This window comes from Streptomyces spiramyceticus, assembly GCF_028807635.1.
GTDB classification, from domain to species: Bacteria; Actinomycetota; Actinomycetes; order Streptomycetales; family Streptomycetaceae; genus Streptomyces; species Streptomyces spiramyceticus.
The window spans coordinates 1,777,750-1,893,092 of the sequence record NZ_JARBAX010000002.1; the positions used below are offsets into that span (position 1 = coordinate 1,777,750).

Annotated in this window: 97 protein-coding genes and 15 pseudogenes (2 of these 112 only partly in view); 60 read left to right on the forward strand and 52 right to left on the reverse strand. The window is 68.2% G+C overall.

Annotated elements, in window-relative coordinates:
- Both PXH83_RS32395 and PXH83_RS31640 read right to left on the reverse strand, forming a co-directional pair.
- Positions 1-39 (reverse strand): annotated as a pseudogene (locus PXH83_RS32395) (hypothetical protein); its annotated part reaches 9 nt to the left of the window's first position; the annotation flags it as partial.
- 88 nt (positions 40-127) lie between these two features.
- Positions 128-349 (reverse strand): annotated as a pseudogene (locus PXH83_RS31640) (DUF4253 domain-containing protein); the annotation flags it as partial.
- Positions 350-696: 347 nt separating this feature from the next.
- Here PXH83_RS31640 and PXH83_RS31645 point away from each other — a divergent pair.
- Entirely contained in the window at positions 697-963 is a 267-nt protein-coding gene (locus PXH83_RS31645) for a hypothetical protein (RefSeq protein ID WP_274565227.1), read from the forward strand.
- A gap of 20 nt (positions 964-983) precedes the next feature.
- Here the strand turns inward: PXH83_RS31645 and PXH83_RS31650 are convergent, their stop codons facing one another.
- From PXH83_RS31650 to PXH83_RS31665, 4 genes and pseudogenes are all read right to left on the reverse strand, one after another.
- Complete coding sequence (locus PXH83_RS31650) at positions 984-1,118, reverse strand: hypothetical protein (RefSeq protein WP_274564989.1); 135 nt, start codon at positions 1,116-1,118, stop codon at positions 984-986.
- Between the two features lie 7 nt (positions 1,119-1,125).
- Positions 1,126-1,516, reverse strand: a pseudogene (locus tag PXH83_RS31655) (Tn3 family transposase); the annotation flags it as partial.
- Between the two features lie 153 nt (positions 1,517-1,669).
- A complete protein-coding gene (locus tag PXH83_RS31660; RefSeq protein ID WP_274564990.1) occupies positions 1,670-2,503 on the reverse strand; it encodes a hypothetical protein in 834 nt (277 codons plus the stop codon).
- A 797-nt stretch (positions 2,504-3,300) separates the two neighbouring features.
- Positions 3,301-4,818, reverse strand: coding sequence for a PucR family transcriptional regulator (locus tag PXH83_RS31665; protein ID WP_274564992.1), 1,518 nt, complete (start codon positions 4,816-4,818; stop codon positions 3,301-3,303).
- 146 nt (positions 4,819-4,964) lie between these two features.
- Here PXH83_RS31665 and PXH83_RS31670 point away from each other — a divergent pair, with 146 nt between their 5' ends.
- The 3 genes from PXH83_RS31670 to PXH83_RS31680 all read left to right on the forward strand — a co-directional run bounded on the left by PXH83_RS31670 (position 4,965) and on the right by PXH83_RS31680 (position 7,789).
- A complete protein-coding gene (locus tag PXH83_RS31670) occupies positions 4,965-6,494 on the forward strand; it encodes a purine-cytosine permease family protein (RefSeq protein WP_274564994.1) in 1,530 nt (509 codons plus the stop codon).
- Complete coding sequence (locus tag PXH83_RS31675; protein WP_274564996.1) at positions 6,491-6,910, forward strand: YybH family protein; 420 nt, start codon at positions 6,491-6,493, stop codon at positions 6,908-6,910. Before PXH83_RS31670 ends, PXH83_RS31675 begins: the two co-directional genes overlap by 4 nt.
- A 63-nt stretch (positions 6,911-6,973) precedes the next feature.
- Positions 6,974-7,789 carry a lysyl oxidase family protein gene (locus PXH83_RS31680; protein ID WP_274564997.1) on the forward strand — a complete coding sequence of 272 codons (816 nt, stop codon included), beginning with the start codon at positions 6,974-6,976 and terminating at the stop codon, positions 7,787-7,789.
- 45 nt (positions 7,790-7,834) lie between these two features.
- Here the strand turns inward: PXH83_RS31680 and PXH83_RS31685 are convergent.
- From PXH83_RS31685 to PXH83_RS31690, 3 genes and pseudogenes are all read right to left on the reverse strand, one after another.
- Positions 7,835-8,431: pseudogene (locus PXH83_RS31685) on the reverse strand (type 1 periplasmic-binding domain-containing protein); the annotation flags it as partial.
- Positions 8,432-8,852: 421 nt separating this feature from the next.
- A pseudogene (locus PXH83_RS32695) lies at positions 8,853-9,407 on the reverse strand (cytochrome P450); the annotation flags it as partial.
- Positions 9,314-9,580, reverse strand: coding sequence for a cytochrome P450 (locus PXH83_RS31690; RefSeq protein WP_274564998.1), 267 nt, complete (start codon positions 9,578-9,580; stop codon positions 9,314-9,316). The gene PXH83_RS31690 and the pseudogene PXH83_RS32695, both read right to left, overlap by 94 nt.
- A 68-nt stretch (positions 9,581-9,648) precedes the next feature.
- On the opposite strand from PXH83_RS31690, the gene PXH83_RS32700 reads away from it, so the two are divergent.
- Together PXH83_RS32700 and PXH83_RS31695 are read left to right on the forward strand one after the other, a co-directional pair.
- Entirely contained in the window at positions 9,649-9,876 is a 228-nt protein-coding gene (locus PXH83_RS32700; protein WP_420803277.1) for a hypothetical protein, read from the forward strand.
- A 4-nt stretch (positions 9,877-9,880) separates the two neighbouring features.
- Positions 9,881-10,027: a hypothetical protein gene (locus PXH83_RS31695; protein ID WP_420803278.1), complete on the forward strand. Its 147-nt coding sequence runs from the start codon at positions 9,881-9,883 to the stop codon at positions 10,025-10,027.
- 117 nt (positions 10,028-10,144) lie between these two features.
- Here the strand turns inward: PXH83_RS31695 and PXH83_RS31700 are convergent, their stop codons facing one another.
- A complete protein-coding gene (locus PXH83_RS31700) occupies positions 10,145-11,773 on the reverse strand; it encodes a carboxylesterase/lipase family protein (protein ID WP_274564999.1) in 1,629 nt (542 codons plus the stop codon).
- Positions 11,774-12,154: 381 nt separating this feature from the next.
- Here PXH83_RS31700 and PXH83_RS31705 point away from each other — a divergent pair, with 381 nt between their 5' ends.
- From PXH83_RS31705 to PXH83_RS31725, 5 genes are read left to right on the forward strand one after another with little or no spacing between them, the layout of a single operon-like run.
- The gene (locus PXH83_RS31705) at positions 12,155-13,330 is read left to right on the forward strand and encodes an ABC transporter substrate-binding protein (RefSeq protein ID WP_274565000.1); all 1,176 of its coding nucleotides are present in this window, start codon (positions 12,155-12,157) and stop codon (positions 13,328-13,330) included.
- Position 13,331: 1 nt separating this feature from the next.
- Positions 13,332-14,210 carry a branched-chain amino acid ABC transporter permease gene (locus tag PXH83_RS31710; RefSeq protein ID WP_274565002.1) on the forward strand — a complete coding sequence of 293 codons (879 nt, stop codon included), beginning with the start codon at positions 13,332-13,334 and terminating at the stop codon, positions 14,208-14,210.
- A complete protein-coding gene (locus PXH83_RS31715; protein ID WP_274565003.1) occupies positions 14,207-15,175 on the forward strand; it encodes a branched-chain amino acid ABC transporter permease in 969 nt (322 codons plus the stop codon). Before PXH83_RS31710 ends, PXH83_RS31715 begins: the two co-directional genes overlap by 4 nt.
- Entirely contained in the window at positions 15,172-15,933 is a 762-nt protein-coding gene (locus PXH83_RS31720) for an ABC transporter ATP-binding protein (RefSeq protein WP_274565004.1), read from the forward strand. The genes PXH83_RS31715 and PXH83_RS31720 overlap by 4 nt, the downstream gene beginning before the upstream one ends.
- Positions 15,930-16,637 carry an ABC transporter ATP-binding protein gene (locus tag PXH83_RS31725; RefSeq protein WP_274565005.1) on the forward strand — a complete coding sequence of 236 codons (708 nt, stop codon included), beginning with the start codon at positions 15,930-15,932 and terminating at the stop codon, positions 16,635-16,637. The genes PXH83_RS31720 and PXH83_RS31725 overlap by 4 nt, the downstream gene beginning before the upstream one ends.
- 659 nt (positions 16,638-17,296) lie before the next feature.
- Here the strand turns inward: PXH83_RS31725 and PXH83_RS31730 are convergent.
- The 4 genes from PXH83_RS31730 to PXH83_RS32400 all read right to left on the reverse strand — a co-directional run bounded on the left by PXH83_RS31730 (position 17,297) and on the right by PXH83_RS32400 (position 21,908).
- A complete protein-coding gene (locus tag PXH83_RS31730) occupies positions 17,297-17,716 on the reverse strand; it encodes a DsrE family protein (protein WP_274565006.1) in 420 nt (139 codons plus the stop codon).
- A gap of 101 nt (positions 17,717-17,817) precedes the next feature.
- Positions 17,818-20,670: a helix-turn-helix transcriptional regulator gene (locus PXH83_RS31735; protein ID WP_274565228.1), complete on the reverse strand. Its 2,853-nt coding sequence runs from the start codon at positions 20,668-20,670 to the stop codon at positions 17,818-17,820.
- Between the two features lie 741 nt (positions 20,671-21,411).
- Complete coding sequence (locus PXH83_RS31740; protein ID WP_274565008.1) at positions 21,412-21,693, reverse strand: hypothetical protein; 282 nt, start codon at positions 21,691-21,693, stop codon at positions 21,412-21,414.
- An 11-nt stretch (positions 21,694-21,704) separates the two neighbouring features.
- Positions 21,705-21,908, reverse strand: a complete 204-nt coding sequence (locus PXH83_RS32400) for a hypothetical protein (protein ID WP_338054735.1) — start codon at positions 21,906-21,908, stop codon at positions 21,705-21,707.
- An 801-nt stretch (positions 21,909-22,709) separates the two neighbouring features.
- Between PXH83_RS32400 and PXH83_RS31750 the strand changes: the two genes are divergently transcribed.
- From PXH83_RS31750 to PXH83_RS31765, 4 genes and pseudogenes are all read left to right on the forward strand, one after another.
- Positions 22,710-23,333 (forward strand): PASTA domain-containing protein, encoded by a 624-nt coding sequence (locus PXH83_RS31750; protein WP_274565012.1) that lies wholly within the window; start codon positions 22,710-22,712, stop codon positions 23,331-23,333.
- A 70-nt stretch (positions 23,334-23,403) separates the two neighbouring features.
- Positions 23,404-23,685, forward strand: coding sequence for a helix-turn-helix domain-containing protein (locus PXH83_RS31755; RefSeq protein WP_274565014.1), 282 nt, complete (start codon positions 23,404-23,406; stop codon positions 23,683-23,685).
- A gap of 83 nt (positions 23,686-23,768) precedes the next feature.
- Positions 23,769-24,173, forward strand: a pseudogene (locus PXH83_RS31760) (transposase); the annotation flags it as partial.
- A gap of 4 nt (positions 24,174-24,177) precedes the next feature.
- Positions 24,178-24,369 (forward strand): hypothetical protein, encoded by a 192-nt coding sequence (locus tag PXH83_RS31765; RefSeq protein ID WP_338054764.1) that lies wholly within the window; start codon positions 24,178-24,180, stop codon positions 24,367-24,369.
- A 37-nt stretch (positions 24,370-24,406) separates the two neighbouring features.
- On the opposite strand, the gene PXH83_RS31770 is transcribed toward PXH83_RS31765, so the two are convergent.
- Positions 24,407-25,522 carry a sugar ABC transporter substrate-binding protein gene (locus PXH83_RS31770; protein ID WP_274565016.1) on the reverse strand — a complete coding sequence of 372 codons (1,116 nt, stop codon included), beginning with the start codon at positions 25,520-25,522 and terminating at the stop codon, positions 24,407-24,409.
- A 406-nt stretch (positions 25,523-25,928) separates the two neighbouring features.
- Here PXH83_RS31770 and PXH83_RS31775 point away from each other — a divergent pair, with 406 nt between their 5' ends.
- A complete protein-coding gene (locus tag PXH83_RS31775) occupies positions 25,929-26,648 on the forward strand; it encodes a DUF6193 family natural product biosynthesis protein (protein WP_274565018.1) in 720 nt (239 codons plus the stop codon).
- Between the two features lie 378 nt (positions 26,649-27,026).
- Here the strand turns inward: PXH83_RS31775 and PXH83_RS31780 are convergent, their stop codons facing one another.
- The 6 genes and pseudogenes from PXH83_RS31780 to PXH83_RS31805 form a co-directional block, all read right to left on the reverse strand.
- Positions 27,027-28,313: an aminotransferase class V-fold PLP-dependent enzyme gene (locus PXH83_RS31780; protein WP_274565020.1), complete on the reverse strand. Its 1,287-nt coding sequence runs from the start codon at positions 28,311-28,313 to the stop codon at positions 27,027-27,029.
- A gap of 460 nt (positions 28,314-28,773) precedes the next feature.
- Positions 28,774-28,995 carry a hypothetical protein gene (locus PXH83_RS31785; protein WP_274565022.1) on the reverse strand — a complete coding sequence of 74 codons (222 nt, stop codon included), beginning with the start codon at positions 28,993-28,995 and terminating at the stop codon, positions 28,774-28,776.
- 332 nt (positions 28,996-29,327) lie between these two features.
- On the reverse strand, positions 29,328-29,705 hold the full coding sequence (locus PXH83_RS31790; RefSeq protein WP_274565024.1) for a transposase: 378 nt from the start codon (positions 29,703-29,705) through the stop codon (positions 29,328-29,330).
- Between the two features lie 247 nt (positions 29,706-29,952).
- Positions 29,953-30,174, reverse strand: coding sequence for a hypothetical protein (locus PXH83_RS31795; protein ID WP_274565026.1), 222 nt, complete (start codon positions 30,172-30,174; stop codon positions 29,953-29,955).
- A 149-nt stretch (positions 30,175-30,323) separates the two neighbouring features.
- Positions 30,324-30,464 (reverse strand): hypothetical protein, encoded by a 141-nt coding sequence (locus PXH83_RS31800; protein ID WP_274565028.1) that lies wholly within the window; start codon positions 30,462-30,464, stop codon positions 30,324-30,326.
- Between the two features lie 323 nt (positions 30,465-30,787).
- Positions 30,788-31,057 (reverse strand): annotated as a pseudogene (locus PXH83_RS31805) (site-specific integrase); the annotation flags it as partial.
- A 268-nt stretch (positions 31,058-31,325) separates the two neighbouring features.
- On the opposite strand from PXH83_RS31805, the gene PXH83_RS31810 reads away from it, so the two are divergent.
- The 5 genes from PXH83_RS31810 (at position 31,326) to PXH83_RS31830 (ending at position 34,940) form a co-directional block, all read left to right on the forward strand.
- Positions 31,326-32,312 carry an LLM class flavin-dependent oxidoreductase gene (locus PXH83_RS31810; RefSeq protein ID WP_274565229.1) on the forward strand — a complete coding sequence of 329 codons (987 nt, stop codon included), beginning with the start codon at positions 31,326-31,328 and terminating at the stop codon, positions 32,310-32,312.
- Positions 32,313-32,447: 135 nt separating this feature from the next.
- A complete protein-coding gene (locus PXH83_RS31815; protein ID WP_274565030.1) occupies positions 32,448-32,615 on the forward strand; it encodes a hypothetical protein in 168 nt (55 codons plus the stop codon).
- Between the two features lie 32 nt (positions 32,616-32,647).
- Positions 32,648-32,935 carry a hypothetical protein gene (locus PXH83_RS31820; RefSeq protein WP_274565031.1) on the forward strand — a complete coding sequence of 96 codons (288 nt, stop codon included), beginning with the start codon at positions 32,648-32,650 and terminating at the stop codon, positions 32,933-32,935.
- 998 nt (positions 32,936-33,933) lie between these two features.
- Positions 33,934-34,170, forward strand: a complete 237-nt coding sequence (locus PXH83_RS31825) for a hypothetical protein (protein ID WP_274565032.1) — start codon at positions 33,934-33,936, stop codon at positions 34,168-34,170.
- Positions 34,167-34,940 (forward strand): hypothetical protein, encoded by a 774-nt coding sequence (locus tag PXH83_RS31830; protein ID WP_274565033.1) that lies wholly within the window; start codon positions 34,167-34,169, stop codon positions 34,938-34,940. The genes PXH83_RS31825 and PXH83_RS31830 overlap by 4 nt, the downstream gene beginning before the upstream one ends.
- Positions 34,941-35,140: 200 nt before the next feature.
- On the opposite strand, the gene PXH83_RS31835 is transcribed toward PXH83_RS31830, so the two are convergent.
- Positions 35,141-35,413 (reverse strand): hypothetical protein, encoded by a 273-nt coding sequence (locus PXH83_RS31835; RefSeq protein ID WP_274565035.1) that lies wholly within the window; start codon positions 35,411-35,413, stop codon positions 35,141-35,143.
- Positions 35,414-35,890: 477 nt separating this feature from the next.
- Here PXH83_RS31835 and PXH83_RS31840 point away from each other — a divergent pair, with 477 nt between their 5' ends.
- A complete protein-coding gene (locus PXH83_RS31840; RefSeq protein WP_274565037.1) occupies positions 35,891-36,676 on the forward strand; it encodes a DNA/RNA helicase domain-containing protein in 786 nt (261 codons plus the stop codon).
- A gap of 179 nt (positions 36,677-36,855) precedes the next feature.
- The gene (locus PXH83_RS31845) at positions 36,856-37,206 is read left to right on the forward strand and encodes a hypothetical protein (RefSeq protein ID WP_274565038.1); all 351 of its coding nucleotides are present in this window, start codon (positions 36,856-36,858) and stop codon (positions 37,204-37,206) included.
- Between the two features lie 266 nt (positions 37,207-37,472).
- Here PXH83_RS31845 and PXH83_RS32705 read toward each other — a convergent pair whose 3' ends face one another.
- The 3 genes from PXH83_RS32705 to tpg (PXH83_RS31855) all read right to left on the reverse strand — a co-directional run bounded on the left by PXH83_RS32705 (position 37,473) and on the right by tpg (PXH83_RS31855) (position 39,045).
- Positions 37,473-37,547 (reverse strand): 50S ribosomal protein bL37, encoded by a 75-nt coding sequence (locus PXH83_RS32705; protein WP_099504217.1) that lies wholly within the window; start codon positions 37,545-37,547, stop codon positions 37,473-37,475.
- An 869-nt stretch (positions 37,548-38,416) separates the two neighbouring features.
- A complete protein-coding gene (locus tag PXH83_RS31850) occupies positions 38,417-38,581 on the reverse strand; it encodes an alpha/beta fold hydrolase (RefSeq protein WP_274565040.1) in 165 nt (54 codons plus the stop codon).
- 134 nt (positions 38,582-38,715) lie between these two features.
- Positions 38,716-39,045, reverse strand: a complete 330-nt coding sequence (gene tpg, locus PXH83_RS31855; protein WP_274565041.1) for a telomere-protecting terminal protein Tpg — start codon at positions 39,043-39,045, stop codon at positions 38,716-38,718.
- A gap of 569 nt (positions 39,046-39,614) precedes the next feature.
- Here tpg (PXH83_RS31855) and PXH83_RS31860 point away from each other — a divergent pair.
- Positions 39,615-40,127 carry a ParB/RepB/Spo0J family partition protein gene (locus tag PXH83_RS31860; protein ID WP_338054931.1) on the forward strand — a complete coding sequence of 171 codons (513 nt, stop codon included), beginning with the start codon at positions 39,615-39,617 and terminating at the stop codon, positions 40,125-40,127.
- Between the two features lie 198 nt (positions 40,128-40,325).
- Positions 40,326-40,722: pseudogene (locus PXH83_RS32710) on the forward strand (IS701 family transposase); the annotation flags it as partial.
- Positions 40,723-40,843: 121 nt separating this feature from the next.
- On the opposite strand, the gene PXH83_RS31870 reads toward PXH83_RS32710, so the two are convergent.
- The 3 genes and pseudogenes from PXH83_RS31870 to PXH83_RS31880 all read right to left on the reverse strand — a co-directional run bounded on the left by PXH83_RS31870 (position 40,844) and on the right by PXH83_RS31880 (position 42,164).
- The gene (locus tag PXH83_RS31870) at positions 40,844-41,179 is read right to left on the reverse strand and encodes an aminotransferase class V-fold PLP-dependent enzyme (protein ID WP_274565042.1); all 336 of its coding nucleotides are present in this window, start codon (positions 41,177-41,179) and stop codon (positions 40,844-40,846) included.
- A gap of 92 nt (positions 41,180-41,271) precedes the next feature.
- A pseudogene (locus PXH83_RS32405) lies at positions 41,272-41,499 on the reverse strand (aminotransferase class V-fold PLP-dependent enzyme); the annotation flags it as partial.
- Positions 41,496-42,164: an ArsR/SmtB family transcription factor gene (locus PXH83_RS31880; RefSeq protein ID WP_274565044.1), complete on the reverse strand. Its 669-nt coding sequence runs from the start codon at positions 42,162-42,164 to the stop codon at positions 41,496-41,498. The pseudogene PXH83_RS32405 and the gene PXH83_RS31880, both read right to left, overlap by 4 nt.
- 89 nt (positions 42,165-42,253) lie before the next feature.
- Between PXH83_RS31880 and PXH83_RS31885 the strand changes: the two genes are divergently transcribed.
- The 5 genes from PXH83_RS31885 to PXH83_RS31905 all read left to right on the forward strand — a co-directional run bounded on the left by PXH83_RS31885 (position 42,254) and on the right by PXH83_RS31905 (position 49,032).
- Positions 42,254-43,627, forward strand: a complete 1,374-nt coding sequence (locus tag PXH83_RS31885) for an MBL fold metallo-hydrolase (protein ID WP_274565046.1) — start codon at positions 42,254-42,256, stop codon at positions 43,625-43,627.
- Positions 43,624-44,892: an MFS transporter gene (locus PXH83_RS31890; RefSeq protein WP_274565047.1), complete on the forward strand. Its 1,269-nt coding sequence runs from the start codon at positions 43,624-43,626 to the stop codon at positions 44,890-44,892. The genes PXH83_RS31885 and PXH83_RS31890 overlap by 4 nt, the downstream gene beginning before the upstream one ends.
- 607 nt (positions 44,893-45,499) lie before the next feature.
- On the forward strand, positions 45,500-47,638 hold the full coding sequence (tap, locus tag PXH83_RS31895; protein WP_274565049.1) for a telomere-associated protein Tap: 2,139 nt from the start codon (positions 45,500-45,502) through the stop codon (positions 47,636-47,638).
- A gap of 4 nt (positions 47,639-47,642) precedes the next feature.
- A complete protein-coding gene (gene tpg, locus PXH83_RS31900) occupies positions 47,643-48,197 on the forward strand; it encodes a telomere-protecting terminal protein Tpg (RefSeq protein WP_274565050.1) in 555 nt (184 codons plus the stop codon).
- Positions 48,198-48,375: 178 nt separating this feature from the next.
- Positions 48,376-49,032 carry a DUF7691 family protein gene (locus PXH83_RS31905; RefSeq protein ID WP_274565051.1) on the forward strand — a complete coding sequence of 219 codons (657 nt, stop codon included), beginning with the start codon at positions 48,376-48,378 and terminating at the stop codon, positions 49,030-49,032.
- 183 nt (positions 49,033-49,215) lie between these two features.
- Here PXH83_RS31905 and PXH83_RS31910 read toward each other — a convergent pair whose 3' ends face one another.
- Positions 49,216-50,907 (reverse strand): IS1182 family transposase, encoded by a 1,692-nt coding sequence (locus PXH83_RS31910; protein WP_274559851.1) that lies wholly within the window; start codon positions 50,905-50,907, stop codon positions 49,216-49,218.
- A 223-nt stretch (positions 50,908-51,130) separates the two neighbouring features.
- On the opposite strand from PXH83_RS31910, the gene PXH83_RS31915 reads away from it, so the two are divergent.
- The 4 genes from PXH83_RS31915 to PXH83_RS31930 all read left to right on the forward strand — a co-directional run bounded on the left by PXH83_RS31915 (position 51,131) and on the right by PXH83_RS31930 (position 52,922).
- Positions 51,131-51,400, forward strand: coding sequence for a hypothetical protein (locus PXH83_RS31915; RefSeq protein WP_274565052.1), 270 nt, complete (start codon positions 51,131-51,133; stop codon positions 51,398-51,400).
- A 291-nt stretch (positions 51,401-51,691) separates the two neighbouring features.
- Positions 51,692-52,102: a hypothetical protein gene (locus PXH83_RS31920; RefSeq protein ID WP_274565054.1), complete on the forward strand. Its 411-nt coding sequence runs from the start codon at positions 51,692-51,694 to the stop codon at positions 52,100-52,102.
- A 162-nt stretch (positions 52,103-52,264) separates the two neighbouring features.
- Positions 52,265-52,477, forward strand: a complete 213-nt coding sequence (locus PXH83_RS31925) for an FG-GAP repeat protein (RefSeq protein WP_274565230.1) — start codon at positions 52,265-52,267, stop codon at positions 52,475-52,477.
- 19 nt (positions 52,478-52,496) lie between these two features.
- Entirely contained in the window at positions 52,497-52,922 is a 426-nt protein-coding gene (locus PXH83_RS31930) for a hypothetical protein (RefSeq protein WP_274565056.1), read from the forward strand.
- A gap of 239 nt (positions 52,923-53,161) precedes the next feature.
- On the opposite strand, the gene PXH83_RS31935 is transcribed toward PXH83_RS31930, so the two are convergent.
- The 3 genes from PXH83_RS31935 to PXH83_RS31945 form a co-directional block, all read right to left on the reverse strand.
- Positions 53,162-54,001, reverse strand: coding sequence for an IS5 family transposase (locus PXH83_RS31935; protein WP_274564759.1), 840 nt, complete (start codon positions 53,999-54,001; stop codon positions 53,162-53,164).
- Positions 54,002-54,241: 240 nt separating this feature from the next.
- On the reverse strand, positions 54,242-55,111 hold the full coding sequence (locus PXH83_RS31940) for an IS5 family transposase (protein ID WP_274565057.1): 870 nt from the start codon (positions 55,109-55,111) through the stop codon (positions 54,242-54,244).
- Positions 55,112-55,519: 408 nt separating this feature from the next.
- On the reverse strand, positions 55,520-56,068 hold the full coding sequence (locus PXH83_RS31945) for a dihydrofolate reductase family protein (protein ID WP_274565058.1): 549 nt from the start codon (positions 56,066-56,068) through the stop codon (positions 55,520-55,522).
- Positions 56,069-56,137: 69 nt separating this feature from the next.
- Between PXH83_RS31945 and PXH83_RS31950 the strand changes: the two are divergent.
- Together PXH83_RS31950 and PXH83_RS31955 are read left to right on the forward strand one after the other, a co-directional pair.
- A pseudogene (locus PXH83_RS31950) lies at positions 56,138-57,247 on the forward strand (IS630 family transposase); the annotation flags it as partial.
- An 89-nt stretch (positions 57,248-57,336) separates the two neighbouring features.
- Complete coding sequence (locus tag PXH83_RS31955; protein WP_274565059.1) at positions 57,337-58,095, forward strand: NUDIX hydrolase; 759 nt, start codon at positions 57,337-57,339, stop codon at positions 58,093-58,095.
- 67 nt (positions 58,096-58,162) lie between these two features.
- On the opposite strand, the pseudogene PXH83_RS31960 reads toward PXH83_RS31955, so the two are convergent.
- Positions 58,163-58,366 (reverse strand): annotated as a pseudogene (locus PXH83_RS31960) (4-hydroxy-2-oxovalerate aldolase); the annotation flags it as partial.
- A 72-nt stretch (positions 58,367-58,438) separates the two neighbouring features.
- On the opposite strand from PXH83_RS31960, the gene PXH83_RS32715 reads away from it, so the two are divergent.
- The 5 genes from PXH83_RS32715 (at position 58,439) to PXH83_RS31985 (ending at position 62,770) form a co-directional block, all read left to right on the forward strand.
- Positions 58,439-58,738, forward strand: a complete 300-nt coding sequence (locus PXH83_RS32715; RefSeq protein WP_420803293.1) for a hypothetical protein — start codon at positions 58,439-58,441, stop codon at positions 58,736-58,738.
- Between the two features lie 395 nt (positions 58,739-59,133).
- Entirely contained in the window at positions 59,134-59,484 is a 351-nt protein-coding gene (locus PXH83_RS31965; RefSeq protein ID WP_274565060.1) for a hypothetical protein, read from the forward strand.
- Positions 59,481-60,182, forward strand: coding sequence for a restriction endonuclease (locus PXH83_RS31970; RefSeq protein WP_274565061.1), 702 nt, complete (start codon positions 59,481-59,483; stop codon positions 60,180-60,182). Before PXH83_RS31965 ends, PXH83_RS31970 begins: the two co-directional genes overlap by 4 nt.
- A gap of 436 nt (positions 60,183-60,618) precedes the next feature.
- Positions 60,619-61,503, forward strand: a complete 885-nt coding sequence (locus tag PXH83_RS31980) for an IS5 family transposase (RefSeq protein WP_274565062.1) — start codon at positions 60,619-60,621, stop codon at positions 61,501-61,503.
- A 172-nt stretch (positions 61,504-61,675) separates the two neighbouring features.
- Entirely contained in the window at positions 61,676-62,770 is a 1,095-nt protein-coding gene (locus PXH83_RS31985) for an IS110 family RNA-guided transposase (protein WP_274565231.1), read from the forward strand.
- A 168-nt stretch (positions 62,771-62,938) separates the two neighbouring features.
- Here PXH83_RS31985 and PXH83_RS31990 read toward each other — a convergent pair whose 3' ends face one another.
- Positions 62,939-63,685, reverse strand: a complete 747-nt coding sequence (locus PXH83_RS31990) for a pilus assembly protein (protein ID WP_274565063.1) — start codon at positions 63,683-63,685, stop codon at positions 62,939-62,941.
- 720 nt (positions 63,686-64,405) lie between these two features.
- On the opposite strand from PXH83_RS31990, the gene PXH83_RS31995 reads away from it, so the two are divergent.
- Positions 64,406-65,134 carry a hypothetical protein gene (locus tag PXH83_RS31995; protein WP_274565065.1) on the forward strand — a complete coding sequence of 243 codons (729 nt, stop codon included), beginning with the start codon at positions 64,406-64,408 and terminating at the stop codon, positions 65,132-65,134.
- A 502-nt stretch (positions 65,135-65,636) separates the two neighbouring features.
- Here the strand turns inward: PXH83_RS31995 and PXH83_RS32000 are convergent.
- The 8 genes and pseudogenes from PXH83_RS32000 to PXH83_RS32030 form a co-directional block, all read right to left on the reverse strand.
- Positions 65,637-66,729 (reverse strand): annotated as a pseudogene (locus PXH83_RS32000) (IS630 family transposase).
- A 438-nt stretch (positions 66,730-67,167) separates the two neighbouring features.
- Positions 67,168-67,401: an NAD(P)H-dependent glycerol-3-phosphate dehydrogenase gene (locus PXH83_RS32005; protein ID WP_420803279.1), complete on the reverse strand. Its 234-nt coding sequence runs from the start codon at positions 67,399-67,401 to the stop codon at positions 67,168-67,170.
- Between the two features lie 149 nt (positions 67,402-67,550).
- Entirely contained in the window at positions 67,551-68,489 is a 939-nt protein-coding gene (locus PXH83_RS32010) for a transposase (protein ID WP_274565232.1), read from the reverse strand.
- A 197-nt stretch (positions 68,490-68,686) separates the two neighbouring features.
- On the reverse strand, positions 68,687-71,977 hold the full coding sequence (locus PXH83_RS32015) for a Tc toxin subunit A-related protein (RefSeq protein WP_274565066.1): 3,291 nt from the start codon (positions 71,975-71,977) through the stop codon (positions 68,687-68,689).
- Positions 71,978-71,987: 10 nt separating this feature from the next.
- Positions 71,988-78,512 carry a neuraminidase-like domain-containing protein gene (locus tag PXH83_RS32020; RefSeq protein WP_274565067.1) on the reverse strand — a complete coding sequence of 2,175 codons (6,525 nt, stop codon included), beginning with the start codon at positions 78,510-78,512 and terminating at the stop codon, positions 71,988-71,990.
- A 45-nt stretch (positions 78,513-78,557) separates the two neighbouring features.
- Positions 78,558-79,070 carry an NUDIX hydrolase gene (locus PXH83_RS32720; RefSeq protein WP_420803280.1) on the reverse strand — a complete coding sequence of 171 codons (513 nt, stop codon included), beginning with the start codon at positions 79,068-79,070 and terminating at the stop codon, positions 78,558-78,560.
- An 18-nt stretch (positions 79,071-79,088) separates the two neighbouring features.
- Complete coding sequence (locus PXH83_RS32025; RefSeq protein WP_274565068.1) at positions 79,089-87,248, reverse strand: SpvB/TcaC N-terminal domain-containing protein; 8,160 nt, start codon at positions 87,246-87,248, stop codon at positions 79,089-79,091.
- A 182-nt stretch (positions 87,249-87,430) separates the two neighbouring features.
- Positions 87,431-88,444: pseudogene (locus PXH83_RS32030) on the reverse strand (IS1634 family transposase); the annotation flags it as partial.
- Between the two features lie 229 nt (positions 88,445-88,673).
- Here PXH83_RS32030 and PXH83_RS32040 point away from each other — a divergent pair.
- Entirely contained in the window at positions 88,674-89,687 is a 1,014-nt protein-coding gene (locus PXH83_RS32040) for an NAD(P)H-dependent glycerol-3-phosphate dehydrogenase (protein WP_274565074.1), read from the forward strand.
- Positions 89,688-90,115: 428 nt separating this feature from the next.
- On the opposite strand, the gene PXH83_RS32045 is transcribed toward PXH83_RS32040, so the two are convergent.
- Positions 90,116-90,661 carry a hypothetical protein gene (locus PXH83_RS32045; protein ID WP_274565076.1) on the reverse strand — a complete coding sequence of 182 codons (546 nt, stop codon included), beginning with the start codon at positions 90,659-90,661 and terminating at the stop codon, positions 90,116-90,118.
- 359 nt (positions 90,662-91,020) lie between these two features.
- On the opposite strand from PXH83_RS32045, the pseudogene PXH83_RS32050 reads away from it, so the two are divergent.
- From PXH83_RS32050 to PXH83_RS32060, 3 genes and pseudogenes are all read left to right on the forward strand, one after another.
- Positions 91,021-92,233: pseudogene (locus PXH83_RS32050) on the forward strand (IS110 family RNA-guided transposase).
- 93 nt (positions 92,234-92,326) lie between these two features.
- On the forward strand, positions 92,327-92,830 hold the full coding sequence (locus PXH83_RS32055) for a hypothetical protein (RefSeq protein ID WP_274565077.1): 504 nt from the start codon (positions 92,327-92,329) through the stop codon (positions 92,828-92,830).
- A gap of 101 nt (positions 92,831-92,931) precedes the next feature.
- Complete coding sequence (locus PXH83_RS32060) at positions 92,932-93,333, forward strand: aminotransferase class I/II-fold pyridoxal phosphate-dependent enzyme (RefSeq protein ID WP_274565078.1); 402 nt, start codon at positions 92,932-92,934, stop codon at positions 93,331-93,333.
- A gap of 165 nt (positions 93,334-93,498) precedes the next feature.
- Here the strand turns inward: PXH83_RS32060 and PXH83_RS32065 are convergent, their stop codons facing one another.
- Both PXH83_RS32065 and PXH83_RS32070 read right to left on the reverse strand, forming a co-directional pair.
- Positions 93,499-93,780, reverse strand: coding sequence for a hypothetical protein (locus PXH83_RS32065; protein ID WP_274565079.1), 282 nt, complete (start codon positions 93,778-93,780; stop codon positions 93,499-93,501).
- Positions 93,781-93,834: 54 nt separating this feature from the next.
- Positions 93,835-94,407 carry a YceI family protein gene (locus PXH83_RS32070; RefSeq protein ID WP_274565080.1) on the reverse strand — a complete coding sequence of 191 codons (573 nt, stop codon included), beginning with the start codon at positions 94,405-94,407 and terminating at the stop codon, positions 93,835-93,837.
- Positions 94,408-95,027: 620 nt separating this feature from the next.
- Here PXH83_RS32070 and PXH83_RS32075 point away from each other — a divergent pair.
- From PXH83_RS32075 to PXH83_RS32095, 5 genes are all read left to right on the forward strand, one after another.
- The gene (locus PXH83_RS32075; protein WP_274565081.1) at positions 95,028-95,333 is read left to right on the forward strand and encodes a hypothetical protein; all 306 of its coding nucleotides are present in this window, start codon (positions 95,028-95,030) and stop codon (positions 95,331-95,333) included.
- Positions 95,330-95,776, forward strand: a complete 447-nt coding sequence (locus PXH83_RS32080; RefSeq protein WP_274565083.1) for a hypothetical protein — start codon at positions 95,330-95,332, stop codon at positions 95,774-95,776. The genes PXH83_RS32075 and PXH83_RS32080 overlap by 4 nt, the downstream gene beginning before the upstream one ends.
- A 70-nt stretch (positions 95,777-95,846) precedes the next feature.
- Positions 95,847-96,833 (forward strand): phosphotransferase family protein, encoded by a 987-nt coding sequence (locus tag PXH83_RS32085; protein ID WP_274565086.1) that lies wholly within the window; start codon positions 95,847-95,849, stop codon positions 96,831-96,833.
- A gap of 245 nt (positions 96,834-97,078) precedes the next feature.
- Positions 97,079-97,930 (forward strand): MFS transporter, encoded by an 852-nt coding sequence (locus PXH83_RS32090; RefSeq protein WP_274565088.1) that lies wholly within the window; start codon positions 97,079-97,081, stop codon positions 97,928-97,930.
- Positions 97,879-98,352, forward strand: a complete 474-nt coding sequence (locus PXH83_RS32095; RefSeq protein ID WP_274565089.1) for an MFS transporter — start codon at positions 97,879-97,881, stop codon at positions 98,350-98,352. The genes PXH83_RS32090 and PXH83_RS32095 overlap by 52 nt, the downstream gene beginning before the upstream one ends.
- Here the strand turns inward: PXH83_RS32095 and PXH83_RS32100 are convergent.
- The gene (locus PXH83_RS32100) at positions 98,283-100,457 is read right to left on the reverse strand and encodes a YcaO-like family protein (protein ID WP_274565090.1); all 2,175 of its coding nucleotides are present in this window, start codon (positions 100,455-100,457) and stop codon (positions 98,283-98,285) included. The two genes, PXH83_RS32095 and PXH83_RS32100, sit on opposite strands and share 70 nt — an antisense overlap.
- A gap of 84 nt (positions 100,458-100,541) precedes the next feature.
- On the opposite strand from PXH83_RS32100, the pseudogene PXH83_RS32105 reads away from it, so the two are divergent.
- A pseudogene (locus tag PXH83_RS32105) lies at positions 100,542-100,913 on the forward strand (MerR family transcriptional regulator); the annotation flags it as partial.
- 304 nt (positions 100,914-101,217) lie between these two features.
- Here PXH83_RS32105 and PXH83_RS32110 read toward each other — a convergent pair.
- The 3 genes from PXH83_RS32110 to PXH83_RS32120 form a co-directional block, all read right to left on the reverse strand.
- Positions 101,218-102,165, reverse strand: coding sequence for a pentapeptide repeat-containing protein (locus PXH83_RS32110; protein WP_274565091.1), 948 nt, complete (start codon positions 102,163-102,165; stop codon positions 101,218-101,220).
- Positions 102,166-102,322: 157 nt separating this feature from the next.
- Positions 102,323-102,520, reverse strand: a complete 198-nt coding sequence (locus PXH83_RS32115; RefSeq protein ID WP_274565092.1) for a hypothetical protein — start codon at positions 102,518-102,520, stop codon at positions 102,323-102,325.
- 262 nt (positions 102,521-102,782) lie between these two features.
- Positions 102,783-103,835 (reverse strand): helicase associated domain-containing protein, encoded by a 1,053-nt coding sequence (locus tag PXH83_RS32120; RefSeq protein ID WP_274565094.1) that lies wholly within the window; start codon positions 103,833-103,835, stop codon positions 102,783-102,785.
- Between the two features lie 388 nt (positions 103,836-104,223).
- Here PXH83_RS32120 and PXH83_RS32125 point away from each other — a divergent pair, with 388 nt between their 5' ends.
- On the forward strand, positions 104,224-105,885 hold the full coding sequence (locus PXH83_RS32125) for a hypothetical protein (RefSeq protein ID WP_274565096.1): 1,662 nt from the start codon (positions 104,224-104,226) through the stop codon (positions 105,883-105,885).
- A gap of 172 nt (positions 105,886-106,057) precedes the next feature.
- Here PXH83_RS32125 and PXH83_RS32130 read toward each other — a convergent pair whose 3' ends face one another.
- On the reverse strand, positions 106,058-106,597 hold the full coding sequence (locus PXH83_RS32130) for a GNAT family N-acetyltransferase (protein WP_420803281.1): 540 nt from the start codon (positions 106,595-106,597) through the stop codon (positions 106,058-106,060).
- Positions 106,582-107,832 (reverse strand): NsdA family TPR-like regulatory protein, encoded by a 1,251-nt coding sequence (locus PXH83_RS32135; protein WP_274565101.1) that lies wholly within the window; start codon positions 107,830-107,832, stop codon positions 106,582-106,584. Before PXH83_RS32135 ends, PXH83_RS32130 begins: the two co-directional genes overlap by 16 nt.
- Before the next feature lie 231 nt (positions 107,833-108,063).
- Between PXH83_RS32135 and PXH83_RS32140 the strand changes: the two genes are divergently transcribed.
- From PXH83_RS32140 to PXH83_RS32165, 6 genes are all read left to right on the forward strand, one after another.
- Entirely contained in the window at positions 108,064-108,525 is a 462-nt protein-coding gene (locus PXH83_RS32140; RefSeq protein WP_274565102.1) for an ATP-binding protein, read from the forward strand.
- Between the two features lie 636 nt (positions 108,526-109,161).
- Positions 109,162-110,331, forward strand: a complete 1,170-nt coding sequence (locus PXH83_RS32145) for a protein-L-isoaspartate O-methyltransferase family protein (protein WP_274565104.1) — start codon at positions 109,162-109,164, stop codon at positions 110,329-110,331.
- A gap of 5 nt (positions 110,332-110,336) precedes the next feature.
- A complete protein-coding gene (locus PXH83_RS32150; protein ID WP_274565106.1) occupies positions 110,337-110,582 on the forward strand; it encodes a DUF6087 family protein in 246 nt (81 codons plus the stop codon).
- Between the two features lie 210 nt (positions 110,583-110,792).
- Positions 110,793-111,122: a hypothetical protein gene (locus tag PXH83_RS32155; protein WP_274565108.1), complete on the forward strand. Its 330-nt coding sequence runs from the start codon at positions 110,793-110,795 to the stop codon at positions 111,120-111,122.
- A gap of 84 nt (positions 111,123-111,206) precedes the next feature.
- The gene (locus PXH83_RS32160) at positions 111,207-111,404 is read left to right on the forward strand and encodes a hypothetical protein (protein WP_274565111.1); all 198 of its coding nucleotides are present in this window, start codon (positions 111,207-111,209) and stop codon (positions 111,402-111,404) included.
- A 321-nt stretch (positions 111,405-111,725) separates the two neighbouring features.
- Positions 111,726-112,295: a hypothetical protein gene (locus PXH83_RS32165; RefSeq protein ID WP_274565112.1), complete on the forward strand. Its 570-nt coding sequence runs from the start codon at positions 111,726-111,728 to the stop codon at positions 112,293-112,295.
- A gap of 115 nt (positions 112,296-112,410) precedes the next feature.
- Here the strand turns inward: PXH83_RS32165 and PXH83_RS32170 are convergent, their stop codons facing one another.
- Positions 112,411-114,393 carry a helicase associated domain-containing protein gene (locus PXH83_RS32170; protein WP_274565114.1) on the reverse strand — a complete coding sequence of 661 codons (1,983 nt, stop codon included), beginning with the start codon at positions 114,391-114,393 and terminating at the stop codon, positions 112,411-112,413.
- Between the two features lie 485 nt (positions 114,394-114,878).
- Between PXH83_RS32170 and PXH83_RS32175 the strand changes: the two genes are divergently transcribed.
- A protein-coding gene (locus tag PXH83_RS32175) for a hypothetical protein (RefSeq protein WP_274565116.1) crosses the window boundary here: on the forward strand, positions 114,879-115,343 show its 5' portion. It continues 273 nt past the right edge of the window; only the first 465 of its 738 coding nucleotides appear in the window; it begins with the start codon at positions 114,879-114,881; its stop codon lies beyond the right edge, outside the window.

Here is a 115,343-nt window from a genome sequence, read left to right on the forward strand (position 1 = left end):
ATGCTCGTTCGCCGGTGGCGCGGCGACGCTGAGGTGCAGCGTGGAAAAGCCGACCGCGACGACACGGGGCGCCGAACCGGCGTTCCCAACTGCGGGCGACCGCGGAGAACTTCGCTGTGTCGTTTTCGTAGTTGCAGGGTCCGGCCCAGCCCGCGGCCGTCAGCGCCTCGGCACCGGACGCTGCGGCGACCAGCCCCAGACGTGTCTGTCGGCGGTCGGCGAGGAACGCCTGCGCGAACTCGGCGGCCAGTTGATCGGGGCTCGTTGCCGTCTCCCGACTGGACGCGAGGCCGGGCCAGGTCTGTCCGAAGGGGGCCGTGACGGCGAGGCGCCGGTTGGTGTCGAGCATGTCGTCGTCTTACGGGGCTGCTGCCGTTGTCCGCTCGGCGACTGCGGTCGACGTGGATCGTCGGGCGACTGTCCGAGGGCATCAACCCGGAGGCTGTCGCCTCGGCTGCCGGCATGACGTCGCCAGCAGGATTGGCTCCTTACCACCGCTGGGTGCCCCCGAGATCCCCGACTCCAAGGTCGGTCAGCTGCTGACCCTGCTCGACCGTTCCGGCCTCCCCCAACAGCCTTCGGCCACGTTCTGCTCGTGAAGCACCGCTGGCGCGGATAGGTCCCGCCCGGCGGCAAGTTGAGCCGGGTGAGACGCCGCGGGCCGCCGCGGCCCGTGAACTCGTCGAGGAGACCGGTCTGCAGGGTGAGCTGCTGACCGTGCCGGCGGCCGTCTCCGTCCGCTCCTACCGTGCCGACTGGTCGCCGACGCTGGGCTGTCCTACGCTGGGCCTGTCCTACGCCGCCGTCATGGATCGTGATGTGCCGCTCGGCGGGGAGAAGGGCCAGCCGTCGGCGTGGATCGATCTGGACGAGGAGTGGGAGAGTGCGTTCCCCGTGGACCGCGACCGCATCCGGGGCCACGTGCGCCGACTGGCGGCCGGACGCTCGATCGGGGCGCACTGAGACACGCCACCGGGTCCCGGTCAGATGATCGTGTCGATCTGGGCGAGCGTGTCGCCGGTCATGGTCACGAGCTGCAGCTCGTGAAGGAAACGAACACACACCGGCGCCAGTCCGGGCTCCGCCGTGAACTCCTCCTTGCTCAGGCGCCCCCTCATCTTCGTCGTCGAGTTCGACCGCGTCCGGATCGCGCAACGGTCGTAGGCCGCCGCCGGCTGGGGTGGAGGCGGCGAAGTTGTAGCGGCCCAGGACGTTGAGGTTCCGCTGCTTGAGCGGGGACAGACGGGCGATGTCCTCGTCGAATCTCGTGGCCCTCGGCCCGCAGCTGGGCGATGGCGGCGTCGATGTACCGCGTGGTCCAGAGCACCACGGCGTTGAGGACCAGGCCGAGCGAGCCGAGCTGGTCCTCCACCCCGTCCCGGTACGCCTGGTGGATGGTGCCGCGCTTGCCGTGGCACACGTTCCGGGCCAGCTTGTGCCGCGACTCCTGCACGGTCAGCTGCCGGTTCATCTGGCGGCGGTAGGTGTCAACCGGGTCGACGATACGGAGCAGGTGCTCGGCCAGTCGTTGCGGCCTACCCAGGTGGCCAGGGAGAACAGGGACGTTCTTCGCCGTCGAAGCAACTGCAGGTGTAGGAATCGCCGCTGCGGCCCCGGCGTCGGCTGGCCGAGCGGGTGACTTCCTCACCCCGCCGGGAGCTGGTTGTTGTCAGATCGACTGCAGTAGGTCGGCCAGCGGTGTTCGCGCCGCGTCCGCTGCGGGACGTGACAGGAACAGCGTGGTGTGGAAGTAGCCGTCCGTCTCTTTGCCGCGCGGGTCTTCGCCGGCCGCGGTGACCGCCTGGATTGCGTACTGCTGCTCCTGTGCGCTGGTGAAGCGGCGCTGGGGGAAGGTGTGGTCGGCCGCCTTCTCGGTGATGAGCCCGTACAGCTTGAGGCAGTCGGCGATGGGCTGGTAAGAGCCGGTGCGCAGCACGAACGCGGCGACCCAAACCGGGCCGGGGATGCTGTCCAGGAGGGGCTGGAAGGTGCGCGGGGAGAGGAAGCTGGTTCCGCCGGTGACAGTGATCAGGCGGGTGTGGCGGGCGGCGTGGCGCAGGGCCGTGCTGGCGGGCGCGGTTTCCAGGTTCTCGGCGAACGCCTCGTCCAGCAGGCCGACGGCGCGTGCGTAGGAGACGGCGTGGGGAGCGGCGTCGAGCCCGATGACGCGGACCGGGGCCGGGCGGCGGTGGGCCGCGTAGAACTCCCGGTCCCACTGGATCAGCTCGGCGGTGGACAGGGCGGTGGCCTGCGCGGATGTGTAGTGGGCGTAGAGGTCGTCGAAGGCGAGGTCGTGGTTGAGCAGGGCGGCGTTGATGCCGTACGAGCAGCAGATGTCCAGCACCGTTGCCGGACCTTCGGAGTCCTTTGAGGATTCGCAAAAGGTGAGCATGCGGCGGAAGGGGCCCTGCGCATGGTGTGGACTCTGGTACTCCAAGGGACCCAGCGCTCGGAAGTACGCGCGCGGATCCGGCTGGTTGTAGATGTCGTCGAACGAGGTCATGCCCCCGCCAGCGGAGACAGTCCCCTCCGGGGAGTCGTGAACCGCAGGTGCTCCTGAGCCTTTCGACTCTCCAGGGGGCATCGCAATGTCCTTTCCCACGATCCGGCACCACCTTGCGAGTCAGTCGCCTCGCAGCATTCTGCCGCGCGGCGAACCGCCTCGTCAGCGACGCAGGGAGATACTTCCGGTGTGTTCGAAGCCGAGCCTATTGGCGTGAGCTGCACTCTGCCGCCCGTGACACGGGGGTCCGGCAGGCAAGGCGGGCTGCGGCTGCTCTCAACCGGCAACTCGTCGAGGTGGAGTACCTGACCTGGGCCTTCGCCGAGGACAGAGACGAGGCCGCCAACCGGCTGCGATCCTCGAAAGAGGAGCGCTTGAGCAGGTGGCAGCCCCGCCACTTGCGGAGACGGTCAGGCGACCGCTTTCGAGGCAAGGACTACAGCGACCACTGCGAGCTCGGTGCATCCAACGCCGGATGGTCTGCAGGTGCTGCTGGCCCACCCAAACGACACGGTCGCCGAACTACTGAGGTTCGAAACAGCCCAGCATGGTGTCAGCGCTTGGGCGTACCTCCTTCTCGCGGCAGTGGCCTACTGCCCTGAGACCACTTCGCCGCCTACCAGCTCGACGCGCACGGCAACCCGCTCGGCGACCCGCACCGCTTTCATTACGACCTGTCGGGCACCGCGAACCATCGGGACGCACAGATCCGGCACGCCATCGCCCGCGGCAAAGGGCGCCTGACCGGCGTGTTCGGCCTGTGCGCGTGAGTGCGGGGCGCGCGTCGGGGCCTGGCGTCAGGGGAGTCGGCCGCAGAGGTGGGCTGCCTGTAGGGCGAGCCATACCTCGGTCAGGTCGGCCGTGGCTGACAGGTTTTTGCCGCTGAGAGCGGCGAAGCGGCGCAGGCGGTAGAGCAGGGTGTTGGGGTGGATGTGTAGGGCGTGCGCCGCCTCCTCGGTGGAGCGGTCCCGCTCCAGCCAGGTCAGCGCCGAGAGAACCAGCGCGCTGCCGTGCTCGGCGTCGTACCGCAGCGCCGCGCCGAGTACCTGGTCCACCAGGCCGTGCAGGACGGACGGGTCGTCGTGCAGCCAGCGTTCCGTCATGTCGTCGCTGAACACCGTCATTGACTCGCCCGAGGTGCCCGCCCGCCGCAGCGCCAGAACGGCTTCGCGCCGGGCGAGGCCCAAGGGGCCGCCGGGGGCGAAGGGGCGTGAGACGCCGGCCCGGGTGCGCGGTACTGCCGCGAGGGCAAAGCGGGCGTCCGCGGAGTCCGCGAGGAGTACGTACAGGCCCTCATGCCGGCGCAGCACGAGGTGCGGTACGGGCGAGTCGTCCAGGGACTGCACCACCGCGGCGTCGTCCAGCGGGCCGTCGTCCGCTCCGTCGAGTACGGCGAGGAGGACGGCCGTGTCCGCTGCGAACCCGAGGCGGGTGAGGTGCCGGCGGGCGGTTTCCGGGTCCAGGACGTCCTGGAGAAGTTCCGCCAGCGTCTCCGCCCCGTGGCGGCGCAGCGTCTCACGCTCGTGACGCACCATGGACACCTGCAGTGCCGCGACGGTCGCGATGTGCTGAACGACGCCGAGGCCGGCCGGTTCCACGCCCTCGCCTCGCCGGTCGCCCTGCCGTTCCAGCGCCAGCAGGTATCCGGCGGGCCGGCCGGGCGCGGGTACGGGCAGGACGTAGCCGCCGGGGACGGTCGGGGCCGGGTCGGCCGAGTCGGGCAGCAGCGCCGCGTGCCGCGCAGGGGGTATGGGCACGCCGGGCAGCAGGGGACCTCCGGCGGGCGTGCACAGGTAGAGCGCGTACCCGGACAGCCGCTCCAGCCTCCGGAAGAGTTCCACGGCGGTGAGGTCTTCAGCGGCGAGCCAGCGCAGGGCGCCGAAGACCTGCAACTGTGTGCCCAACTGCCGCCGGGCGCCGGCCTGCAGGGCGGCGGCCACCTCCTGCGCCACGGCGATGAAGGGCACCTGCAAGGGCAACTCCAGTACGGGCAGGGACCGTTCGTCCGCCGTCGCCAGGAACTCCTGGCGCAGCGGCGGCACATGCAGGCGGGCGGAGAGGGCGAGCGCGGACACGCCCGCGTCGGCCAGTCGCTCGACGTAGGCGCGCTGCCGGACGGCGGTCCGGGGAACCGCGATCCCCGTCGTCATGATCAGCTCCGCGCCCAGGAGCCACGGGGTGGGGTCCTCCAGCTCGCTCACATGCGCCCATGACACGGGCCGGTGCAGGCCGTCCTCACCGGCCAGAACCCGGAGTTGGAGGGCGGGGGAACGCACGAGGTCGTCGACCCGCAGGGCCGCTGTCGGTGCTGTCATCGCGCACATGCTGCATCGTGGCGGCGCACAAAGGAAGGGGTCGAGTTTGAGCGCCGCACAATTGCCGCTCCACTGACGGCGAGCGCACACTCGGGCCTTCAGTTCCGGGCTGTGATGTCCCGGAGCGAACGACAACGGGAGGGTCCATGGCGGTCCGGACTGTCCAGCGCTCAAATGCCGAACACAGCGGCGCGGATGTCATCGAAAGCCTCTCCATCCAACACGTTCCCTTCGCCGAGCGGCACGGCAGACTGTGGAAGCAGGGCCCCTTCTGGTTCCAGGGGAACTTCCAGCCCTTCACCCTCTCGCTCGGGTTTATCGGCCCCGGGCTCGGCCTGTCCGTCGGATGGACGGTGCTGGCCAGCGCGCTGGGGCTGGCGGTGGGTACGTTCTTCATGGCGTTCCACGCCAGTCAGGGCCCGCAGCTGGGGCTGCCGCAGATGATTCAGTCCCGGGGCCAGTTCGGCTACCGGGGAGTGATCGTTCCCCTGGCGGCGACGCTGTTCACCTTCGTCGGCTTCAACGTCGTCGACACCATCATCATCGGCAACGGGCTGAACGCGGTGTTCGGCTGGGACGTTACCGCGGTCGGGATCGGCATCACCGTCATCGCGGTGGTCCTGGCGGTGTACGGGCACGACTGGCTGCACCGGGCGTTCCAGGTGCTGTTCTGGTGCTCGGCCCCCTGCTGGCTGCTACTGTCGACCGGCATCCTCACCGGCCGGGTCACCGGCACGGCCGACGCTGCGGCGGACGCCGGCGGCTTCACGCTGGTCGCGTTCATGGTGCAGTTCACCGCCGCTGCCGGATACAACATCTCGTACGCGCCGTACGTCTCCGACTACTCGCGCTACCTGCCCCGCGACACCCCGACGCCGCGCATCGTCGCCTCCGTCTTCGGCGGCGCCGCGGGTTCGCCGATGTGGCTCATCCCCATCGGCGCCTGGATGGCCGCCACCCTCGGTGTGAGCGACCCGCTGGCCGGCACGCTGGAAGCCGGGGACCAGGTGGTGGGCGGCCTGGGCGCCGTTCTGACCCTGCTGTCGGTGCTCGCGCTGGTGGCCACCATGGGGCTCAACGCCTACAGCGGCATGCTCACGGTCCTCACCGGGATCGACTCGGTCCGCCCGCTGCGCCCCGGTCGGCGGGCCAGGGTTCTGACCGTCTGCGGTCTCGCCGTCGTCTGGTGCGGCGTGGGCCTCGGCGTCTCGGCGGACTTCTCCACCGCACTGGGCAACGCCCTGCTGCTCATGCTGTACCTGCTGATCCCGTGGACCGCTGTGAACCTGGTCGACTACTTCTTCGTCCGGCGCGGCCACTACGCCATCACCCACCTCTTGCGACCCGACGGCATCTACGGCGCCTGGGCGTGGCGCGGCCTGCTGGCCTACGGCGTCGGTCTGCTCCTGATGGCGCCGTTCATGGTGGTGGGCCCCTTCACCGGACCCGTCGCGGAGGCGCTCGGCGGGATCGACGTGGCCTTCGTGGTCGGGCTGTCCGTCTCCGGGGTCCTGTACTACGGGCTGACCCGCGGGATGGACCTCTCCGCGGAGGAGCCCGCGGTGGCCGCCAGCGAGCGTGAACTCGCCGAGCAGGAACCGGCGCCCGCCGACACCGGCCCGGCGCCCGCCGACACCGGCCCCACCGTGGACGGCTTCCCGGCGGTGGACCGGTGAGCGCCGGTGGAGGGAGGAGCGCCGGCGCCGAAGCCGAGGTGCGGGCCGCCGCTGCCGGCCTGGTGGCCGCCTTCGCCGCCCACGACACGGGCCGCTATTTCGCCGCCTTCGCCGAGGACGCCACGTTCGTCCTCCCCACGCAGCCCCGGATCCTGGCCGACCGAGCCGCGTACGAGACCGCGTGGCGGGCTTGGGAGGCGGTCGGGTTCCGGGTGCTGGGCTGCCGTACGGACGACACCGAAGTACGCGTCGTCGCCGAGGGTCTGGCAGTGCTGACCCACCGGGTGCGCACCCGCCTGGCCGTGAAGGACGACGCCGACGGCGAGGAACTGCGGGAACGGGAGACCGTCGTTTTCCGGCGGTCCCCGGACGGGCGCTGGCTCGTCGTCCACGAACACCTCTCGCCCGAGCCGTGACCGGCTCCCCGGAGCTCCTCGGCCCCGTGCACCGCAACACCACCAACAAGAGGAAGGACAGTCATGAGACGCACAGCACGCAGCGGACGCACGGCCCGGACCTGGATCGCCGCGGCGGTGATGGCACTCGGCGCGCTGCTGGCCACCGGCCCCGGCGCGGCCTCGGCCACTGACGGCCCGATGGACCTGCTCCCCGCCCTCGAACCGCTCCAGCGGGAGCTCGCGGACAACGACCTGGTCCGTGAGCCCGACACCGGCATCACCTGGCTCCGCTTCACCGGCGCGCCCGCGAACCTCGGCTCCGGCGCCCTCCACGTCACCGGGCGGCGTACCAAGGAGGAGGCCGCGGCCGCTACTCCGGGCAACAACGTGATCCCCGCGTACCAGCGGATCAGCCGATCCGACGGCTCGTCGTACGAGGTGCCCGTCGGGCTGATGACGTACCACGACGAGCACAAGCACTTCCACATGGACGGCATCTCCCGCTACCGGCTCATCAACGCCGGAGGCCAGGTGGTGCGTGAGTCGCCGAAGGTGGCGTTCTGCCTGGTCGACCTGGAGGTCGCCGACTCCACGCTGCCTGGCTCCCCCGTCAACCCCGTCTACAACTCCTGCTCGCACAACGCCAACACGACGACCTTGACGATGGGCATCTCCGTCGGCTGGGCGGACGTCTACGCCAAGGAGCTGGGCGGCCAGTCCTTCGACGTCAGTGCACTGATGAATCTGCCGCCGCAGGAGTACACGCTGGAGATGACGACGAACCCGCTGGGCATCCTGCACGAGTCCAACCGGACCGCCCCCCGGACGACGTCGGTGAAGGTCACGATCGGCCAGGGAGTACCGGTGGGCGTCGGCGGCCCGCGCCCAGGCGTCTGACCGAAGCCGCCGCGGCGGCGCCGGTGGGGTACTGGGGGCGGGGCATCAGGGGCGAGGTCTCCCCTGATGCCCTGCCCGTGCGCGCCCTACGACTTCGGCTTCGCACTCGCGTACACCGCGGCGACCAAGCGCCCCGCTGCTGTTTTCGGCCGTGGTGATGTGGACCGGTGCGGCGTATCCGGTGGCGGAGTTGCCGGAGAAGGCGCGGTTGAACTCGTCGACGATCTGCCAGCCCTGCTCTGAGAGTGGCTCGGGATCGGTGGCGGCCTGGAACTGCCCGCTGTTGATGTGTTGGAAGGCCGAGGGGTCGCCGTCGCCCGAGCCGATGTTGAATGGGGCGGCGTTGCCCTGCTTGCCAGCCGCGCGCAGGGCCGGTGCGGCATCGGCGAAGGACAGGTCGTTGATGGCGACGGAGTACGTGGCGAGTTCGTTTTTGATCAGTTCGGACTTGTTCATGGCGAACGGGATCGAATCGTCGGTGAAGACAACGACTCCAGCGTTGCCGTTGGACTCCGCGATGATCCAGTCCGCGCTGATCTTCGCGACGTCCTCGACGCTGGTGGTGATGTTGCTGAAGAGCATGGGGCTCCTGCTCGGGCCGGGGGAAGCGAGCGCGTGCCAGCCGATGAGCGGGATGTCCGCCGTTGGCGTCCCTGTAGCAGGTGGAACCCCAACTGGCGCAAGCCGCTGATCTCTCGAAACAGGGTGGCGACGGGTTGGCTGACGTAATCGGCGGCCAACCGGGCGATGTCAGCCTCCAGCTGCTCCGGGGCGAGCTCGTCCACGCTGGACTGGAGGCGAAGCCGAGAAGCAAGGCCGAGTCGGCCGAAACTGCTTCCGTCAGCGTCACCACGGCCGACGGGACGACTGCTGGCGGCAGTACCCCAACGGTGGCGGCGGCTGGTGCCGATGCGGTCGGGCCCAGTAAGTCGGCCAGGCCATCGACGCTGACGCCCAGCCCGCTGCCCAGCTTCGGCCGCAGCCACGACTGCGGTTCACCCTGCCCGCTCTCCCACCGGCCAGCTGGTCGGGGTGGACGTCGCCGCGGGGCCACCGGGCGGACCCGTACGCCCGGGACCGGTCGCAGGCGCCAGCGAGAGCAGACCACGGCGAGCGCGATGGTTAGTTCGGTGAGGGCGAAGTTGTCGCCGATGCATTTGTGCGCGCCGGCCCCGAAGGGCAGTAGGGCGCCGCGCGGCACCGTCACGGCTTGCTCGGGCAGCCACCGGTCAGGGTCGAAGCGCTCGGGATCCGGGAAGAGGCTCGGATCGTGATGGAACATGTGTGGGCTGTAGATCACCTCCGCGCCCACGGGCAGCTGCGTGTCACCGAGCTGGACCGGGACCTGCGTGCGCCTCATCAGGATCCACAGGCCGTGGGTGCGCAGCGTCTCGGTGATGACCCGTCCGGTGTGCGCCAGCTCGGGCAGATCCGCCGCAGTGGGGGCCGGCCGCCCAGGACGGCGTCCAACTCGGCGTGCAGGCGTCGCTCCACCTCGGGGTGCCGTGCCAGTTCGTGGAAGGCTCAGGCCAGGGTCGCGCCGGTGGTCTCCACGCCGACCAGCAGGAAGGTGACGATCTGGTCGCGGACCTGGACGTCGGACAGGTTCCGGCCGGATTCGTCCCGCGCTGAAAGCAACTGCGTCAGGAGAGCGCCGCCGGTGGTGTCCGTGCTGGCGCCGGTGGCCCGGTGGGCGATCACGGCGGTGTTGATGACTGCGCGCAGACTTCTGACGGCCTGTTGAAAGCGCCGGTTGCCGGGCGTCGGTAGTCGTTCCCACCAGGAGGGCAAGACCGCGCGGGTGACGATGCCGCGGAAGAGCGGGGCGAGCGTTCGGCGCAGTTCCTGCTCCGCTTCTTATGCTCACTCACTTCGGATGGACAGAGGACGCCACTCACCCGTCGGCGCCCGGCCGCGAATCGATCAACCTCAACCAGGGCCTCTTCTATCTGTCGTGGCTGATGGACCACGGGGCCAGTTCGGGCACCTGGTCCGCCCCCAGGGCAGCCCGGCGTCGCCGCGCGGCTGAGGTGCCGCGCGCCCGTCGGGCGGAGGGGGCGATGGCTGAGCTGGCTGCCGCGGGTTGACGAGGTGCTGGTCGGGCTTGGTGACGACATCACCAAGGTCGAGAACAGGACCTACCGCGCGTACCAGTGGCTGCGGAACTTCGCCTGCGTCTGCCTGCCGCAGCGGACCAAGCTCCTCGCTTTGTGGAGATCTACGCTCCGCAGTTCCTGAAACGGCACTGGTGGGTACGGTCGTGTCTCGATCGAGGCCGAGGGCCCACCTGGTCCCGCGGTGCGGAACACCGCGGGACCAGGTGGGAACGCCTCTCGCCGCAGGCCGGCGGCGCGGCTACGGCGCCGCTGGATGGTGCAGGCGGCGCCAGTATCCCGCGAGGTCGCTGGTGGCGGTGGTGACCGAGTCGAGGGCCATCGTCGTGCGGGAGTTCTGGTCGTAGCGATCCCATTGCGGCATGGGGTGGTGGTTGGGGTTGCCGGTGCGGATGAAGGAGATCCAGGACGTGTGCATGGTCGTGGCGAGACCGTCACGGACCCTAGGGTCCAGCCCCGCCAAGAAGGGTGCGTGCGACCACTTGTCGAAGTTGTTGAACACGAATGGCAGTTCCAGGCAGTGTGCGGCCGCGAGTTGGCCTTTGTGAGCGGGCGTCGGGAGGTTGAACTGGTACGCCCAGACCGGACGTCCGCGGGCCGCTCGCCGTTCGGCCAGCGCCACGCTGGGCATGCGGAACAGGTCGTCGGTGATCAGATCCATGAGTACGTCCACCGGACGGGCGCCCGGCCGGGCCTCCTCGTACGCGGTGTATGCCTGGGCCGCCCGGTTCCCGAAGGTGTCCCGTACTCGTGTGAGTACCTGATCCTTGGTCGCAGCGGCGTACTGCTCGCTGAGCGCGAAGGCGAAGTTCGCCTCTTCCCTGGTCCAGCCGATCAGGACGTCGATGTCCCTCCCGGCGCCGCTGAGCAGCAGGTCGGCGGGGTCGCGGTCCAGCGTGACCCCGTCGAGCACCGGCAGGAACGGGGTCGACCAGTATCCCCACCGTCCGGTGCGCCCGAACATCTCGAAGGTGGCGGTGATCAGGCGGGGCCAGGGCACGGCCCGTAGTTCCGCCACGTTCTTGGCTCCGAGGATGTCCAGGTAGGTAGCGGTGCGCTGAAGCGACTCGGCGCGGGTGGGGATCTTCAGCCCGAGCGGCGGGCTCTGCAGGATGGCGCGTCGGAACAGCGGGCGGCCCTTGGGCCGGGCGCCGGCCAGCGCCGCGACCGACAGAGCGCCGCCGGACTGGCCGGCGACGGTGATGTTGTCCGGGTCGCCGCCGAATGCGGTGATGTTGTCCCGTACCCAGTGCAGCGCGGTGAGTTGGTCGGTGAGCCAGAAGTTCCCCCCGGCGCCGTCCTCGCCGAAGTAGAGGTAACCCAGCGGTCCGAGCCGGTAGTTGACGGTCACGACGACGAGGTCGCCGTCGCGCGCGAAGGTCTCGCCGGAGTAGATGGGCAGCGAGCCGGATCCGGAGATGAAGCCGCCGCCGTGGATCCACACCATCACCGGTCGCTTGGCGTCATCGGCTCCGGGGGTCCAGACGTTGAGCGTGAGGCAGTCCTCGTCGAAGGGGGGCGAGCCGTGCGTTCCGAGCACTTGGTCGCCTCCCTCCCGGTAGGGCTGCGGTGCACTCGGGCCGAAGGCGGTCGCATCGCGCGTTCCCTGCCATCCGGGATGGGGCTGAGCCGGCCGCCATCGAAGCGCGCCGATCGGCGGCGCAGCGTAGGGCACGCCCTTGAATACGGTGAGACCTCCTTCCATGCCTCCGCGCAGTCGGCCCGCGGGCAGCTCCACTACGGGCGTGGGCTCGTCCGTGCGCAGGGCGGCCTGCGCCGTGCCCCCGCCTGGTATGCCGGAAAGGAGTGCGGCGCCGGCCAACGCCCCACTGTTCTTGAGGATTTTGCGCCGCGATGGATCGTCGGTCATGGTGCTTCACTCCCTGACTGATCAAGAGTCCGTAGCCAGATCGGCATAGCGCGAAGATGACGATGATTAGTGTTGCGACATACGCGTGGCCGAGGTCAAGGGTTGCGGCGCTCGCGAGGTCGCCTATCTCGCGAAGTCTTGACGAGCGTCGTGAAAACGCGATAGACACGTGTCATCTCCGATGCTGCCCGTAGGGGCAGTCAAGGGCTCGCCCAGGCATCGGCAGTGGCTTCGAGCCCGTCTGGTCAGCGACGAAACACGCATCTCAACCGGCAGCCAGGCGATCCCTGAGAGCCGGACCTCCCTCGCCTGGCCCCCTCAAGGCAGCCCCATCAGCAACATCCAGCCCTCCGGGGCCGGTTGACAACGTACGGAGTTTCCATGGCACGTCGTTCTCGTCCCGTTGCTCTGATCGCCATATCGACGGCACTCTTGCTGGCCACGGCATGTGGTGGTGCCAGCCTTGGGACCGGCGGTGACAACAAACAGAGCGGGCCCGTGAAGATCGGGCTCCTCGTCCCGCAGTCGGGGATCTACAAGGCGCTCGGCGACGACATGAAGCAGGGCTTCGAGCTCTACGTCAAGCAGCACGGCGGCAAGCTCGGCGGCCGCGAGGTGGAGATCGTGATTGCCGACGAAGGGGAAACGGCCGACTCGGGCAAGGCGGCCGCGGAGAAGCTGGTCAAGCAGGACCATGTCCTGGCGGTGAGTGGGGTGGTGAGCTCGGCGACCATCAACGGAGTCAAGGACCTGTTCGCGACCAGCAAGGTCCCGCTCGTCGGCTCGAACGCCTCGCCGACGACGCTGACCGGGACCACGTACATCTGGCGCACGTCGTACGTCAACGATGAACCCGGCAAGGCGCTGGGCAAGCACGTGGCGGAGAAGGCCGGCGGCCCGGTCTTCCTGATCGCCGCGGGCTACCAGGCGGGCAAGGACGAGGTGGAGGGCTTCAAGTCCACCTTCCTCCCGGCGGGCGGCAAGATCGCGGGGGAGGAGGTCTACACGCCGTTCCCAGGAACGAAGAACTTCCAGCCGTACCTCGCGCAGATCGAGCGGTCCGGCGCGAAAGCTGTCTTCTGCTTCTACGCCGGCGGTGCGGCCGTCGACTTCGTCAAGCAGTACCGGGACTTCGGACTGGCCGGCAAGATCCCGCTCTACGCGCCCGGCTTCCTCACCGAGGGCGGCGTGCTCAAGGGGCAGGGAGAGGCGGCCACCGGCATCCTCACCGCACTCAACTACAGCGCGGACCTGGACAACGCGGCCAACAAGCACTTCGCCCCGGCGTACACATCCGCCTACGGGTCGGCCCCGAGCACCTACGCGATGGCGTCATGGGACGCGGCGCAGGTGCTCGACAAGGCGATCAAGGCGGCCGGTGGCACGGTGACCCCGGAATCGGTCAACGCTGCCATCGCCAAGGTGGGGGACATCGACAGCCCGCGAGGCACCTGGCGGTTCAACAGCGGCGGCACGCCCATCCAGCCCTGGTACCTGCGTGAGGTCAAGCAGGGGACCAACACCGTCAGCTCCGAGCTCGGCCGACTGGGCGGCTGACATGGCCGGATGGTTGGACGGCAACTTCGTCAGCGTCATCGACGGGGTCGCCTTCGGTCTGCTGCTGTTCACGATCGCGGTCGGCCTCTCCCTGGTCTTCGGCATGATGGACGTGCTCAACCTGGCTCACGGCACGCTCTACCTCGTCGGGGCCTACGTCGCCTACGCACTGTCCGACGGGAGCCTGTGGGGTCTGCTCCTCGCGCTGGCTGCCGGTGCTCTGGTGGGCACCATGGGCGGAGTGGCGCTGACGTTCCTCACTCAGCCGCTGGCCCGGCGCGGGCACCTGGACCAAGCCGTGCTGACGCTCGGTGTCACCTTCATCGTCGCCGATCTTCTTGCCGCGGCTTTCGGCGGCGAGGTGCTGCCCACGGACCCGCCGACGTTCCTCCGCGGGACGGTGGACCTCCTCGGCCACGCCTATCCGGTCTACCGGCTGATGTTCATCGGCGTCGCGACCGGCCTCGCGACCGTCGTGTACCTCTTCTTCGAACGCAGCTCGCTCGGAGCACTGGTGCGGGCCACCGTCGCGGACCGGGACATGGTCCGCGCACTGGGTGTCGACATCCGCAAGGTCCTGTACGGAGTCTTCGCGTTCGGTGCGGCTCTGGCCGCAGTCGGTGGTGTCCTCGGGGCACCGATTCTGGGGCCCGGGCCGGGAGTCGACGAGACCGTCCTCGTCCTCTCGCTCGTCGTCGTGGTCGTCGGTGGTCTCGGATCCGTGCGCGGTGCGCTCGCCGGCGCGCTTCTCATCGGCCAGGTCCAGACACTGGGGGTGGCACTGCTCCCGGAGTACGCCCCCTTCCTTCTCTTCGGCACCATGCTGGCCGTGCTCGTCGTCCGCCCGCACGGCCTGGTCTCGCCGGCGGTGCGCACATGAGCCCGTTCGGACCCTCCGTACGGCGGCTGTTGGTGACCGCCGTTGCCGTCGGGCTCGCGTCGGCCCCCTTCGTCCTCGGCCCGTACACCATCGGCACCCTGTCGCGGATCCTGGTGTTCGCCCTTCTCGCGATCAGCGTGAACCTGCTCACCGGCCTGACCGGGCTGCCGACCCTCGGCCAGTCGGCCTACTTCGGCGTCGGTGCCTATACGGCGGCGATCGTCGCGACGAGGCTCACCGACATCGGGATGCTCCAACTCCTCATCGCCGCGGGCGTCTCCGCGCTGGTGGCCGTGCCCACGGGATGGCTGGCCGTGCGGGCCCGGGGTGTGGTGTTCCTGATGCTGACGCTGGCCATCGGCGAGATCGCCTACAGCGCTGCCGTCAACTGGAAGTCGCTGACGAACGGTACCGACGGTGTGTCCGGCATCCCGCCCGTCGTGCCGTTGCCCGGCATGCCCGCGCTGGAGCTCGACGGGCTGGTGTACTTCTATGTCCTGGCCGTATTCCTGGTGCTCTTCGCGGCCGTCTCCCGCCTGGGCTCGACACCGTTCGCCCTTGCCCTGCGCGGAATCCGCGACAACGAGCGCCGCATGAGCGCGATTGGATACCCCACCCGCCGATACGCCTTGACTGTCTATTGCGGCGCCGGTGCGCTGGCGGGCGTGGCCGGCGCCTTGTGGGTGTCGGTGCAGCGGTTCGTCTCGCCCGGCGACGCGGGATTCGAGATCGCCGCCCTGGCGCTGCTTGCCGTCGTCATCGGAGGCTCCGGCTCGATGTGGGGGGCTTGTGCCGGCGCCGCGCTCGTCTGGCTCACCCGCGACTACCTCGGAAACCTCGAAGCCGTCGCAGGACGCGGGCCGTTGTTGCTCGGACTCTTCTTCGTCATCGCCGTCTACACGCTGCCCAGAGGGCTGGCCGGCGTACGGCTCCCGCCCAAGCTGACCCGGAAGAGGACGGCGTGACAGATCTCGATCTACTGGAACTACGCCAGGTGTCGCGACACTTCGGCTCCTTCCGAGCCTTGGACGAGGTCGATCTCACCGTGCGGCCGGGGGCCCGGCACGCGATCATCGGCCCGAACGGTGCGGGCAAGTCGACGCTGTTCGGCCTGATCTCGGGAACGCTGTCGACGACCGCCGGAACCATCCTCGTCGACGGGCAGGACGTGACCCGGTTGCCCGTGGACCGCCGGGTCGGGCTCGGTGTCGCCGCGACGTTTCAGCACTCCAGTCTCTTCATGCGCGAGACCTTGCTGGAGAACGTCCTGCTCGCCGTGTTGCGCCGGGCCGGTACCGGACTCGGCGGCTGGCGGAAGGTGAGTGCCCGGGCGACGGCGATCGCGCAGGCGCACACTCTGCTTGAACGAGTGGGCCTGCCCACCCGACACGACGCCCAGGCGGCCGCCCTTTCGCACGGCGAACGGCGGCAGCTGGAGGTCGCCGTCGCTCTGGCCACCGAACCCCGGCTGCTGTTGCTGGACGAGCCGGCCGCCGGGATGTCGCCGGCGGAGACGGCGCGACTCACGGAACTGATCGCCGCTCTGCCCAGTGAGGTGACCGTACTCCTGATCGAACACGATCTCGACATGGTCTTCGAGCTCGCCGACACGGTGACGGTCATGCACCTCGGCAGACACCTGAAGACCGGCTCTCCGGATGAGGTGCGCGCCTCCACCGAGGTCCAGAGTGCCTACCTCGGCACCAAGGAGGTCTCCTCGTGAAGCCGTTCTTCAGTGTGCGTGAGCTGCGCTCCGGTTACGCCGGGGGCACCGTCCTGGACGGTATCGATCTCGACCTCGACGAAGGTGGGACCCTCGCTGTCCTCGGGCGCAACGGGGTCGGGAAGACCACCCTCATCTCGACCGTCGTGGGATTCGTCCGGCCCTACGAAGGCAGCGTCACCATCGACGGCCGGGAGATCGCCGGGGCCCGTGTCGATGTGATCGCACGGGCCGGGGTGAGTGTCGTTCCGCAGGGGCGCCGTGTTTTCGCGCCCCTGACGGTGGCAGAGCACCTGGCGATCGCCTCGCGGCGTCCGGCGCGGGGCCTGTGGACAAGGGCCCGCATCCTCGACCTGCTGCCGCGGCTGGGGGAGCGGCTCGGCCATCGCGGCGACCAGCTTTCCGGCGGGGAACAGCAGATGCTCGCGATCGCCCGCGCCCTGCTGGGCAATCCGCGTCTGCTGCTGCTCGACGAGCCGTCCGACGGTCTCGCTCCGGCGATCGTCGCCCAAGTGGGCGAGGTGATCCGCGAGGTGAGCGCGCAGGGCATGTCGGTGGTCCTCGTCGAACAGGACCTGGGGCTCGCCTTCTCCGTCGCCCAGAACGTGGCCGTCATGCAGAAGGGCCACATCGTCCACCAAGCAGCCTGCGCGGAATTTGCATCCCGACCCGAGGACCGGAGGCGCCTGCTGGGCGTCGACTGACCGGACGACCGAACGGGATTGTCCATCACCTGGAGGCTTCACTCATGGCCTCTTCTCCCGATCAGAACCTGTTCTCCACGCTCGGCCGCACGGTGGTGCTCGTCGCGGATGCAGATGCCGCCCTGGTCTTCTACCGCGACATCCTGGGCTTTTCGGTCCTTCACGATCAGACGGCTGGAGGCTACCGCTATCTGCACGTTGGATTGTCCGGCCAGGCACAGGCCGGCCGCTGGCTGATGCCTGCGACCACGGCCCGGGAGCGTGAGCTGATCGGCCGTCAGTGCGGTGGCCAGCCCCTGCTCGTCCTGTTATACGGACGACGTGCAGCGCCCGCCGTGCCGAACTGGCGTGCCCTCGCCGACCTCGAATCCTGGATCGCCTATGCCCGCGGCTACGCGGCGGACTTCCGCCCAAGTGACCTGCTCTTCGACGACAGTCGACCGGGGGACATGGCCCCATCCCGCCGCCCGTTGCCGTCCTCCTGTACCTGGTCCCGGGTCAGGTGGCCACTGCTGCTGGTGGCACACGGCGGAGCCGTCGGCTCCAGGGGGTCGGCCCGGCACACCGTTCGGGGGTGCGCCGGGCGCATCAGCGAGGGGCGGCGTCCCTCGTACGCGCTGGGTGGGGCACAGCGGGGCGTCCTCCGTGCCATCCGGCTTTCAGAAGTATTGGCAATGGTCCGCGGGGATCGCCTTCTCCTCCAGGAACCACGTGGCGTTGACAATGCCCGCTGCTTCCGGAATCAGGTTCGACTCGTCGACCCCGAAGCTTCCGGCGGCGAGACGGCAGGCGTAGAGGTTCACATGGCCGGTGCCCTTGAGGAAGGTGAGGTAGTCCAGGATCTCCGTCGGCTCACCGTCCTCGATCATCTTCTGGCGTAGGGCGTCCGCGTCCGCACCGCTGTGTCGGCCTTCGATCCGCACCGCGTCGGCGCCCTCCTTGGTGAGTACGCGCACGGACCAGAGCACGAACAGCATGTCGACCTGGACGCCCTTCTCCGCGTACAGCCAAGCGAAGGTCAGGGGCGTCAGCAGTTTGTCGTAGGCGTCGTCCCGTACCACGATGGCGAGCTTCTCCATGGCTGCCTCCCAGCCTCGGGTGCCTGTTCTTGGTTTCTGCACCTCACGCTAGGGAGCGGTGAAGGAGACAGCATGCGTGGTCCTGCCGTGTTCCTGACCGGCTATTGCCGTACTTTCGGCAACTGCCCCGCGAGGGCCTCGGGCGGACCGGTCAGGCCGAGTTCCACCGCGCGCCGGGCGGCCGCCACCCGCGACGAGCAGCCGAGCTTGTCGAGCACGTTGCGTACGTGCATGTCGACGGTGCGTGTGCTGATGAAGAGGGCCCGGGCGATCTCACGGTTGGTCCGGCCGTCGGCCAGCAGGTGCAGGACTTCCTTCTCACGGCGGGTGAGTCCGGCGGGTTCCAGGGAGCGGGCGGCGAGGCGGCCCAGCCGCCGGTCGACCTGCTCGCCCATGTCGGCCAGCCTCGCTGCGCACCTGCGTGTCAGCGGCTTGGCGCCCAATCGGTGCGCGGTCCGGTAGGCGCTGGTCAGGGCGGAGACCGCGGCCTCCCGGTTGCCTTCGCCCGCCAGTGCGGCGCCGCGGCGTAGCTGGGTGAGCGCCTGCTCGTAGGGCGCGGTGACGTCGCGCAGCAGGTCGACTGCCCGGCCGAAGTGCGCGGAGGCATGGGCCGTGTCACCGTCGGCCAGGGCCAGCTCGCCGCTCGCGTGGGCAAGGGCCGCCAGTACCTTGGGCGAGCTGTTCTGCGTCGCGGCGGTGGCGAGCAACCGGTGGCACTGCGCGAGCCCGTCGCCGTCACCCCGCTCGGCCAGGAACGTGGCGGCCCAGCGGAGTGCGGGCAGCGCGTAGTGCCATTCCTCCTTCAGCGAGCAGCGCTCCAGCATGGCCGATACGGTGTGGCGGGCTGTCCCCTCCTCGTCGTCGAGTTCGGCGACCATGGCCAGGCCCCACGTCGCGCCCACCTCCATGCCGAAGATCTCGTTGTCGCGGCCGAAGGCGGCGGAGCGTCGCAGCGGCCCCCTCGCGTGCCGCGGGTCGCCGCGGAGCACGGTGATCAGCCCTGATTCCTCCTCCGCGACCATGCGGAGTACCTGGGGGGTGTGCCCATCGCCGAGCACCTCGCCGCAGATGGCGAGTGAGCGGTTCCAATCGCCCATGAGTCGTACCACCGGCGACAGGCAGGTGAAACAGACCCGCCCGAGTTCGGTGACCCCGTGCGCCCGGCACAGGTCGATCGCCGAGTCGATGGCGTCGGCGGCTGCCGGGTAGTCGGCCGCGTATCCGAGGGCTTCTCCCAGCTCGTAGTACGCCTCGCCGGTCGCCTCGGGCACCTGCCCGGCGAGGGCGAGCGCAAGCCCGGACCGTGCCAGTTCCACTCCTCGCCGTCCGTCTCCCAGGGCGGAGCAGAGCGAGCCTTGCATAGCGAGCGCACGGGCCTTGAGGTCCGCGCGGCCCGCCGCCTCGGCGTCCTCGGCCGCGGCCATGGCCTGGTCCAGCCCCTCCGTGAGCCGCGCCGCGGACTTCAGCTGATCGGCCAGCGTCAGTCGTTCCGCCGCCGCTTCACCGCGCATGCCCGCCGCCGCGTACGCATCGGCCGCGCGCTCGCGCTCGGTGACCGCGCGCGGCCAGTCGCCCAGCAGCCCGGCGGCGTTGGCCAGTCTCCGGTGCGCCGCCCCGGCGAGCGCCATATCGCCTCGGGAGTCTCGAATCCGCGCGACATCGGTCCACACCGCCACGGCCGATTCGAGCTCCCCGCACAGCTCGGCACAGTCCGCCAGGCGCTCAAGGGCGGCCAGCCGGCCTTCCGGGTCGGCGTCCTCCGGCCAGACGGCGAGTGCACGCCGCGCCAGCGTGGCGGCGTCCCGGTAGGCGTGCACGGTGCAGTGGCGCTCGGCCGCGGCGAGCAGCAACGGCTTCGCGCGCTCGGGTTCGTGCGCGGCGATCCAGTGCTCGGCGACGGTCTCGGGTGGCGCGCCGCGAGCGCTGAGGTGCTCCGCGATCAGGTGGTGGTGGCGCCATCGCCGGGCCCAGGGAATGCTTCGGTACAGCGCGTCCCGTACGAGCGCGTGGCGGAACTCCGCCCAGCCGGGGTCGTCTTCCAGCTCCGTGAGCAGCCCACTGTCGAGGAGCTCGTCGACGTCCTGCGGCTCCACAATGTCGGCGAGCGCGAGGAGATCGACGCGTACGCCGAGGACGGCGGCCAGCTCCACCGCGGCCCGGTGCCGCTGTCGTAGCTCCGCCGTGCGGACCAGCACCGCGTCGAGCACGCTCTCCGGCACAGGCAGTTCCGTGTTCGGGGAGATGTCGACGCTGCCGCCGCTTTCGCGCAGGCCACCGGTTTCGCCGAGGGCGGCGGTGAGCTCCTCGACGTAGAACGGCAGGCCCTCAGCCTTGCCGTGCACCGCTGAGACGAGCGCCGGGGAGGGTGGTGCGCCCAGCAGCCCGGCGAGCAGCTCGCCGGACTGCTCGGCGGCCAGCGGGCGGAGCGCGTACTCGACGAAGCGACCGCCGCGGCGCAGCGCGGTCCGCATGCGCCGGATGGCGTGCGCGCGCGAGAGCTCTTCACCGCGGTACGTGCCGATCAGCAGCAACGGCTCTCGTGCCATCGCCACCGCCAGCGCGGGCAACAGGTCGACGGCCGCGGCGCCGGCCCAGTGCAGGTCCTCCAGGACGACCACCGTGGGCTGCTCACGCCCGATGTCCCGGAAGATGCGCTGGATGCCGTCGAGGAGGGCCGCCTGATCCGCTCGGTGGTACGACAGCATCTGGCCGGCTTCGTCGGACCGGGCCCGCAGGGCGTCCTCCACGGGCGCGTAACCGCCGGCCCCTGGGGTGGCGGCGCCGCGCAGTACCCGCCCGTCCCATTCCTCAAGGACGTCCGCGACGAGTCGGCTCTTGCCGACCCCGGAGTCCCCGCTCACCAGGACCAGGCCCCCTTCGCCCGACCGGCACCGCGCGAGCGCGTCGAGCAGCCCTGCGTACTCGGCTGCCCGACCGACCAGAGGCGACCGCATCACCACACTGGGCAGTCTAATCCGCCCACTCTCGCCGCGATCGAACTTCAGAAACGGGCGTCAAAAGGGCCTCGACTCTGACCACCCCTCCTTCTGGAGCCGGTGACGGGAATGAACCCGCGCTCTCGCTTGGGAATCTTCCGGGCTCCAAGTATCTGGCGAGCCGCTCATCTGCGGAAATTCCCTGGCTGTTTCCTTTTCCGGGACTGCCTGGAGGCGCCGCGGGTGACCGCTGTTTGCGGCCCCTGGATGGCCCGTGACACGCGCCGTCCGGGGCTCGCTGCGAGCGCTTCCGGCAGTGCGGTCAGCGGCATGGGCTGCTCGGCTAGGCCGCCTGTTGTTGTCATGGGCTTGCCGTGGGCTCCTCGTGGGTGTGCTGACGGATCAGCATGGGCACGAGGATCCGCTCGCCTGCGGGGGCGAGCCAGACGGTGATCAGCTCGGAGGGGCCTTCGATGCCGGGTGGAGTGGGGAGTTTGGGCAGGTGACCGGCCCGGCGGAGGGCATCCCGGAGGGCGGCAGTGGCGCGCTCGATGTCGGTGGTCGCGAAGTCGGTGCCGGGAAAGCGCTTGGCGAGGGCTGCTTTGCTGGGATTGGGTTGGATGGCGGGATGGGGTGTAGTCCCTGGAACTGATGGTCACCCTCCGACCTGCTACGGACCGCCCCGATCGGCCTCGGCTGGTTGGGACGCTCCGTCGTTCCCTGCCTGAGCAGCTCCAGCGGTCGTGCTCAAGCAGCCCGTCAGTGGGCCGTCCTGTTGGGCAGGTTGACCGTCTTGTACTCGAGGAAGGAGCCGAGCCCCTCGGGCCCGAACTCGCGACCGATGCCGGATGGCTCCGGGGTGCGACTGCGTTCGGTCGACACCCGCAGCCCGGGGCCCGCCTCGCCGAGGGGAAGACGGTCGCCGGGGACCGGGGCGCCGAGGCCGGAGAGAGCGCCGATCCCGTGGCGCAGGACCTGCGAGGGCGTCATGTCTGGTGGTCCCATGACGAGGTGGGCGTCGACGCCTGTGTTGCCGAGCACCTTGAGCACCGTCAGAGGGCCGTCAGAGGGCCGTCCGGGGTCATGGCCACGGTCACCCGGTCCAGGAGTGCGGTGATGCGGCACAGCCCGAGGAGGAAACGCCCCTGCCACGGACCGCTGTCGGGGACCATCTCCGTCTCGTGGAAGGGTTGGACCCAGCGGGTCCGCACCGTCTGCGCCGCGGCCAGGACGAACTCGGTGTCCTCGTCAATCACGGCCGGCATGGTGCGGATCAGGCCACCGGTGTGCTCCTCGACCCATGCGTCGAGGCTCTTGCGGTCGCAGACCGGGTCGCCGGTGAAGGTGCTTGCTGCCCCGGCGGGCAGCTGTGCTGTCCACCTGGGGTGCAGCGGCAGAGCGGGCCTGGTCCAGAATCCGAGCGCGGTAACCGTGCCGCGGATCGATCCCAGTGCTTCGAGGAAGCCGCGCGTCTCCGGCGGCCTCGGCGGTCGGCAGCCCCATTGCGTCCTCCAGTTCGTTCCGCGCCGGTCCTTCAGCAGCGTGCGCGAGAAAGGCGAGGAGCGGCCACAGGCTCGTGGCAGAGAGGACGGTCCCGCCGTGCCCCATCTCAGTAGTCGCCCACCGCTCGGTGAGCCCGGTTCACAGCGCGTACGGAACGTGCTGTCGGCTGCACGGCATCCCCCCGTTTCATAAGGCACGTGACCTGTGATTCGTCCAAAACGCCCAGTTCACGACCCCCACTGCCACCCTGGCTGACCGCTACTGAGCCCTGTAGTGGGTCCTTCTGGCCACTTTCCCACCCGCCCACCCGTGTCTTGCCGACACCGCCCCTTCACCGTCGGGCACCGCCACCCACCTGAGTGCTTCTGCGTCCTCATACGTCCTTGCATTCTGCTGATCAATCCCGCATTCTCTCCCCAAGTCCGGCGTGACCGGACACAATAGCCCCGCCTGGTGCGGAGCTTCCTTATGTAACAGAACAGCCAAACCGGCACCACACGCCCCACACTGCGGGCACGATGCTCCCCTCACCAGCAAGAATCCCAGGGGGGATCATGCGCACCCGCACCGCCACCCTCGCGCTCGTCGCCGCAGCGCTGCTCACACTGACTGCCTGCCAAGACCCCGCGCCCTCGCGGTCGGACCGCACGCGCGAGGGCAACGCTCCCGCCCCCGCCAATCCCGGGAGCGACGACGACGCAAAGCCCGCCGCACTGCCCGACATGGTCGGCAAGGGCCTCCAGTCCGCCCAAGACCAAGCCCAGGCAGCAGGGTTCTACGTCCTCACCTCCCACGACTCCCTCGGACGCGCACGTAACCAGGTCCTCGACCGACAGTGGAAGGTCTGCACCCAGACACCCAAGGCCGGCGAGCACCCGACCGACACCAAGGTCGACTTCGGAGCCGTGAAGCTCAGCGAGGACTGCCCCAGCGCAGACCAGGGGGAGCCGAAGGAAGCCGACGGGACAATGCCCGACTTCGCGGGTAAGTCCGTCAAGGCCGCGCGGCAAGCCCTGGACAGCTCGACCAGTCTCACCGTGACCGACCTCTCCGGAGAGAGCCGCATGGTCCTTATGGAGTCGAACTGGAAGGTCTGCGGGCAGGATCCGAAGGCGGGCTCCAAGCTGGACGGCCAGCCGGTCACTCTCACCGCGGTGAAGTTCGAAGAGTCCTGCTGATCTCCACCCCCTTACTGCCCGGCCGTTCCCTGCTCCGGCGGCCGGGCTTCTGCATGTCCTGAGGTGACCGATGGCCACAAGGCCCGTCAAACCTGAAGAGCACGAGGAGATCCGTCGGCTGCACGGCGAGGGTAAGGGCCGCAATGAGATCGCGAAGCTCCTGCAACGCAGCGGCAAGACGATCAGTGTTCCATGCCGAAACCTTGGGCTCACCTTCGACCGCGCGGCTGAGGTCTGTGCCGCCACCGAGGCACGCCAGGCCGACCTCGCCGCACTCCGCAGCCAGTTCGCCCTCAACCTCACGTACGACGCCATGCGTCTCCGGGAGAAGTTGTGGAAGCCGACGCGGTGAGCGCGGCGAATGTAGAGCGGCAGCTGGACGCCGGGGTGAACTTCCCGGACTCACCGGAAGCGATCGCCGTCCGCGCCGCACGGCTGCAGATCCGGGGTGAGCTGCCCAAGTTCGTTGCCGACGTGTTTGGTTCGTTGCCGCGGCGGGATCAGCGGCGGCGGGGTGAGTGTTATCTGCGGGGTCTGATGCTGGACGGGCGGCGCAAGTCGATCCAGCCGCAGCCGCTGGCTGAACGTCTGCCGGACGGGAGCATGCAGGCCCTGCAGCAGTTCGTGATCCAGTCTGCGTGGGATCCACTGCCAGTGCGGCGGCGGATCGCCCGGAGAATGTTCGAGGCGGTCGCGCCCGAGGTGTGGGTGATCGACGATGTGTCGTTCCCCAAGAGCGGCCAGGCATCGGTGGGGGGCGCCCGCCAGTACTGCGGTGCGGTCGGCAAACGGGCGAACTGCCAGGTCGCGGTGGGCGTTCACGCCGCCACCGACACCGCACGCCGTGGACAAGGCGCTCTCGCGGACCCTGCCAGGCGACACCGGTGGGATCGACCCGGTGCCGCGCAGTGCGGTGCGGCCCGCCGCGGGGTACCGCGCGGCGGGCCACTACCTCACGACGACGTACACGCCCGAGTTCAACTCGAAGTACCGGCTGGTGGTGTGGGGGCGGTTGGCCGCCGTAAGGCCCCGGTGAGTAAAGGGGTACGGGGTACGAGGCCGGCCCAGCGGGACTACTCGAGCCCGAGCTTCTCGCACTCGGCCTGGACCTTGGGGACGCAGATCTGCTCCACCGTGTAGAGGCCGTCAGTGACGACGGTCTCCTTGATGTTGTCCTTCGTCAGTGCGATGACGGGGATGCGCACCGTCGGGACGGACTTCTCGGTCGGGGTGTCGATGTCCGTGTGCGCGGCGGCGCCGAGCGACATGTTCCTGGCCAGCAGGATGGCCATCTCCGCGGCTGCTGCTGCCTCCGGTGCGTACTGCTTGTAGACGGTCATGTACTGATCACCGGCAACGATGCGCTGCACGGCCGCCAGTTCGGCGTCCTGGCCGGTGACCGGCGGGAGGTCGGTGATACCAGCGGCCTTGAGCGAGGCGATGATGCCGCCTGCCATGCCGTCGTTGGCGGAGTAGACGCCGGTGATGGCGTTCTTGCCGAGGGAGGCGATTGCGGCCTCCATGTTCGCCTTGGCGTTCTCCGGCTTCCAGTCCTTGGTGTCGTACTCGAGGCCGATGTCGACCTTGCCGTCGAGTTCGGTGTGGGCGCCCTTCTTGAACATGGCAGCGTTCGGGTCGGTGAGGGCGCCGTTCATCATCACGACCTTGCCAGACGTGGACCCGGGCCCCGAACCGGACCCGGCCTCGCCCTTGAGGGCCTTCAGCAGGGACTTGCCCTGGATGTGGCCGACCTGTTCGTTGTCGAAGGAGACATATCCGTCGATGGGGCCCTCGGCGAGGCGGTCGAAGGCGACGACCGGGATGTCGGCGTCGTCCGCCTTCTCTATCGCGCCGGCTATGGCCTTGGAGTCCACGGCGTCCACGATCAGCACGTCGACCTTGTCCTCGATCATGGATTCGAGCTGTTGCGTCTGCAGATCGGCGTCGTTCTTCGCGTTGGCGTAGCGGACCGTGCCCTTGCTGTTGGTGAGCAGCGCGATGCGCTCCTCGATGACCGGCTTGTCGAACTGCTCGTAGCGAGCGGCCTGGTTCTCTGGGAGCAGCAGACCAACAACGATGTCGTCACTCATCCTCACACCCGGTTCCTCGGTCGTCGCGCAACCGAAGAGTGACATGGCCATCGCGGGGGCGGCGGCTGCGACGGCGGCACGACGCAGAAGTGCGTTCATTGGTTGAATCCAAACTCCCTGGCAGGCCGCATCAATTACGGCCAAGGTGGCCGAAAGCCAACTATGTGGTTGGGGAAGCGTCAAGATGCGTCCGATTAACGTGACCGCAACGTGATTCTCTGTAATCAAGCGTTCAGGCCTCTGTGATCGCACGGGCCGGGGGCCGGGGCCCACGAGTCAGAAGCCAAGAGCAGAAGAGCAGTCCACGGGGACGCGCGGGGAACCACGCGAGGCGTTTCCCCGCACACGGTCAGCGACTCCCTATCCGCGGTCGACGCTGGCGGCCAGTTGCGCACCCTGGCAGCGAGCGCTGGGGACACGCATTCCCGTTGACGCGGCGCCGGTCCTGCCGCCGCTGCGCCTGATGACCGTTCTCCTTGTGGCGTTGCGACGGCAGACTACGGAGGTGAACTCCGATCTCTATCCCGACCTGGACGCCGCGGGCAGCCTTGCCGCCGCGCTGGAACAGTTGGCGGCCGACCTTGGTGTCGATCTCACGGTGGTACCGGGCGCCTGGGGCTCACTGGTTTCGGCTGGTATCGCCTCGTCGGTCCCTGAGCGCAAGCCGCTGTCCGTTCACATCGGGGCCGAGAGCCGCTGGTTCGGTGTCTCCGGCTGGAGTCGGGGGATGGAACTCATCACGGGAGCCACGCCCGACTTGGCGGATGTCGTCAGGGCCGGGGCGGCGTGGGGGCAGGGCGGGAGCCTGCGTGAGCTGCGGGCAGAGCTGCCGTTTCTGCACTCCAGTGAGCGCGCCAAGGCTCACGAACATGGGCCAGTCGCAGTGGTGGAACTGCAGTGGCGCGTGATGCGGGAACAGGCGGCCGAGGCGCCGGATTTCCCTGAATTCGGTGAACTCGTGGAAGCAGCTCATGCCGAGTGGCAGCTGCGACAGCTCTATGTGTTCTCCAGCCACTGGACGCTTGGCTTCAGCTCCTGCACCGGGTTCCCATTCAGCAATGAGGTGGCCATCGCCCCGTCTTACGACGGCAGCCCCTACCGCGTGCTGAAACATCCTCACGCTGACGTCATCGGGGAGGCCGCCACGGCCGAGGAGGCTGTTGCCCTGGCTGTGGCGCAGCTCCCCGCCGGTCTCGGTCCGGCTGTTGAGGGAACCGCCGAATGAGATGAGTGGCGCGCGGCAGCAGGGAGCGGCAAGCCGATACCCTTCACTAAAGGCCACCAATCCCGTGGCCATTTGACTCTCCGCCAGGCACCGCAGACCGGGGGAGTCCCACTGGCCACCGACTAGCTACTTGCCCCTGAAGAAGTCGGGGTTGCCGCTGGGTTGACCCGCAGGATCGCGCAACTTCGGGTACACGGTCCTACCGCGATCGCAATCGCGAGCAGGGTCAGGGCCCGGCCGGGACATGAACCGACGCCTGGCCGCCGTCGGCTACATGTGGGCCTTCGCGGCCCTGCGCTCTACGGAACCATCTCCTGCCCGTCGCCGGGCCCCGTGCCGAACGCCCCAGCGACGCCCCGGGGAAGTCCAGAGCGGCTTTCAGCGGGCGAGATCAGCCAGGCTGTTGAGTGCGGTGTCGATCTCTGCTGGAGTGTTGATGACGGCGGTGCCGATGCGGGTGTAGGTCGAGGTGGACAGCCGCACGCGGTGGGCGGCGGCGTGGTCGACGACCTGCTGATGGGTGTGGCCTGCCACGCTGAAACAGGTGATGCCCGCTGACAGTTCCGGGTCGGCAGGAGTGTGCACGGTGACCCCGCGGATGCGGCTCAGTCCTTGTTTCACCCGGGTCGACAGCTGTGTGATCCGGGTGGCAACGCGTGCTGGGCCCAGCTGCTCATGCAGCGCCACCGCCACCGGCAGGGCGAAGGCATGCTCGAACGCCAGAAATCCGCCGGGCGACAGGGACGCTGCTCCCCCGCCCCTGATGAAGCTCACGAACGTGGGCCGCAGCTGATCGAGGACGTCCGGCGCCACCCAGACCAGCCCCGTTCCCCTTGGACCGAACAGCCATTTATGCGTTCCGGCGATCACCACGTCCGCGCCCAGGCCGGCGGCATCCTCGTCGACTGCCGCCAGCCCGTGCACGCCGTCGACGACCAGCAGGCACCGGTCGGCAGGACTGCGCCCTTCATTGGCCCGGCGCACCACCTCGGCCACCGCACGCACCGGCATCCGAAGCCCCGTGCTGGACTGCACCCAGGTGATCCCCACGACTCTGGTGTTCGGGCGTATCGCCTCGCCGACTGCCGCTGCGATGCCGTCCGCCGTCGCGGTGGCCGGATCGCCGAACCAGGAGACCAGCCGCACCGTGTTGCCATGCTTCTCGGCGGCCAACCGGGCGGCGGTGCGATGGGAGATGTGGTCGTGCTCCGTCAACAGAAACTCTTGTCCCGGACGGGTCACGACGCCGTTGTAGACGACACCCAGCCCGATACTCGTGCTCGCCGTCATCGCGATGTCATCGGCCCGGCCTCCCAGATAAGCCGCGAGTGACTGGCGTACCCGGGGCCATCCGGTCGGACCGTCGGGCAGCGCCATCCCCGTGGGCACCGACAGAGGATTGGCGTCGACCTGTTCCCTCAGATGATCCACCGCATCCCGCACCACCTTCGGATGCGAGGCCAGGTAGAACAACGCGAGGTTCACCCATCCCGGCTCCAGACGAAACTGCGCCCGCAAGGCGTCCCAGTCCACGCGCCCGTCGACCGTAGTGACCGGCCGCTCCCGTGGTGTGTTCACGCTTGCCGCGCCGGAGCTGGGCACGAGGGTGACCGCCACCGCTCCCGCAGATCTCGCCAGCAGACCGCGCCGACTCGTCATCGACATCCAGCACCCCTTTGCACCGCGACCGGCGGAGCGGTGGCGGAATAGCTCTCGGTGCCCTTCTGGTAACGAGGTTAAGCGAGGTGGCCGCCATCCGGCTGGGCGACGGCGTCATCGGCGGGTCGACTGACACCCCCAACAACCTCCCGCGGGTCGTCCACCACTCCACCGAGTCCCCGGCAGGCGCGCGGCGACCGGCCGTGGCGGCCAGTCCGAACATGCGTCTCGACACGGACCGATCAGGCCCAGGATGGCCGTCGTGTCAGCTGTGCCTGTCACCACGACGTCGGCCGGTGGGCGTAACGATGTCACGAACATGCAGGTGTGGCTCCGGCAGCGAGTCGCACTGATCGCGCACTTACGCCGCCGCTACCCCGAACCCACCGCCCGTGTCCCGGCTTGATCTTCGGCTACGAAAATCTTGCCAGAGCCACTTCGACGAGTACGCCGACAGAGCCGCACTTCAGCCGGTCTCGGTACCCTTGCCCGACTCGTCCGTTCTCTCCTCGACATACAGCGCGCAGTCGGGGTTGCGGCATGGCTGGGGCTCCCAGACGGGCGCCCACACGCCGAGGATCTTGCGTCGTTTGAGGGCCGTATCGACAGGCTGTCCGCAGGCGGGGCATACGTGCTGCGGCTCTGCCTGCGGGCCCTGGGCGGTCCTGCGTCCTTCGCTGCTGCCCATGTGCCCAGGGTAACTAGAAGCTGCCTAATCCGCCGTAACGAGCGTGGCCGGGTAGCCTGTAAGCACGCGGCTGACCCGCGGAAATGGTCACTGGCTCCGTGTGGACGCTCACGAAATTCGGCTCTGGCGAAGATCTTGTGGTCGGGCCTGGTACTCCGGTCTCGGGTTGGCGGACGGTAGCAGTCGTTTGTCGGACGCTCCCATCGAGTCAGGCTCGTCAGGATGAGCGGCTATCGTGCTGCCGTGACCGGTTCCGTACGCCCGCTGCTCTTCCTCGATGTCGACGGACCACTCATTCCATTCGGAGCGGCGCCGCAGGAGTATCCGACGTATCAGACCGGTCCGGGACCGCGGGAGGCCGACTCGAATCCGCTTGAGGAGCGGATGCAGGTGTGGTGCGAGCCGACGGTCTTCTCCATGGCCTCGGCGAGGTTCCGCCACAGGTGCCAGCCGTCGGCAACCTGGACGGCCTGCGGGGCGCCGGTTCGGGCTCCCTCGGCGTAGGCGCCAGCTCTGTCCCGGCAGATGATCCCCACCTCCGGGTGCCCGGCCAGGCAGGCGGCCAAGGGGTCAGCATCCCGGCCTGGTAGCACGTTGACGGGTCGGCGGGCCTCCAGATCCACCAAGACGGTGGCGTACGAGTCGCCCTTGCGCAGTGCGAAGTCGTCCACGCCCAGCACCCGCACCGGGCCCTCACGCTGGTCAGGCATGGTGCGGAGCAGCTGCAGCAGGGTGTCCTTGGTGACGTGGATGCCCAGCAGCGCAGCCAGGCGGGCACCGGGCCGGCGGCGAGCCTGCAGGCTATGGACAGTAGTACCGACCGCAGCAGCGTGGTCTTGCGGGCGTGAGGCGTGGTCAGCCCCTCGATCTGCCGATCTGCTCGGCGAACTTCACTGCTGTGCAGGAGTCGGTCAGGCAGCGGAAGCGGCGCACGAGCAACACACTGTGACGCCCTGATCATGAACGACGACGTTGAACATAGGACGGGTCGCCGACCGCGATGGCCCTCGCGCAGGCGGCTTCCAGCCTCGTCGCGCCGTACTTCTTCCGCAGACCGAGAACCCCCTGGGCAGCGCGTAGCCGATAGAGCACGTTGACCTCCAGCAGCTGCTCGACGACCTCGCGGCAGGCATCGCCGATCTCGGACGCCTGGCTGCGGCACCAGACCGGCGTGCGCATCTGGAAGGCGATCTTCTCCGGCAGCTAGTCGCTCTTGTCGGTGCGTTTGCCCTGGTCAAGGGCAGTGTGTGTGTTGACGAGCTGGCCGTGTGGAAGACCTGGACCATTGTGGCAGTCGAGCGAACATCGACCTTGCGGCCGATCAGCTTCTACGTGACCGAGTAGAGGGTGCGGCCGACTTTGATGTGGATGTCCGGGCCGACCGTGGCGGTCGACCAGCGGGCCAGCACGAACGGAGTCGGCGGCAGAGGGAGTAGTTCCGCCGCTTCCAGTGCCTCGAACACGGTCATTGGGGCGGCCCGCCCAGCGGCCGGCGCTTCCTCCGCCCGGCAACCTGCTGACTCCAGGTGACGGCCTCGGCCTGCATGTGCTCGACCGACGTGAACTCCCTGCCTCGCCAGAACGAGTCGCGGACATAGGGCATCGGCCGCTCGACCTGCGGCTTGTCATTCGGCTTCGCTGCCCGCGCGGGATCGACCAACGCGCCGTAGTGGGTGGCGAGTTCGGCGTATGACTTGTTGATCTTCGGTCATAGAGCTCGGGCTTGTCGACCCCTGTCTGGGACGCCTCCGCCGGGGCCAGGTACTTCCTGCCATCCGGGCTGCCCATCGTTGAGGTGCACGCGGATGTCGGTCTCGTAGCGGTTCAGGCCGGACTTCCGGATCCGCTTGCCCGCCAGCCAGCGGTCCAGCCACTCGCCCGCCGTCAGGCTGCCGATGAGGTCCTGGCCCGCGTTGAGCTGCCGCCGGGTCTCCTCGACCTTCGGCCAAGGAGCCTTCTCGCTGCTGACTTCCGTCAGCATCGCGGCAATCAGCTCCATGCCCTCGGGGTCGTCGGCCTCGGCGAGGCCCGGGAGGGCGCGCACGTGACTGAGGTCGGCCCGGTCCCGAAGAACACCGGCTGGTTCCCTGCCCGGCGCGGTCGCCGGCCCCCCTTGGCAGCAATCCCACGCAGCCGCCTCCTGTCGGCCGGCACCCCCCCCACAACGGTCGGAGTTCGTTGAACAGCGAGGCTGGACAGCCCATCAACTTCCGACTGCAAGAACCTGTTTCTGAACCGCGGAGTTTGCTGGCCTGGGCGGCCTTGGCTCCGTGGCGCGAAAAGAGATCACCGCCTCCACTCATCGAACGTATGATCTCTATGCTGACGACATGGTTGATATACCTCTTTCAGCGCTGGAAGTCGCGATGGTCCAAACGGATGCCCGAGCCGTGGATACCCTGCGGGACACCGTGGCCTTCGCAAAGGGACTGGAGCGGCTGGGCTACCACCGGATCTGGTACGCCGAGCATCACCACTCGCCGGCGATCGGCGCGTTCCCACCAGTCGTGTTGATCGCGCACTCTGCCGCGTCGACCTCGGTCATCCGTCTCGGTTCGGGCGGTGTACTGGCTCCCAACCACGCACCCATCACGCTGGCGGAGCAGTTCGGAACGCTGGCCGCGTTGCACCCAGACCGCATCGACTTGGGCATCGGTCGCGGTCCTGGCACCTTTGACGAGGCCACGGCACGGGCACTTCGCCGCGGAGCCGGACCGGCGACGGATGCGGAGTACCAAGGCGACATAGCCGCGATCCTGTCCTTTCTGGTCGACGAAGTCGCACTCGGCCCGCTGCCGGAGCCGTGGCTGCTGGCTTCCAGCACCGCGGGTGCTGCTCTCGCCGCGGGACTCGGCCTGCCGATCGCTGTCGCACACCACATCCGGCCGGACAACACCCGTGCGGTCCTGGAACGTTACCGGGCGGCGTTCACCCCGTCCCGTTGGTGCGAGCAACCTCGGGTGCTGTTGTGCGTGGAGGCGGTGTGTGCCGAGACGGAGGAAGAAGCCGCGTGGCGAGTCGGACCGATGGACGTCGTCAAAGCCGGGCTCCTCAAAGGATTGAGTGAGACGCCCTTCCCCACGCCTGCGGAGGCGGCCACCCACCCGTTCACGGCGGAGGAGCGACAGGCGCTGGCCGGCTTCCGTGCACAGCAAGCCGTCGGTACACCCGAGGCCGTCGTACATCGGCTCACGCAACTGGCTGGTGAGACCGGAGCGGACGAACTGATGCTGACCACGCCCGTCTACGACCTTCGCGACCGCATTCGCTCCTACGAACTCATCAAGAAATACTTCGAGGCCACGACAGCACCGTAGGAACAACGCAGGGAAGGATGTCGGTGCCCCGTTCACCACAACCGCTCAACCGGCACCGCACAACCGCTCAACCGGCACCGCCGACGCCATGCGCCGAGCCGACGCCGCCCAGATACCCGTCCGTCGCATTACCCCATGACAGGAACGACGATGACCGCACAGCAGCAGAACCGCCCCATAGAGGCCGTGGGATTTCCCCGCCCGACCAAGCCCGACTACACGACGGTGTTTCTCGAGCCCGCCCTGGCGAATCTCCCGGAAGTCGAGTGCGAAGACGAGGACGACCGCAGCACTTTCCGGTGAAGGCAGCCGGGTCCCTGGAACGGGACCCCGCCGTGCTGGCAGCGTCATCCGTGCCGGACAGCGTCGGAGGCCCGGCCGCGGATGAGCGCCAGGCGCCTTACGGCCTGGCCATCGGCGTGAACCTGGTCGGCCTCGGCGCTGGCGCCGGAGGATCCATCAACCCGGTGGTGGCCGCCCTGCTACACAACACGAGCAGCATCGCGGTGGTCGGCAACTCGGCCCGCCTGGTCAACCACACCGCGCCTGCCAGGCGAACGCGGCCCCGCCCTGTACGCGGCGCCCTGTACGCGGCGCCGCTGGAGGACCGCCGAGTGATCTGACCGCCGCTCCCACGGCTGCGGACAGGTTCGCTGGGCCCTACTCGGAGGAGTTGGCTTGGGCTCGTCGGAATTGGGCCTGGCAATGTCGCCGTCCGGGCAGCCCAGCTCCGGTGGGCCGAGGTCGCGGAGGCGCCGCCGGCCGTAGACCTCATGGCGTGCTGGAGAAGAGCGTACGAGCTGCGCGGTCCGAGCGTGGAGTACGGCAGAACAACCACTGCCGCCCTGTGTCGCGTGGGCGACCCGCTGAGCGGCGGGGGCTGTTTGGCGGTGGCGGCTGCGGAGCGTAGGGGCGTCCGTCCGCGATGTGGACGGACGCGCCGACGGCCCCAGGTGCGACCCGCATCGGGTCGGCGCACACTGGCACTGTGTGGCCCGGATGAAGGGAGACGCGCCATGACCGGACTCGTCCGCCGCTCAACTTGCGCCCCCGCGGGCAAGCCGCAGGGGTCTTCAGTCCTGCAGGGCAAGTGTCGTTGACACGGGATTGACCCATGTCAGTGCCAGGACGGCAAGCCGTCCGCCTCCTGGTCGTGGCGCTCCTCGTCGCTGTGGTCTCGCTTGCTGCCGCCGGGGCGCAGGGCAGGGGCAGGTGCGGGACGGTACCCGTGCAGGCGGCGGAGGTCACGGCCGCAAGGGCTGCCGGACAACCCTCTCCGGACCCCGACTATTGCGACAATTGCCCCTCGTGCCCCGGTTGTCCGGCGGCTGACGAGGAGGACGTAGGACCTCCAGAGGTGCCTCCCGAACAACCTCCTCCTCCCGAACAACCTCCCGAAGTACCTCCAGAAGTACCTCCAGGAGTAACTCCGGAGGTACCGCCCGAAGTACCTCCAGAGGTACCGCCCGAAGTACCTCCGCCTACGCCAGAACCCGACTCACCGCCCGTACCACCCGGGACCGAGCCCCCCGACACCGATGGACCCAATACCGACGGCCCGGGCACGGACGACCCCGGCACCGAAGACCGGACGCCGGACGGTGACGAGGGTTCCGGCGCCTTGCCGATCGTGCTCGTGCTACTCGGCACCGCGATGGTCACCACGGCTGCCGTTATCGGCGTCCGTCACCGGGGGCCGCGCTGGGTACGCCGCCATGTGCGGGCCGTACTGCGCAGCGACCCCGGCATGGGCAGCGTGCGCGAGAGCCGCGACTCCGATACGCCGGACCGCACGGTACGACTGGAGCCTCACCGCGACCCCGGCGAGCAGAACATCCAGGAGGAGGACGATCGATGACCGTGACGAGTCCCGCAGAGCACATGACCGTACGGGCCCTCCTGTTCGGCGAAGAGGGCGGGAGTACCACCGATGCCCTCGCCGGTCATCTTCATGAGCGCGATGTCGCGGAGACGCTGTCGCACGGCGCGCGGGGCATGGCGGGTTCGGCAGGCCGCGCTGTCGAGCGCGAAGTCGCCACCGTCATCAACGGTTTCCTCGCCATGGACGTGATCGACCTGTTGGGCGCGGGCTGGCGCAAGCACTCCGCTCTCACGGCTGCCGCTCGCCGTACCCGCGATGCCCCGGACAGCGAGGAGCTTGTCGCTCTGGTGAACCATCACATCACGTCAACCCACCGCCCCTGCGTCGACTTGATCATCGATGGGGTCAACGTCGGGACCATCGACCTGGCGATTACCGTCGACTTCGACCTCAACGGAGTTCTCGCCATCGTCCGTGAGGCCCGTTTGGCCGCCCTGCGGTCCGGAGAGTGCACGGCGACCGGGACCCTCGCGATCGAGGAGAACACGGTGGCCAGCCGGAACCACAGCCTCAACCTCCCGGGCATGATACGGCTCCGGTCAGGACTCCCCCTCCTCACCGCGGAACAACTGGATTCCGGGGGCGGCCCCACCACCGAATCCATTGCCGCAGTGACCGGCTTCCGTACGTGGCTCGAATCCCACGCCGACGAGAACGCGGCACTTGGCGACCTGGCCCGGGCCAACGCCGAAACGCTGGAGAACCTGCTGAGGGCAGGGGAGCACTACTGGGTCGGCACACGATAGGCGCGGGGCGCCGAAGCGGACGGGGCCGTCGAAGTCCCCCGCGTACCGCGGCCGCGCGGAAGGCAGACCATTCCGCCGGCCTGAGTCCGGCACTTCACACGGGAGCCGACGTGCTCTTCCAGCGCCTTGAGTAGCTGCTCACCCGCTCCATGTCAGGTGGCGCGCTAAGCCAGCGTCGGGCCTGATGACCGCTGAGCACCTTAGTGGTCGGCTTCGGAAGTCCTTTGGGGGTTGATCACGCGGCGAGGCTGAGCCAGGATTCTTCCGGGTGATCGGCGGTGTGCCGGTCGAGCCCGGCCAGTTAGATCGTCCAGGTCGGAGGTGGTGAACTTCCACTGGAACGCCTGTGCCGTGGCGTTGTAGCGGTCTTCGAAGGCTCGGAGCCGGTCCCTGGCCTGGGTCAGGTCGGTAAAGTCGTTGGGTGAGACGACCTTGCGCTGGACGACGGAGAAGTAGACCTCGACCTGGTTCATCCAGGAGGCGTGTATTGGGGGTGTGCACGAGCACCGCGTTCGGGAATGCTGCGGCCAGTCGGTCGGCGGCTGCTTGGCCGCGGTGGGAGGAGCCATTGTCGACGATCCAGTGGGCCTTTGCTGCACCGCATCCGGTGGGAGCGGGATGCTCATAGTGGGGAATCGCCGGGTTTTGCACCCGGGGCGCCAGGTCGGCGGATACGTCGCCTACCTCAACGACTGGGTTCCCGCCGAACTGGAGCTGGAGATGCGCGGCCTGGCCTTCCTGCACAACGCGTCCGCAAAGCTGCTCGGCCACCTGCGCGCGCACGCCGCTGGCGGCCCCAGTGCCGCCTTCCCGCTCCTGGGAGCTGACGACCTTCCCGAGGGCGCCGAAGTGTCGCTGCTGGCCGAACGGTTGCTGTGTGCAGACGTGGAGCCCCCCGACCGGCAAGCGGTCAGCGACTTCCTGCTGGCCCAGCACCGTCCTCGGAATCCTTGCTGGCCAAGGTCGCCGACACGATGGAAGGCCACGACGGTTTCCGGCTCATCGGCGACCAGGACAAGGCTCGCCAGACCATCCATCGCGCGATTGAGGCCATTGAGCAGCGAAGGCCGGGCCAAATCGTGGTCGTCACGGGCGGACTGGGCACGGGCAAGACCGCGATTGCCGCCCGTGTCCTGGGCGACCTCTGCTCAAACAGGGTGCCAACGGCTGCTGTCCCCGTCCGGAACGCTCACCCACCAGCTCGCCTGCGCCGTTGGGGACGCGGCCAGGGGCCTCATCAGCACCCTGACCACCCACTGTCCCGCGGCCTGAATAAGGACACCAGCATCGTCCTGTTGGACGAGGCCCACCGGGCACGCACCGTCCCGCTGCGGCGCAACAACGAGTTCCCTGACCTCTTCACCCGGCTCACCCGTGACTGCGCGGCACTCGTGCTCTTCCTTGACGAACGCCAAATCGTCCGCCCCAGCGAAGGCACCACCCTCGACGAACTCCGCCGCCTGGCCCGCGCCTGCGACGACGCCTTCGCCCACGTCGACCTGACGACCCAGTTCCGGTGTCTCCTCCGACGGAGGGAGGCTGGCGATGACCGCATGCCCCACAGCCGATACCGCCTGCGAAGACGGGTGCAGAGACCTGTGACCGATCCACATAGAACTACGGGTCCGAAGGTCAGCATGCAGCTTGACGCAGGTCTGGCCCGTGCCATTACCGTGCCAGATGCAGGGGTCAGCCACGGTCAACAAGGGGGCTCGTGGGCGTACTCGGCCCGCTAGCCCAGCCAGCGAAGCCGCAAGTCACCAGCAGGACACCCAAGCCTCTCCCCTGAAGCGGTGGTCCGGGGGATCCTCAGACTGCCCAGGAAGTAGGGCGGGTGTCTGGGCGGGAGCCTTGGCGCGAGGTACTGCAGTGGATCAGCGGCGGGCGACTGGGGCGGCGGCGCAGGCGGCCGACCGTGCCAGAGTTGGGCACCTCGTGGCAGGACACCATCTCGGCAGAGCGGATCGGCTGGCGTCAGCGCGCTGCCAACCTGGACGGCGAGTTCGTGTTCGCCGTCGACTATCAACTCTGCCGCGGTTGTCGACTCGGGTGGGTCGAGCAGCCTCACACCCTGCCGGAGTATCAGCGATGTGGTCTGGCTGCGGCCGGCCTCGCCGCGCTGCGGATCGAGCACCCCGGCTTGGCATGGCACACCCTGGGCGGACACCTCACCGAGTCCAAGGGATTCTGGGCCGCCGTAGGTGCCGACGTACCCGGTGGCTACCAGCAACGCGGCCCCTGCGCCCACATCAATGCCAGCGGATGACCAACATTGCCATCTGTCAGCTGCGGCCTATTCGTGGACCGGCGAGATGACGCAGGCCGCCCCTAGCGGCACCTGACCTGCTGAAACGTATGAGACACACGGGGCCTCCGGAGTCATGTGCGCAGGTTCGAACGAGCCTTCAAGAGCCGGACCCAGTCTCATCGAGTCCGGCTCTGTGTCGTGCTCCCGCACCGCTGCGGAATCCTGATCCTCGACCCAATCCGGGCGGCGAAGACACGGACCCCTCGGCCGTGTGCTCGGTTGGCTCAGGCGTTGGGACGCTTGCCGTGATTGGCCTTCTTCTTCTTACGGCCGCGTCGCTTGTTCCCTCGCTTAGCCATGGTGCACATCTCCCTAATTCGGGACTTTGCATGCCTTCGCCAGTCTAGATTCGGCCCGGGTCGTCCGCATCAGCGGTGCCGCGGCCACAGCGCCCATACCGGTGCTCCGCCGCCCCAGAGCAGTCACTGGCTCCTGTCGAATGCGCGTCGAAGCCGCGCAGGCCGATCCACCGCAGCGCTGCCAAACGCAGGTCAGAGTCCGTGCAGGGCTCAGACCATCAAGCGCCTTCTAATCGCTGCGCCGGTTCATGGCGGGTTGCCTAACCCTGGGACCGCTGACCGCGTGGAGGCTCAACAGGTGTCGCAGAGCCGGCGCTCGACACATGTCCGACACAACCGCGACCGCTGAGTGGCGCCAAAAAGGCTCCCGCGCAGGTCACTGGGCGTGTCAGGCTTGATATGCGCAATCTCTCCGGAGCCGTGTGCGCAGGTTCGAATCCTGCCGGGGGCACAGAAGCCGGACCAGCGTGAACCACCCGCTGACCTGCGGAAGTGCCAGACTTCAAGAGCCGAACCCAGTCCCACTGGGTCCGGCTCTTCGTCGTTGTCTGTCACTAGTCGTGTGTGAGCAGCGGGTGAACCCTTCACGCAGGCCGGCCCCAGCCATGATCGCGAGGGGTTTCGAGCACAAGCGCCGCCGGGGGTTGGCGATTGCCACCGCGCTGGCCGCCCCTTTCCTGCACCTGGAGGGTAAGCAGTGGCCTGGCGCACGGCTCCTGCGGCCTGGTTCTGGAACGAGGTGACGGCGATGACCGAGACGGGTCAACGGCCGGGCTGGTTCCTCGGGCGCGCCGCTACTGTAGCGGGTGCCATGCCAGGCTGGCGGAAGAGGGCCCTGCTGAAGGGTTTGGAGAACGTCCGCCCTGGAATCATGTGCCGATTGGAGCGGAGGCAGCGCCGAGGTGGCGGGCGACCTGGGAGGGATGGGTCAGCGGGGGGTAGTGCCCGGCCCCGGCGATCTCGGCCACTGGGTGGTCGACTGTGGTGACCAGCGGGTCGGCTGTGCCCACGACGATCTGGACTGGGATGCTCAACTGGTTCAGCCGCGCCCGCGATTGCCGGCGTTCGGCGACGTCCGTACGCAGAGCTGCGGCGCCAGCTGAAGTGCTCAGCGGCCAACTGGGCCGCTCAGTCACAATCGGCTGCCGCTGGCGAGTCTTGTCCCTGTTCAGTACCCGAGGTCGATGTAGTCGATGTTGGTGAACTCGACGATGAGGCCCTGGGCGTGGCGGCCGCCGTCCTTGAAGTACTGCTCCTGGAGACCTTCGGCGACGATGTCCTTCAGAGTGTTTTCCTCCGCGCCGGCGTCGCGGGCTTCGAAGAGGCGGGCTGCGTAGGCGGCGGGCAGGTGTTGCGTGAGGAGGCGGATACGGCAGTCGTCGGTGCTTCCAGGCGGGGCGGTGAAGCCGAACCTGGCGCGGTCTCGACGGTGATGCCGGTCTCTGCGGCGGCTTTCTGCCGGGCAGCCTTTTGACCTTGGGCTGCCAGACCTTCTCAACCGTGGCTTCCAGGCGGGTGGCGTGCTCGCCGGTGGCCTGTTTGATCTTCTTGTCCCGCCAGCGCTCGACGATGCGTCGGGAGACGCCGAGCTGAGATCGCATCGAACTCAGTCGCCCTGCTCTCTCCTCCTGGAACCGGCACAACGGCCGTCACAGCAAAGGGCGTTGGCAGGCCCCCTTCCGGCCATGACGCCCTCCGGAGTGCGTACAACCCCTACGGGGAAGACGAGGTCGAGGAGGTGACGCGAGAAGTTCATCGGCAGCCGAACGGGCGTAAGTCCATGGCGCGGACGGTGGGGGAGGGCCGTGCCCTGTAAGGAGAGCTCTGACGCCAGCCCCGCGCTGCGGGGCCGGACGACCCGCAATTTCAGTCTCTTCGTCGTTGCCTCTCTCGTGCGGTCAACGTGGCCTGCCGCCGCTGGGTCATGATGGGCGGCATGGTCACGTCCGTCGAGGTCTCTGCGAAGCATCGCCCAAAGCGGGTGGAGCTGCGCCCGCATAGAGTCAGCCGGCGTACAACCTCGAGGGCCTGGCTGACAGCATCCGCGAGATCGGACTCGCCAACGCGATCACCGTCGCCTCTGTCGACGCGTACCTCCAGGAGCGGCCGGACCGCGCCGCCGACATTGAAGCCGGCGCATGCTACATCGTCGTCGACGGACACCGCCGACTCGAGGCCGCCCGCCTCGCAGGCGCCACGACTATACGAGTCAGCGTCGACAACGCACGCGTCTCCACGGACGAATCCCTGCTGGAAGACGCGTTCGTCGCCAACGTGCACCGCGACGACATGAGTCCACTCGAGCAAGCGCAAGCATGCGCACGCTGGTGGACTTCTACGGCTCGCAGAACAAGGCAGCCAAGAGGCTCGGCATGGCGCCCAGTCCACCATCTCGTCGAAACTGTCTGTACTCGACCTCGACCCGCAACTGCAGGCCGACCTCCTCGAAGGCCGCCGCAAGATCGAGCACGTACGCAACCTGTCGAAACTGACCGCAGCAGAGCAGATCCAGCAAGCAGACGCCCGCGCAGCCGCGAGCGAACGGAAGCGCGCCAGCGCCAGCGACCGATCACGGCGTGATAACCCGGCACCCGGTGTCGAGCAACCACGGCCTGACGGCCCTGCGCTCCAGTCGACGAGCTATCACGCCGTGATAATCCCTCGACGGAAGTCCAGCCGCTGGGGGCAGACGACCTGCCCGGCCCTCGAGACGCCCAGCCGACAGCCGCGCAGACCGCCCTACCGCAGAAGCCGGTTATCCGGATGCCCTGGCATGACGTCACCAAGTCGCAGCAGGTGAACGGCCTGCGCATCGACCATCTCATCGCCCAGGCCCCGCCGGAGGCATGGCAGCGTCTGTCGGCTGGGCCGGGAGACAAAGGCCAACCGGGTTTGCTTGAGCCGTGTGCTCGGACAACGGGCCCGCACGGTTCTGAGGGGGGACCGCCGCAGCAATGTGGCGGTCCTACCCGACCAAGCCGCGAAGAACGAGTGCGGCCTGGATGAGTACGAGGTCCGCCGCTATCCAGGCTGGTATCGGCACATCACCTTGGCCATGCTCGCCCACGTCTTTCTCACCGGCCTCGCAGCCCAGGCGGAAGACACCACAAAGGGGGCAGCAGAAACGGATCAGCCCTTGCCCCGCTCACCGTGGCAGAGATCCGGCGCGTGCTGAACGCTCTCCTTCCCCGCCCCAAGCCCACCAGGACAGACGCATCCATGCCCTGAACTGGTCCCACTGGCGCAGACGCCACCAAGCCACAGCCCGCCGCTGCCACTACCGAAGAAGAACCAGCTCAGGACACGAAATCTGACCGATTGTGCGGCCTTGCCGAGCGCGACGGCGAGGGCGGCGTTCTCGGTGCCGGTCGTAGCCCGTCCTCCTGCCCGCCGCCGTGGACGAGGGGTTCGAGGGCGGTTCCGTCGCGCACGTACAGGGCGGCGATGCCCTTCGGCGCGTACATCTTGTGGCCGACGATCGTCATCAGGTCGACGCCCAGGTCCCGTACGTCCAAGGGGATCCTCCCGGCGGCCTGGGCGGCGTCGCAGTGGCAGAGGGCGCCGTGGGCGCGGCTGTTGCGGGCCAGTTCGGTGATGGGCTGGAGGGCGCCGCTCTCGTTGTTGGCGGCCATGACCGAGACGAGGACGGGGTCTTGGCGGCCAGGACCACGCCGCGCAGGGCGAGGTTGTCCGCCTCGGGTCCGGAGCCGGTGAATACGATCTCCCCGGTGTCCGCGCCGATCAGCGCGGCCACCTGTGCACGGGCACGAGCACGGGCACGGGCCAGGGCCGTCCTGGGCTCGGTGGCGCAGGCGTGGCCGCTGGAGGGGTTGGCGAACCAGTCGGCCGGGTATGGGCGCATCGCCTCGGCGGTCCGTGGTTCCACGGGGGTGGTGGCGTTGTGGTCCAGGTACACGGGTTTGCCCCCGCAGCCGGGGGTGCGGGGGATCATGCGGCGGCCCCGCCGTCCACGGGCAGGTCGGCCAGCCGCCACTCCAGCATCCCGTCGCTCAGCCGGACCGCTCTGCGGCCGCGGGCGTTCAACAGGCGTACGGCATCGTGGGCAAGGACGCAGTAGGCGCCACGGCAGTACGCGACCACCTCGGCGTCGTCCGGCAACTCGGCGAGCCGGTCGGCGAGTTCCCCGATGGGGATGGAGATCGCGCCGGGGATGTGTCCGGCGGCGTATTCCTCGGCCGGGCGGACATCGAGGACAACGACCCTGCCCGCCTGGGCGCGCGCCAGTAGCTCCTGACGGTCGACCTCCTCGGCTTCATCGGTGCCGAGGTAGGCGGTGCGGGCGGGTTCGACGCCGGCCTGATGACTCTGGGCGACCTGGCGCAGCAGGGCGTACAGGGCGGCGACGTCGTCGCCGGCCAGCCGGTAGTGGATGCGTACGCCCTCGCGGCGGGTGGCCACGAGTCCGGATTGCTTGAGGGTCTGCAGATGCGCCGAGGCGGTGGTCAGGTTCAGCCCCGCTGTCTTGGCGAGCGCGTCGACGGTGCGCTCGCCCTGCGCCAGCAGGTCAAGGAGCTCAAGGCGTTTTCCGCTGCTCAGTGCTTTGCCGGTGCGTGCGAAGGCGTCGTACAGCGCGGCTTTGCGCGCGGGGTCTCCCATGGCATCCTCCATCATTCCATGGACTATTGTAGCTAAGGGTGGGGTGCTGAAGCGACCCGGCATCCACCGCGACACATCTGGAGGACCTGATGGGCTTCGCCGACGATCACTTGATACCGCTGGTCGACGAGGGTCTGGGCAACAGCGCCTACCTCCTCGACCTCGGCGACGGACGCGCCCTGGCCGTGGACGCGAGCCGCGATCTGCGCGCCCTGCGGACGGCTGCCGGCCGACGCGGCCTGACCATCGCGTACGCCGCCGACACCCACCTGCACGCCGACTTCCTCTCCGGCGCCCTGCAGCTCGCACACGACGACGGTGCCACGGTGCTCGCCTCCGCCACCGGACACCGGGCCTTCCCCCACACCGCGCTCGCCGACGGCGACGAAAGGGACCTCGGCGGACTGACCCTGCGCGCACTGTCCACCCCCGGCCACACCGACGAACACCTGTCCTTCCTCCTCCTGGACGGCACCCGCGAACTCGGCGTGTTCACCGGCGGATCCCTGATCGTCGGCTCGGCCGCCCGCACCGACCTGCTCGGCGCCGACCGCACAAAGGAGCTGGCCCGCGCCCAGTACCGCTCACTCAGGCGCCTGGCCGAACTGCAGGAGACAACCGCCGTCTGGCCGACCCACGGAGCCGGGTCCTTCTGCTCCGCCCCGCCCGGCGCCGAGCGCATCACCACCATCGCCGCGCAGAAGCAGACCAACCCGCTGCTCGCCGCACCGGACGAGGATGCTTTCGTACGCCAGTTGCTCGCCGGCCTCGGCTCATACCCCACCTACTTCGACCGCCTGGGCGAGGCGAACCGGCGCGGGCCCGCCGTTGTGCGCTCAGCCCCGTCTCTCCCCGCGCTCTCCCCGGACCACGTGCGCAACCTGCTCAGCCAGGGCGCCCAGATCATCGACGTACGCCCCATCGCCGACTTCGCCATCGGTCACATCCCCGGCGCCGTCTCCATCCCGCTGCGCGATCAGTTCGCCACCTGGCTGGGCTGGCTGCTGCCCGACGACATCCCACTCGTCTTCGTCACCAACCCTGGCCAGGACCTCGCCGAACTCACCTGGCAGGCGCTGAAGATCGGATACGAGCGACTGGCCGGGCACCTCGACGGCGGCATGGCCGCCTGGACCGCAGGCGACGGAGCACAGGAACGCATCGAACTGCTCACCGCCGACCGGATCGCCGAGCGCCCCGTCCTCGACATCCGCCAGCGCGCCGAGCACATCGCCGGACACATCCCCGGGGCGATCCACCTCGAACTCGGCAACCTCGCCAACCAAGCCGACCGGGCCGACCAGGCACCCGAGCATGCCGTCGTCGCCTGCGGCCACGGAGAACGCGCCATGACCGCAGCCAGCCTCCTCCAGCGCACCGGCCACAAGAACCTCGCCGTCCTCGACGGCGGACCCGGCGACTGGTCCAAGGCCACCGGCCGCCCCCTGGAGGAAACCGCGTGACCCACCACGCCACCGACGGGACAAGCCCTGGCCTACGCCTCGGACTGCGGGCCAACCTCGCCCAGTTCAGCCTGCTCGTCCTGATCAACGCCCTGGTCGGCGGCATGCTCGGCCAGGAGCGGACCGTACTGCCGCTGCTGGCAGACGACGTCTTCCACCTGTCCACCGCCACGCTCGGACTGACGTACATCCTGGCGTTCGGCGCCACCAAGGCCGTCACCAACTTCTTCGCCGGCACCTGGTCCGACCGCTACGGCCGCAAACCGGTCCTGATCGCCGGCTGGCTGATCGCCCTGCCCGTGCCCGCCATGCTCGCCTGGGGCCCGTCCTGGGGGTGGATCATCGCCGCGAACATCCTGCTCGGCCTGAACCAGGGCCTGACCTGGTCCACCACCGTCATCATGAAGATCGACCTCGCCGGCCCCGAACGCCGCGGCCTGGCCATGGGCTTCAACGAAGCCGCCGGATACGTCGCCGTCGCCGCCACCGCCATGGCCACCGGAGCCATCGCCGAACACGCAGGACTCCGCCCCGAGCCCTTCCTGCTCGGCGCCGCCTACGTCGTACTGGCCCTGGGCCTGACCACATTCGCCGTACGCGAGACCCGCGACCACGCCCGCTTCGAAGCCACCCGTCACCGCATCCCCGCAGGCAACAAGCACAACGCAGAACTGACCACCGGCCAGATCGCGCGCCTCACCAGCCTCAGCGACAAGGCCCTGTCAGCCGCCAGCCAGGCAGGCATGGTCAACAACCTCAACGACGCACTCGCCTGGGGCATCTTCCCCCTGCTCTTCGCCGCCCACGGACTGTCCATCGCCCAGATCGGCATCCTCGCCGCCCTCTACCCGGCCGTCTGGGGCGCGGGCCAGATGCTCACAGGCTGGTGGTCCGACCACATCGGCCGCAAACACCTCATCACCACAGGGATGCTCCTCCAGGCCGCCGCCATCGCCCTCGTCGCCGCCTCCACCACCTTCGCCGTCTGGGCGACCGCCCAAGTCCTCCTCGGCATCGGCACCGCCCTCGTCTACCCCACCCTGCTCGCCGTCATCGGCGACGTCGCCCACCCCGCCTGGCGCGCCCGCGCCGTCGGCGTCTACCGCCTGTGGCGCGACGGCGGCTTCGCCATCGGCGCCCTCCTCGCCGGAGCCCTCGCCGACGCCTACAGCCTCACCACCGCCATCTGGACCATCGCCGCCCTCACCGCCGCCTCCGGCCTGCTGGTCGCGGTACGCATGTACGAAACCCACCCCCGCAACTGATCACCCCAAGGCCCAGCAGCAGACCCAAGGCTTGGCCGTCATGAGGCTCTTTAGAGCCGAGTGAGAAGCCCCCTCGTTTACGAGTGGGAGGAGTCAGCCAGCCATCACCGCTCGGGCGGCTCCTCTGCGGCGGTGATGTCCAGGACACCAGACACCGGGGCGGCGGTGAGTCCGGAAGGCGCCGGGGTGGGGGAGCGGAGTGCGTCATGACCGGGCAAGCCTGTTGGCACTGCTGTGAGCTGGGCTTTGGTCGATCCGTCATCGGTCACCGGCCGTGCCACTGGTCCGCGCAACTCGTGCCCGGTCACTGGCTGGGCAGGCCGAAGGGGGATCTGGGCAAGCCTGGCCAGGGATGGGACGGTGCGCCTCAACGCCTGGGCCTCTTGATCTCTTGATGAAGGTGGGCGTCAGTGACCGTGTTCGCTCGCCTGGGGGACCGGTTCGCCGACGCTGGACGAGCCATACCTGGAAGCCGCCAGCGAACTCGTCCAGGCTCTGTGCAGTCCAGTCGCGGCAGCTCCAGGACACCATCGACGCGCAATCCATGCTGAATTTGAGTGAAATCCATGTGCGATTCAGGTAGTGTGGGCGTCCGGAGGTGACCCTTGTGCCCAACGACGAAGACGCGCTGTTCACTGCGGTCGATGCACTGCTCGAACAGGTCGCGCAGGACCCCCTGCCGCCGCCCGCGGAACGCAAGCGACTGCGGGAGGCGGCCGGGCTGAGTCAGGACCAGATCGCGAAGGCGCTGCAGACCCGGCGAGAGTCGGTCGGCAACTGGGAGTCCGGCCGCAGCGAGCCCCGGCCCCCGAAGCGCGCCGCGTATGCCCGGCTCCTGGAAGGACTCGCTGACCGCTTCCCCGCCAACGACCCCACGCCTGCCCCGGTCACGCCCCCCGAGCTGGCCACGCCCTCACCGGTACCGCAGCCCCTCGCCCGACCCGCCGCCGCGACCGAGGCCACAGTTGCCTCCATTCCCGCCGCTGCGCCCGCGTCCGTTCCGGTTGCCGCTCCACAGCCGGAGCCCGTAACCAGGCAGTCGTCGTCGCGTCACCCAGCGCACAAGGCAGCTGCCAAGCCGGCTCTCGATCCGCGGTTCCCGCACGGGCCCTTGGCGGTGCTGGACGGTGACGGATCCGCGTATGGCGTGGGCGGGATCGTGCTGGAGTGCCCGGCGACCACGATTCCGCAGCTGGTCGACTGGACGCTGCGCGAGTCGGGGATCGGCGCGTCCCGTCTGCACCGCAACGGCAAAGACAGCGACCCGCTGATCGTGCTTACCGCCTCAGCCGCCGTACGACTCGGCCTGCCGGAGCGCCTGGAGGGCTTCGAGGCCCGCCGCTCACTGCGCCTGCCCGAGGACCACCCGGTCGTCAAGCAGATCACCAAGGCGAAGTGGAAGCTGACCCAGCGGGGGTTTGGCCCGTGGGCGCGCATCTACCGCCCGGCGAAGGCCGGTCAACGGCAGTGCGTGCAGCTGGCGATCCTGCCCTGGGACGCCCTGGACGAGCGGGCCTGGCCCGGCGCCGACCAGCTTCCGTCGGCCGAACTCGCCCGCGTCCTGGGCGTGTACGCGACCCGCGTCATCACGCCGCGCGGCTCCACCGCTGTCAATGGCCTGGAGCTGATGACCGCCCTGCGCCCGCCGACCCGCGCCGTGAAGGACGAGGCGACCGGCGCGTGGGTCCAGGGCCACAACCCCGGCTCCCTCGGCACGCATCCGGTCGACCCGGCGCCGCCGGAGGCCCCGGCTGAGCACCCCGTCGCGCAGGGCTGGAAGGGCGGCTTCCTCGACGAAGAGGCGTACCAGTGGGTCCGCGACGTGGAGTTGCTCTCCGATGAGGAGTGCCTGCTGCCATATGCAGTCGGCCTCGACATCAACACCGCGTTCCTCGCGGCCGCGGCCCGCCTGGTCGTCGGCCTGAGAGGGCCCGAGTACGTCCAGCACCCGGTTTTCGACAAGAAGATCCCCGGCAGTTGGCTGGTGGACCTCTCGCACATCGAGCTGGACGCCAGGCTGCCGTCCCCGTTCACGCCGTCGGGGCAGCGCCCCGAGGGTCCGGCCTGGTACCAGACCCACACCGTCGCCTACGCGGTGGAACTCGGAGCCGAGGTGCAGCCGATCGAGGCGTACCTGCGGCGCGAGAGCGGCGCGTTTCTGGATCCATGGCACGATCGCCTCAAGGACGCCTACGTCGAGACCATGTCCGACCTCGGTGTTACCAAGGACCTGACCGAGACCGAGTTTCTCGCCGCGATGGAGCAGCACAAAAACATCGACCCCGGCATGGCCGCCGTGCTGGCAGCGATCAAGTCCACGGTCAAGGGCGGCGTCGGCAAGCTGCGCGAGCGCCCACAGGGCCGTCACTACACCGACGGCGAGCGCTGGTCTGCACTGGAGCGCCCGACCTGGCGGCCCGACATCCGAGCAGCCGTCATCTCCAAGGCCCGCGTCAACATGCACCGCAAGATGGCCAACGTCGCCAAGGCGACCGGCCAGTACCCGCTCGCGGTGCTCTCCGACTGCGTCGTCTACGCCTCGGCCGGCCCCAGCCCCCTCGACTTCCTGCCCCGCACCGAGGACGGCAAGCCGCTGCCCGGCAGCTTCCGCCTCGGCCCCACGCCCGGTCTGGCCAAGGTCGAAGGCGTGCAGGAGATGGCGTGGGCTGTGGACCTGATGGAGAAGGACATGAACCCCGCCCGCCACATCAAGGGCGGCGACGCCGTCCTGGACGAAGGGGAGTGACTGAGTGAGCGACATCCACGAGGCCCTGGATCGCGCAGAGCGCGAGGTCTTCACCCGTGAGCCGCCCAAGAGCCTCCAGGCCCGCGTGAACTTCCTGCTGGGCAAACTCAAGACGACCAAGGCCGTGGCCCAGGAGCTCGGGGTCACCCAGCGCTCAGTGGAGCGCTACCTCAGGGGCGAGCGGAAGAAGCCGCCGAAGGACATCGCGGACCGGATCGACACCGCTGTCCGCGCCCGCTGGCAGCCCCAGGTGCGCAAGCGCCGCCGCAAGCAGGCCGCCACCAGCACCGGGATCACCGTCGAGACCCGCGCCCGCTTCGGCTACACCGCGCCGGTCGGCACGACCGACGACGGCCGGATGCGCCGCCTCACCGTGCACCTGCCCCCGGCGTACGCGAACCGTCTCTTCGAGGCCCAGCAGCAGGGGGCCAGCGACCAGCAGTTGCGCGAAATCGTCGCTGAGGGACTTCAAGAGATCTATTTCAAAGACGGTGGACGCCGCGCCGACAACCTCGAAGTCGCATTCACCGACGTCGACTATTTCGACGTCTCCTTCTAATAGCGGAGAGAAACCTTCTATGCCCGGAGGATTAAGCGATGTGACTTAGCGCGCTACTTGGCCAGTTAGCGCTGGAGTTGGTAGCGTGAGCGCTTCGATTGGCGCGCAGGGTAGCCCTCGGCGCTCTGCTACAGCCCACCGACACTGGATGTCAGTGCCTCTTGGCACCATGGCGATCATGAGTCACAACATCGCCTACTCCACCGCCGACAAGGCCGACGTCTTGGCCTTCCTGGGCAGCAACGGCAACCTCACGTCGGACCAGCGACGCACTCTCGACGACATCCGCGAGTACGCCCAGGCCCATCAGGACTCCCTCGACCACCAGGGCGTCGACTGGGGCCTGTCCATCCCTGACGCTCTCGATCACCTCCTCGCCGGGCGCACCGACTCGGACGCAGAGTGTGCGGGCAATGCCTACAACTCCGCTGTGCAGCACATCATCGACCGCAACGCTTCCGACCCCTACGACCTGGGCACCTACTCCAAGCCCTCGACGTTCTTCGGCCTGGTGGACGATGAGATGCGCCGCCTCGGCGTGCCCGCCGACCAACTAGCTCACGACTACCTATACGGCGGGCTGCCCGACGACTTCCCTCACATCCCGCACTCGATAGACGGCTACCCAGCCATCGGCCACCTGCCGCTGGCCAAGACCAAGGCCGCCGCCGACGCCTACCGCGCCGTCCTGAACCGGATGGACCCGGACTTCCGGTACGAAGTCCAAAAACTCATCGACAAGCTCGACTTCGAGCACGACGAGTGGGCCAGCCGTCAGGGGGACTACTGGAAGGACAAGCACACCCAGGACACGCTCTTCTTCAAGCTCACCTGACTGATCAGTGGGGACGCACGAGGTCCGCCGGGCCAGCCCGGCGGACCGCTTCTCGTCTGCAGGCCGGACGGGCTCTTCTGCTCGCCAGTACCTTGATGAGTGGCGCGACGGGCGGGCTCACCAGTGGACCGCGGCCTGACTTCATCGACATGAGGGGCCCTGGCCGGGCGGGATGCTGTTGGTTTATTCGGGGCTCTGCTGCTTCCTCGCCCCGTCGATCGTCTGATCGGCGGGGCGAAGTCGTGTGAAGTGGCTGGTGCGGGTGCGGGCTCGTGGTTGGCCGGTGAGGTGGGCGTCGATGCGGGCGAGGTTGATCGCGGCGCCGGTGAGCTGGTGCTGGAGGCTGCTCTTCGAGAGGCCGCGGTAGCGGGATCTGCGCAGGTCGCAGCGCTGGACACCCTGGGAGATGGTGCCCTCGACCCCCGCCCGGACCTTGTAGCGTTCCTTCCACGCGTCGGTCTTCTGCTCGGCCCGTGCCGTCTGGAGTGCGTGGTGTTCGTCGTGATGGCGCAGTCGCAGCTCGCGGCGTTCCGCGGTGGGCGAGTTGATGCACTCCTGTCGCACCGGGCAGGGCCTGCAGTCGCGCATGGAGAACCGCACCCGCAGCACGGACTGTCCCTTCTGGGAGAGCCGTTCACTCCAGGTGATGCTGGTCTTGCCGCCGGGGCAGACGGCCTGCTTGATGTTCCAGTCGATGGTGAACGCGTCCTGGCCGAAGCCGCTGTTCGCGGTGGCCTGGGCGCTGTTGTCGGTCTGGAAGGGGCCGTGCAGAGCGATGCCGTGCTCGCGTCGGGCGCTGACCAGGGCGGCACCGGTGGGATAGCCGGCATCGACCCAGTGCTCGCCCGGGGCGCAGTCACGTGCGGCGAGCTGGGTGTGGATCGTCTCGGCCATCGTCCGGTCGGAGACGGTGGCCGTCGTCGTGGCGACGTTCGTGATCAGGTTCGGGGTGTCCGGCTCGCAGGTCTCGGTGAGGTGGACCTTGTAGCCGTCCCACATCGTGTCGCGTTTGACGCTGCCGCGGGCGTCGGTGTCATAGGGGGTGACCAGGCGTAACGCGCCCGGCGGCCGGTCTTTTGGGCCCCGCCGCCTCACCTCGCCGTCCACGTGATGGAAGCTCTGGACCCACACCTGCCGAAGCGTTTCCACCTCGGCGAGCCCGCGCAGCCCGGCGGGGGTGCCGGGCGCGAAGACGGCCGCCAGCAGGCGTGTCCCGTCCCGGCCGATCCGCGTCCCCACCTCGTCCCGTTTCACACGGCCGGCGGGAAACCGGCTGTCCTCCGCCCTGGTCGCGTAGTGCCGGAACCAGTCCGGCTCGGCGACACCTGCCAGCCAGTCCGGGGCCGCCTGCGCCAGCGCGTTCAACGCCGCCCGCAGAGTCTCCGCCACCATCTCCAGCCAGCACAGCGCACGCGCCGAGGACAGCACATGCGTGGAATCCGTGCGGGCCCGGCCCGCACGCTTGAGCAGTCCCTTCTCCCGGGCCGCCGCGAGGACACCGTCCAGCACTCGGCGCCCGCCGTCCGCCCCGGCCAGCCGGTCCCGGAACTCCGACAGCACCGAGAAGTCGAAGCCCGTATCGTCCAGTTCCAGGCCGAGTGCGTACTTGACGTCGATCCGCGCCCGCACCGCCTCCGCGGCCTGCCGGTCGGTCAGCCCCTCCACGAACTGCAACACCGACACCAGCGCCAGCCCGGCCGGTGACCAGGCAGGACGTCCCCGGGCAGGGAAGAGATCAGCGAACTCCTCGTCCGTGAACAGCGGCCCCAGCTCATCCCGCAGCCGGATCGCCAGGCTCCCCTTCGGAAACGCGGCCCGAGCCACCCGCACCGTCTCCGCCGGGATCTCCCCAGACCCCTTCGGCTGCATCGACATCCGCACCCACCCCAAACGACAACGTCGGCCTTCAAGACCACAACCAGGTCTTGAAGGCCGACGTCACGCGAGGCCCCGAATAAACCAACAGCATCCGGGCGGGTCAGGGCCCCAGCGTGCGTCCGTGGGGGGGAACGTGCACGCGTCGACCGGCACAACGTTGCGCCCGTCGATCAGTCACGCCCCCGCTGCGCTGTCAGTGGTGGGTGCGATGCTTTCGGGTATGGACGAGCAGATCATGCGGGGGCGTGTCTACGGAGCGGACCACGACGATCCCGACCCCGGCCCCAAACTCGGGCACGCCTATGTCGAACTGGTCGGCGGGCCGCTCGACGGCCTGCTCCTGGACGTCACCGGCTGGACCGAGGAGCAGTTGCACGAGGGCGCTGCCCTGGTCACCGAGATTGGCCGCTACGGGCCCGGCGGGCGGGCCTTGTACGGGCCGAGGAACACAGACCCGCAACGATACGACTGGGCGGGCGATACTCCATGATCCCCCCCCACAAGCCGGGGACGAGAATCGAACTCGGGTCTGAGCTTGGGAATTGCCGGGCGATCAAAGGTAATTAGGGCTTTCACATGCGACGATACCGATCAGATCTTGCCGCCCGGCGTGATCGTCCTGCCATTCTCCCGGGGTTCCCTGCCCCATCGGGCACGCATCGGGCGCGGGCTGCAGGCGATGAGGCAGGCATGAGTAGATCAGAATCGTGGCTGAAGTACCCGGGGAGAGTTGAGTACTTGCGCTCTGGTCGGTTCTGGGGTGAGCCGGGACGCTTGGGCCATGCGACAACGACTGATGAAGCTTGTTCCCCAGCTGTTGGCGATCCTCGTGCTGGCTGTGGTGACGGTGGCGGTGTGGGCTGCCTGGCTGGGCTGGGACCAGCATCGTGATGTGCAGCCTGATGGTTCGACGACCGGCCCGTACGAGACGTGGCAGGTGATCGGGCTGGTGCTGTCTCTGCTGGCACTGGTGTACTGGGCGGCGTCCCGGCGCTACATCGCAGGCGCTGTGCTCGGCATCACGGTCGGCCTGACCGGTGCCGCCTATTACGACTGGTCGGACGACTCCAGCGGCCTCTTTATGGTCGGCGTGGGGATGGTCATGGTGGGGAGCCTCGTCGTGACCGCCGCCGTTTCCGCCGTGATCGCCTTTGTGAAACGAGACCAAGGCCCCCCGACAGTCGCCGCTTAGGCCCTGCTGGGCAGCACCACCGGCGCGGTCGCGGGCGACCTCAGTGGCGACGGCGCGGCCGAGCGCCTGTACCCGCGAGGGACCACCGACGACCCCGCCGGCGTGATCTCCTACATCAGGTGGACCGGCGGCAGCACGTACGTGACCACGGAGCTGACCGGCGTGGACGGGGACACAGCCGCCGTCGGCGACATCAACGGCGACGGGTACGGCGACCTCGTCGTGGGCGCCCCCCCAGGATCCGGGCAGCGACAGGACCGGCGGGCACAAGGGCGGCCAGCTCACCGTCTGGTGCGGCGGCCCCACCGGCCCCGCGCCGGCGCAGCGGCCCACCGTCGTCCACCAGGACACCACCGGTGTCCCCGGCGATGGTGAGAGCGCTGACGGCTTCGGCGTGAGCGTGGCCGTCGGTGACATCGACAAGGACGGATACGCGGACGTCGCCGTGGGAGCCCCCTACGAAGACCTGGCCGGCAGCGCCGACGCGGGGGCGGTCACCGTCTTGTACGGCTCGAAGGCCGGCCTGACCACCACACGGGCCCGCATGATCACGCAGGACACCGCGGGCGTGCCCGGGGCCCCGGAGCGCTACGACTACTTCGGTCACGCGGTCACCCTCAGCGACCTGACCGGCGACGGCCGATCCGACTTGGTCGTCGGGGCACCGGAGGAGAACAGCTACGGCATGGTGACCGTGCTGCGCGGCGCCGCCTCCGGGCTTTCCACCAGCGGGGTGGTATCGATCACCGGCACAGCGGCCGGGCTGTCCGGCGCGTCCCAGGAGTGGTTCGGCATGGTCCTACCGGACGCCGCACGCTGACGCACCGCCATCTTCCACGTAGGCAGGACGAACCAGGGCATCTGCAGGTGCACGCAGTACGCCGACTCGCTGTTGCGAGCTTCAGTCCCTTTCGGCCCCTGTTCTGACGAGCGTCCTGGCTCTGTGCTGCTGCTCCCGGCGGCGCTCGCGGTCAGGGACTGAAGACTTCAGTCCCTGACTCCCCGCCCTGTCGCCTCTGAAAGAGCGTTTTGTCCCGGCGAGGTTGTTTGGTTCGAGGTTCAGGTGTCGCGCCAGTTGGGGGTGGATTCGCGGGTGAGTCTGCGGCTTATGAGGTCGATCATCGCGACGTGGATTATGGCTTCGGAGCGGTGGGGGTGGGTTTCGTAGTCGCGGGCGAGTCGGCGGTGGTGCATTAGCCAGCCGAAGGTCCGCTCGACAACCCAGCGTCGGGGGATGACTTTGAATCCTTTGACGCCTGGGTCGCGTTGTACGACCTCGACGTCGATGCCCAGACGTGCGCCGTGGTCGATGGCTTTGGTGCGGTAGCCGGTGTCGGCCCATGCTTTGGTCACGCGGGGGTGGGTGGCGGCGATGTGTGACATCAGGTGCATGCCGCCGACGTTGTCGGAAACGCTCGCCGCGGTGACCCAGACGGCTAGGAGCAGGCCGAGGGTGTCGACCCCGATGTGGCGCTTGCGGCCTGCGATTTTCTTGCCGGCGTCGATGCCCTGGCCCACCGCGGGTACGTTCGCGGAGGTCTTCACACTCTGCGCGTCCAGTACGCAGGCGGTTGGCTCGCTGTCGCGGCCTTCGGTCTCTCGCACCAGACGACGAAGGAGACCGTTGAGCCGGTCGAAGACGCCTTCTTTCTGCCAGGCGGCGAAGTAGCCGTAGACCGTTTCCCACGGCGCGAAGTCGTGGGGCAGGTAGCGCCAGGGGATCCCGGTCCGGTCGACGTAGAGGATCGCGTCCATGATCCGACGCAGGTCGTGCTCGGGCGGCCGGCCGATGTCCAGGCCCTTGCCTCTGCGCTCGGCCCGCCAGGTGGTGAATGTGGGCCCGATCAGTTCCCAGCGTGCATCCGAGAGGTCACTGGGATACGGGCGTTGTCGCGTCATGTTTCGGTAGTACCGTCGGGCAGTCCGTCTCTCCAGGGCGCAAATGGCGCCAAGCGGGGGCGCCTTGGGATCAGACAGGAGCGAACCGAAGGAAACGGGCTACCGAAGGAAAGCACCTGTCCCATCCGTCACATGGAGCACCTCTGCCCCATCAGCCCTCATCGACTCGCCCTTTGAAGCCTCACCAAACAACCTCGCCGGGACAAAACGCTCTTTGAGAGGTCGTTTTCTCCCGGTGTTTCATCCCGGAATCCGCGATTGATGCGGCTTTGTGGGGTCGCGCCAGGAGATGGTGGCCTCGCCGGTGAGGCGGCGGGCCATCAGATCGGTCATGGCGAGCTGGATCATGGCTTCGGAGCGGGCGGGGACGGTCTCGTAGTCGCGGGCGAGACGTCGGTGGAGCATGAGCCAGCCGTAGGTCCGCTCCACCGCCCACCGCTTCGGTATGGGGCTGAAGCCCCTGGTCCCGGGCGCGCGTTGGACGATTTCCAGGTCGATGCCCAGCGTTGCTGCGTGTTCGACGAAGTGCTGGCGGTAGCCCCCGTCAACCCACACCTTGCGGACGGTGGGGTGGTCGGCGGCGACCTGGCCGAGGAGGTGGGTGCCGGCCACAGAGTCCTGGACGCTGGCCGCGGTGACCAGCACTGCCAACAGCAGACCGAGTGTGTCGGTGACGATGCTGCGCTTTCTGCCCACGATCCTCTTGCCCGCGTCAATGCCCTGACTCACAGCGGGAACGTTCGTGGAGGTCTTCACGCTCTGGGCGTCGATCACACAGGCCGACGGGTCGGCCCGTCGGCCTTCCTGCTGCCGCACCAACTCCCTGAGCAGACCGTTGAGCTGGGCGAACACGCCATCCTTCTGCCACTTGGCGAGGTAACCGTAGACAGTTTCCCAGGGCGGGAAGTCGTGCGGCAGGTAGCGCCACTGAACCCCGGTGCGGTCCACGTACAAGATCGCGTTGAGAATCTCGCGCAGGTCATGCCCGGGTGGGCGTCCGATGTCTAGGGCATGCCGGCGTCGCTCGGCCCGCCAGGCCGTCAGGACCGGCTCGACCAGCTCCCAGCGGGCATCGGACAGATCACTCGGATACGCACGACGTTCCTCCATGACCTGGACGTACCGCCCGCAGGCGAGTGCGCCCAGGCGCGCGTTCTGCCTCGTCGAAGCACGTAACCGGTACGGGCGTCTTGGAATGAGACAGGCGTAAGCCGTCTCCCACCTCAGCTGTCACCCCATCCAGCCCTTGAGTCCCTAACCCAACCGACCGTCCCGCCAGCACCACACCATCGCAGTGCAGAAAGCAGGAGAAAGCACCGCACTAAAGATGAAAACGACCTCTGAATCGGCGTTTCGGCCCAGAGACGCGCGGGGGTGGGCGCTGCGGCCCCGTGCAGTCGGGCTCAGCGCGCTGTGGCCCGCCAGTTGTCGTACGGTCTGGCGGAAGGCCGCTTCGGAACCTGTCAACGTGTTCAAGGCAGGTAGTCCGGGCTATTGCTGTGCCACGAGGGCTTTCTGCTACCTCCTCGGCTCATACCGCATCGCCACCGCTCCCGAGCCGAACTCCAGCCGGCTCACGAGCTTCAAGTCGATAGGCTTCGATAGCCCCGCGAACAACGTCGGCCCATGGCCCGCTAGCCGGGGCTGCACCACGAACTCGTACTCATCGATCAATCCCAGCTCCGCCAACGCCAGCGGGAGCTTCACGCCTGCCACGAACAGTCCCTTGCCGGACTTCCGCTTGAGCTGCTGAACGGCCTTCCCCAGATCCCCTCGCACGAGCTCCGCGTTCCAATCGACCCGGTCCAAGGTGCTCGACACGACGTATTTCTTTGCCGCGTCGATCGTCCGGGCGAAGGGTTCCATCCAGTCAGGCCTCGCTCCCGTCCGCGCCGGCGGCCGCCATGCTGCCTCCATCATTTCGTAAGTCACCCGGCCAAAGAGGAGGGCATCGGCCTGGGCGAGGTTCTCGACCGCGTGACGATGCAAGTCTTCGTCCGCGACCATTACACGATGATCGCAGCACCCGTCCAATGTGACGTTGATGGAATACCGAAGGGGTCGCATTACGCGAGAGTACCTATAGGCATAGGGCCGCCTAGTGTCCTGCGCCAATAGTTGATCGTTAGTTGTTGTGTGACTTCTGCTGCTGGTGCGTCAGTTCCTCGTCGGGGCCCGAAGCTGGAACCGCTGCTGCTCTGTGATGAGGAGCGGGCGGTGTTGGAGCGGTGGACGCGTCGGGCGACGTCGGCCCAGGCGCTGGCCCTGCGCGCACGGATTGTGCTGGCGTGCGCGGGGCCGGAGGTGCCGCCGATCGTGGCGGTCGCCCGGGATCTGCGGGTGACCGCGGACACGGTCCGCAAGTGGCGGCGGCGGTTCCTCGCCGAGCGGCTGGACGGGCTGGTGGACGAGCCCCGCCCCGGCCGGCCGCCCAGCATCAGCATCGACCAGGTGGAGTCGGTCGTGGTCACGACGCTGGAGGACCTCCCGAAGAACGCCACCCACTGGTCGCGTAAGTCGATGGCGGACCGCAGCGGTCTGTCGAAGTCCACCGTCGGCCGGATCTGGCGGAAGTTCCAGCTCAAGCCGCACCTGGCGGACACGTTCAAGCTGTCGACGGACCCGTTGTTCGTGGAGAAGGTCTACGACGTCGTCGGCCTGTACTTCAACCCGCCCGAGGGCGCGGTGGTGCTCTCGGTGGACGAGAAGTCCCAAATTCAGGCGCTGGACCGGTCCCAGCCGGTCCTGCCGATAATGCCCGGGATGCCCGAACGGCGCACCCACGACTACGTCCGCAACGGCCTGACCACCTTGTTCGCCGCTTTCGATGTCGCCACCGGTGAGGTCATCAGCGCCCTGCACCGCCGGCACCGGGCGGCCGAGTTCAAGAAGTTCCTGGTCAGGATCGACAAGGAGGTCCCCGCACATCTCCAGGTCCACCTGATCTGTGACAACTACGGCACCCACAAGACCCCGGCGATCAGAACGTGGCTGGCCAAACACCCCCGTTTCCAGCTGCATTTCACCCCGACCGGCTCCTCGTGGATCAACCAGGTCGAGCGGTGGTTCGGCTTCCTGGCCGACCAGATGATCCGTCGCGGCGCACACAAGAACGTCCAAGCCCTCGAAGCCGACATCCGCAAGTGGGTCAAGAACTGGAACGAAGACCCCAAGCCGTTCATCTGGACCAAGACAGCCGAGGAGATCCTCGCCTCGCTCGCCCGTTTCTGCCGACGAATCTCGGCGCAGGACACTAGCTGCGTGTCGCCCCGGCGCGGCGCGCAACTGAGCAAGCATGGCGGCACGCCGGTGTCGTGCCGCCCTAGAATGAGCCGGTGACCGAGACACTGCACCCTTCGGGTGTTGACCTCTTCGATGTTCACCAGCTCCGCCTGACGGAGGTTGACGCGCCACGGGTATCACCCGAAGACCAGCTGGCCAGGGACCTCGTGTGGGACAAGGCGGTTCAGGCCAACCCGAACCTCTTCGACGGACCGGTCGTCGCGTGCGCTGGGCTGGAGTGGGACGGCCCGCACAGTCTCGTCCTCTCCTGGACGCGGGTGACTTACCGCCACTACGCCCTGCGCCGGGTCCCGGGCGCGACCTCCTGGCTACCGTCGCTGTTCGTGAACGTCGTGCAGCCGACGGACGACGGCTGTCTGCTGGCGGCGCGGATGTCGTCGTCAACGGCTGCTCCCGGCCGGTGGCAGTTGCCGGGCGGATCGGTTGAGCCGCCCGAGGACCACGAGGTGCTCGATGAGGCTGCGTTGAGTCGCCATGCCGCGCGCGAGCTGGCCGAGGAGACCGGTATCGACACAGCGCCCGAGCACCTGAACCGGTTGGCCGTCACGCGCGGCGAACATGGGAGCATCGGTCTCGTCTTCCTCGCCCCGCCTCAGCCGACATCGGTGCTGCGTGAGCGGTTCGCGGCTCTGGTGGCCGCCGAGCAGGCTCTTGGGCGTGAACCCGAGCTGGACCAGATCGCTCTGGTGCGCTCCCCGGACGATCTTGCCGAACTTGATGGCCCGCACGCGGACTACCTGGAGCCGGTCGTCCGCCGTTACGTGGGGGCAGCGCTCCGGGTTGATTCCTGATTGCTCGCTTCGGGACTCGGTGAGCACGTGAGAAGCGGTTACAGGCGGGTGCGCCTCCTCCAGCGGACTTGAAACCGGAGAAGACGCCGGCCAGACCGCTGACGAGGCTGACGGAGTCGATCGTCGGCGGGGCCGGCATCAGCCGCTCCTGGGCGGTGTCGGCCGCCTTCAGGAGCTTACGGAGGTCGATACCGGTGGAGTACCCCATGCGCTCCAGCACGGCCACGAGGACTTCCAGCTGGGTATTCCCGGCTCCGGCACCGAAGCCGGCACCACCCATCGCCGCATCGCCAGCGCGGGAGTCTCCACCGAGGACCTGGCGGCGGAAGCCGCCGCCGAAGCGCTGCAGTCCTCCGACGGCTGGTGGTCGTCCTGGAAGGAGAAGAAGAGCGCCCTGACGACCTATCGCTTAAACAGGCCGGGGCAACCCACAGCAGGGCTACTGTCCCTCGCCATGAAACGGCGCGAGCGACATGGCATGAACCTCGTGGTCCACGACTTCTGGGCGTCAGACGCGAGTGCGGCCGCGGCAATGCTTGCCTTCCTCGGCCGCCACTACACCGCGCCGAAACCATCGAGTTCCGGCGCGGCGCACTACCGCCGTACCCCACGCTGCTGCACAACCTGCATCGGTATCGCGTAGATGCAGAGGCGTGGCATCCGTGGATGCTGCGCATCCTCGATATCCCGGAGGCGGTACGGCTTCGCGGATGGCCCGCCGACCTCGACGCCACCGTGCCGATCGGAATCGAGAGCGAGAACGGCGGCGCCTGGGGACCGCTACATGCTCCGGATCACCGCCGGATCGGCCGAGCTCAACTCCACAACTCTTGAGAGCAAAGCGAGCCTCACGAGAGGGTAACTCGCTGTGTGGTAACGGCGCCGGGATGCGCTCGCCGCCCCACTGCCCTGGCGCAGTCAGCCTCCTACCGCATACGCACCACCCGCATCACCTGGGGTGATCACACTCTGACGAAGTGTCAGTACCTCGTGCTTTCATGGGCAGTTCGGTGACCAGACCATGAGGAGGAGGCAGCGGTGCCGTACATCCAGCCCTACACGAAGGCGGACGGAACCTATGTCCGTGGGCACTATCGATGGGCAGCAGGAGCGCGCCACGAGATGGCGATATTAGCCGTGACCGTGGTCGCGATCGTCGGCATAGGGAACGGCAACATCAGCACCGGTACGGGGAACGGCCAGGCACCCAGGCCGCAGAAGACAGCTACGTACCCGATCACGTTCGCGGACAACGGTCGGACGGTGAAGCCTCGTCCGCAGAAGTCGGTGACATACCCGATCCGCTTCCCCAAGCTAGAGCGGAAGCCCGTGCCGCGGCGATCCGTGTCGTACCCGATCCGGTTCGAAACCAGCGGGAGCGGGCAGTGACCCGCCACCGAACGCCAGCGCGGCGGCGCACGTCCCGTAGGAGCAGGAGGCAGCAGCAGGTAGAGGCACGGGTCATCGCCTACGGCCTGGTTACTGTCGCGGCCATCGCGCTGTTCGTCGCAGTGGTCAACTGGATCGGCGACCATCCCTGGGTGCTCCTGGTGGCCCTCGTCGCCGGCGCAGCCGTGGTGGGCGGCTGGCTGTACCAGCGCCAGCAGCGGGCGCAGTGGGAGCAGGTCCGGGCTCGCGGCCTGCGGTATGCGATGAGTCAGTTGGACGCGCTGCATCATCGGGGGTTCGAGCACGCGATACGGGACCTGATGAAGCGGGACGGCTGCGCTGATGCGGTACAGGTCGGCGGTGCAGGCGACAATGGAGCGGATGTGAAGGCCACCGACCCATTCGGGCGTCGTTGGGTGATCCAGTGCAAGCACCGTCGCAACGGCTTGGCTGGGTCACCGGTGGGAACCCCGGACCTGCATGTCCTCAACGGTACCGCCCGCCAGCTCCACGGGGCAGATGTCGTGGTCCTCGTGACGAACGGTCGCTTCACCTCGGGCTGTCCCCCGCTGGCCAAGTCGCAGAAGCTCCACCTGGTCGACCGCAACCTGCTCGGAGAATGGGCCGCCAGCGGACGGCCACTGTGGGATCTTCTCCGGGCGGTGCCACCACCACGGCGACCTACAACGCTGTCGTAGATTCCCCAGGACGGAGGAGCACACCGATGTGGTCCAACGGTCCTCGCCAACGGCGGCCTACAAGTGACCGTGAGCCGGAACGGCCGCGACGAGATCCTTGGCCTCGCGCACTCCGATCATGACTTGGTGGAGTTCCTGGCGGCGGCCGGAGTGCCGCGATGGGTGGAGTGGCGTGGAGCGGCCGCGCCCATGAGTGGACGCGGCCAATTCGTGGACGGGCGAAGCTTCGCAGACTACGGCTAGGTCCCTGACCTGCTGAAACGCTTGGGACACACGAGGCCTCCGGAGCCGTGTGCGCAGGTTCGAATCCTGTCGGTCTGCCGGGGGACGGGCCGGTGTTGTGGGCCACGTGGCGCGAGCCGCGCCGCCCAGCCGACGCCAAGGGCCTGCCCGACGGGTCGGGTGACGCGCCTGGCGGTGGATCGTTCCGTCCCGTGTGGGGCGGGGTGATCTTACGGACGTGGAGTGGGCGCGGCTGGAGCCGCACCTTCCGAAGAACTCAGGACGGGGCGGGCGGTGGCGGAATCACCGCGCAGTCATCAACGGCATTCTCTTCCGCCAGCGGACTGGCATCCCTTGGCGAGATCTGCCCAAGCGGTTCGGCAAATGGAAGACGGTGCATGACCGCCACCGGCGTTGGTCGGCGGACGGCACATGGGACCGGATCCTTCGGGCTGTCCAAGCCGACGCCGACGCGGAGGGGAGAATCGACTGGAGCGTCGTGAGCGTGGATTCCACTGTGTGCCGTGCCCACCAGCACGCCGCCGGGGCCCGTCACCGACCGGCACAGATACCGGGACGGGACAGGCGGCCAGTCCAACACCGGCCTGACGAGGCGGTGGGCCGCTCACCCGGCGGGCTTACCACCAAGATCCACCTGGCGAGTGACGGCGGTTGCCGCCCACTGTCCATCCTGATCACGCCCGGACAGTGGGGTGACGCGCCGCAATTGATCCCGGTCCTGGACCGCGTCCGTGTCTCACGCCCGGCGGGCGGGCACCCGCGGACCCGCCCTGACCACCTCTGCGGCGATAAGGCATACAGCTCCCGTCGAAACCGCTTCTACCTACGGCGACGGCAGATCCGGCACACGATTCCCGAGCGCCGGGACCAACGGGCCAACCGCCAGCGGCGCGGCCGCCGAGGCGGTCGCCCCGCTGGCTTCGACAGGGCACGGTATACCCGCAGGAACGAAGTCGAGCGGACCATCAACGCACTCAAGGGCTTCCGGGCCGTGGCGACCCGGTACGACTGTGAGGATGTTCGGGTGCCGCCTCGGGCGGTGGTCTGGCCCGAGGTACGACTGGCCCTGGTGCCCTGAGTTTGATCTGCCGACCGCCGTTCGGGGCGGTGCGTGCTGCCGCCGGACCGGTGGGCGTGTCCCGATAGGGGCCTTCGCGACAGGCACCGTCACAGTCCTGACCGCCTCACCTGGCCCGGCGTCGGCCACCGGTGTTCCCGATGCACTCAGGAGACAGGCAGCCGTGCCCAGCATGACCCAGACCACCCACCCCCGTCACCACACGACCGAAGCATCCGAGGACGTCGTGCTTGGAGTGGACACCCACAAGGATGTCCACGTGGCGGCGGTGATCACCATGACGGGTGCCCTGCTGGACACCCGGAGCTTCCACACCACCCAGGAGGGCTACCGCCAACTGCTGGCCCGGGCACGCGCCTTCGGCCGCTTGCAGCGAGCCGGCGTGGAGTGCACCGGCTCCTACGGCGCGGCACTGACGCGCTACCTGCACAGCGAAGACATCACCGTCACCGAGGTCAACCAGCCCGACAAGGCCACCCGACGGCGACGCGGCAAGACCGACGCGATCGACGCCGCAGCAGCCGCGCAGGCAGTGCTCTCCGGGCGAGCCACCGCCACCGCCAAGACCTCCGACGGCCCGGTGGAAACCATCCGCATGTTCAAGATGGCCAAGACCTCAGCGACCAAGTCCCGTTCACAAGCGATCAACCAGCTCAAGGCCATCCTGGTCGCCGCCGATCCCGCACTGCGCGAGGCACTGACCGGTCTGAGCAACTCCAAGCTCATCCGCAAGTGTTCCGAACTGGATGCCACAGACGGCACAACCCCGGCAGCTGCAGCCCGCCACACTCTCCGGCTGCTGGCCAAACGGGTCCAGCACCTCACCGAAGAGATCAACGACCTCACCGGCCGCATCACCACCGCCATCAACGCTTGTGCGCCGAAGCTTTTGAACCGCTACGGCGTCGGCCCGGACACCGCCGCCGCACTGCTGATAGCGGCCGGCGACAACCCGAATCGGATGGGCAGTGAGGCATCCTTCGCCGCACTCTGCGGCGTCAGCCCGGTGGAAGCGTCCTCAGGCAAGACCCAGCGCCGCAGGCTCAACCGCGGCGGGGACCGGCAGGCCAACTCCGCGCTCTACACCATCGTCCTGGCCCGCCTGCGCTGGGACACCCGCACCCGCGACTACGTGGAGCGACGCGTTAGCCAGGGGAAGACACGTCGCGAAGCCATCCGCTGCCTCAAACGCTACGTCGCACGAGAGATCTACCAGACGATCGTCCCACCCACGAAGGCCGCGGTCACCCTCGCGTCAGCCGATTGACATCCATAGGGGCATCAAGCGGGCTTATGTCTTTCACGGCACCGTAACCGTGGCCGCCGTCCGGCTCTGGCTCCGCTCGTGACCCGCCGAAGCCCTTAGACCGGCGACTGAGCCGCCCTCATCGGGCCGGCGGCTCAGTCTGGTTATCGCTCTCATGGTGGGGTGGTGTTACCCGATGCAGCCGGGGACGGGAGAGGGACTGCCGGTGCAGTTGGTGGGGGTGTTGGCGGTCACCGAGGAGGTGTTGAGCGTTGCGGTGCCGGCGAGGTAGTAGATGCCGCCGGGGTTGATGGCGGCGGCGTTGCCGCTGACCACGCTGCTGGTGAGGGTGAGTGTCGCGCGGTCGCTGGCGATTCCGGCAGCTTGGTGGGCGGTGTTGTTCTTGACGTTGCTGCTGGTGAACGTTGCCGCTGCCGCACCGCCGGTGCTGTAGATGCCGCCGCCGGTACCGTCGGCGGCGTTGTTGGACAGCTCGCTTCCGGTGAGGGTGACCGCGCCGAAGTTCAGGATGCCGCCGCCGTTCGTGGCCGCGTGACCGCCGCTGAGGGTGACCGCTTTGAGGGTGAGATCGCCGGTGGTGCTGACCTGGGCGATGCGGAAGTTGGTTGCCTCGGCGCGGTTGATGGTGTTGGCGTTGCCCTCGAAGGTGATGGGCGTGGTGATGATCGGCAGTCCGGTGGGGCCGTTGACGCCGTCGTTGTCGTGGGCGGCGGTGAGGCTGTACGTACAGCCCGGGGTGAGGGTCACGGTCCCGCCGCCGGCGGCGTTGGCCGCGTTCACGGCGGTGATCAGCGATGTCTCGTCGCACGCGACGGCCATGATCCGGGCCTGGGCCGTCGCGGGCAGGAGAGCGGTCGTGCCGGTGGCCAGAACAGCGGCCCCGGCAAAGGCGAGAAGGGCACGACGGAATCTCATGGAACCCCCTGGAAATAGCTCGGCTGCCTCGCTGATGCAGGCACTGTGTTCATGCGCAGCGAGCTCAGACGTACCCCCTCAGCTGTAGGGAAATACGCAGGACAGCGTTGCCCTTTATGCGGAAGTACGTAGCAGCAGTCAGCCGTTGGAAGGGCCCTCAGCTCTTCAATCTCGAATTCCAGACCGATCGCTCAACGTGGGTGCGGACGCTCGTTCGCCTACGTTCCGGGCCACCGCCGGCCCACACCCACTTCCGGTCCGTGACCCCGTCCGCCTTGAACCCACGGCTAGGCACGGCTGGCCACACAGTGCACCCGCCCCAGGTGCCAGCACCCGCATTGACGGCAACCCATCGGCACCTCACGCCCGAGTCCGTGACGGAATCCCCGCCCTGACACCGCCTCACGCAAGGCCCTGCCTCATTCGTCACCACCGAAGCGGGCACCCCGCAAGAAGATAAGAAGACTTACATCCCGAAAGCTCTCACACCTAGATTATCCATCGCATTCGCATTAGCGTCAGATGATCCGGAATGGGACGACGTGAACACCCAACGGTCCCTGGCCGGGACCATACGCATACTTCTCCTCGCTGTCCCGCTGGCGGGCGGTGGGCGGGAAAATGGGCGCCTGAGTTACCGGCCATCCGAGGAGCGCCAACGAACTACGCCACCACGGGAATTCACGAGCCGACTCCCGCCTCCTTCAAGGAGATTGCGTCATGACTGAAAAACGACGACCTACCGCCCTTCTAGGTATGCGCGCCCTCTTCGCCGCGGTGATGCTCACCGCGGTGCCCACCGCGGCCCTGGCTGCGGGCACAGCCCCGGCGGTCGCCGCCTGCTCCGGCACCAACGGCCTCAACGGCGCCGACGGAACGCCCACCCACCCGGCCGGCTGGCCCGGTACCGACGGCGGCAACGGCGCCCCCGGCTGCGCCGGCGGGAAAGGCGGCGACGGCGGAGCCGGATGGGGCGGCGGAGCAGGCGGTGCCGGCGGCAACGGTGGGGTCGGCGGCGCGGGCACGACAGGCTTCGGCGGAGCCGGTGGCAACGGTGGCAACTCCGGCCCGGACGGCGGGGCCGGCGGTGCCGGGGGGATCGGAGGAGCCGGCGGGGCCGGGAGTTCCTCCGGCAGCGCCGGCGCCATGGGCGGCATCGGTGGACTCGGCGGTAACTCCACCGTCAGCACTGGCGGGGCCGGCGGTCACGGCGGGGCCGGAGGTGCGGCGACCGGCAGCAACAACAACGGCGGGGCCGGCGGAACAGGCGGCAACGGCGGCAACAGCGGCACCACTGGCACAGGCGGGGCCGGCGGAGCGGGCGGCAACGGCGGGGCGGCCACCGGCACCGGCATGATCGGACACTGCGGTCCTGGCGGCAACGGCGGGCTCGGCGGCATCGGCAACGGCGCACATGGCACCCCCGGCACCGGCAGCGGCACCTGCTGAAACAACCGACCCCAGCTCCACCCGGTACAGCAGCGTATCCCTCGTACGGGTGAGCCCACACCCGTACGGCTGCGGCCGTGAAGTCCCTTAGCGACTATGGGAGTTACCGAACTCGAGGAGCGTTCATGGGTGTGCCCATCGTTGGCGGTATGGTCGATAGCGTGATCGGCATCGTAAGTGGTGCAGGGGCCGGAATCGTGCCTCAGGTTCTGGCCCTCGTGCGTGGTCTGGGCGTGCCGGTGTGAGTGACTTGGGCATGCTGTGACGGCTCGACGTCATTGAGCGGGGTCCTACTCCGAATCTGGAGTGGGGCCTCGGCGTTTGAGCGGGCATGGGGGCCGTCCCGCCTCCGGGCACCTTGCCCCGGCGGTGACGCAACGCAGAGCATTGTGGAAAAGGTGTGGCTCCAGCCGAGCCCACTCCGCGACCGCAAAATCAACCTGCTCCACAGGGGACAGAACAATCCGCTACCGGACCCGTCACCCGATCCGTCGGACAGGCCCTAGTGACCTGAGTCAGAGATTCGTCGGCAGTAGGCGGCGACTTTGTCGAGGATCTCGTCGGCGGTCTTGGTCCAGATGAAGGGCCGTGGGTGGTTGTTCCGGTCGGCGAGCCAGGTACGGATGTCGCGTTCGAGGGCTTGGACGGAGCGGTGGACACCTCGCTTGAGTTTCTTCTGCGTGAGCTCGGCGAACCACCGCTCCACCAGGTTCAGCCAGGACGAACTGGTCGGCGTGAAGTGCAGATGGAAGCGTGGGTGTGCCAGTAACCACTGCTTGATGGCGGGTGTCTTGTGGGTGACGTAGTTGTCGAGGATGAGGTGCACGTCGAGGTCGGCGGGGACTTCCTTGTCGAGCTTGGCGAGGAACTTCTTGAACTCGACAGCCCGGTGCCTGCGGTGGAGAGAGCCGATCACTTTGCCGGTGGCGGCTTCCAGAGCGGCGAACAGGGTGGTGGTGCCGGAGCGTACGTAGTCGTGGCTCCGGCGTTCGGGAACCCTTGGCACCATCGGCAGGACGGGCTGGGACCGGTCCAGGGCCTGGATCTGCGACTTCTCGTCCACGCAGAGCACCAGGGCCTTCTCCGGCGGGTCGAGATACAGGCCCACCACATCACGGACCTTGTCGATGAACAACGGGTCCGTGGACAGCTTGAACGTCTGCGACCGGTGCGGGGCCAGGGCGAACGCCCGCCAGATCCGCGAGACCGCGGACTGCGACATGCCCGTGGCCGCCGCCATCGACCTGGTCGAACCAGTGTGTCGCGTTCTTCGGTTTCTCCTCCAGTGTTTTGACGATGACCCGCTCGACATCGGCGTCGGTGATCTTCCGTGGGACACCGGGCCTGGGTTCGTCGGACAGGCCGTCCAAGCCACGTTCGAGGAAACGCCGCCGCCAGGTGCGGACCGTGTCCGCAGTGACATGCAGCCGACGGGACACCTCCGTGATCGAGTGTCCCTCGGCGCACTCCAGCACGATCCGCGACCGCTGAGCCAAAGTCTGGGCCGTCGTACGACGACGCACCCAGCCCTCCAGCACAGCCCGTTGGGCATCGGTCACCGACAACGGCGGAATCTTCGGACCCGGACGACTCATACCCAACCAACAACAAATCTTCGACTCAGGTCACTAGAGCCTGTCCGGCGGGTCGTTGCGACAGTGGCTGCGCCAAGATGGTGCCCATGGCCAGCGAACCCCTGCAGATCCCGATCGATCAGCTTCGTCGCGCCTTTGATGTGGCACTTCGGCGTCGGTGGCGAGGGGCGCTAGCCGCGTCCCTCGCCACCCGATCAGACCACGTTCAGTCCGCCGAGGGCATGACCAGCGTCGCTCCTGGCAAGGAGGCGGGCAGCTCGTGTACCTGGGGAATCGCACCCGTACTTCTCCGTCAGAGCCCAACTGGCCGAGCACCGGCGCACTTCAGCGCGGCCGCCGAATGTCGGCGTACACGTGAACGCCCCGAGTGGGGCTCGTATCGAGCCACTGTCGTATGAGTTCCAACTGGCAACCCTGCTCGAAGAGCGGCTAACTCGCTCAGATCCCGTAGCGCTCGGGTTTGGGGGTCCGCGTCATCAGCATGGTGGCCGCTTGGGTGACCGTGACTGTGCCGTTGAGGACGGCCACGACGACTTCGGTGATGGGCATCTCTACACCGTGCCGACGCGCGAGGGTCAGGATCGAGGAGGACGACTTGACTCCCTCAGCGGTCTGGCTGGTAGCGGCGGTTGCCTCCGCTAGGGTCATTCCTTGGCCGAGGCGCTCACCCAAGGTGCGTTCTTCGCGCTCAGCATGTCTCAGGAGACATCGGGCCGCTCACAAGTCAGGCGCTGGACCTGGGAAGCGCTGTCGCTCGCGAAGCCCTAACGAGCTCGTGCATGGTTGGCTGTGACGCGTGGCTGGTCGTGTCTCGTCGCTGGTCAGGCTGTGGTGAGTGGCCGAATGGTGCTTTGCTGGTGGGAGGCGACGGCGGCCACGGCCTGGATGGTTTGAGGCAGATACTCGCGGCGGTTGTGGTGGCGGGCGAGTGACTTCCAGTTCTTCAGGTGAGCGATGCCGTGCTCGACGCGGATGCGTCGTGAGGAGTGCGCGTGTTTGGCCTGTGCGTGCATTTGCTCGTACCAAGGTGGCGGGTTCTTGCGGAACTTGCGGTGCGGCGGGGTGATGACCTGCCCGCCGGTCTGGGCCCCGAGCCCTTGGTAGCCGGCATCGGCCAGGATCTCGACCCACGGGCCGGTGTCGAGGAGATCGACGAGTCCGGAGGCACGGGCCTGCGTGATGTCGGGACAGCTGCCGGGACGGGTTTCCCCGCAGAAGGGCAGGCGTCCATCGGCGTCGGTCAGGACCATCGCTTTGACCGCGTTCTGCTTGCTCTTGCCCGAGATGAAGCGGCCCCGGTCCGGAGTCCCCTGGGCGGGGCGGCGGACCCGGATCTCGGTGGCGTCGAGGATCGCGGTCTTCCCGCTGATCTCGAGGTGGCCGATGACTTCGTCGAGGGTCCGCAGTCGCACCCCGGCCTCTACGGTGCAGCCCCGCTCGGCCAGCAGAAGACGGATCTCACCGATGGCCCGGGTGACGGTGGACCGGTCCACACCGAACCAGCAGGCCAGGACGTCATGAGTAGTGCCATGCCGCAGATGGACGAGGGTGATCAGCAGCCGGTCGACGAAGACCAGCTTGTGCCTGGCACCGGCACCGACCGCCCGCTTCCGGGCGCGACTGGCGAGCCTGGCCTGGTGACGCTCGTGCCACAACGGCTCGATCTCAGTAACGAGTTCCGCCACCACCGTCCGCCCCAGACCGGTGACCCGCTGATTCACTGCAACCGCAGCACGCGCCATCCCCACCACATGCCACACAACGATCAAGATCGCGACACGCTACGGCCAACCATGCACGAGCTCGTTAGGGAACATCACGCCTCAACAGCCGCCTGACACCGCTGGAGCAAACGCTTCGAGTCGCGAGTCCCCATCTCGCGTGGGCGACCTGCCGGGGCAGCGGCCGGTGTGGGGTTGCCCGTAAACCCCACACCGGGCTTCGCCCCAACACTCGCTTACGCCGCTGCGTACGACACCGACATATGCACCGTAGCCCCGGCGGCTGCGTGTTTCTTAAGGAAAGGGAAAATCGACGAGCCTTGCGTGATGTCCAAAGTCCACGCTGTCTCGGCATTACCGGCGAAAGCCTGCACTGTGGGCGCCAACGTAAGCTTTCCCTTGGCGAAGTCGATCACCGAGAACGTCGCAACCAAGGCATCGCCCATACCAATCTTCTTCAGCCAGTACGGGAACATTTCCGTCGTCACCTCTATGTGCAACTTCCGATCAGCATCAGAGACCGCGGACGCAAAGCCATGCCATGCGTTTCCAAAGTCGTAGTTCAGCGTGAACAGCTGCACGAGATTTTCTGGGTCGGACAGCACCTCGTCCGTGAGGTAAGCAAGGGCGGGCGCTGCCAACTGCCTCGCTGGCCGGCCCGTGTACCGGAGGTGGAGCACCACGTCAGAAATGGATTCGACATCGAATTGCGGAAGGTCGATCGGCAGCTTGAGCCGCCACGTGCTGATCGCTCCGGCACCCTCGAACGGCAGGTAGCGATCGTCCCGCAGATTGGTCTCGAACAGGCCGCTGTCGTTCTGTGCGGTGCTCGTGACAACTTGCTGGATCGCTCCGGTGAAGTCTCGGAACCGGGCGTCCTCGTCGGCGGCGTTGCGCGCATACTGTTCGCCCTCCTCGGGCGAGACACGCACGCTCGACCGCAGCAGTGACAATGCGCAGTGGATGCCCGCATACGGGCCGGTCACGGCAGGGATCGTGAGTGCCACCGTCTTGAGTCGCCGCAGGTAGACACCGGGGCAGTCCATGTCGAACAGCCATTCCGGCACCTCGACCTCGCACGACCCGGTCGCCTTGAGCCGCAACAGCGCGCGAGGGTCGAGCCGGGCCAGCGACACATGCTTGGTGAGCTCGAGTTCGCGCTTGTTCGCCTCAAGGTAGGCCATCTCGAGCCGCTTGAGGTCGAGGGCGAGCGCCTCGCCGGCGAGCAGGCCGCGCTTGCCGTCGTTCCAGTAGCCGAACTTGATGATGTCCTGGTCGTCGAACTCTCGCCGCATGACCTCGCGCCTCAGCGTGACCTCGGCCTTCTTCGCGACGTCGAACGCGAGCTTGTAGGCGTCGTAGAAGGTCTTCGACAGCTCGCCCTGCATCCACGTGTATAGGTCTTCGTTGGTGAACTTGGTGCGCAGGAACTCCTCCGCCGCGGCGGCCTGCTCGATCTGGACGAGATGGTGCTCGTACTCGCGCTTGGTGACCTGCTCGCGCAGCAGCGACGAGATGATCTGCCGCCCGTACTGTTCGAGCTCGCTGGTCGCCAGGTTCGCCTGGAGCACGTAGTCCTCGGCTCGCCGATAGTAGCCCGCCATCTTCGACGCCCGCTCTGCGGAGCCCTTGAACGCCTCCGAGATCATCTTCGCGCCCTCGGCTCCGTACTTCGCGGCCTTCGACAGCTGTGTCCCGCCGAAACCGGCGGCGCCACCGACGCCGAGCGGCGTCCCATGCACGTCAAACTGAGGGATGAGCGCGAGGATCGGCGCCGCGATGTTGAGCACCGTCGCGGCGGCCCCGAAGGTGTCCGACGTCGGCAGGAAGATGTTGAGCTCGGCGTTCTCGTTCTTGTTGAGCGGCAGGGTCTCTCCGAGCTTGCCGCCGACCAGGCTCACGACCTGCTCGCCGGCGAACTCCATGAGCCCGCCGACCGACGACTCCTTGCGGTACTCCTCGCGCGACAGGTCGCCTGCGTACGCCGTCACCAGCGCGTTGTACGCGGCGTCGAACGTGTCCTCCGTGAGGTCGTCGCGGATGAGGTCCACCGACTTCAACCCGTCGATGATCGCGTCCGACGTACCGAGGATCTTCTTGTAGTGCCGGTACCTCTCCCACACCGTCCCGCGACTCTCGAGCAACGCCGTCGTCGCCTCCTCGGCCTCCTTCCACTGCAGGAACCGCACGTCCCGCGTGAGGGTCTGGATGTTGAGCTCGTGCTGTTGTCGCAGGAGGCTCGCGTGCTCGAGCTCCCCCTTCTCGATCGCCTGCAGTAGCGCCCCGCCGAGCCCTTTGACCTCGGCGCACAGCTCCTGCGCCTTCTGCAGCAGCAGTGGCCCGCGGATCGACGACACCGGCTGGTTGAGGTTGTTTACGATGCTCGCCAGGTCGAGTCCTGCGGCCACCGCCTTGACGAGGGCGCCGGGATCGATCGGCGGGTCGAACAGTGCGAGCTGCCGCACGACGCCCTCGATGTTCATGCAGTGCCGGATCTTGAACAGCCGGTCCGCGACGACGTCCCAGTACGCGAGCAGCTGGTCGTTCTGGGGGATGCAGAAGTACAGCGTCCGTCCAATGCCAAACACCGCGCCGTCGGCCCCGCTCGCGCTCGCGTCGCCGCTCGCTGCGGCCGACGAGTTGAACGGGAACTGGTTCTCCAGCTCAATGAGCGCGTTGCCGAACTTGTCGATGCCTGCGGCCTTGAGCTGCGCGTACGTCTTGCTAACCGGCTTGTGCAGCTGCGGGATGCGCTGGGGCTTCGGCCCGAGCAGGTTCGCCGCCATGACGTAGATCTGCGTCGCCTCGTTGAGTGTCTCGACCGTGTCCTGCCGGAACAGGTGGTCGCCCCACGCGATGAGGTTGTCGAGGTACTTCATCACCACGCTGTACTGGTAGGCGAGGTACCGCCCGCGCGCGACGACGTGCGGCTGGAACGGCTTGTCCCGCCAAGCCTGGATAGCCTTCTCCGTGCGCCGCTTGAGCTCGCTGTCGCCGGTCTTCGACAGCTCGGTGAGGATCTCCGTGAGGAACTCCGGGTCCGTCTCCTCGCGGAACCGCAGGAACTTCCAGAACCGCTGCGGCGGGTCGATCGAAATGTCGGTGCTCGTCGGGTCGAACACGTGGTGGAACCAGCGCTGCGCTTCCTCGAACCGCTGGTTCTTCGACAGGTGGACCGCGATGAGCACGGGTGCGTGGAAGAACAGCTCCCAGTTGTAGATCGCGTACGGTCCGTCGTCGGAGACGTCGATGACGTCCTTCGGGAACGGGCCCGTGAACGCCGAGCCCGGCGTGTAGAACCCTGGCGCCAGCGTCGTCACCAGGGTCGACTGCCACTTCGCGTCGAACAGCGCCGGCAACCCGTCGGTGTTGAGCTTACGGATGAGCTCCTCGGTCCACGGATGGTAGTGCGGAGTCAGCCCGTACTGCACGCGGCGCCGCTGCCGGCCCTGGTGCACCCAGACGAGGTCACCGTACTTCGTCCGGAGCTCGGTGATCGTGTCGTGGAAGTTCGCCTTGTTCGCCATCGCCCTCACCTCACAGATTCCGCAGCTGCTGCTTCTTGACGGCGCCGCCGGCGTCGAACGTGGTCCCGCCGAACACGAACACCGTGTTGCCGGGGATCTGGAGCGCCCAGGTCGGGTCGAAGACGGGGTCGCCTGGCTTGGGGATCTTCGGCTTCACCGGTTCCTCGTACAGATGCGGCAGGTGGAGCATGCCGCCGTCGACGATGAGGTCGTCGTAGTAGCGGAACTTGCCCTCGTGGTACAGCTGCTCGTCCCCGGTCACGAAGAACACGCTCCGCTCGTCCGTGTAGAACAGCGGCATCTCCCACGGGTTGCTCACGCCGTGCTGCAGCGTCGGCCGGACCCGGAAGCCGTCGACCAGGTTTCCGGTCTTCGTCAGCACCGTCATCGCCACTGGGTCCTTCGGCTCCGACGGCTGCTGGACCCGCACCGTGAAGACCTTGTCCGGGTACGTCCACTGGTTCGCATCGACCTGCGGCAGCGGGGACCGGCCGAGCTCGAGCATCGACGCCTGGTCGCCGAGGTACACCCAGAACGGGTCCTCGCTCGACACGTGCGGCTGTGCGTTCGGGCTGGTGAACGTGAGGATGTAGTCGCCGATATATCCGCCCGCCCGGTAGCCCAGCCGGAACTCCAGGCGCTCCGACAGCGGGGGACCGCCCGGCGCCGACGTCGGCGTGTACACCGTGGTGACGCACCGGATGAGCCGCGGGTCGAACGAACTGAGCGACGACCAGGTGAGCGACGTTGAGGTCTCGGTGGACTTCGACGATTGCCACGTGCCGCGGTAGTACTCGCCCCGGTGCAGCGTCACGGTCGCGTCTACCCGGGCGGCGAGCGACCAGGCCTCGTCGGAGATGTCCTGCGGGGACTTCGCCGGGTCGCCTTGCGCCTGCACGAGCGTGGTCACCCAGAAGACGAACAGCCGCTTCTTCCACACCACCGGCACGACGACGTCGCCCTCGATATTGAGCCCGATCTTCTCCCACGGCGTCCAGTACCCGTACTCGTGCCGGCGGTACCAGTGCTCGCGGGTGCTGCCGAGCGTGCGCCCGATGACGTGCAGGATGTCGTCGTCGATCGTCCCCGGGGTCTTCTCCTCAAGGAACGCGCCGGCGATCTCCAGGTGCGCGACGTCATCGAGCTTGCGCAGGTAGTGCAGGTACGCGAGCTCCGCGAGGTCCTGCGTGATGTCGGCCTTGAGCAGCTCGCTCTCGAGGTCGCGGAAGAACGGCGATTTGCCGTCCCGCAGCTCCGGCTCCAGCCAGTTCTCCGGGTACAGGAACACCTTCCGGTTCGCCTCCCACACCCGGTACCGGCGCATCCACGTCCAGTGGTCGGCGTTGATCGACGACGGCGACACCGCCGGCTCGAGGTTGAGCAGGCAGCGCTGCACGAACAGCTGGACGGTCGACAGCGCGAGCCGGATCCGCGAGGTCTGCATGCACGCGTCCATCTGGACGTCGACGAGGAAGTACTCGTACAGCTGCTCGGGCGTCTCGATCTCGGGCGACGGAGTGTCGTGGTGAAGGATGTATGCGACCAGCGCGTCCCGTCGAGCGTTGCGCACCGCGTCGCTCACGCTCTGCATCGACTCCCGCCACGCTGCAAGGTCCATCCGCTCCTTGAGCGTCTCCCGCACACCCCGCACGAGGACGCCGTCGGGGTTGGGCACGGTCCACGCGACGAGGTCCGACGCCGGCTGCAGGGTCGTCGCGACGAGGTCGAGCGCGGCGGTCACCCGGCGCAGGTTCGCCAGGTCGCCGAGATCGTTCACCGTGAGACCGAACTCCGTGAGCACCGCGGTAAGGTCCGCCTCGGCCCACTCCATGACGCCGGCCACCACGAGCTTGCCTTGCGCGTCGGCCGCGTCCGGCTCGCGCAGGATGCCGAGGAACGTGTCGCCCTCCGGCTCGTGCTCCTTCTTCAGCCGGACGAACCACAGCACCCATGCGAGCCGCGCCCATTGCGCCACGACGTCGGGGACCGCGATCGTGCCGTCGACGGCGAGCCCGTTCCACAGCCCGGCGGTCACGGTCCGGACCGCGCCGAGGTCCGCGACCTCGCCCGCGGTGAGCCCGAGCGCCTTCGCGGCGAGCACCGTCTTCTGCACGCGCCGCATCGTGCGCTCGGCCTGCTCGTACGCGCCGGCGTCGTACACCCGGGACGCCGGGACCGCGGCCTTGGCCAGCGCGTTCGTGCGCCAGCGCAGCTCCGCCGACCGACCCGCGGGCAGGCCCGCGAGCGTGAGGGTGACCAGCGCGAGGTCGCCCGCGGTGAGGGCGATCGAGGTGACACTGCGCAGCTCGCCATCGGCGTCGGTCGGGGTCGTCGGGATGGCCGTCACGCCGTCGACGTCGAGGGTCACCGAGGTGCCCGCCGGGGCGGCAACGTAAAGCAGGAAGTCGGTGCTCGCGGGCGGGTCGAGCAGCAGCTCGTGGGTCCCGTTCGCGCCGAGCGCCGGCGGCGTTTCTAGCCCGGCGAAGTCGTCGAGGAAAATCGCGGTCGGGTCGCCGTCGGCGTGCAGCACGTCGGGGTCGGACGCGAGCGCGTCGAGCACCTCGACGTCGGCCTTCGTCACGGTCGCGAGCGCGGTGCGGAGGGCGGTGCCGCGCAGGGTCGCCCGCAGCTCCGGGAGGATGCCGACGACGATCGCCGCGGCCTGCGCCGCGGGATCCGTGAGCGTGATGAGGGTGTCGTACAGGGCCTTGAGCTCGGGGAACTCGTCGTCGAGGTCGTCGAGGTCGGCGTCGGCCGCGTCCTGGAGGTCCTGGAACGCGGTCGTGAGCGCGGCCTTGAACGCCGTGAGGTCGGCCGGCGCGGTGATCTCCTCGACGTCGGCGAGCGTGAGCGCCGCGATCGCGGTGTCGAGCGCGGTCCGGGTCGCGGCGGAGAGCAGGCCGGTCGAGGTCAGGGTGTTGTGGAACGGGTCGATCCGCACGCCCGGGGCGATCGCGGTGAGCGGTGCTGGCAGCACCTCCTCGGCGGTGACGAGCGGCACGGCGTACGTCGTGGTGCCCGCGACGAGCGCGAGGAACCGGTCAACAACCGCGGCGTCGTACACGAGGGCCATGCGGGCCGCCGCGGCACCGAGATCGGCCGTGGCCGCCGGCACCGCGAGCTCGGTGTCCACCGCGGTGAGCGCGTTCCGCAGGGCCGACAGGTCCCGCTCGACCTGCGTCGGCGTCGGCGTGAGCTTGCCGGTCGGGTCGGCGTGCCGCAGCAGGAAGTCGACGTCGGCGACCTTGAGCTTCGTACCCTTGAGCAGCGCGGCGGCGTCGACGAGCCGGAGGAGGGACGGGGCGGCGGAGCCCAGGTCGTCCGCGAACGGGTCGATGCCGGACAGCTCGAGCAGGGTGTCGAGGTCGGCCGTGCCGAGCTTGACCAGCGGCGCGAGCCGGTCCTGCCGGACCGTCGGGTCGAGTCCCGGCTCGAACAGCGCGAGCCACTGGTCCCGCTTCTTCGCGGACAGGTCGAGCTGGGAGGCCAGTCGGAGGAACCCGGCGAGGCGGTCCAACATGGCATCGAACGCGGCGTCGATCGTCTCGGTGGTGAGCGTCGCGGGGGCGACGCCGAGGAAGGCCACGATCACGGTGTCGGTCGCCGTGATGCTCCAGCCGAGCTTCTTCCACAACCGGATGAACCGCAGCAGCCGGTGGTGGTCGATCTCCGTGAGCTGGTTCGCCGTCATGTCCGGCAGCACGTGCCGGAGCTCGACCATGCCGAAGTCGCACGCGTGGCTGTCGTCGCCCGGCGGCGTCAGGTCCGTGAGCGTGATCGTGCCCATGATGAGATCCTGGTGCGCGTCGAGCCACGCGAGCACGTCGCCGCCGTACGGCGCCGGGTCGAGGTCGTCCGGGAGCAGGTCGGTGAACTCGCCGTCGCTCAGCGTGCCGTCGAACCGCTGCTGGATCTGCCCGATCGAGACCTTCAATGCCTCGAGCAGGGGCACCAGCACCGACCCCGGGTTGACGAACGTCGACCGCAGCAGGTCCGCGAGCTGGACGTACGTGACGTCGGTGCGCCGGCTGAACGTCTTCGCGTTGCCGACGATCGCGTTGAGCGCGGCGAGGGTCGTCGCGGCCGGCTCGCCGTAGAGCTCCGGCAGTGCGCGGAACCCGACGTCGGTGAGCAGCGACAGCTCTGCGGCGTTGAGGCCGAGCCACTCGCGCCGCGCGTCGGCGGGCGTGCCGAAAACGTCGAGCGCGGCCGGCAGGGAGGTGTCCCACACCTCGAACAGCGCGCGCAGGTGCGTGAGCGGGGCGTCAAACGGCAGCGGCGACGGGTACACCGCGGCCTTCGTCGTGTCGTACGCGGTGTCAACGACGAAGTCCGGATCGGCGAGCAGGTCAGCCGTCGCGGCGTCGGGCCGGGTGTCGTGGCCCTCGTAGCCGACGAGGGTGCCGTTGACGACCCAGTGCTCGAGGATCTCGAGGACGAGGTCGACGTAGGGCAGCGCGGTGTTGGTGTTCTCGCAGGACAGGCCGAGGTGCTGCAGGTCCGGGCGGCGGGCGAGTAGCACGTCGAGCGGGTTGTCGAGCGTGTGCGGCTCGTCCGCGACGTCGACGAACTCGAGCAGCTCGACGAGGTACGCTGCGGGGCTCAGCGCCGAACGGCAGTGGCCGCACGAGCAGTAGTCCATGCTGCCGAACAGGTCCTCGAGGGTCGCCGACGCGACGATCTCCGGGTCCGGCTCCGACGCTTGCCGAGTGAGCCGTCCGGTGATGCTGTAGACGTTCGGCGCTCCGCGGTAAGCGAGGTACTGGGTCGCGATGGTGAGCGCGGTGGTGTGCACCTGCTGCGCCTTCGCGTACGTGAGCCGGGCCTCCATGGTGCTGGGGAACTTGTCCCCGAACGCCGTCACGAACCCGGTCGGCGAGTACCGCATCACCTGCAGCGCGGAGTCGATGCCAACGGACGACAGCGTAACCATCGCATCGTTCGACGGGCTGATCTGGAACATCCGCTCCACCTTGAGCGCGCCCTCCCGGGCCCCAGTGCTGAGGTCCGCGAAGCCCTCCCACGTGCGCACGGGAGCGACACCGAGCGACGTGTTCGCACTGCGCTGTGCGAAGAACGCGGCGACCTCGTCCTTTGCCTCAGGGGCGACCGCGACGGCGTTGCTGCGGACGAGGTCGGCGGTGACCCCTGCGGGGAAACGGGTCGCGACCTGCGCAGCTAGTCCGGACGTGTACTGCTCGACGGTGAGCCCCTCGGGCACGTCGTCGCCGACGACGTCGCGCCACGCCGCCGCGCGGTAGAAGCCATGGTCGGCGAGCTCGGCGGCGTCGCCCAGCCCGATCCGCTCGACGAGCCGACCGGCCACGGGCGCGTTCTGCCGCGTGATCTCGCCCAGCACGGCGTCGGTCTGCAGCGCGCCGATGGTGCGCTCGTCGAACCCGCAGTTGGCGAGCGAGGACCACAGTGCGTCGGGATCGCTGTGCGTCGACCGGTACGTGGCGAGGAAAGTCCCCTGCTGGTCAGCGTCGAGCCGCACGCTGAGCATGTCGCCCAGCGACGACACCCTGCCTTCCGGCCGGAAGTTGCGCAGGCTCTCCAGCGCTGCCTCCCGGTACAGCCGCAAAGTGCGCTCGATGTCGTCGTCCGCCGAGATGACACCCCCCTGCGCGGCCCGCTGGAGCGCCTCCCTGACCGTGTTGTCGTCGAGCCGGTAGATCTGATCGAGGTCGCCGGGCAGGCCGGCGCGCATGAGGGCGTAGTAGTGCGATGCGGGGATCTGCGTCTGTGCGCTCAGCTGCTCTGCCCGCGCCGCCATCGCGACGCCGCGCGCGTCCCAGGCGCCACGTCCAGCGAGGTAGCTGACACCGCCCGCGTCGACGTCGCCGAAATGCCAGTCCCCCAGCAGGGGCTTGACGTGCGCGAGCAGTCGGACGTACTCCGGAGCGGCTGGAACGTCGGCACGCTCGACGACGAGGTCGACGGTCGCGTGCCGCGGAGCCTGAAACAGGGTGTCGCTCTCGGCGACCACGGGGGTGTCGCGACCGGCGATGACCACGCGGACCAGCAAGTCGGCGGCGGGCTTGCCGGACAGCGCGGCCGCCTCGTACGTGACCACGTACCGGCCGTCGGTACCGGTGGCGGCGGTGCCAAGCAGCCTCTTGCCCGCAACGGCCTGGTCCCACGCCTCGACTTCAAGCCCGACCGCGGCGACGCCCGCGGCGTCCGTGGCGACACCCTGCACCGAGAACACCCCGTCGCCCATAGTCGGCTCAGCCCTGGGCGGTCGGACGACGACGGAAACGACTTCTTCGGGCTCACGCCCGCTCCACAGCCCGCCGCCGACGGTGTACTCCTCACCGTTCGGGCCGGTAATACGGAAGCCGACTTCTTCGCCGTTGGTCACAAGCACCCTGAAACGGTGCGGATTCACCGCTAGCCCGAACACGCCATTGGCATTCGTCTGCACGATCCCCAGGCTCTCGGAGGCCCGCATTGTGACCGCCTCGACCGTCAGGCCTGGGACTGGCCGGCGGCTCCGTTCGTCGATCACCCGCCCCTTAATAAAGTTGGCCATGCTGGCTTTCCTTTTTCATTTCCGTTTCTCCCTGTTGATCCCGACTCAGGCTGAAGTCGGGAACGTTACAAGAGCGGGTGAAGCACTTGTATAGCGACCACCGCTGCTCCGCTGCCTGCAGCAACTCGCGCGTCTCGATGTGGCTCGCCTTGGCGATGACTTCCTGCAACGGAAGCCAACGTGTTGTCGGTCTTTGTCCTTCCACAGCCCACGCTCGACGGCTTGCATCAGGACGAAGTGCATCGTGATGACGGCGCCATCGACCGACCAGGTTTCGGCGCCCAGGTCGTGGACGATGCGTGCCCACAAGCCGGTTTCCTGGTGCACTTCATGCACGGCGGTTTCACGGGGCTGCTCGCCTTCTTCGACGTGGCCCTCGGGCTGCACCCATTGCGTCGGATCGCTCGTCGCTTCGACGAGCAGGTATTCGGCCGTGCGGCCCGCGCAGGCGGAACACGACGCCGTCGGCGTGGGTGCAGTTGCGGGCCTCGGTCGCGGTCGTGTCGGGGGCAACACTGCCGTCTTTGGCCGCGGCCGTGATGACGCACCAATAGGCATGGGTGGTCTGGTCAGAGTTCATTCCGGCTTCCCGCTCGTTTTGCGCGTCACGACATTCAAATATCGCCCTTTCAGATTTTCCTCTTTGATTGCGTTGCCCTGCTGCGTGAATCGATGCCAGCCAATGCTGCTATAGCGCAACGGCGTCGACGTTCGTTTGTCTCCGCCGTACGATGAAACACCCTCACTGCCGAAGACTTCGAGGCCGGTAACTTTTGCCAGCCGATAAGCGAAGGTATCCTCAACCGGTCCGGTCCATGTGGACGAACCGACATGCGTACCTTCTTTTCCGCCAGCGGTTCTGCACATCCCCAAGACAATCGTCGCGTCCTTTTCGAACACGATTGTCTTGTCATTGATCATTTTTTCCAAGTCTGATAGCTTGGCCGCACGCTTGGCGTCGAACGAGGCACCACCGGGCGGCTTGTCGGCGTATAGGCCGGCACCAGGCCCTTCACCGCCCAGCCCAAAGGGTGTGCCATGCGACAGGACCACGAGTTCCTTGATCGACCCAGCGTTCTTGAGTGCATCGAGTAGCGCTTTGCCGGAATCGACTTGCACGACATCATAGCCTTCGGCTTTCAGTGCGGCTTCAGACGCCTTGTACTCATTTTGCGACACACGATAAGCACTCCACAGCTTTTTATTTGCTTCGTATTTTTTCAAATCAGAGGAATATTTCCTTTCCGCATCTTCATACTTCTTCATGCTGTCTGCGAATGCTTTCTCAGCTTTGTTCTTATCTTGCTCGTATCTTGCCTTCTCTTTATCTGAAGCATTCTTTCCGGGGGCCTCGATCGTCGGCTTCTGGGGTTTTACGGGCTTCTTGGGTTGGGGGAGTTCCTTTTCCGTCGACTTGGATTCATTGTGCATGACAATGGCGATCCTTTTTCCGCTCTGGCCGTCAGGATCGACGAAGCCCGTCGGATTGCCGAAGCAGTATTGGTAGAGGTTGGGACCTTCCTCTTCGCCTGCCGGATCGCAGGCCGTCCATCGCCCGAGCCACGGCGCGTAGTAGCGTGTGCCGTGGTAGTAGAACCCAGCCTCCTCGTCCCGCTCCTTTCCCGTATATCGATAACGTTTCGCCGTTTCCATCTCGCTGCGCACTGCCTGATACGTCGAGCTGCCGTAGGGCGCATACTCCTCGTAAGAGATGATCTGCGCCTGCTCATCCAGCTCCAAGCTGGCTGAGCCGAGGTGATTCCCGAACTGGTAGCGAATCCGTTGTCGTGGCCCTTGGTCGTCGCCCGCAGAGTCGAGCGTGCGCGTCTCCACCAGGGCGATGCGCTGCTTGTCGTGCATCACGTGCAGCGTCTCGCGCTCTAGCGTGGCCGTGTTCGCGCCGATTGGGCCGCCGTGCCTACGGAAAATCTCGAAGCCGTCGAGGTAGATGCGCTCCTCGGTGAGCCCTGGCGCCTTCTCCCAGACCTTGCGCACGCGCTGGCCTGAGGCGTCGTAAACATAGAAGGCCGCGCCACCGCCGCCCTTGTCGACCTGGCGCAACTGGTCCTTGTAGTCCCAGTGCATGTTCGGCCCAGCACCGCCGCCGCCCAGGTGCGGCATGCGCAGCATGTTGCCGTGGGCGTCGTGCAGGTAGGTGTGGGTTGCGGCTGCAACGCCACTGCCCACCTGTGTGCCGCTCAGACGGTTGTTCCGCTTGCCCGGCTCGGTCAGGCTGGTTGCCGCGTAGGTGTAGGCGCGCGTCCAGCCCGGATGCACCGGGTCGCTGCCGCGGTGCTGCATCTGCAGGAAGTTGCCGACGGCGTCATACACATAGCGCTCGGTGTAGGTGCCCATGGCGTTGCCGTCGCCTGGGTGGTCGAGTCGTGTGTGAAAGGCATCGAACCCGTCCGGGGCGGTCGGCGACAAGCGTTCACCGCCAGCCGCCTGGCCCAAGTGCTCGCGACCGTCGGCCTGGATCAGCCGGTAGAGCGCGTCGTAGATGTAGATGTTGGTCGGCTCGACGCGCCGGTTACGGAAGTAGACGGTCTGCTGCGCGTCGTCGCGGATATGGATGATGTTGCCGGCTGGGTCGTAGGTGTAGTGCAGGTTCTGCAAGCCGCAGCCCCTGTCCGCGGGCGGCTGCTTGGGCGCGGCGATGGTGACCGGCGGTGGGTTCGGGTTATCGCAGTCGTCGGTGAAGGCCACGCCCTGGGCCGTCGCGGGGTCCACGCCCCGGCGCGTATACAGGTCTGTCAGGCGGAAGGTCTCGCGGTCGTAGGCGTAGGTCGTGCGGATGACCGTCGCGTCACGGGTCTTGTAGTCGACGACTGTGCGCTGGCCCTTGGCGTCGTATGCGATAGCAGCTAAGCCGACTGGCGACAGCGCGTCGACGGCCGGGTCGAGCGGGCCAGCTGGCTCGGCGGCTCGCTCCAGCCAGACGTCCACCCTCTCAAGCAGGTTGGCCTCGTTGAAGACAGGCTGGATGACGTTGAACTTGTTGGGGTGCCCGGGCCTGGTCAGGCTGCTGTGCGGCGCGATGGACTGGATGGGACGGTTGAGCGCGTCGTAGCGCGTGCTGCTCTCGAACTCCTCGGTGTCGAGTTGGGGGTTTAGAAGCCAGTCCGGGATGACGGTGTAGTCGCTGACCAGTTGCCGCCTGCGACGCAGCAGGTTGCCCTTGAAGTCGTAGGCCTCAGTCGGGTTGCCACTGGCATCGAACCCTGCGTTGGTGGCGATACCCGCGGAATCTGAGTGCCGGAGGATGCGGGTGCGCAAGTTGAGGCGCTGCGCCTCGGTCTCCTGGGCCGGCGTGGCGTTGAGGGGCGGCTCGCCGTATTCAATCTTGTCGACGAGGATGTCGCGGTTCAGCGTGCGCGGGTCGGAGTTGGTCTTGAGCGGATCGGCCTCGCTGAAGGTGCCCCGCAAGAACTGTTCTACCGGGCGACGCAGCGCGTCGTATTTGGTGGTGAAGTCGTGGCCGCGGCTGTCCCAGGCGCGGATGGGCTTGCCGGCCGCGTCGTTGAGCATCCAGCGCGCGCCGGCCTCCAAGCTGAGTTGGTGGATGCGGTTGCCGAGCATGTCGTATCGGTAGCGGATGACAATGCGGCCGAGCGGGTCGCCGGCCTGCTGGATGGCGTCGCGCACGGCGCGCTGGTTGCCTTCGATGTCCAGTTCGACGCGGGTGGCGAAGCTCTCTTCGGTGCCGTCGAGATCGTGTCCAGCGCAGACGACGCGGTTGCGCGCGACGGTTAGGAATGGGCGGCCCAAGGCGTCGAAATGAGCGGTGGTGGGCGTGTCGGCATGGGCTGCGGCACGCTCGGCGGCGTTGCGCTCGTCGGTGCCCAGTGCGTTGCCGATGCGCTGGGCGTGCCAGGTCAGCCAGGTCGTCGGCTGAGCCTTGAAGTACGCCTTGACGTAGCCGCCGATGTCGCGGTCGGTACGCGGGTCGCCGGTCTCGCGTGGTGGCGGATCGCCGAGTCTCTGAACCGGCGGCGCGCAGGTGTCGTTGACGTCGTACGTCGTCTGCTGCCAGGGGTCGAACACCGCCTTTTCGTACGTGTGGTTCGGGAGCAGCGTGGCGATGACGCGCTCGGCCGGGTCGTAGAACAGCACCGGGCTGACGCCGATTCGCACATCCAGCTCAAAACGGTGGGTGTCGGTGAAGAAGGGCTCGTACTGGCGGACCGGCTTACCTTTGTTGTTGAAGATGGTCCAGCCGCTGCCGACCCAGCGTGGTCTGGCGTCTGCCGCCGTCAACACGGGCTGGCCGTCGGCACCGACGATGATCTTGCCCGTCGCGTCGCGCTGCGGCACCGGACCAGGCTCGGCCTGGATCTTCTTCTGGATCTCGCGGCCAAAGCCATCGGAGTAGCTGAAGCTGAGCTGGATCTTCAAGCCCTGCGGCGGCAGCGGGAAGTTGAGATGGGTTTCACGGGCGAGCGTGGCGGCGCAGGCGGGCTGCCACTGCTCCGGGGTCTTGGGATTCGCCTGCCGCGTGCGCCGGAAGCGGTCGAGGTCGTAGACGATGCGCGTGGTGGCGCCATTGAGCAGCGCTGCCGCCCTTGTGTGTGGATCGGCGGCGTCGAAGAAACCATCGAGCTTGACTTGCGTGAGGTCGGTGACGAAGTCGGCGAGCGAGTCGCCTTCTGCAGGCGCGGGCAGCGGCTTGCCCATCACGGCGGTGCCGACCACCATGCCGAGCGTGTCGAAGGCGACTTCGGTCTGGTTGCGATTGGGGTCGCTGACCAGGCGCGGCTGCAGCACACGGTAGTCGTTGGCGTCCACCGTGACGCGGTTGCCGAGCGCATCGCTGGTTTCGACCATCAGCAGGTCGTGGGCGTCGAAGTCGACAAACGTGTTCAGACCGAAGGGATCGCGGTAACGGCGCGGCAGGTAGAAGTGCTGCCGGGAATGCGCCGATTCAGTGGCCGCGTTGTCGGCGGGACTCGAGCTGAAGAACGATTGCCCGGAGGGAATCCACCAGTGGTCGTCGGCGTCGCTCGCGGGGAAGCGGCCGTCGGCCTTGAGCATCTGGCTTTGCAGATAACCGCCCCGGCTCCCTGCTTGGCCGCCTAGCACGGCGGCCTGGTCGGGCAGCAGCGGCTCGGGGGCCTGGCCCTGGCGCGTACGCAGGAAGGCCTGGGCGAGCAAACCGGGGGTGAAGGCGAGCTTGTAGCTCTCGCCCGGCAGGGCGAGCGGTTGCAGGTCCCCGAGCGGCAGCAGGCCGGTCAAATCGTCGCGGCGGTAGAGCGTGCGCAGCAACTCGATGGGGCGACGGCGTTGGCTGCCGGAGGCGGTGCCCTCATACGGGACTTCCGGGGCAGTGAACCTGTGACGCAGGCGGCCTGGCCCTGCGGGGTCCGGTTCGACGAAGTCCGAGGCCCGGTAGCGGCCGGCCGGCCCGGTGGCCAGGTAGCCGGTCAACTGGAAGGTAGTCGCCTCGCAGGGGAGCGGGTTGCGGTGAGTATCGGGCGAGTCGATGGCGTTGGTGACGCGGTTTTCGGTGTAGGTGAGCAGCGGCGTCGTCTGCCGATCGCGATCCCATTGCTCTGACAGCGGCGAGGCGCGGCGGCCATAGCCGATGGCAGCCTGTTTGAGGACGTTGCCGAAGTCGTCGGCTTCCAGTGTCAGCGCGTGCTGAATGCGTGGATCGATCGGGTCGCGCTCGTAGTGGTAGCTGAGTGCCTCGCACGCATGGGTGATGAACACGGCGTGGCGGTTGAGACCCCGTGCCTGTAGCAGGCGGATGGTGAGGTTTTGCTCGGTGACGGTGTAGGGCCTGCGGGCGCGCTCGATCTGCTCCTGTGTGGCGCCGGGATGGTCGGCGTCGTCGGCATAGACCTCCTGGCGCAACATCGAGCCCTTGAGGACACGGCAGGCTTCGCGCTCTTCTTCGAGCGTCAGTCCTTCGGGAAGCTCGGTGTCCGGCAATAGCATTGCCCGTGCTTGCGCATCGGTGAGGCCGGGTTCGCGGAAGTACTCGCCTTGGTCGGTGGCATTCAGCAGGCCGGCGAAGTAGTCGGAAACATGCTGGCGGCCAAGATAGACGCCAGTGTGAAACCAGGTCTTGGTGTGGACCGGCGGAACGTGCGAGGCGGCGTCGATGTTGTCGGCCGGCACTGCTCCGTCGGCAAGGGCTGCGAACTGCTCCGTGTCCCACTGCTCGACCATGCCGAAGCCCCGGAACTCGCGCTCCTCACCGTCGAAGTGGCCGTGGTGGTAGGCGTAGCGGGTGACGAAGCGATTGCGGCTGATGTGGTCGTAGGTCTCGACGCGCTCGACCACATGCACGGGGAACGGCAGCCGGGCAATCCAGGGTTTGCCGGCCTGTTTGTCCTGCAGATAGAACTTGGTCGAAGGGGCGTAGTCGACGCGAGTTTCGGCACCAAGGTTGTTGATGGTCTTGACCAGCAGATGCGGCTTGCGGCTGCCCATCAGGTTCACGTAGCGCATCGGCCGCCGCGCATCGCCCGGCAGCGGTGAGGACCAGATCAGGCAGGCGGTGCCGTTGCCGAGCAGGTCGGTGGGCACGATGTTCGTCAGATCGTCGATGCTCGGAGGCACCTTGAGCACCTGCGGCTGGCTCCAACCGTTGCCCGACTGGTTGAAGTACAGGCGGACGCCGTCGCGGTGGACGTAGATGACGTCGGTGGTGCCGCTGCCGTCGATGTCGGCCAGGCGGATGCGCTTGTGGTCGAACTGATCGGGGTTGTCGAACCAAGGCGAGCCGTCCATCGTCACCTTGGCACCGAATCGGCCATAGCCCAGATTGGGCCAGTAGCAGACTTCGCCGTTGCGGATGCGCACGATGTCGGTGAGGCCGTCGCCCGACAGGTCGGCCAGGAAGATCGACTGTGCGCCGTCGGCGAAGACGATGCGCGGGCCTTTCTCCTCGTCGAGCGCCTGGGCGACGCGACGGGCAGGGCCGAAGCCTTCTTCGGCCAGCGAGGTATGCCAGACCAATGCGTCGTCTTCGGTGATGAGCACGTCAGCATGGCCGTCGCCGTCGAGATCGACAAACTTGAGGTTGGGGTCGCGCAGGTCGCGGTTCAGGCGCGAGGTAAAGGGGCGGAAGGGCTGCCAGCCCTCGGCCTCATCGTGTTCATACAGGCCAGGCGTCTGCTCTTCCATGACGACGACATCAGGTTGGCCATCGCCAGCCAGATCCATGAACTCGGCGCCGGCATTCAAGGACACATTGGGCTTGAGTGCGACCGCTTCGAGCGGGGCGAAGCAGGCCTTGACGGCCTTGCCGCCGTCGGTCTGCGTCTGCGGAATCGGGCTCCAGTTGCGCTTGTAGAACCAGGCGCCTGCCTGCTCGGTGAGGATGCCGGGGATGCCTTCGCCGTGCAGATCGGTCCAGCGGTAGGTACTGCCGTCCAGGCCGATGGGCATGTTCTCCAGGCTCGCCGGGTCGACCTCTTCGACAACCTCTTGTACGAGGGGTTCGGTGTATTCGAATTCCACCGGCGGCAGGCTGCTGCGTGTGGTCGAACCACCTTCCTGCTTCCACCCCGTCTGCACCACCTGCTTCAGGAAGCTATAGACGGGCCGGGCGACAAGACCAGAGTCGATCTCGTCGTCGTAGGTGAATTCGGTACTGCGAACCACGCCCCCGTAGCCGGGCTGCGCCGCCCGGCCCAGGCCCGCCGGCTGATCGGGGATGTGGTGCAGCATCAGCACCCGCTCACAGCGGCGGCAGGTACGCACCTCGAAACCCGAGCGGTAGCTGGAGAAAGCATCGGGGCGGTAGATCCAGGACTTCTCCGGCTGGCCCGTCGGGTTGCCCTCGTCCAGCTCTCCGTAATCGAAGCGCACTTCGAAGAACCAGTCGGCGTCGGTGTCCGACGGCGGATCAGGCAGGTCGCTCAGGTACCGGGGGCGCCGGCCCTCGGCATCCAGCAAGGGCCTGAGGTTTCCGTACAGCACCCGCTGCAGGTAGCGTTGCGCGGTGCGCCGCGAATCGGAGGCAAGGCCCCGGTTGCGCTGGTGGACCCGATCGAACGGATCGGCCTGGCCTGGCCTGGGTTGGTAGGTGCCGTCCTCGTTCTTGTACAGATAGCGAATGCCGTTGCCCTTGTCATCGCGCGATTCGCAGATCAGCCATGAAAAGATGCGGCTGGCGTCGAGCGGGTCGGCAATGCGCGAATTCGCGTCATAACCATAGAGGGTGAGGATGTTGTCCTTGGAGATCGAGCGCCAATGGACATCGCCGGGCGAGCCGATCTTGCTCCAGCGCTCAATGCGCGCGAAGAGCCCTTCGATACGAGGACGATAGCGGTGGATGACGAACCCGGGCGCGGTCGTGTCGTCACGGAAGCGCGTACCGTCGGCCCGGAGAACCGGCACCAGGTCTTCCGCCCCGGAAAGGATGAAGACATCGGAATCCACCGCGTCGAGATACTGCGGCAGGCCCTTCTCGCTCTTGCGCGTGATCGACGGCAGCGACAGGCTCCACCCGAAGCCGAACGGCCCGTTGCCGGCACCGGAGTCGTAAGACAGGGAGAACTGCGGCCCGAAGCCGGAACGCCCTGGGCTGGTAGCGATGGGCACCGACACCGAGCCCGTGCCGGTGACAGGGTTGGCGGCGAACTTCTCGCCGATGCCGCGGATGGCGCCGCCGCCCTTGGGCAGGGTCACAGAGGGCGCAGTAACCGCAAACGAAGCCTCGCCGCTTGCAGCCTTGGGCTGCCCGTCACGTTGAGCGCCGCGCAGGTTGGCCGGGCCGAGAGCCATGACGAGGTATCTCCTGTCAGGTGGCTTGGATCGCGCTACTTGAGGGTAGCCCGCGAAGCCCTCAACCACCCGGGTTCCACAGTTGAGGATCGTGTCTAGTACTCGAAAACGTGGGCTGAGCTGCGGAAACGCCGGTAGCCACGCCGGAGCGGCGTGTCACTAGGGGCGGGGATCGTGCCTGGTCAGCGGCCTGCGCTCAGGTCGATGATCTTCTTGGGCGGGGTGAGGTCCAGGGTGGTGTGGATGTCGCGCTGGGGCTTGGTGAGGTCGGTGGTCTGCCGGAAGGTGCCGGCGGGGCCGGTGTAGGTGACGGCGTGCAGGCGCTGGAGTTCGGTGCGCAGGCGGTTCCAGGTCTGGCCGGTGGAGGTCTCGGCGACGCGGATCAGTAGCAGGGCGAGCCAGCACAGCAGGACGTGGGCGCGGATGCGGTCCTCGCGGCGGTGGTAGACCGGGCGGAGGTCCAGCAGTTGCTTCATGTCCCTCCAGCCTCGTTCCACTTCGAGGAGCTGCTTGTATCCCAGGGCGATGTCCTCGGCGGACAGGTTCGGGTCCGAGGACCGCAGCAGGTACTTGCCGTCGAGTTTCTCCTCGGTGGCGATCTTCTTCTTGTCGATCCTGAGCAAGCAGCCGGGCGTGGTCCGCAGGAAGCGCTTGAGGCCGGGCTTGGTCGACAACTGCCCTGCCAGGTGGGCGCGCTCAGCCGTCTTCAGCTTGTCGGTGTCGGCGATGGCCTGTTCGAGCTGGGCCACCAGACGCGCACGGATGGCCGCGTCGCGTGTGGCCTGCTCGGGGTTGAAGCAGATCACGAACCGGTCGTCGGTACCGATGTTGACTTCCTTGACCTGCATGTTGTCGCGGACTGTCGCGTAGCGGCCGGGGCGGGTCAGTGCAGCCTTGACCTCCTTCGAGCCGGAGCGGAGCTTCTCGCCGATGATGTAGCCGCCGCCTCCTCGCATCAGCGCGCGGCGGTTGGCCGCGGAGGTGAAGCCGCGGTCGGCGACGCAGACCACGCGGGAGAGCGACTACTCGCGCAGGTCCTTCTTCGCCTGGATCAGGTCGCTGTCGGCGATGCTGCCGGGCCAAGACCAAACGCGCACCGGGATGCCGTCGCGCGTGACGGCCATGCCGACCACGACCTGGGGCAGGTCGTCGCGGGAGTCCTTGGACTTGCCGTGGGTGCGGAAGCCCTTGCCTCGCGGGCGCCGTCGCGGGGTGTGCCTGTCACGCGCCACGCGCTGGGCCTGGAGGTTAGTGCGCTGCTGGGAGTCCGGAGGGCGTGAGGCCCGAGCGATCGGCTGACACAGCGTGGGCGAGCTATCGCGAACGTGTTGCGCAAGGCACACCAGGTGCTGCCCACTCTGCCGGGCCCTGTGCGGCCGATACGATGCCCCGGCCCGGCCACCATCCCGACGAGAGGACCACGCCGTGACCCAGCACGATTCCGCCCGCGCGGCGGTGTTCTCTGCCGGGTCTTGGGGCACTGCCGTCGCCAAGATCCTGGCCGACGCCGGCACCAGCGTCATCGTGCACGCCCGCCGCGGCGAGATCGCCGTCGCGATCAACACGCAGCACCGCAACCCCGGCTACTTCCCGGACATTGCACTGCCCGCCGCCCTGACCGCGACGACCGACCCGGCCGCCGCACTCGCCGGCGCGGACTTCCTGGTGCTGTCCATCCCCGCCCAGACCCTGCGGACCAACCTCGCCACGTGGGCGCCGCACATCGGAGACGACACCGTGATCGTGTCCCTGATGAAAGGCATCGAGCAGAGCAGCCACCTACGGGCCAGCCAGATCATCACCGAGATGACCGGCGTGAGCGCGGACCGGGTCGCGGTGCTGTCCGGCCCAAACCTGGCGCGCGAGATCATGAACGGCCAGCCCGCCGCGGCCACCATCGCCTGCCCCGACGAGGACGCCGCCCGCCGCTTCCAAAAGGCGTGCCACACCGGCTACTTCCGCCCCTACACGTCCGCCGACGTGGCTGGCTGCGAGCTGGGCGGCGCGGTGAAGAACGTCATCGCCCTCGCGGTCGGCATCGCCTCCGGCATGGGACTTGGCCACAACGCACAGGCCATGCTCATCACCCGCGGCCTGGCGGAGACCACCCGACTGGCGGTGGCCATGGGAGCCCACCCGGCCACCCTCGCCGGACTTGCCGGCCTGGGCGACCTGGTGGCCACCTGCTCCTCCCCGCTGTCGCGAAATCGCACTTTTGGCACCCTCCTCGGCCGAGGGCTGAGCGTTGAGGAGGCAACGGCCGCCACCCGGCAGACCACCGAGGGCGTCAAGTCCGCCGAAGCGATCCTCGCCCTGGCCCACGCCCACGACGTCGAGATGCCGATCACCGACGTGATCTCCGCCCTGCTGAACGGAAAGGTCACCCTCGACCAGGCCACGGCCGCGTTGATGCACCGGCCCCCCAAGCCCGAGCGCTGACCCTGGCGTCCCAGAGGCCACACCGCGTACGGCTATCCCTGCTCAGCCGTCTGTTCGAACAGCGCCGCGCTTCACGCCCTGGACTCGCCAGGAGCTCGGCGTCGCCGCCCGGCGTTCAACGGCGTTGCCGGGGTCCGCGCGGGCGGAGGGGCGTGACGGCGGCCGAGTCGTCCCTGTCGAGCTGCTGCCGGAGGGCTTGGTTGTCGTGGAAGAGGGCGGCGATCGCGATGTGGGCGGCCTTAAGCTTGTTCTCCAGGAGCGTGCATTCCTGGGTCTTCGCCGTCAGGCGCTTCTTGAGATCGGCGATGGCCGTATCGCGTTTGGCCTCACCGGGGGTGACCCTGCCAGCGCGGGTCCGGCGAGCGGGTGCACGGCGAGTGTTCCGGCGAGCGCGGTGCCTGCGGACTGGCCGACACCGATGGACACGATCAGCCAGGCGTACGCCTCGGTGCTGCGGGCGGCGGGGGAGAGGCAGTCCACGGCCATGAAGCCGCAGGTACGATCAGGGTGAGGAACAGGCCGGGCACCGCGACCGCGGCCGTTGCCGCATACGGTCCGGGCAGGGCGAGCAGCGGCAGCCATCCGGCAAGGAACCCGAGGGCGCTGTCGAGGAGTTGGCCGGCGTTCGAGCCGGGCCAGGTACGGCGCCCGTAGATCAGTCCGCCGAGGAAGCTGCCGGTGGAGAACGCTGCGGGCAGCAATCCGGACAGCAGGTCCATCTCGTGCTTGTCGGCCATGGTGACCGCCCAGACGTTCATGCCGCCGATCGCGAAGCAGACGCCGGCGAGCGCCACGAAGAGCAGGACAAGCCCTGCGCTCAGCAGACGGCCGGTGGCATCACCGTGGTCGGCGGGTGCGGGCCGCCAGGTACGGGAGGGCGGCGTGGTGAGGACCACGACGGTGCTGAAGAGCCCGAGCGCGGCGGTCACGACGATCGCGGTGGCGGGGCCGTGGGCAGAGGCGTGGGCGGCCACGAGCACGAGGCCAGCGATGTAGAGCAGGCCCTGCGTGCCGGTGTCGAGGGCGACCCGCCGCTGGCCCGGGTCGGGGAGAACGGAAGGCCACAGGGCCCGCAGTCCTGCTTCCGTCCCTAATAGGACCTACCGAGGCTCCATCCGGCAGACTCGGTGCCTGGTAGCCGCCGGCAGGTGAGCACTCTTTGTTCCCTGGACACCGAGTCCTGTTGACAGATCGAGCCCCTGCCGGTCGGCCAGGAGCGAAATCGCTGATGGGATGTCGTGCCCGCCCGGTTGCGGCGTGAGCACAGCCTTATTAGGTCGCTGATGGTTCTCCTGCGGGCTACTGCCGATCGAGGTCGATGACGGAGGACGAGTTGCTGTTCGTTGGGGATGACTGGGCCCAGGACCACCACGACGTCGAGTTGATGGACGCCGCGGGCTGTCGGCTGTCCAAGGCTCGGCTGCCGGAGGGCGTGGCGGGAATCGAACGGTTGCACGCGATGATCGGTGCGGAGCTCGGCGAAGACAGCAATGCCGAGGTCGTGATCGGGATCGAGACCGATCGGGGCCCGTGGGTGCAGGCGCTGATCGCCGCTGGCTACACGGTGTACGCGGTCAATCCACTGCAGGCCTCCCGGTACCGGGAACGCCTGGCGGTATCGGGGGCCAAGAGTGACCCGGCCGATGCGCACATGCTCGCTGACATGGTGCGTACCGATTCCCACCAGCTCCGCCCGGGGACAGCGCCGACGCCGAAGCGGTCAAGGTTGTGACGCGTGCCCATAAGACCCTGATCTGGGAACGCACCCGCACCACGCAGCGGCTGCGGCATGCCCTGCTCGACTACTTCCCCGCCGCCCTGAAGGCGTTCGACGACCTGGACGCCCCAGACACCCTTGAACTACTGGCCAAGGCACCTGATCCGGTGGCCGCGGCGAAGCTGACGGCCACACAGATCGGCGCGGCCCTCAAGCGTGCCCGCCGACGCAACATCCCCGACAAGACCTCCAAGATCCAAGCCGTACTGCGCGCCAAGCACCTGAGTCAGCCCCCCCCGCTGTGACTGCGGCCTACGCTGTCTCCGTACGCGCGCTCGTCGCGATGCTGGTCACTCTGAACGAGCAGGTCGAGTTCCTGCGCGGGCAGGTCGAGGCTCATTTTGGCCGGCATCCAGACGCTGAGATCATCCGCTCCCAGCCCGGACTGGGAGCGATACTCAGCGCCCGGGTACTCGCGGAATTCGGCGACGATCCTCACCGTTACGCCAGCGCCAAGGCCCGCAAGAACTACGCGGGCACCAGCCCGATCACCCGCGCCTCCGGTAAGAAGAAGGTCGTGATTGCGCGGTTCGTTCGCAACGACCGGCTCATCGATGCCCTGATTGCCCAGGCCTTCTCCGCGCTGCGGGTCTCCTCCGGCGCCAGGGCCTACTACGAGCAGCAACGCGCCCGCGGCATCGAATTCAACGCCGCCCTGCGCCAACTCGCCAACCGGCTCGTTGGCATCCTGCACGGCTGCCTGAAAACCGGCACACCGTATGACGAGGCGACAGCTTGGTCCCACCGAGCCCACGCACTCGCCGCTTGACACTCCAGCTCAGCTGAGACCGCGTCCACCGCCAGCACTAAAATAGCTCGTCGCGGGCACCAGGGATTCGGCAGGATGTCGAGCATGGATCGGGTGTTCGCAATCGCGTGGCAGTACGTCGTCGGTCTTGTCTCGCCCGAGGATCTGCCGATGGACGCGGCTCAGTTGCTGGCCGTCGGCTTGGATTCTCCCGCACTGCGTGACCTGGCGGGACGTTCCCGACGCGACGACACCGCCGAGATCAGAGGACTGTTCCGGCAAGCCGTAGGCGAGCTCGGCACTGCCATCCCCGACGAGGAGACCGCCGAACGCTGCCTTCTCCATTACCTGGCAGGCCAACTGGCGGCCGGCGCCATGACGCCCGGAGAGGTGGCAGCCAGAGTCTGGCAGGGCCTGACAGCAGCGCAAACCGGTCCCGAACGCGCGTTACTTCAGGCTGTGGGCGACGAGTACCACGTCGACTTCATCTCGGGCGAGCAACCTGACGCCTTCCACGCTTGGGAGACCGCGCTCCGCTCGGCAGCGGAGCGGCTCAACCAGACAACCTCCGCCGAGGTCAGCGCCCTCCACGAAAGATCACGCTCGGCAGCAGGCTGACCACAGCCAAGACGGCGGGACCCGTTCCCGGACCGCCTGGTCCCGCCGGCCCCACGCACTCGCTGTTTGACAGGCCAGCTCATGGGAAGTCTGCCAAGTCGATGTGTTCGTTTCCGACCGGTGACTGGTGGAGGCAACCGGCTTGGGTTGCCCGTGAGCTGGGGGTCCCTTCGTACTTCGAGTTCTACCGCTCGCCGGACGCCCCCGACGGTGTCGGGCTGCACCACGGCCGGCCCAACCGGCTGGCGCTGCGCACCTTTTCGAAGGCGTACGGGCTGGCCGGGCTGCGCGTGGAGGCGGAACTCTTCGAGCGGGTGGAACGGATCGTCGCGGAGCGGGGGCGGACCCGCGAGGCGCTCCTCGGACTCGGCTGGGATGTGCTGCCCAGTGAGACCAACTTCCTGTGGCTGCCGACGGGAGCGATGCCTCGGCGTCGGTGGCTCAGGAGTGGGAACGGCGCGGTCTGCTGGTCCGAGCCTTCCCGGGCAGCGGCCTGCGGGTGACCGTGGGCAGCCCCAAGGCGAACGACCTGCTGATCGCGGCAGCCCCTTTGCCTGTTCTCGCGTATATGTGCATCGCAGTCAACTGTGCGCCGTCCTCCTTCTCGCCGCGAAGGATACCCGAGTGCCTTCCGGCAGAGCAGCAGCGCCAGGTAGGCGGTACGCCGGTCAGGTCTCGATCACTGCATCGCAGTCGGGGCAGATCACGGATGCATACTCCGTGGGGTACCAGGGCGCCCCAGAGTGCTCGGAGAGCTTCCAGTCGGCCGTCTCCATGGCGAAGGTGTCCTTGCCGCAGAGAGTCCGCGGTCCGGTCGTGGCGGGTGCTCCTGGGGCGGAGGGCGCCGCGTGCACCCTGCGGACGGGCCGTTCCGCACCAGCCGGTGTCCGCAGGGAAGAGCGCGTGGCCATCGGCTTGTCGAGCTCGTACACGACGACGATGTCGCTCATGCCTCCACAGTAGCCCGCCGCGCGGCCGTCCCGCCCGCAGCCTCGATCCGGTGCTCATCCAGCCTCGTCCACCGGTTCGAGCCCGGTCACATCGAACTCCACCCTGATCTCGTCGGCCAGCCGCAACGCACCCAGGAACGCGGTGTAGGGCTTGATTCCCCAGGTGGATTGAGTGACGGTCGCCCAGCCGTGCAACAGCCTGTCGTCATTGCTCTTCCCGTGCACCGTCACCGGGTGGATCCGGGCCTTGATGGTGAGCTCGCCGGTGATCTCGAAGGACTGCGGAGTTCCCGTGATACGGGTGGAACGGAAGGTGATCGTGGGGTGCTCTGCGGTGTGCAGCAGAGCACTGCCCTCGAGAGTCCGTTTGATTTCGGCCCGGTCGGCATCGGTGAGCGCCTTCAGCCCGCCCGTTCCCTCCCGGACCTCCAACGAGCCTGTCTCGACCGTCACACTCACCGACGACCCATCGGGGTCGGCGACGGCCACCACCGCCTCCCCGGACCATCGGGTGGCCTCGATCGTGAGGTCGTGCCCTGCCCTGCGGCCCAGCCCGGCGCGGCTGGTCCTGATCAAGAGGCGGCCGGTCGACGGCCCGAGCCGGTACGTTCCGTCTGCCAGCGTCACAGTGCCGAAGGTACGGGCGGATACGGCCGTCGCTGGCGAAGCAGTCCGGTCGGCGTGTCCCTCGTATGTCCAGTTGGCACCGCGCCGCAGCAGGGCCGGATGCCCAGGTCGCGGCCACTGCCCGCCCGTCCGACCTCTCATCAGCGTCTGCAACGGCGCCTCTCGGGCCCAGTGACACCCCCCAGGTCATCGGTTCCAATGCCGTTGCTTTAGCGGTCGTTCCCACCGGTGGTGCAGGGTGACGACGACGGGTGGACGGTGGCGGCTGCTGGGTTCGCCGGGAGCCTTGCTGCCGTAGCCGGTGATACATGACGGGATCTTGCGGGGGCGGTCACGGGGCCGGCGGCGAGGCAGGAGACTGTGGCCGATCTCGGCGAGTCAGGGGTGCCGGTCGCGTCTGCGGGCCGAGGGGGGAAAGCCACACAGTCGGCGCGCGGTTAGCCTTTGTCGTCGAGGCAGCGGACGCGCGTGAGACCGAGGCTTATGAGGGATTTGGTGGATTCGGCGAAGTGCTCGAAAACCGTGTGGGCCAGCCATAGAGTCGCAGGTCACGGAGTCTGCTCCCCGCGCATGCGGGGATGGTCCCAAGCAGCGGGGGCACCAAATGTGTCGGCGACGCTATGACCTGCGTCCACCGCGCGGAGACTGCCGAATGCCGCAAGGAGAAGCTGGCCCTCGGCCTGCGGGTGGACAGCGGCCCCGACGAGTCGTTCTGCCGCAGCTCGTGCGCCAATCTGGTCTACACCGACCGCGACATCGCTCAGCGACGCAGCAAGATCCCCGCCTGGGAGGCAGCGGCAGACGATCCCCTCGCACCGCTGCCGCGGCGGGCTCGTGCCGCCGCTCTCGTCGCACAGGCCCGCTCGGTCATCGATGCCCACGAGGCGACCCGGCCCGTCAACAGGCAAGGTGGTGACGCAGCATGACGCGCAGGAGCAGAAACAGGGACGCCGAACGCACAGCGATCCGCGCCGCTGCTGCCCGTCTGCTCGCCGGCACGCCATTGCGGTCGACGACCGGGAAGCTCACCGGCAGCGAGCTGATCATCGAAAGCGGGCTGCGGCGGGACGCCGTCTACGGAGACCACAAAGACCTCATGGAGGAGTTCCAGGCCCAGGTCAAGGCCCGCTCCTCCACGCCGGATGCGGTCCGGAAGGTCGCCGAGGAGAACGTCGCACTGAAGCAGGAGCTCAAGGACGCCAAGGCGGCGCTGGCTGCAGAGCGGGAGAAGAACTCGGCACTGGTGCGGATGGCCGCCGAGCAGTCACTCGAACTGCAGCAGGCCCGCGCCGAGCTCGAATCCATTCAAGACGTACCCCGGCTGCCCGGGGCGCGTTCTCCACGGCTTCCTCCGCGGCGGCGTCGGTGACCTGGCCTTCCCAAGCAGCCGTCCGCGATACGGTGCCCCGGCAGACCGCGCCGAGGGAAGGATGACGCTCATGGAGTTCCGGCCCATCCCGCGGACACCCGGGGCGTTCCAGCAGTCCGTGACTGCGGAGGAGATCGAGGCGATCTGTCGCCGCGTCTTCGGACCGAGCGCCAAGGTCGCGTCGGCTTCCGAGCTCGGCACGGGGATGTACAACACGACGTATAGGGCCACCGTCGTCGGCCAAGAGCGGGAGGTGGTCGTGCGGATCGCTCCGGATGCGGAGCGCCAGTTCATCTCGGAACGGGCCTTGATGCGCAACGAGTACGCCAGCCTGCCGTATCTCGCGGCGCTCGCGCCTCTGCTGCCGCGTGTCCTCGCGGCTGACTTCACTCACGAGGTCATCGGCCGGGACTACATGGTGCAGTCGTTCCTCGACGGCGTCCCGGCGTCCGAGCACCTGCGCACGTACCCGCGATCGGCATGGCCGGTGTACTACCAGCAGCTCGGCGAGATCGCACGGCGTGTCCACGATGTCCGTGGCGCTGCTTTCGGCCCCATTGCCGGCCCGGCATATGGCAGATGGAGCGAGGCGGTCGTGGCTTCCTTGGAGGACATCGCCGCAGATCTGGAAGGCGTCGGTCTCGACGCATCCGATGTTCGCGAGGTCGTCACGGCAGCGCACCGCCATCAGGCCGTCCTTGACGAGATCACCGAGCCCCGGATGCTGGCTGGGGATCTGTGGCTCCCGAACACCCAGCTTGATCGTCATGCCCCGGAGCCCGTGATCACCGGCGCGTACGACTTCGACCGGACCTTGTGGGGCGATCCGGCAGCTGACTGGACCATCCGCATGGTCACGACCAAGGCCGATGAGCGCCAGGCGTTCTGGGAGACCTACGGCCCTCTGGAGCAGTCCGAGGCAGCGACCTGGCGCTCGAAGGTCTACGAAGCCCGGCACCTCGGCGCCGTCCGTCTGGAGCGCCACCGCCTCGGCAACAAGGAGGGCGTGCGGAACAGCTACGAGGCGCTGGCCCCGATCCTCGCCGCCGTGGGCTGAGCAGCAACTCCTCGACGTCACCCAGCAGTTCCCGGCGACGAGCCGATAGTTGATCGTGTCGTGGCGGAATGCTGACGGCTGCCGAAAGGGGATGGGCTTTGTGGTGCATCGGCGACAGGTGATCTTCCTGGTGCCCTAGGGTTGGCGCCTGTCCCGGTGCCGGTCTGGCGCCGGGTCTCGTGCTTGCTGGGCGGAGTCGGATCATGCGTATGCCGTGGTGGCCGGTTCGGAGCAGCTCTTCTCCGGTGCCGCGCATACCGCTGCGGACCAGGCTCAGGGAGGCGGGCGCGCCGCTCGCCGTCCGCTCGTTCCGGCTGCACTTCACGGCGCGGATGCTGTCCTGGACCGGCTCGGCCGTGGCTCCGATCGGTATGGCGTTCGCGGTGCTGCACCTCGGCGGCGGGGCGTCCGGGCTCGGTCTGGTGCTTGCGGCCAACGTGGCGCCGCAGATCCTGCTCCTGCTAATCGGCGGTGTGGTGGCCGACCGGTGGTCGCGCGCCACCGTGATGGTGTGGACGAACATCCTCAGCGCCGGAGCGCAGGGCGTCGCGGCCGTCTTGCTGTGGACCGGCGCGGCGCAGGTGTGGCATCTGGTGGCGGTGTCCGCGTTGTGCGGTGCGGCGAGCAGCTTCTTCACCCCGGCCGCCGGCGGCGTCGTGGTGGAAGTGGTCCCGGCCGAGATGCGGTACGCGGCGAACGCGCTGCTTAAGATCGGCCAGAACACGGTCAAGATCGCCGGTCCTGCAGTGGGCGGCGTGCTGGTCGCCGCCGTCGGGTCGAGCTGGGTGATCGGCTGGGACGCGTTCACGTTCGCGGCGGCGGCCGTTCTGTGCGCCCGCCTCAACCTGGCCCCCACGAAGGCGAAGGTGCGCACCGGGTTCGTGGCTGATCTCCGTGAGGGATGGGGCGACTTCTGGTCTCGGCGCTGGCTGTGGGTGATGGTGCTCCAGGGCGCGGTCGTCGTACCGGTGTGGCTGGTCGGCTACCAGATGCTCGGCCCGGTCTACGGCGAGAACTACCTGGGCGGCGCCGCGGGGTGGGGCTGGTGGTCAGCGCCTTCACCGGCGGCTTGGTGCTCGGCGCCACCGCGGCCCTGATGTGGAAGGTGCGGCGCGTCGGCGTGGTGGTGTGCGTGGGGACGGGAGCGATGTCGCTGCCGCTGGCGGCGATGGCCGCCCATCTGCCGCTCGTGCTCGTGGCGTTCGCCGCGTGCGCGGCCGGGACCGGCCTGTCCCTGAGCATGACGGTCTGGGCGAGTCTGGTCCAGGAGCGCATCCCCAAGGAGAAGCTGAGCCGGGTCATGTCGTACTCCACGCTCGGCCAGGTGCTGCCGGTCCCGCTGGGGTATCTGGCCGCCGGGCCGGCGAGCGCGCACTTCGGGGTGCGGGCGACGCTCGCCGCCGGGGCCGCCGCGATCGTGGCCGCCATGATCGTGCCGTTGCTGTTGCGTCAGGTCCGGGCGCTGACCCTCGCCCCGAGCGAAGCGGCGGAGGAGACGCTGGTGAGCGCGCCGAGGTAGAAGGTGCGGTCGGTCTCGACGGCCGCGGTGAAGCTGCGCAGGCCGCGGTCGCGGGCGGCGGCGTCGCGCTCATCGAGGCCGGCGTCCGCGGGCTGGCCCCAGTGGGCGAGCAGGTGGGCGGAGATCCGGTCGGCAGACAGGTGGGCGATGCTGTGGCCCGGGTGCTCGGCCAGCGCGGCGGCGTTTGTCTGCAGGGCGTGCAGCACGTGGTCTTCCGTGGGCAGCTCGGCGTTGAACAGCGGGCCCGCTTCAGCGGGCGAGACCGGGTAGACGGGCCAGGCGTCGTCCAGGCGTGCCGAGCGCACCACGAGGCGGACCAGCTGCTCGCCCGGGTCGGCATGGGATCGCTCGTCGGCGGTGAGCCAGTAGGCGAGCTGCTCGTCCGTGAGATCGGCCAGCGCCAGGCCGCGGTGGGCCGCGAAGTCCTCAACGGCCCTCTCGTGGACGACGTGTTGGCCGTCTGCGGCGAGGAGAAGGGACAGGACCCGGGTGCGCCAACGCCGGGGAAATGCGGGGTCGTAGAGCTGCTGGTGCTGGAGCAGCGGCAGGAACGGGAGGCCGCTGGCGGTGGCGGGGGCGAAGGCGGCGCTCCAGTAGCGGATGAAGCTGGTCTGCCACGGCTCCTGCGACCACCCCGGAGCCGTCGCCTCCGCGATGGCGAACGGTCCCTTGGCCAGGACGCGCAGGGCGGTCTCCGCGTCCTGGCGCTTGAGGTCGTGCGGGGTGCCGCATCCCCAGATGTCGGCTCTCGCGTAGACGTCGCCGACGCCACGCTCGGCCATGAGGCGGCCCAGCGCGGTGCGGGTCCGCCGGCCGTACGGAAGCCGGCGCGCGGTCTCGGTCAGTGCCTGCGCCTCGGGCTCGGTGATGCGGCCGGCGTCTGCGGCGTGTTCGAAGGCGGCACGGAGGTTCACCAGGGCCTGCGTCAGCGGCCGTCCGTCCGGCTCCTGTAGGACCGCGACGTCGTCGTCAGCGTCCAGCAGCCCACTACGGAAGGCCCGGTAGATCCGGCCGATGCCGACCATGCCGTACGGGGCCAGTTCGGCGGCGCGCAGCGCGCCCATGCTGGAAGCCCCGTAGACGGCGACCCCCTTGGCCAGGAGCATCAGGATCTCTTTGTGCCGCACCGGTGCGCTCTGGTGCCACAGCCCGTCGATGATCAGGACGCGGTCGCCGGCCTGCAGCCGAAGGCGGAGGAGGTCCCCGTGCTGGACGGGCGGGTGCACGACCGCGCCCGGCAGGATGCTCGTGATGCGGGCCGCGGTGATGGTCGGTCCGGCGAAGACATGCGTGCTCATCAGGGCACCTGCTTCGGGCGGGGCACGGTGTGCCGGGCGGTGTAGAGCAGGGATGGGGCCGCACACCTTGACCATGGCGAACTCCGCGCGCGCGTACGGGCCCCAGGTCAGATCCACCACCAGCGGCGCCCGTCCGGTCGCGGTGGTCACGGCAGTCGCCATATCGTGCGCGAGCTGGGTGTCGGTGTCGGCGGGGGCGCCGTAGTGGCTCGCGATCTCCGGCCACGGCATCGAGTCCCCGGCGGAGGGAGCGGGCGCACGGTGCGGGCCGGGCCGGTAGACGAGCGGCTGGTTGTCCTCGCGGCTCCCGCTGATCAGCGTGAGCCGGGTCTGCGCGGCCTCGGTGATCGCCCGCGACAAGGCGATGCCCGGGTCCGGGTGGGCGCCGGAACCGGCGACGACGGCCGCTGACTGGTCCTCGCGCCACAGGTGGCAGCACATCACCGCAACGCCGTACCGGTTGGGTACGTGTCGCAGTTCCCACCAGCATCCTCGCTCGGCGAGCCGCTCCAGCAGCGCGGCACAGTACGGGGCCTTCACCGCCGACGCGTCCACCAGCTCGGCCTGGCCCTCGTCGGTGAGGCCGGACAAGACGTCGCGCTCGATCACCTCGCACAGCCCGTGCACGATCGCCTCGGCCCTCGTGTTCCCGGACGCCAGGCCGTTCGTGGAGGCGCTGGGCAGATGCTGGCGCCACGCGTCGTGGACCGTGCGGCCCAGCCGCACCGCTGCCTCGGGCACGAAGGTCTCGGCGTCGTCGAGCGCAGAGCGCGCGGTGATCCAGTCCAGGCGCACGCGGTCGGTCAACAGACTGCCGGGATGCTGCTCCAAGTCAGCGACCGCGTACGACAATTGGAGGTCGGCCGCAGGGGTGGCGGCGAGGGAGGCAGGCGGGATGCCCTTGCGAACCCCGACGCCGTGGTCCGTGGGTATGCGGCTTTGGCGCTCGGTACATGTGGTGTGGCCGATGCGGTCCCGGCGCTCATCGACATGATCGTGGAGGGAAGGAACGACACCGATGCAGCCGATGCACTGAGCGTGCTGGCGAGCGACACCGCGACGGCAGATCAGATCGCGACCAGGCTCGTCGACCGCCTTGCCGACGACACAACCAAGGCACCTGCACGCGGGCGGCTTGCCCAAGCACTGGCGGACATTCCGGGGACGACGGCGTCACGTGCCCTCGTGGAGCTGTCGCATGACGAGGACCGTGCTGTTGCGCTGACTGCCGCATACCTTCTTCAGCTCCGCGACGTGGGGTGACAGAATCTTTCCCCGGTTGCCCCGCACGAGTCCCGCGGGGCGGAGGGGGCCTGGACCTGTCGCCGTCCGCCGAAGGGGGACAGCGGACCAAGGGACGTCGTTCACGCCACTGGCTCCCGCTCCGGGCGGACCCGACGGAGCCACCTGGATCGGTCCGTCCACCGGCCGCTCATGCTTCCGGGGCCCGGAGCACGCCTCCGACCGCTTTGGGCCTCTCCAGGCTGCTTTCCACAGATGCGAGTTGACCGAACCCAACCGGGGCGGTGTTTCATAGGCGGACCGCCTATGAAACGCATGCCGAACATTACGAGGTTCCTCCCCGGTGCCAGGTTCGAGGAAGGGTGAGTCCGTTCGGCAAGGTTGAGGACGAGCCACCCAACGGAAGTCCATGTGGTGCCGATCCGCTGGCGTCGGTGAAGTCGACTATGCCTCCGGAAAACTCCGCGTTGGTGAAGTAGACCTCTCCCCCGGAGAACTCCGCTTCGATGAAGTAGACCTCGCCCCCGGGGAACTCCGCGCCGATGAAGCTGATTGTGCCGCCGGAGAACTTCGCGCCGGAGAAGTCGACGGTGCCGCCGGAGAACTTCGCGCCGGAGAAGTCTCCGCCGTCGAAGGTGACGTAGGAGAAGTCGAAGTGTTGGCCTTGCCATGAGTGGGGGTGCTCGGACGGATACCTGAGGTGGTCGCCGATGAGGCGGATGATCGTGTGCCGGACTGCCCGCAGAGCCAGGTAGCTGCGGCGTGCCTCCGCGTCGTCCTGTGGAAGGTCGCTCTCTGCGGTGTAGGGCAGTCGGAGGTAGGCGCACAGGACGTCGATGCAGGTCTGTTGGAGTGCGTAGGTGGGGGCATCGTCGGCGAGTCCGGCGAGGGCGTGCACGCCGCCGAGGCGCACAGCGGCGGATTCTTCGCCGAGCTGGGCCACGGCGGTGGTGAAGCGCTCATTGTGGAGGCGGGTGGCGTCGCGCAGGGCGCCGTCCTCGTCGACGCGCTGGCGGCGGTAGGCGACGACCAGGGCCACCAGGGCGCCAGCCCCGGCCACGACCCCGAAGGAGAGCTTGACCAGGTCAAACAATGTCTTGGAGTCGATGCGACGTTCAGGCTTGAGCCCACGTGCACCAAGCAGGTCCCATCCGGTGTAGAACACCGCGGCCGCGACCAGAACCGCAGCGGTGAAGGTCAAGCCGAGGACCGCGCCTACAGGCCAAAGACGTAGGCCGCGCACCCGGCGCCGGGGCAGACGTGAACTCACCATGACAAGACTGTAAAGGCGTACGGGCAGTTGCAGTTACCCACACGTCCCTCGCTGACCGCCTCGTTCCCGCCCTCCCTCACCCCGCACCCCTGGACGCCTTCGTGCCGCCCGTGGCGGCGGCCTGCGCGCGGTGGTCCTCGCGGCTTGAGCCGCCGCATCACGCGACGCTGTACGGCCGCGGTCGTCCGCCGATCGCCTCGTTCATCTGCGCGGCCTGGTCGAGCGATCGCTGTACGCCCTTGCGGCTGAACACGGCGAGCTGGAGGGCGAGGCTGTAGACGGCCATGGTGTGGATGTGATCGAAGAATCGCCCCACATCCGCCTTCAGGAAACCGATCGTCGGGTCGTCGCTCATTCCCACACCCTGGCAGGCCAGATGACGGACCGTCAAAAGATCTGACAGCTGCGCCGGTTCTCTGTTCCGTTCCTACTCGGACCCCGCACAGCCCCCACCCGGAACAGCTACGTCTCCGAGCCCTCGAAATGATCAAAGGCGTGCCAACTGCCCCGGTCCTATCAGCGTTCGCGGTCGTCGAACTGGAAGGCCCCGATCAGGTCGCTCGGACCGCAGGCTTCGCCGTCAAGCGGATGGATTTGGTGCACCACCTCGCGGACATTCAACTGCTCCTGGCAGCATCGGCAGACCCGACAACACCGCACCTCGACCGCCAGCAGTTTCGCGCGACCATCTTGGCGGTAGTCGGGGTCGTGATGGAGGTGGAGGACTTGGCGACGGCAGAGGATCCGGTTGCGACAGCCCATGACCAGCTCCGCACGGATATCCGCGCGTTCACCCTGGAGCCCGGAGGGAACTCAACCGGCGGCCCGAGTAGCCCCAAGACCCTCCCCCCAACCGAAAGAGACAGCGGCCACGAGGCCGTGTATCCAGTGACCCGGACCGCAGCAGCCGAGGGAGGCCGCCGGTGACCCGGACGACCGCCCATGGAGCTCGCGCTACGCTGCCCAGTCCAGTCCGAGGGCGGCAGCGCCTGGAGTATGTCGGTGGTGAGTTTTGCGCGCCGGCTTTTGGTGTTGGACAGGAATACGCCGAGCTTGACCTCGGTCCCGTCTTCCAGCGTCTCTACGTGACCCCTGGGGACCGTCACAGATCCCGTACGGACCTTGTACTGCGCCAGGGCCGCAACGCCCCGCTCGAACGACCCAGAGGCCGCCTTGGACGGCTTCAAGGGCGCTTCCTGCTCCGGCGGCAGCGGCTCGACACCGAGCTGGTCCAGGCGCTCACGCTGCCCCGGCATGAGGCCCTGCCACACAGCGTGTTCGCGTTGCCGCTGGAGCCATTTGCCGATGTCCATGCCGTGGACGGTGACGCCGGGCTGCAGCTCGGTCAGCGCAGCTTCGTCGGCCAGGAGTTCGCGTGCGGCGGCGTAGTGCCGCTGCCAGTCGACCGGACAGTCCGGGTTCCAGTCCGGGTCGATCGCCGCGAGGGCTTCGGCCCGTTCCGGGTGGCCGGCCAGCGCACCCGGTCGTCTCAAATTGGAGAGCCACTGTCCCAGCGGCCGGTCAAGAGCCGATGCCGTACGGGGAGCACAGAGGCTCCAGTGTTGCGCGTAGTACACCCGGGCTGCGGCTAGGTTCTCCTGGAACGCCGCGTCGGCGGCGTCCCAGACCATGCCCAGGGCCTCCAGCCGTTCGGCGCGCTTGGCCGGCATCTGCCCGGCCCCGTAGGCCCTTCGTTGTTCTGCCGTCCACCAACTGTTTGGCGCTGGGCGGACTCGGCTCCGGCAAGTCCACGACGGACAAAGTGCGGACGCACCGCGAAATCGTCCACACGGCCACCAGGCCGTCGTCATCGACTCCTTCGGAGAAGACGACAAGGCCGGCGAGTGGGCTCCTGTCACCCGCTCCCTGCGAGGCAGGGTCATCGACGCAAGCTCCTTCATCCTCAACCCGTGCAGCGGCCTGTTCCCGCCCGAGGTCCGCGAGCAGCTCATCCGCTCGCTGATCACCGCCGTCGAACCCGGCGCACTCGACCACCAGGCCACCCACGCACTCCAGCACGCCCTCAACCACCCCAAGGCGACGAACCTGAACGGCCTGGTGGACGCCCTGGTCAGCCCGCAGAACGGCAGGTGGCCGGCCGCGAAACTGGCTGAATGGGGCGAAGGAGCGGCGATCGCCCTGTCCCGCTACACCGAGGGCTCACTGCGCGGCCTGTTCGATGGCCCGGACGCGGCCCTGCCGGAGACGGACCTGCCGATCATCACCTTCGACTTCTCCCGCCTGGACCGCAATTCGCCCGCGATCCCCTCGCTGATGGCCGCGGTCTCGTGCTGGGCGGAACACGTGTGGCTGCCCCAGTCGACCGCTGTGCACCGGCACCTGGTGCTCGAAGAGGCGTGGCAGATCCTGCTCGCCCCCGCCACGGCCGAACTGATCCAGCGGCTTTTGAAGAACTCCCGCAAGCTGGGACTGTCCCTGGACGTGCTGATGCACACGCTGTCCGACCTTGGTAACGGTAGGGCGCAGGACCTGGCGCGCTTGTGCGAGGTCGCCCACGTCGGACGCCTGGGCCCGGACGAAGCGGCCAACGTCGGCGCACTGCTCGGCCTGCCCGCCTGGGCTGTTGCGGAAATCCCGAACCTTGCCCCGGGACAGGCTGTGTGGAAGGTCGGCCCCCACTACATCGACATCGTCGAAACCGTCCTCAGCGACGAAGAAGCACGACTCACGGACACCTCTTCGCGGCGCCGCAAGGCGCAGCAGGCCCTGGCCGTCGACCAGGAACCCGCGAAGGCGTTGACGAAGGCAACGGAGACCGAGGAGGACAGCAGCCGCGACGCCCAGCGCGAGGAACTGCCGGCACCCGTCGAGCAGGACACCAACGATCAAGATGCTGACTGTGACTGGGAGATGCCTCCCAATGTCATCGACACCCGGCACCACGACGTCATCGAGGCAGCCAAGCAGGGCCGGTGCGGCGAAGCCGCCGAACTCGCCGCTATCGGCGAGCGCCAGGACATCACCACCCACGGCATCCACTCCGATCAGGCCCTGTCGTGGCTGTCTACCGGGGCCAAGGTCGCGGACCTGTGCGGAAGCCCTGACACGGCAACACATCTACGCGCTACCGTCACCCGCATGGGTAAAGAGGTCGACTGGTGGACCGACGAGGCCGACGCCAGCACGCCACCGGCATGGCACGGCGGGGCCAATCCGCCCGCACCCGCAACAAATCCTGACGACGAACAGCCCAGTCGACCACGCCGCCGTACCTGGCCCTACGTCGCCGCGATCGCGGCCCTGACCATCGCCGTTGGAGGTGTATGGCAGAGCGCAGAGGACGATCAGCACGACGAGGAGCGCAAGGAGCGCCAGACTAAAGCCGCCGCGTACAAGGGAAGGTCGGGAGCAGCACTCGACATCGATGGTGTTGACGCCGATGTGGTGGCCCGCTGGACCAGGGACAAGAGCCACGTGATCGTGGAACTGAGGTCGTATTTCGATGAGGACGCCAAGTATCTGCGGATCGACGCCTCCGGGAAGAACGCCAGCAGTCAGCGGGAAGACGGTTGGTATCCCCAGACTCCTGAGATCAAAGTGCCCGTCAAGGACCCTCTCGCTGACGTAACGGTCCGGATAGCAGTCGGCGGGAAGAGCTGGAAGGAAGGCTCCCGGGCCCCTTTCCGGACAGTGCGCCTTTCCCCGACCGGTACCGCGTTCGACGCCGAGACTGGCAAGCAACTGCCCTCCGATCTCTGACATACCCATCCGCTGACGGCCCCGTACCCCACTAGGGGGCACGGGGCCGTCAGCGCGTCAAGGCCAAGACAGAGGACATCGCGCTGGGGTGCGTTCGCGATGGCCGAATGACCGCCGAGACGGCGAACGGCCCGCTCCCGGTGAGGGGAGCAGGCCGCCGTGGTGGTGTCGGCTACGCGGCGCGTAGGTCGCGGAGCATGACCGCGTAGCGGGGAGAGTCTGGGAAGGGCTGGCGGTGCCCGATGTGGCGGTATCCCCACGTCTCGTAGAGGGCTTGCACTTTGGGGTGGTCGGGGTCGACGAGGAGCACGGTCAGGGCCTCGGGCCGGTCGTCGATCAGTGCGGCATGCAGCCGCTCGGCGGTGCCGGTCTTACGCCACTTCGACCGCACCATCAGCTCACTGAACGAGAACGTACGTGACTGCTCCGGCTCTTCGATCGGGCAGTCACGCCACCACTCGCGTCCGGGATCGGCTGCGGCCCCGTACGCGAAACCGACCGGCTCTGTGCCTGCGTAGCCGATGACACACGCGAAACCGGGGTTGCCGCCCCAGTGGTCGACGAACCATGGAAACCGCTGCGTGAACGGGTCGTCCATCTCGTCCGCGTATGCGTCGGCGTGGACATCCAAAAGGGTCTGCCGGATCTCGGGCAGATCCTCGTGTCCGTAGTGCCGCAGGTCGATCGTCTGAGGGGTCACGCGATGCTCCATTCAGTGCGGTAGCGGTCGCCCCACTCTCGTGCCATGCCTGGCGTCAGGGTGAGGAGGTCGCGGTGAAAGTCCCCGAGAAGGGAGCGCATGCGGCCGGGGAGGGGTGCACCGTCCATCAGCCTGAATACTTCCTCGGTCGTCTGGCATCCCTGCTCTGGCTCGCCTTGGTGGACCTGTGCGATGGCGAGGCGTGCGGTGGTCAGCGCGCGGTTTCGCCGGTACGAAGTGGGGAGCGTGGACAGGGCGCGGTATGAGGCGGCTTCGGCTTCTGCTGGGGCTCCGAGGTGGTCATGGGCGATGGCAGTGAGGGAATGCAGCTCTGCGGGCCCGTAGAAGTCGATCCAGCTTGGTCGGGGCCGGTCTTCGGCCTTGGCCAGCATGTCCCCGGCGTATCCGAGGGATCGCAGCGCCGCCCGGTGATCGCCGACGTTCGCGTATCCGATAGCGGTCCGGGCGTGCGCGAGGGAGGCATACAGCGGGTCTCGGCGGCAGATCGAGACGGCCTGTGCCGCCTGCGCGGCGGCGACGGCTTCGCCGTACTCCTCGCGCTGCCGGGCCAGAAGCGCCCGCAGGTTCCACACCTGAACCGTCTGTGACGGGTCCTGGGCGAGTCCGGCGAGGGAGAGCGCGCGGTCCAGGTGACCGCTGGCGCGGTCGAGCTGCCGGGCGTCGATACACGACCATGCCGCAGTGGCCGTGTAGTCGGCGGCGATGGCGAACAGGCGTTGCCGGATGCGCTGGGAGGTGGCGCGGTCCTGCATACCGGTGACCTCGGCTGCGCCGGCGAGTGCGGCGCGTTCTAGCGCGGCGTGTCCGCCGCGCCGGTCATCGAGGGCGGTGAGGGTGTCGATGCCGTTGCGGAGGCGGATCACGTCGGAGGTGCCGACGCTTTGAGGTCGGGTGCTGGTGGGCAGGGCGACGGCGGCGACGGTGCCACCGGCCGCGGTGACGAATCGACGGCGGATCACGTCGGGGTCCTCCGGGGGTGGTTCGGGTGAGGGCGGAGGGATGAAACCGAGGGCTTCGGCGGTGCACCCGAATACTGCCTCCAGTGCCTCCCGCTTCGCGCGGTGAGGCCAGGCAGTTTTTCCGGTCAGCCACGTGCGTACGGTGCGGTCCCCGACCGTCGGCCGCTCGCCCGCGTCCTCCAATGCGTCGTTGACTGCCTTCGCCAACTCCCCCTGTGAAAAGCCGGTTTCATCCATCTTGGCCTTGAGGCGGAAATTTCCGGTCACTCACTGACCGTAGCGACCTGATCATGGAGCGTGTAACCCGTTGACTCGAACCCGACCGGAAATTTCCGCTGGCTGCCGACCGCCAACCGGCCCGTTTTTCCTTCGCCTTGACCCTCTCTTGCCGTTGGACTGATGGAACGCCGCCGGTTCGCATGCGGCGCCTGGGTCCGTCCCCCCCCCGTCCCCCGAGGGAGACGGACCCCACCGACCACGAACGGCGGGGATACGGCGATGACGACGACCGCAGTACGACCAGCACCCCCCACCCTCACCCCGCGCCCGTGTGGGCATCCCGGCTACACCACCGTGCTGGAGCGCCGGGAGGAGTCGGCGTCCGTCGCGCGCATGGCCACGCAGACCACCATGGAGTGCTGGGCCATTCCGGACGAGGCGACGGCCGCCGCAGTGGTGATCGTGTCGGAGCTGATGGCGAACGCGGTCCGCCATGGTTCGGGACCCATGGTGCGGCTGATCTTCGAGCGCCCGGCAGATGACCGCGTGTACGTCGCGCTCGTGGATCGGGCCGCGTACCGGCTGCCGGAGATGCGCGCCCCGGAAGACGAGGACGAAGAGCACGGCCGGGGCCTGGTACTCGTCGAATCCCTGGCGCACTCCTGGGGCTTTGACCGGCTCGGTGATCGCCAGAAGTTCTGGGGTAAAAGGGTGTGGGCTGTACTGGAGGCCACGCCGTGAGCGGCCGTCACGCCACCGGCGGCATCCGGTTATCCATCTGGCGCCCCATCACCACCCTCGCTCTCCTCGGCGTAGCGCCCCCCACCGTGATCGTCAGCGGTGCCGTGGAGGCCCGAAGTGCCCCGGCTCCGGCCTCAGCGGATCTTGACTCCCAGGCGATCACGGCGCCGCACGCGACCCCTGGGCACGTCTGCCGCTGCGGGGCCCGCGCCGCCCCCCTGATCTCCGGCGGCCGGACGGGGCACGAGGCTCCCCTCCTCCGCCCGGCTGCCGGTTCCAACTCCGCCTAGTGCGGCGGGGCCTCCCACGCCCCCCGGCCGCACCAGGCGGCGCACAGCTCCGCGTCCCACCCCCGAGGGAGGCGGAAGGGGACCGCGCGGTAAACGGCCAGGCAAAACCGGCCGCGCGAGCCCCGGGTGTCCCGGGCTGATCATCCCCGGGACACCACCAAAAGCCCCCGCCGGACTCCCCGGCGGGTACGGTGCGGGGTTCGCCCCCGCAGCACACGAAGGGAGCACCACCATGGGAAAGCACGACGGACCCAAGGCGCGCCGATCAGCGTTCCTCCGCCCCCTCCGCCGCCGTCACCCGACGGATCAACCCCGCCCGGTGGCGGGACGCGCGGCAAGTAGCGCGATGAATAGCCCTGTACGTCAGGAGCGCCTCAGCCGAAATGAGCTGGGGCGCTGCCTCATTGCTGCCGGCGCGATGTCCTCGGACTGGTCGCCGGCGTTCGCGGGCGTTGACCGCGCTTTGTTCCTGCCCGAGTTGATGTGGCCGTTCGACATGGGAGCAGGAACCGCTGTCCCGGTCCACCGTGAGCGTGACCCGGATGCGTGGCACGGGTACGCCGACACCGATACGCCGATCGTCACCCAGTGGGACGACGGCGCGCATGCGGGCGAGGAGCCTGGGCGGGTGGCGACGTCGTCTGCATCTATGCCGTCGGTGGTGTTCTCGATGCTGCGGGAACTGGACATCGACCACGGGATGAGGGTGTTGGACGCGGGCACCGGGACCGGTGAGACCGCGGCCCTCCTCGCCCACCGGGCAGGACCCGGATACGTGACAACGGCCGAGGTCGACCCGGGGGTGTCCCGTGCCGCCGCAGGGCGCCTGCGCGCCCTCGGCTTGCATGCCGATGCGGTCGTAGGCGACGCGCTGGCCGGTCACCCGAACGATCACCCGTATGACCGGCTGCTGTGCACCTTCGGTGTACGCACCATCCCCGGCGCGTGGCTCAGACAGACCCGGCGCGGAGGGCTGATCGTCGCCCCGTGGGGAACGCACTACAGCAACCGTGACGCTGTCGTCCGCTTGGCCGTCGGCGAGGACGGCACTGCGTCGGGCCCGTTCATCATGGGCGTGGAGTTCATGAAGGCCCGAGCCCAGCGAGTCACTGTCGACCATGGCGAGCGTGTGCCCGAGGACTGGCCGACGGTAGCCGTGCACAGCCGCTCCGTGCTGCCCGATCCGGATGAGCTGGCTGACGCCGCGTTCGTCATCGGTCTGGGGGTGCCCGATGTGGTGCACAACGCCTACGTTCAGCCCGATGGCACGCGGGCGGCGTGGTTCTACAGCCTCTGTGACGCCTCCTGGGCGGCTGTGGCGTGGCCGGGCGGTCCCGGGCCCGGTGAGGTGTACCAGCACGGCCCGCGCCGTCTGTGGGACGAGGTGGAGGATGCTTACGGCTGGTGGGTGAGGGAAGACCGGCCGGGCGTCGACCGGTTCGGCCTCACGATCACCCCGCGGAGTGTTATGCCTTGGCTGGACGACCCGGACCGCACAGCACCGTGGAGGAGGTGAACCTGATGGCCGTGCCTGATGATGAAACGCTTGCCGCGTGGGTGGCCCGGCGGGACGCTCAGCGGGAGTCGGACCGGCAGATCACTGGTACGCGGCGCGCGGTGCCGCTCGTGTCTGGCCCGCACCGCGCGGCGCATGTCGCGCCGGACGCTCCTCGGGTGCTGCTGGAGCTGGGCCAGGACGGTTGGACGACGGTCGGCGTCGCGGAGAACGCCCACGAGGCTGCCGTGTTCCTGGCCGATGGCACCTGACCGGCCCGCACACCACGGCGCCCCGTCCCCGATCCGGGGGCGGGGCGCCGTCGTCGTGTCCGGTGAGGGTGGTCAGAACGGCGCTCCGGCCCCGTGGACCCCCGGCCGGGGCGCTGTCGCATACCCGCGGTCTGCGGTTTTCCATGTCACTGCCCCACCGGTCAGCCCCCGCGTACGCTGAAGAGTCGAGAGGCTACGGAGGTCACCAGCATGCGCGCGATGCCGCACGAGCCGCCCGCGCGGGCGTACGCGGACCCTCACCGGGTCGAGGAGTGGGAAGGGCCCCAGACGCTTGCCGAGCTGCGGGCCGAACTCGCGTTGCTCGGTCCGGCCGAAGTGGTCGCGTTCAACGCGAGGCTGGACGCGGCCAGGTTCGGGCCGGCGCAGGCCGCCGTGATCTCCGACGCCCGCCGTCTGCTCGCGCTCCGCACCCGGCCCGAGGTCCAGGCGGCCATTGCTGCCTCACTCGCGGGCGAGACGGTCACCGCGCCCGTGGCGGACCTGTACGCCTACGTAGAGAGCCGGGAAACCGACCGGTGACCCGATGGACCGTCGAGGTGCCGACACGGCTCTACGAAGAAGTGGCCCACCTCAGCCCAGGCGGACGGCGCGCGGTGACATGACGTGCTCGACAGACTCACCGTCGAGCCGCGCGACCCCACCAGCTCCACCGAGCCGATCACGGGCGCCGAGCTGCGCAGGATCGACACGGAGGCGGCCAAGGACACCGGCGACCGCATCACCATCCTGTACCGGGTCCATTCACCCGAGGGCGACGACCCGGGCCGCGTTGAAGTGATCTTCCTGCTTTCTGGCCCGTGACCAGCTCGCTCCCCCCGCAGCGGCCCCGTCGACGCCCTGTAGCTCAGCGGTACGCCTCTGCCCTCAGTCTTCTGGGTCCAGCCGTGTGTTGGCCTGTCCGGCTCTGGGGCTGCTACCGATCGTGACACCTGGGGCAAGGGGCGTGCGGGAGTGCCAAGTTGGCGTACGTATCAGCCGGGGGAGTGGGTGCCGTTGGCATGTGCACCGATTAGCCCTCTTCACTACTGATAGTAGTATTGGTGTTGCTGTACGTAGCCGGGAGTCTGGGTGTGTTCGCGGTCGGCCGCGTGGCCGAACCGTCCTCTTGGCGAAAGGAACACCATGCTCCGTGCTGCCCGTTCCCGTACGCGTCGTCTTGCTGTTGCCGCTGCTGCGTGCGCCGCGCTGTCCGTCGGCGCGTCCCTCGTCGCACCGGCGAGCGTGAGTGCCGCGCCGAATGTGAGCGTCTCGTGCTCAGCCTCCGGTACGACCCACTTCAGCCCCGGCGTGCAGCTGTGGCCGCGCCCGCAGCATGTCTCCTACCAGGGCCAGGACGGCCACTGCAACGACAACACCCAGGCCAGCATCGGTAGCGCGCGGATCACGGCCGACTTCGACGGTGTCACCCTCTCGTGCCTGTCCGGCGGCGGCACGGGCAGCGGCACGGGAACGATCGAGTGGACCACCACAGACGGCTACAGGCTGCGCAGCGTCGTCAACCTGACGATCGACCGCACCGTCCTCAACGACGCGACGGTGTCCGGCTACGTGACCGAGGGCCTGTTCAAGGGCCACGGCTTCAGCGGCACGTTCTCGACGAGCCTGTTCGGTGGCGTGGGCAAGTGCACCATCGGCGCCCCGTTCGGCGGCGTGAAGGAGGCCGCGTTCACCGGCGAATACAGCATCAACTGACCTGAACGGAAGCGCGAAAAGGGGGTGGGCACCAAACCGGTGCCCACCCCCTTTGCCGATCTTCCGCCACGGCTACACAGCTAGCCGAAGCGACGCAGCCGCCCGTGCCTCATCGTCAGATCGCTCCCAGTTCTGTCAGCACGGCGACGCGGTCGGCGGGGAGCTTGGCGCGGCGGCTGCGCTGGTTCGCCAGCCACACCCCCAGCTTCACCTCGTGCTCCTGGTCGTCATGCACGATCCGTTCGACATGCGCCCGGGAGACGCCCGTCAGCGTGCCCTCGCGGGTGAGGTAGGCGCGCGCCGCCGCGAGGCCGCGTTCCCACGCCGCCGCCCGGCCGCCGGCCTTCGGTCCGGCCGCCGCGACGGGCTCGGGGGCTGTGACGCCGAGGGTGCCCAGCCGCTCCTGCTGCGCCTGCGACAGCTCGCCCCACGTCTCGCGCTGCCTCTCCAGCCACCGCCCGACGTCCGCGCCCTGGACGGTCACCCCCGGGGTGATCTCATCGACCGCCGCGCCGCCGTCCACCACCAGCGCCCGCACGCCCGCATAGTGGCGCTGCCAGTCGATCGGCCAGTCCGGACACCAGTCCGGGTCGATCTCCGCGAGCTGCACGGCCCGCTCCGGGCTCAACGCGCCCGGACGGCGGCAGTTGGACAGCCACTGCCCGACAGGCCGCCCTATGGCCCCTGACGGCCCCTCCAGCGCCCGCGCAGCCTCACCGCCCGGCTCAGCCACCACCGCGCCGCGCGGAGCCGCCAACGTCCCGTACCGGCCCATGTACAGCCGCGCCGCCGCGAGGTTGTCCTGCCACTCCGCCTCCGCCGGGTCCCACACCATCCCCAGCCGCTCAAGCCGCGCCACCCGCCGCCCGTCAAGCTGCCCCGACGCGTACGCCGCCCGCTGCCGACGCACCCACCGCCCCAGCGGATACCCCTCCCACTCCGCGCCCAACGGCACCCGCAGATGCCCCTCCCGCGACGACCACAGCCGCGCCGCCCAGTACCCCCGCGTCCAGTCCTGCCGCTCAGTGTCGATCACCCGCAGCGAGACCAGCTCAGCGACAGCGGCCGGATCACGCGGAGACGAGAACCGCAGCAACATCCGGGACTCCTCCTCACCCTCCTCCGGCTCCGGACCAATCCACTCACCCATTTCACCCGGTGAGTTCTCCTGCGGAATAGCAAGCATTTCCACCGCGCGTTCATCGTGCGCCCGCAGACCTTCCAACACCTTTACCAGCGGCCGATACGACGCAGAGGTAACCATGTCGGACGGAACCTCATCCGGCCCAAGAAACACAGGCACGATCAAAGAAGCGACCTTTCCCACGTTCGGCTTCTGACGCAGCGCCCGCCCAATCGCCTGGACAATATCCACCGACGACCCCTTGGGATCCAAAAGCGCCACCGCATCCACCGCCGGACAATCCACGCCCTCACCCATAACCCGGCAGTTAGAAAGAACCGCACGGTGCGCCGTACCGCCGAATTGACCCAACACCGTTGCCCGGTAGTCCGATTCGTGCTCACCACGCAGCCACCCCGCCCACACCGACTTCGGGTACTTCTCCGAGTCGGAAGCGTGCAACTCCTTCGCTTTCTTCTCCAGCCCCTTACAGAAAGCCTCCGCCTCCACCGTGCGGTGATGAAAAGTAATGATCTTCTGCAACCCGTGCTCGGCAGCCGTCCGCAGCAACGCCGCTTGCAGCGCACCCAGCCGCAGACCGCGAACCTCCTCCTCCCGCGCCTCCGGCCCCGACAGCCGCTCAGGCGTCACCACCGGGTCACGCACCTCCACAACGAGGATCTGATACCGGGCCAGCAACCCCAGGCTGATGGCGTCCGCCAAACCCAGCTCGTACACGATCGGCCCGAACACCTCCGGGTCATCCATCGAGCACGCCAACTCGGCCGGCAACCGATCGCGTACCCCTTCCCGCACCTCCGAGCTCGGCGGACGCTCCCGCCAGACCCGAGGCGTCGCCGTGAAATACAACCGCCGCGCCGCCGGAATCTCCGACTGATGATGAATCGCCGCCCAAGCCTTCCCCAAACTCCCCGACGTCCGGTGCGCCTCATCAACAACCACGAGATCTGACAAATCCGTTAGTGATCACTACGTGAGCGATGCGCCCGGCCTGGGGATCTAGTGATCGTTTCGGGATTCTTTGCTGTGGCGTGGTGTGTGCCTGAGCTGGGGTTTCCGGTTGAGGTTCGGAAGCTGGCAAGGCTCTGAAGTGCAAGTTCAGTGATCTTCTCGGAATGTAGTGATCAATGCGGGATTCCCTTATCGCTGTGTGGTTCAGGTGATCGGTCTGTGCTGGTCAGGGGACTGTCGGGTCGTGGCTGAGTGGCGGAGGCAGGGCGAGTGCGTGGCCTTCCGGGTCGCTGCAGAGCTGACCGAGCTGTGTCGGCTTGCTACGAGGAAGTCGTTCTTCGGTACCGATGGCCCGGATCGATCCCGATCAAGAGGCAGGCTGCGAAGGTGCTCAGCCAAGGTGCTCAGCCAGGGCCAACCCGCGTCTGTAGTCTCGTTCGTCGCCGTTTCCCGGTCGGATGTCAGTGCCCGCTTCTAGTCTTTCCGCCATGACATCAGCGATGCCCAAACGGCCGGTCTGTGAACTTCCGGGCGATCCCGCCCGTCTTCACCTCCACTACAGCCATGGACATCCCGCAGTGCCGTACGACTACGAGGACACCTTGGAACCCTGGCACGTCGCGGTCACTTACGGGACGGCGGGCGACGAGGAGTGGGAAGACGAGGAAGAAGGGGACGGCGACGCTCCGGCCGCAGGGAGCGAGATCGGCCACCTCATCCTGTGGAGGCTGCGTGACTACACCGGCGAAAACCGGTGGGAGGCGGCGGACGCCGAATCCGGCGATCTCGAGGTCATTGTCTCCGCCGTTCTTGGCCGTTCCGGACGCGCGGGCTACAGCGCCGCGTTCGAGAAGGCGGTCCAACATCCTGTCGGCGATCTGCTGATCCTCGACCGGGTCAGCCTGGACAAGGCGTGGAGGGGTTTCGGGCTGGGCCCGGCGCTGGCCGTCGAG

Coding starts and splice junctions, on each gene's coding strand:
- PXH83_RS31650 (WP_274564989.1), bottom strand. CDS start 1,118: ATGAGGGGGCGCCTGAGCAAGGAGGAGTTCACGGCGGAGCCCGGACTG.
- PXH83_RS31660 (WP_274564990.1), bottom strand. CDS start 2,503: ATGACCTCGTTCGACGACATCTACAACCAGCCGGATCCGCGCGCGTAC.
- PXH83_RS31665 (WP_274564992.1), bottom strand. CDS start 4,818: ATGACAGCACCGACAGCGGCCCTGCGGGTCGACGACCTCGTGCGTTCC.
- PXH83_RS31670 (WP_274564994.1), top strand. CDS start 4,965: ATGGCGGTCCGGACTGTCCAGCGCTCAAATGCCGAACACAGCGGCGCG.
- PXH83_RS31680 (WP_274564997.1), top strand. CDS start 6,974: ATGAGACGCACAGCACGCAGCGGACGCACGGCCCGGACCTGGATCGCC.
- PXH83_RS32700 (WP_420803277.1), top strand. CDS start 9,649: ATGCTCACTCACTTCGGATGGACAGAGGACGCCACTCACCCGTCGGCG.
- PXH83_RS31700 (WP_274564999.1), bottom strand. CDS start 11,773: ATGACCGACGATCCATCGCGGCGCAAAATCCTCAAGAACAGTGGGGCG.
- PXH83_RS31705 (WP_274565000.1), top strand. CDS start 12,155: ATGGCACGTCGTTCTCGTCCCGTTGCTCTGATCGCCATATCGACGGCA.
- PXH83_RS31710 (WP_274565002.1), top strand. CDS start 13,332: ATGGCCGGATGGTTGGACGGCAACTTCGTCAGCGTCATCGACGGGGTC.
- PXH83_RS31715 (WP_274565003.1), top strand. CDS start 14,207: ATGAGCCCGTTCGGACCCTCCGTACGGCGGCTGTTGGTGACCGCCGTT.
- PXH83_RS31730 (WP_274565006.1), bottom strand. CDS start 17,716: ATGGAGAAGCTCGCCATCGTGGTACGGGACGACGCCTACGACAAACTG.
- PXH83_RS31735 (WP_274565228.1), bottom strand. CDS start 20,670: ATGCGGTCGCCTCTGGTCGGTCGGGCAGCCGAGTACGCAGGGCTGCTC.
- PXH83_RS31750 (WP_274565012.1), top strand. CDS start 22,710: ATGCGCACCCGCACCGCCACCCTCGCGCTCGTCGCCGCAGCGCTGCTC.
- PXH83_RS31755 (WP_274565014.1), top strand. CDS start 23,404: ATGGCCACAAGGCCCGTCAAACCTGAAGAGCACGAGGAGATCCGTCGG.
- PXH83_RS31770 (WP_274565016.1), bottom strand. CDS start 25,522: ATGAACGCACTTCTGCGTCGTGCCGCCGTCGCAGCCGCCGCCCCCGCG.
- PXH83_RS31780 (WP_274565020.1), bottom strand. CDS start 28,313: ATGTCGATGACGAGTCGGCGCGGTCTGCTGGCGAGATCTGCGGGAGCG.
- PXH83_RS31785 (WP_274565022.1), bottom strand. CDS start 28,995: ATGGGCAGCAGCGAAGGACGCAGGACCGCCCAGGGCCCGCAGGCAGAG.
- PXH83_RS31790 (WP_274565024.1), bottom strand. CDS start 29,705: ATGCCTGACCAGCGTGAGGGCCCGGTGCGGGTGCTGGGCGTGGACGAC.
- PXH83_RS31795 (WP_274565026.1), bottom strand. CDS start 30,174: ATGCGCACGCCGGTCTGGTGCCGCAGCCAGGCGTCCGAGATCGGCGAT.
- PXH83_RS31800 (WP_274565028.1), bottom strand. CDS start 30,464: ATGACCGTGTTCGAGGCACTGGAAGCGGCGGAACTACTCCCTCTGCCG.
- PXH83_RS31810 (WP_274565229.1), top strand. CDS start 31,326: ATGGTTGATATACCTCTTTCAGCGCTGGAAGTCGCGATGGTCCAAACG.
- PXH83_RS31815 (WP_274565030.1), top strand. CDS start 32,448: ATGACAGGAACGACGATGACCGCACAGCAGCAGAACCGCCCCATAGAG.
- PXH83_RS31830 (WP_274565033.1), top strand. CDS start 34,167: ATGACCGTGACGAGTCCCGCAGAGCACATGACCGTACGGGCCCTCCTG.
- PXH83_RS31835 (WP_274565035.1), bottom strand. CDS start 35,413: ATGAACCAGGTCGAGGTCTACTTCTCCGTCGTCCAGCGCAAGGTCGTC.
- PXH83_RS31870 (WP_274565042.1), bottom strand. CDS start 41,179: ATGGCCGCCAACAACGAGAGCGGCGCCCTCCAGCCCATCACCGAACTG.
- PXH83_RS31880 (WP_274565044.1), bottom strand. CDS start 42,164: ATGGGAGACCCCGCGCGCAAAGCCGCGCTGTACGACGCCTTCGCACGC.
- PXH83_RS31885 (WP_274565046.1), top strand. CDS start 42,254: ATGGGCTTCGCCGACGATCACTTGATACCGCTGGTCGACGAGGGTCTG.
- PXH83_RS31905 (WP_274565051.1), top strand. CDS start 48,376: ATGAGTCACAACATCGCCTACTCCACCGCCGACAAGGCCGACGTCTTG.
- PXH83_RS31910 (WP_274559851.1), bottom strand. CDS start 50,907: ATGTCGATGCAGCCGAAGGGGTCTGGGGAGATCCCGGCGGAGACGGTG.
- PXH83_RS31915 (WP_274565052.1), top strand. CDS start 51,131: ATGGACGAGCAGATCATGCGGGGGCGTGTCTACGGAGCGGACCACGAC.
- PXH83_RS31920 (WP_274565054.1), top strand. CDS start 51,692: ATGCGACAACGACTGATGAAGCTTGTTCCCCAGCTGTTGGCGATCCTC.
- PXH83_RS31935 (WP_274564759.1), bottom strand. CDS start 54,001: ATGACGCGACAACGCCCGTATCCCAGTGACCTCTCGGATGCACGCTGG.
- PXH83_RS31940 (WP_274565057.1), bottom strand. CDS start 55,111: ATGGAGGAACGTCGTGCGTATCCGAGTGATCTGTCCGATGCCCGCTGG.
- PXH83_RS31945 (WP_274565058.1), bottom strand. CDS start 56,068: ATGCGACCCCTTCGGTATTCCATCAACGTCACATTGGACGGGTGCTGC.
- PXH83_RS31985 (WP_274565231.1), top strand. CDS start 61,676: ATGACCCAGACCACCCACCCCCGTCACCACACGACCGAAGCATCCGAG.
- PXH83_RS31990 (WP_274565063.1), bottom strand. CDS start 63,685: ATGAGATTCCGTCGTGCCCTTCTCGCCTTTGCCGGGGCCGCTGTTCTG.
- PXH83_RS31995 (WP_274565065.1), top strand. CDS start 64,406: ATGACTGAAAAACGACGACCTACCGCCCTTCTAGGTATGCGCGCCCTC.
- PXH83_RS32015 (WP_274565066.1), bottom strand. CDS start 71,977: ATGGCGAACAAGGCGAACTTCCACGACACGATCACCGAGCTCCGGACG.
- PXH83_RS32020 (WP_274565067.1), bottom strand. CDS start 78,512: ATGGCCAACTTTATTAAGGGGCGGGTGATCGACGAACGGAGCCGCCGG.
- PXH83_RS32720 (WP_420803280.1), bottom strand. CDS start 79,070: ATGCCTATTGGTGCGTCATCACGGCCGCGGCCAAAGACGGCAGTGTTG.
- PXH83_RS32025 (WP_274565068.1), bottom strand. CDS start 87,248: ATGGCTCTCGGCCCGGCCAACCTGCGCGGCGCTCAACGTGACGGGCAG.
- PXH83_RS32060 (WP_274565078.1), top strand. CDS start 92,932: ATGTGTTCGTTTCCGACCGGTGACTGGTGGAGGCAACCGGCTTGGGTT.
- PXH83_RS32065 (WP_274565079.1), bottom strand. CDS start 93,780: ATGAGCGACATCGTCGTCGTGTACGAGCTCGACAAGCCGATGGCCACG.
- PXH83_RS32075 (WP_274565081.1), top strand. CDS start 95,028: ATGACCTGCGTCCACCGCGCGGAGACTGCCGAATGCCGCAAGGAGAAG.
- PXH83_RS32080 (WP_274565083.1), top strand. CDS start 95,330: ATGACGCGCAGGAGCAGAAACAGGGACGCCGAACGCACAGCGATCCGC.
- PXH83_RS32085 (WP_274565086.1), top strand. CDS start 95,847: ATGGAGTTCCGGCCCATCCCGCGGACACCCGGGGCGTTCCAGCAGTCC.
- PXH83_RS32110 (WP_274565091.1), bottom strand. CDS start 102,165: ATGGTGAGTTCACGTCTGCCCCGGCGCCGGGTGCGCGGCCTACGTCTT.
- PXH83_RS32115 (WP_274565092.1), bottom strand. CDS start 102,520: ATGAGCGACGACCCGACGATCGGTTTCCTGAAGGCGGATGTGGGGCGA.
- PXH83_RS32120 (WP_274565094.1), bottom strand. CDS start 103,835: ATGCCGGCCAAGCGCGCCGAACGGCTGGAGGCCCTGGGCATGGTCTGG.
- PXH83_RS32130 (WP_420803281.1), bottom strand. CDS start 106,597: ATGGAGCATCGCGTGACCCCTCAGACGATCGACCTGCGGCACTACGGA.
- PXH83_RS32140 (WP_274565102.1), top strand. CDS start 108,064: ATGACGACGACCGCAGTACGACCAGCACCCCCCACCCTCACCCCGCGC.
- PXH83_RS32145 (WP_274565104.1), top strand. CDS start 109,162: ATGAATAGCCCTGTACGTCAGGAGCGCCTCAGCCGAAATGAGCTGGGG.
- PXH83_RS32150 (WP_274565106.1), top strand. CDS start 110,337: ATGGCCGTGCCTGATGATGAAACGCTTGCCGCGTGGGTGGCCCGGCGG.
- PXH83_RS32155 (WP_274565108.1), top strand. CDS start 110,793: ATGCGCGCGATGCCGCACGAGCCGCCCGCGCGGGCGTACGCGGACCCT.
- PXH83_RS32165 (WP_274565112.1), top strand. CDS start 111,726: ATGCTCCGTGCTGCCCGTTCCCGTACGCGTCGTCTTGCTGTTGCCGCT.